Source organism: Chryseobacterium sp. JAH (genome assembly GCF_001507335.1).
Classification (GTDB): Bacteria; Bacteroidota; Bacteroidia; order Flavobacteriales; family Weeksellaceae; genus Chryseobacterium.
Genome location: NZ_LMAH01000003.1, coordinates 1 through 114,958 on the forward strand (window position 1 = coordinate 1; position 114,958 = coordinate 114,958).

121 protein-coding genes, 3 tRNA genes and 1 pseudogene (1 of these 125 cut by a window edge) are annotated in these 114,958 nt (G+C 34.8%); 49 read left to right on the plus strand and 76 right to left on the minus strand.

Going from position 1 to position 114,958, the window contains the following annotated elements; all coding sequences use genetic code 11:
- Positions 1-370 precede the first annotated feature (370 nt).
- From AR685_RS07055 to AR685_RS07065, 3 genes are all read right to left on the minus strand, one after another.
- Positions 371-1,186 carry a M48 family metalloprotease gene (locus AR685_RS07055; protein WP_059124536.1) on the minus strand — a complete coding sequence of 272 codons (816 nt, stop codon included), beginning with the start codon at positions 1,184-1,186 and terminating at the stop codon, positions 371-373.
- A gap of 102 nt (positions 1,187-1,288) precedes the next feature.
- Entirely contained in the window at positions 1,289-2,110 is an 822-nt protein-coding gene (locus AR685_RS07060) for a ferritin-like domain-containing protein (protein ID WP_059124161.1), read from the minus strand.
- Between the two features lie 27 nt (positions 2,111-2,137).
- Positions 2,138-2,848, minus strand: a complete 711-nt coding sequence (locus AR685_RS07065; protein WP_047442218.1) for a ferritin-like domain-containing protein — start codon at positions 2,846-2,848, stop codon at positions 2,138-2,140.
- Between the two features lie 217 nt (positions 2,849-3,065).
- Between AR685_RS07065 and recJ the strand changes: the two genes are divergently transcribed.
- From recJ to AR685_RS07085, 4 genes are all read left to right on the plus strand, one after another.
- Positions 3,066-4,784, plus strand: coding sequence for a single-stranded-DNA-specific exonuclease RecJ (recJ, locus tag AR685_RS07070; RefSeq protein ID WP_047442219.1), 1,719 nt, complete (start codon positions 3,066-3,068; stop codon positions 4,782-4,784).
- Between the two features lie 119 nt (positions 4,785-4,903).
- Positions 4,904-5,497 carry a nicotinate (nicotinamide) nucleotide adenylyltransferase gene (gene nadD / locus AR685_RS07075; protein WP_059124162.1) on the plus strand — a complete coding sequence of 198 codons (594 nt, stop codon included), beginning with the start codon at positions 4,904-4,906 and terminating at the stop codon, positions 5,495-5,497.
- Positions 5,494-6,297, plus strand: a complete 804-nt coding sequence (locus tag AR685_RS07080; protein WP_059124163.1) for a hypothetical protein — start codon at positions 5,494-5,496, stop codon at positions 6,295-6,297. Before nadD ends, AR685_RS07080 begins: the two co-directional genes overlap by 4 nt.
- On the plus strand, positions 6,294-6,632 hold the full coding sequence (locus AR685_RS07085) for a DUF3817 domain-containing protein (protein ID WP_059124164.1): 339 nt from the start codon (positions 6,294-6,296) through the stop codon (positions 6,630-6,632). Before AR685_RS07080 ends, AR685_RS07085 begins: the two co-directional genes overlap by 4 nt.
- A gap of 46 nt (positions 6,633-6,678) precedes the next feature.
- Here AR685_RS07085 and AR685_RS07090 read toward each other — a convergent pair whose 3' ends face one another.
- The 4 genes from AR685_RS07090 to AR685_RS07105 are packed head-to-tail and all read right to left on the minus strand — an operon-like array spanning position 6,679 to position 8,442.
- On the minus strand, positions 6,679-7,275 hold the full coding sequence (locus AR685_RS07090) for a hypothetical protein (protein ID WP_059124165.1): 597 nt from the start codon (positions 7,273-7,275) through the stop codon (positions 6,679-6,681).
- Positions 7,276-7,322: 47 nt separating this feature from the next.
- Positions 7,323-7,784: a hypothetical protein gene (locus AR685_RS07095; RefSeq protein WP_059124166.1), complete on the minus strand. Its 462-nt coding sequence runs from the start codon at positions 7,782-7,784 to the stop codon at positions 7,323-7,325.
- Between the two features lie 50 nt (positions 7,785-7,834).
- Complete coding sequence (locus tag AR685_RS07100; RefSeq protein WP_047442224.1) at positions 7,835-8,200, minus strand: hypothetical protein; 366 nt, start codon at positions 8,198-8,200, stop codon at positions 7,835-7,837.
- On the minus strand, positions 8,197-8,442 hold the full coding sequence (locus tag AR685_RS07105) for a hypothetical protein (RefSeq protein ID WP_059124167.1): 246 nt from the start codon (positions 8,440-8,442) through the stop codon (positions 8,197-8,199). Before AR685_RS07105 ends, AR685_RS07100 begins: the two co-directional genes overlap by 4 nt.
- Positions 8,443-8,728: 286 nt before the next feature.
- On the opposite strand from AR685_RS07105, the gene AR685_RS07110 reads away from it, so the two are divergent.
- Both AR685_RS07110 and AR685_RS07115 read left to right on the plus strand, forming a co-directional pair.
- Positions 8,729-11,014 (plus strand): TonB-dependent receptor domain-containing protein, encoded by a 2,286-nt coding sequence (locus AR685_RS07110; RefSeq protein ID WP_059124168.1) that lies wholly within the window; start codon positions 8,729-8,731, stop codon positions 11,012-11,014.
- Between the two features lie 102 nt (positions 11,015-11,116).
- Positions 11,117-11,944: an alpha/beta hydrolase fold domain-containing protein gene (locus AR685_RS07115; protein WP_228376406.1), complete on the plus strand. Its 828-nt coding sequence runs from the start codon at positions 11,117-11,119 to the stop codon at positions 11,942-11,944.
- A 64-nt stretch (positions 11,945-12,008) separates the two neighbouring features.
- Here AR685_RS07115 and AR685_RS07120 read toward each other — a convergent pair whose 3' ends face one another.
- Positions 12,009-13,763 (minus strand): discoidin domain-containing protein, encoded by a 1,755-nt coding sequence (locus AR685_RS07120; RefSeq protein ID WP_059124170.1) that lies wholly within the window; start codon positions 13,761-13,763, stop codon positions 12,009-12,011.
- A 48-nt stretch (positions 13,764-13,811) separates the two neighbouring features.
- Here AR685_RS07120 and AR685_RS18330 point away from each other — a divergent pair, with 48 nt between their 5' ends.
- Complete coding sequence (locus AR685_RS18330; protein ID WP_262483875.1) at positions 13,812-13,934, plus strand: hypothetical protein; 123 nt, start codon at positions 13,812-13,814, stop codon at positions 13,932-13,934.
- Between the two features lie 608 nt (positions 13,935-14,542).
- Here AR685_RS18330 and ctlX read toward each other — a convergent pair.
- The 7 genes from ctlX to AR685_RS07165 all read right to left on the minus strand — a co-directional run bounded on the left by ctlX (position 14,543) and on the right by AR685_RS07165 (position 22,625).
- A complete protein-coding gene (gene ctlX / locus AR685_RS07130) occupies positions 14,543-15,466 on the minus strand; it encodes a citrulline utilization hydrolase CtlX (protein WP_047442234.1) in 924 nt (307 codons plus the stop codon).
- 31 nt (positions 15,467-15,497) lie between these two features.
- Positions 15,498-16,412 (minus strand): dimethylarginine dimethylaminohydrolase family protein, encoded by a 915-nt coding sequence (locus tag AR685_RS07135; protein ID WP_047442235.1) that lies wholly within the window; start codon positions 16,410-16,412, stop codon positions 15,498-15,500.
- Between the two features lie 555 nt (positions 16,413-16,967).
- Positions 16,968-18,254, minus strand: coding sequence for a citrate synthase (locus AR685_RS07140; protein ID WP_047442236.1), 1,287 nt, complete (start codon positions 18,252-18,254; stop codon positions 16,968-16,970).
- Positions 18,255-18,338: 84 nt separating this feature from the next.
- On the minus strand, positions 18,339-19,631 hold the full coding sequence (eno, locus tag AR685_RS07145; RefSeq protein ID WP_047442237.1) for a phosphopyruvate hydratase: 1,293 nt from the start codon (positions 19,629-19,631) through the stop codon (positions 18,339-18,341).
- A gap of 213 nt (positions 19,632-19,844) precedes the next feature.
- Positions 19,845-20,624 (minus strand): sensor histidine kinase, encoded by a 780-nt coding sequence (locus AR685_RS07150; protein ID WP_228376407.1) that lies wholly within the window; start codon positions 20,622-20,624, stop codon positions 19,845-19,847.
- 639 nt (positions 20,625-21,263) lie between these two features.
- A complete protein-coding gene (locus AR685_RS07160) occupies positions 21,264-21,986 on the minus strand; it encodes a hypothetical protein (RefSeq protein WP_131777603.1) in 723 nt (240 codons plus the stop codon).
- Positions 21,987-21,992: 6 nt separating this feature from the next.
- Entirely contained in the window at positions 21,993-22,625 is a 633-nt protein-coding gene (locus tag AR685_RS07165) for a response regulator (protein ID WP_059124175.1), read from the minus strand.
- Between the two features lie 180 nt (positions 22,626-22,805).
- Between AR685_RS07165 and AR685_RS07170 the strand changes: the two genes are divergently transcribed.
- Positions 22,806-23,231, plus strand: a complete 426-nt coding sequence (locus AR685_RS07170; RefSeq protein WP_059124176.1) for a hypothetical protein — start codon at positions 22,806-22,808, stop codon at positions 23,229-23,231.
- A 56-nt stretch (positions 23,232-23,287) separates the two neighbouring features.
- Here AR685_RS07170 and rplQ read toward each other — a convergent pair whose 3' ends face one another.
- The 28 genes from rplQ to rplC all read right to left on the minus strand — a co-directional run bounded on the left by rplQ (position 23,288) and on the right by rplC (position 37,152).
- Positions 23,288-23,809, minus strand: a complete 522-nt coding sequence (gene rplQ, locus AR685_RS07175) for a 50S ribosomal protein L17 (protein ID WP_047442243.1) — start codon at positions 23,807-23,809, stop codon at positions 23,288-23,290.
- A gap of 6 nt (positions 23,810-23,815) precedes the next feature.
- Entirely contained in the window at positions 23,816-24,811 is a 996-nt protein-coding gene (locus AR685_RS07180) for a DNA-directed RNA polymerase subunit alpha (protein ID WP_047442244.1), read from the minus strand.
- Positions 24,812-24,844: 33 nt separating this feature from the next.
- Positions 24,845-25,453: a 30S ribosomal protein S4 gene (gene rpsD, locus AR685_RS07185; protein WP_047442245.1), complete on the minus strand. Its 609-nt coding sequence runs from the start codon at positions 25,451-25,453 to the stop codon at positions 24,845-24,847.
- Positions 25,454-25,472: 19 nt separating this feature from the next.
- Positions 25,473-25,862, minus strand: coding sequence for a 30S ribosomal protein S11 (rpsK, locus tag AR685_RS07190; protein WP_034702879.1), 390 nt, complete (start codon positions 25,860-25,862; stop codon positions 25,473-25,475).
- Positions 25,863-25,874: 12 nt separating this feature from the next.
- Positions 25,875-26,252, minus strand: a complete 378-nt coding sequence (gene rpsM / locus AR685_RS07195; RefSeq protein ID WP_047442246.1) for a 30S ribosomal protein S13 — start codon at positions 26,250-26,252, stop codon at positions 25,875-25,877.
- Positions 26,253-26,255: 3 nt separating this feature from the next.
- Complete coding sequence (gene rpmJ / locus AR685_RS07200; RefSeq protein WP_007839480.1) at positions 26,256-26,372, minus strand: 50S ribosomal protein L36; 117 nt, start codon at positions 26,370-26,372, stop codon at positions 26,256-26,258.
- A 164-nt stretch (positions 26,373-26,536) separates the two neighbouring features.
- Complete coding sequence (gene infA / locus AR685_RS07205; RefSeq protein WP_027387199.1) at positions 26,537-26,752, minus strand: translation initiation factor IF-1; 216 nt, start codon at positions 26,750-26,752, stop codon at positions 26,537-26,539.
- Between the two features lie 3 nt (positions 26,753-26,755).
- Positions 26,756-28,135, minus strand: a complete 1,380-nt coding sequence (gene secY / locus AR685_RS07210) for a preprotein translocase subunit SecY (protein ID WP_047442247.1) — start codon at positions 28,133-28,135, stop codon at positions 26,756-26,758.
- A gap of 8 nt (positions 28,136-28,143) precedes the next feature.
- Positions 28,144-28,593, minus strand: coding sequence for a 50S ribosomal protein L15 (gene rplO / locus AR685_RS07215; protein ID WP_047442248.1), 450 nt, complete (start codon positions 28,591-28,593; stop codon positions 28,144-28,146).
- A gap of 19 nt (positions 28,594-28,612) precedes the next feature.
- Entirely contained in the window at positions 28,613-28,789 is a 177-nt protein-coding gene (gene rpmD / locus AR685_RS07220; RefSeq protein ID WP_047442249.1) for a 50S ribosomal protein L30, read from the minus strand.
- 10 nt (positions 28,790-28,799) lie between these two features.
- Positions 28,800-29,321 (minus strand): 30S ribosomal protein S5, encoded by a 522-nt coding sequence (rpsE, locus tag AR685_RS07225; protein ID WP_047442250.1) that lies wholly within the window; start codon positions 29,319-29,321, stop codon positions 28,800-28,802.
- Positions 29,322-29,340: 19 nt separating this feature from the next.
- Positions 29,341-29,694, minus strand: coding sequence for a 50S ribosomal protein L18 (rplR, locus tag AR685_RS07230; RefSeq protein WP_047442251.1), 354 nt, complete (start codon positions 29,692-29,694; stop codon positions 29,341-29,343).
- 14 nt (positions 29,695-29,708) lie between these two features.
- Positions 29,709-30,254 carry a 50S ribosomal protein L6 gene (rplF, locus tag AR685_RS07235; protein WP_047442252.1) on the minus strand — a complete coding sequence of 182 codons (546 nt, stop codon included), beginning with the start codon at positions 30,252-30,254 and terminating at the stop codon, positions 29,709-29,711.
- Positions 30,255-30,271: 17 nt separating this feature from the next.
- The gene (gene rpsH, locus AR685_RS07240) at positions 30,272-30,670 is read right to left on the minus strand and encodes a 30S ribosomal protein S8 (RefSeq protein WP_047442253.1); all 399 of its coding nucleotides are present in this window, start codon (positions 30,668-30,670) and stop codon (positions 30,272-30,274) included.
- A gap of 144 nt (positions 30,671-30,814) precedes the next feature.
- The gene (gene rpsN, locus AR685_RS07245; RefSeq protein WP_047442254.1) at positions 30,815-31,084 is read right to left on the minus strand and encodes a 30S ribosomal protein S14; all 270 of its coding nucleotides are present in this window, start codon (positions 31,082-31,084) and stop codon (positions 30,815-30,817) included.
- A gap of 3 nt (positions 31,085-31,087) precedes the next feature.
- On the minus strand, positions 31,088-31,639 hold the full coding sequence (gene rplE / locus AR685_RS07250) for a 50S ribosomal protein L5 (protein ID WP_047442255.1): 552 nt from the start codon (positions 31,637-31,639) through the stop codon (positions 31,088-31,090).
- Between the two features lie 13 nt (positions 31,640-31,652).
- The gene (rplX, locus tag AR685_RS07255) at positions 31,653-31,979 is read right to left on the minus strand and encodes a 50S ribosomal protein L24 (RefSeq protein ID WP_047442256.1); all 327 of its coding nucleotides are present in this window, start codon (positions 31,977-31,979) and stop codon (positions 31,653-31,655) included.
- Positions 31,980-31,999: 20 nt separating this feature from the next.
- Positions 32,000-32,368, minus strand: a complete 369-nt coding sequence (rplN, locus tag AR685_RS07260) for a 50S ribosomal protein L14 (protein WP_034684837.1) — start codon at positions 32,366-32,368, stop codon at positions 32,000-32,002.
- Complete coding sequence (gene rpsQ / locus AR685_RS07265; protein ID WP_027383312.1) at positions 32,368-32,622, minus strand: 30S ribosomal protein S17; 255 nt, start codon at positions 32,620-32,622, stop codon at positions 32,368-32,370. Before rpsQ ends, rplN begins: the two co-directional genes overlap by 1 nt.
- An 11-nt stretch (positions 32,623-32,633) precedes the next feature.
- On the minus strand, positions 32,634-32,819 hold the full coding sequence (gene rpmC / locus AR685_RS07270; protein ID WP_047442257.1) for a 50S ribosomal protein L29: 186 nt from the start codon (positions 32,817-32,819) through the stop codon (positions 32,634-32,636).
- A gap of 10 nt (positions 32,820-32,829) precedes the next feature.
- Complete coding sequence (gene rplP, locus AR685_RS07275) at positions 32,830-33,255, minus strand: 50S ribosomal protein L16 (protein WP_047442258.1); 426 nt, start codon at positions 33,253-33,255, stop codon at positions 32,830-32,832.
- 78 nt (positions 33,256-33,333) lie between these two features.
- A complete protein-coding gene (rpsC, locus tag AR685_RS07280) occupies positions 33,334-34,077 on the minus strand; it encodes a 30S ribosomal protein S3 (RefSeq protein WP_047442259.1) in 744 nt (247 codons plus the stop codon).
- Between the two features lie 8 nt (positions 34,078-34,085).
- Complete coding sequence (gene rplV, locus AR685_RS07285; protein WP_047442260.1) at positions 34,086-34,484, minus strand: 50S ribosomal protein L22; 399 nt, start codon at positions 34,482-34,484, stop codon at positions 34,086-34,088.
- 2 nt (positions 34,485-34,486) lie between these two features.
- A complete protein-coding gene (gene rpsS, locus AR685_RS07290; RefSeq protein WP_047442261.1) occupies positions 34,487-34,765 on the minus strand; it encodes a 30S ribosomal protein S19 in 279 nt (92 codons plus the stop codon).
- Positions 34,766-34,767: 2 nt separating this feature from the next.
- Complete coding sequence (rplB, locus tag AR685_RS07295; protein WP_047442262.1) at positions 34,768-35,589, minus strand: 50S ribosomal protein L2; 822 nt, start codon at positions 35,587-35,589, stop codon at positions 34,768-34,770.
- Positions 35,590-35,611: 22 nt separating this feature from the next.
- Entirely contained in the window at positions 35,612-35,902 is a 291-nt protein-coding gene (rplW, locus tag AR685_RS07300; protein WP_047442263.1) for a 50S ribosomal protein L23, read from the minus strand.
- 3 nt (positions 35,903-35,905) lie between these two features.
- Positions 35,906-36,535 carry a 50S ribosomal protein L4 gene (rplD, locus tag AR685_RS07305; protein WP_047442264.1) on the minus strand — a complete coding sequence of 210 codons (630 nt, stop codon included), beginning with the start codon at positions 36,533-36,535 and terminating at the stop codon, positions 35,906-35,908.
- Positions 36,526-37,152, minus strand: coding sequence for a 50S ribosomal protein L3 (gene rplC, locus AR685_RS07310; RefSeq protein ID WP_047442265.1), 627 nt, complete (start codon positions 37,150-37,152; stop codon positions 36,526-36,528). Before rplC ends, rplD begins: the two co-directional genes overlap by 10 nt.
- Before the next feature lie 240 nt (positions 37,153-37,392).
- Between rplC and AR685_RS07315 the strand changes: the two genes are divergently transcribed.
- The 3 genes from AR685_RS07315 (at position 37,393) to AR685_RS07325 (ending at position 41,644) form a co-directional block, all read left to right on the plus strand.
- Positions 37,393-37,803: a hypothetical protein gene (locus AR685_RS07315; RefSeq protein WP_059124177.1), complete on the plus strand. Its 411-nt coding sequence runs from the start codon at positions 37,393-37,395 to the stop codon at positions 37,801-37,803.
- Complete coding sequence (locus AR685_RS07320) at positions 37,803-38,774, plus strand: hypothetical protein (protein ID WP_047442267.1); 972 nt, start codon at positions 37,803-37,805, stop codon at positions 38,772-38,774. Before AR685_RS07315 ends, AR685_RS07320 begins: the two co-directional genes overlap by 1 nt.
- A gap of 164 nt (positions 38,775-38,938) precedes the next feature.
- A complete protein-coding gene (locus AR685_RS07325) occupies positions 38,939-41,644 on the plus strand; it encodes a hypothetical protein (protein WP_059124178.1) in 2,706 nt (901 codons plus the stop codon).
- Between the two features lie 29 nt (positions 41,645-41,673).
- Here AR685_RS07325 and AR685_RS07330 read toward each other — a convergent pair whose 3' ends face one another.
- From AR685_RS07330 to AR685_RS07360, 8 genes and pseudogenes are all read right to left on the minus strand, one after another.
- Positions 41,674-42,174, minus strand: a complete 501-nt coding sequence (locus tag AR685_RS07330; protein ID WP_047442269.1) for a low affinity iron permease family protein — start codon at positions 42,172-42,174, stop codon at positions 41,674-41,676.
- 158 nt (positions 42,175-42,332) lie between these two features.
- Positions 42,333-42,473 carry a hypothetical protein gene (locus tag AR685_RS18090; protein WP_156122459.1) on the minus strand — a complete coding sequence of 47 codons (141 nt, stop codon included), beginning with the start codon at positions 42,471-42,473 and terminating at the stop codon, positions 42,333-42,335.
- A gap of 58 nt (positions 42,474-42,531) precedes the next feature.
- Positions 42,532-42,735 (minus strand): annotated as a pseudogene (locus tag AR685_RS07335) (GLPGLI family protein); the annotation flags it as partial.
- A gap of 442 nt (positions 42,736-43,177) precedes the next feature.
- A complete protein-coding gene (gene rpsJ, locus AR685_RS07340) occupies positions 43,178-43,483 on the minus strand; it encodes a 30S ribosomal protein S10 (RefSeq protein ID WP_002661363.1) in 306 nt (101 codons plus the stop codon).
- Positions 43,484-43,500: 17 nt separating this feature from the next.
- The gene (gene fusA / locus AR685_RS07345; RefSeq protein ID WP_047442271.1) at positions 43,501-45,618 is read right to left on the minus strand and encodes an elongation factor G; all 2,118 of its coding nucleotides are present in this window, start codon (positions 45,616-45,618) and stop codon (positions 43,501-43,503) included.
- Between the two features lie 6 nt (positions 45,619-45,624).
- On the minus strand, positions 45,625-46,101 hold the full coding sequence (gene rpsG, locus AR685_RS07350; RefSeq protein ID WP_028122161.1) for a 30S ribosomal protein S7: 477 nt from the start codon (positions 46,099-46,101) through the stop codon (positions 45,625-45,627).
- 23 nt (positions 46,102-46,124) lie between these two features.
- Positions 46,125-46,538 (minus strand): 30S ribosomal protein S12, encoded by a 414-nt coding sequence (gene rpsL, locus AR685_RS07355; protein WP_027383325.1) that lies wholly within the window; start codon positions 46,536-46,538, stop codon positions 46,125-46,127.
- 170 nt (positions 46,539-46,708) lie between these two features.
- Complete coding sequence (locus tag AR685_RS07360; protein ID WP_059124179.1) at positions 46,709-48,301, minus strand: hypothetical protein; 1,593 nt, start codon at positions 48,299-48,301, stop codon at positions 46,709-46,711.
- A 97-nt stretch (positions 48,302-48,398) separates the two neighbouring features.
- Here AR685_RS07360 and AR685_RS07365 point away from each other — a divergent pair, with 97 nt between their 5' ends.
- The 6 genes from AR685_RS07365 to AR685_RS07395 all read left to right on the plus strand — a co-directional run bounded on the left by AR685_RS07365 (position 48,399) and on the right by AR685_RS07395 (position 54,054).
- Positions 48,399-48,875 (plus strand): Dps family protein, encoded by a 477-nt coding sequence (locus AR685_RS07365; protein ID WP_059124180.1) that lies wholly within the window; start codon positions 48,399-48,401, stop codon positions 48,873-48,875.
- An 86-nt stretch (positions 48,876-48,961) separates the two neighbouring features.
- The gene (gene pncB, locus AR685_RS07370; RefSeq protein ID WP_059124181.1) at positions 48,962-50,140 is read left to right on the plus strand and encodes a nicotinate phosphoribosyltransferase; all 1,179 of its coding nucleotides are present in this window, start codon (positions 48,962-48,964) and stop codon (positions 50,138-50,140) included.
- 12 nt (positions 50,141-50,152) lie between these two features.
- Positions 50,153-50,620 carry a YciI family protein gene (locus AR685_RS07375; protein WP_059124182.1) on the plus strand — a complete coding sequence of 156 codons (468 nt, stop codon included), beginning with the start codon at positions 50,153-50,155 and terminating at the stop codon, positions 50,618-50,620.
- 58 nt (positions 50,621-50,678) lie between these two features.
- Complete coding sequence (locus AR685_RS07380; protein ID WP_059124183.1) at positions 50,679-51,434, plus strand: DUF5995 family protein; 756 nt, start codon at positions 50,679-50,681, stop codon at positions 51,432-51,434.
- Positions 51,435-51,733: 299 nt separating this feature from the next.
- Positions 51,734-53,227 carry a DNA recombination protein RmuC gene (gene rmuC, locus AR685_RS07390; protein WP_059124184.1) on the plus strand — a complete coding sequence of 498 codons (1,494 nt, stop codon included), beginning with the start codon at positions 51,734-51,736 and terminating at the stop codon, positions 53,225-53,227.
- A 59-nt stretch (positions 53,228-53,286) separates the two neighbouring features.
- The gene (locus AR685_RS07395) at positions 53,287-54,054 is read left to right on the plus strand and encodes a TrmH family RNA methyltransferase (RefSeq protein ID WP_059124185.1); all 768 of its coding nucleotides are present in this window, start codon (positions 53,287-53,289) and stop codon (positions 54,052-54,054) included.
- Between the two features lie 83 nt (positions 54,055-54,137).
- On the opposite strand, the gene AR685_RS07400 is transcribed toward AR685_RS07395, so the two are convergent.
- Positions 54,138-54,365, minus strand: a complete 228-nt coding sequence (locus tag AR685_RS07400; protein ID WP_047442279.1) for a hypothetical protein — start codon at positions 54,363-54,365, stop codon at positions 54,138-54,140.
- A gap of 183 nt (positions 54,366-54,548) precedes the next feature.
- On the opposite strand from AR685_RS07400, the gene AR685_RS07405 reads away from it, so the two are divergent.
- Positions 54,549-55,727: a hypothetical protein gene (locus AR685_RS07405; protein ID WP_059124186.1), complete on the plus strand. Its 1,179-nt coding sequence runs from the start codon at positions 54,549-54,551 to the stop codon at positions 55,725-55,727.
- Positions 55,711-56,289 (plus strand): hypothetical protein, encoded by a 579-nt coding sequence (locus AR685_RS07410; RefSeq protein ID WP_047442281.1) that lies wholly within the window; start codon positions 55,711-55,713, stop codon positions 56,287-56,289. Before AR685_RS07405 ends, AR685_RS07410 begins: the two co-directional genes overlap by 17 nt.
- Here the strand turns inward: AR685_RS07410 and AR685_RS07415 are convergent.
- On the minus strand, positions 56,241-56,813 hold the full coding sequence (locus AR685_RS07415) for a 5-formyltetrahydrofolate cyclo-ligase (protein WP_047442282.1): 573 nt from the start codon (positions 56,811-56,813) through the stop codon (positions 56,241-56,243). The two genes, AR685_RS07410 and AR685_RS07415, sit on opposite strands and share 49 nt — an antisense overlap.
- A gap of 183 nt (positions 56,814-56,996) precedes the next feature.
- Positions 56,997-58,355 carry a rhodanese-related sulfurtransferase gene (locus tag AR685_RS07420; RefSeq protein WP_059124187.1) on the minus strand — a complete coding sequence of 453 codons (1,359 nt, stop codon included), beginning with the start codon at positions 58,353-58,355 and terminating at the stop codon, positions 56,997-56,999.
- A gap of 285 nt (positions 58,356-58,640) precedes the next feature.
- Here AR685_RS07420 and AR685_RS07425 point away from each other — a divergent pair, with 285 nt between their 5' ends.
- Positions 58,641-60,173 carry a trypsin-like peptidase domain-containing protein gene (locus AR685_RS07425; protein WP_059124188.1) on the plus strand — a complete coding sequence of 511 codons (1,533 nt, stop codon included), beginning with the start codon at positions 58,641-58,643 and terminating at the stop codon, positions 60,171-60,173.
- 81 nt (positions 60,174-60,254) lie between these two features.
- On the opposite strand, the gene AR685_RS07430 is transcribed toward AR685_RS07425, so the two are convergent.
- The 3 genes from AR685_RS07430 to AR685_RS07440 all read right to left on the minus strand — a co-directional run bounded on the left by AR685_RS07430 (position 60,255) and on the right by AR685_RS07440 (position 63,793).
- Positions 60,255-60,704: a hypothetical protein gene (locus tag AR685_RS07430; protein ID WP_059124189.1), complete on the minus strand. Its 450-nt coding sequence runs from the start codon at positions 60,702-60,704 to the stop codon at positions 60,255-60,257.
- Positions 60,705-61,085 (minus strand): RidA family protein, encoded by a 381-nt coding sequence (locus AR685_RS07435; protein ID WP_047442286.1) that lies wholly within the window; start codon positions 61,083-61,085, stop codon positions 60,705-60,707.
- 119 nt (positions 61,086-61,204) lie between these two features.
- A complete protein-coding gene (locus tag AR685_RS07440; RefSeq protein WP_059124190.1) occupies positions 61,205-63,793 on the minus strand; it encodes a putative LPS assembly protein LptD in 2,589 nt (862 codons plus the stop codon).
- 54 nt (positions 63,794-63,847) lie between these two features.
- Here AR685_RS07440 and AR685_RS07445 point away from each other — a divergent pair, with 54 nt between their 5' ends.
- The 5 genes from AR685_RS07445 (at position 63,848) to AR685_RS07465 (ending at position 66,043) form a co-directional block, all read left to right on the plus strand.
- A complete protein-coding gene (locus tag AR685_RS07445; protein WP_047442288.1) occupies positions 63,848-65,137 on the plus strand; it encodes an N-acetylmuramoyl-L-alanine amidase in 1,290 nt (429 codons plus the stop codon).
- A 56-nt stretch (positions 65,138-65,193) separates the two neighbouring features.
- A tRNA-Glu gene (locus AR685_RS07450) sits at positions 65,194-65,268 on the plus strand.
- A 302-nt stretch (positions 65,269-65,570) separates the two neighbouring features.
- Complete coding sequence (gene rpsT, locus AR685_RS07455) at positions 65,571-65,825, plus strand: 30S ribosomal protein S20 (protein WP_047442289.1); 255 nt, start codon at positions 65,571-65,573, stop codon at positions 65,823-65,825.
- Positions 65,826-65,833: 8 nt separating this feature from the next.
- Positions 65,834-65,905, plus strand: a tRNA-Glu gene (locus AR685_RS07460).
- A 66-nt stretch (positions 65,906-65,971) separates the two neighbouring features.
- A tRNA-Glu gene (locus tag AR685_RS07465) sits at positions 65,972-66,043 on the plus strand.
- A 114-nt stretch (positions 66,044-66,157) separates the two neighbouring features.
- Here the strand turns inward: AR685_RS07465 and AR685_RS07470 are convergent.
- The 6 genes from AR685_RS07470 to AR685_RS07495 all read right to left on the minus strand — a co-directional run bounded on the left by AR685_RS07470 (position 66,158) and on the right by AR685_RS07495 (position 70,857).
- Positions 66,158-66,832: a superoxide dismutase gene (locus tag AR685_RS07470; RefSeq protein ID WP_059124191.1), complete on the minus strand. Its 675-nt coding sequence runs from the start codon at positions 66,830-66,832 to the stop codon at positions 66,158-66,160.
- A 91-nt stretch (positions 66,833-66,923) separates the two neighbouring features.
- Positions 66,924-67,607, minus strand: coding sequence for an SCO family protein (locus AR685_RS07475; RefSeq protein ID WP_185113238.1), 684 nt, complete (start codon positions 67,605-67,607; stop codon positions 66,924-66,926).
- Positions 67,594-67,869 carry a YHS domain-containing protein gene (locus tag AR685_RS07480; RefSeq protein WP_082671907.1) on the minus strand — a complete coding sequence of 92 codons (276 nt, stop codon included), beginning with the start codon at positions 67,867-67,869 and terminating at the stop codon, positions 67,594-67,596. Before AR685_RS07480 ends, AR685_RS07475 begins: the two co-directional genes overlap by 14 nt.
- Before the next feature lie 69 nt (positions 67,870-67,938).
- Positions 67,939-68,295: a hypothetical protein gene (locus AR685_RS07485; RefSeq protein ID WP_047442292.1), complete on the minus strand. Its 357-nt coding sequence runs from the start codon at positions 68,293-68,295 to the stop codon at positions 67,939-67,941.
- Positions 68,296-68,440: 145 nt separating this feature from the next.
- Positions 68,441-70,393 (minus strand): heavy metal translocating P-type ATPase, encoded by a 1,953-nt coding sequence (locus AR685_RS07490; RefSeq protein WP_059124192.1) that lies wholly within the window; start codon positions 70,391-70,393, stop codon positions 68,441-68,443.
- Between the two features lie 44 nt (positions 70,394-70,437).
- Positions 70,438-70,857, minus strand: a complete 420-nt coding sequence (locus AR685_RS07495; RefSeq protein ID WP_059124193.1) for a Fur family transcriptional regulator — start codon at positions 70,855-70,857, stop codon at positions 70,438-70,440.
- 97 nt (positions 70,858-70,954) lie between these two features.
- Here AR685_RS07495 and AR685_RS07500 point away from each other — a divergent pair, with 97 nt between their 5' ends.
- Positions 70,955-71,362 (plus strand): type II 3-dehydroquinate dehydratase, encoded by a 408-nt coding sequence (locus AR685_RS07500; RefSeq protein WP_059124194.1) that lies wholly within the window; start codon positions 70,955-70,957, stop codon positions 71,360-71,362.
- A 25-nt stretch (positions 71,363-71,387) separates the two neighbouring features.
- Positions 71,388-71,861 carry a hypothetical protein gene (locus tag AR685_RS07505; protein ID WP_059124195.1) on the plus strand — a complete coding sequence of 158 codons (474 nt, stop codon included), beginning with the start codon at positions 71,388-71,390 and terminating at the stop codon, positions 71,859-71,861.
- Between the two features lie 52 nt (positions 71,862-71,913).
- Here AR685_RS07505 and pckA read toward each other — a convergent pair whose 3' ends face one another.
- The 11 genes from pckA to rimP all read right to left on the minus strand — a co-directional run bounded on the left by pckA (position 71,914) and on the right by rimP (position 90,297).
- On the minus strand, positions 71,914-73,530 hold the full coding sequence (pckA, locus tag AR685_RS07510; protein ID WP_059124196.1) for a phosphoenolpyruvate carboxykinase (ATP): 1,617 nt from the start codon (positions 73,528-73,530) through the stop codon (positions 71,914-71,916).
- 130 nt (positions 73,531-73,660) lie between these two features.
- Positions 73,661-74,563 (minus strand): GYDIA family GHMP kinase, encoded by a 903-nt coding sequence (locus tag AR685_RS07515; protein WP_059124197.1) that lies wholly within the window; start codon positions 74,561-74,563, stop codon positions 73,661-73,663.
- Between the two features lie 11 nt (positions 74,564-74,574).
- Entirely contained in the window at positions 74,575-75,450 is an 876-nt protein-coding gene (fabD, locus tag AR685_RS07520) for an ACP S-malonyltransferase (RefSeq protein WP_047442299.1), read from the minus strand.
- A 60-nt stretch (positions 75,451-75,510) separates the two neighbouring features.
- Entirely contained in the window at positions 75,511-77,235 is a 1,725-nt protein-coding gene (locus AR685_RS07525) for a LysM peptidoglycan-binding domain-containing protein (RefSeq protein ID WP_059124198.1), read from the minus strand.
- A gap of 37 nt (positions 77,236-77,272) precedes the next feature.
- On the minus strand, positions 77,273-78,859 hold the full coding sequence (gene bshC, locus AR685_RS07530; protein ID WP_059124539.1) for a bacillithiol biosynthesis cysteine-adding enzyme BshC: 1,587 nt from the start codon (positions 78,857-78,859) through the stop codon (positions 77,273-77,275).
- A gap of 11 nt (positions 78,860-78,870) precedes the next feature.
- On the minus strand, positions 78,871-80,808 hold the full coding sequence (locus tag AR685_RS07535; RefSeq protein ID WP_059124540.1) for a putative porin: 1,938 nt from the start codon (positions 80,806-80,808) through the stop codon (positions 78,871-78,873).
- Between the two features lie 124 nt (positions 80,809-80,932).
- Positions 80,933-82,369, minus strand: a complete 1,437-nt coding sequence (locus AR685_RS07540; RefSeq protein ID WP_082671919.1) for a RagB/SusD family nutrient uptake outer membrane protein — start codon at positions 82,367-82,369, stop codon at positions 80,933-80,935.
- Positions 82,370-82,380: 11 nt separating this feature from the next.
- Entirely contained in the window at positions 82,381-85,221 is a 2,841-nt protein-coding gene (locus AR685_RS07545) for a SusC/RagA family TonB-linked outer membrane protein (RefSeq protein WP_059124200.1), read from the minus strand.
- Between the two features lie 292 nt (positions 85,222-85,513).
- On the minus strand, positions 85,514-88,498 hold the full coding sequence (infB, locus tag AR685_RS07550; protein ID WP_047442301.1) for a translation initiation factor IF-2: 2,985 nt from the start codon (positions 88,496-88,498) through the stop codon (positions 85,514-85,516).
- A 77-nt stretch (positions 88,499-88,575) separates the two neighbouring features.
- Positions 88,576-89,811 (minus strand): transcription termination factor NusA, encoded by a 1,236-nt coding sequence (gene nusA / locus AR685_RS07555; protein WP_047442302.1) that lies wholly within the window; start codon positions 89,809-89,811, stop codon positions 88,576-88,578.
- Positions 89,812-89,829: 18 nt separating this feature from the next.
- The gene (gene rimP / locus AR685_RS07560) at positions 89,830-90,297 is read right to left on the minus strand and encodes a ribosome assembly cofactor RimP (protein WP_059124201.1); all 468 of its coding nucleotides are present in this window, start codon (positions 90,295-90,297) and stop codon (positions 89,830-89,832) included.
- A gap of 288 nt (positions 90,298-90,585) precedes the next feature.
- Between rimP and AR685_RS07565 the strand changes: the two genes are divergently transcribed.
- The 17 genes from AR685_RS07565 to AR685_RS07645 all read left to right on the plus strand — a co-directional run bounded on the left by AR685_RS07565 (position 90,586) and on the right by AR685_RS07645 (position 108,976).
- Positions 90,586-91,914 carry a UDP-glucose dehydrogenase family protein gene (locus tag AR685_RS07565; protein WP_047442313.1) on the plus strand — a complete coding sequence of 443 codons (1,329 nt, stop codon included), beginning with the start codon at positions 90,586-90,588 and terminating at the stop codon, positions 91,912-91,914.
- A 107-nt stretch (positions 91,915-92,021) separates the two neighbouring features.
- Positions 92,022-93,101, plus strand: a complete 1,080-nt coding sequence (gene rfbB / locus AR685_RS07570) for a dTDP-glucose 4,6-dehydratase (RefSeq protein ID WP_059124202.1) — start codon at positions 92,022-92,024, stop codon at positions 93,099-93,101.
- Positions 93,102-93,118: 17 nt separating this feature from the next.
- Entirely contained in the window at positions 93,119-93,979 is an 861-nt protein-coding gene (rfbA, locus tag AR685_RS07575) for a glucose-1-phosphate thymidylyltransferase RfbA (RefSeq protein ID WP_059124203.1), read from the plus strand.
- 173 nt (positions 93,980-94,152) lie between these two features.
- Positions 94,153-94,995, plus strand: coding sequence for an ABC transporter permease (locus AR685_RS07580; RefSeq protein ID WP_059124204.1), 843 nt, complete (start codon positions 94,153-94,155; stop codon positions 94,993-94,995).
- Positions 94,995-96,197: a polysaccharide ABC transporter ATP-binding protein gene (locus AR685_RS07585; RefSeq protein ID WP_228376408.1), complete on the plus strand. Its 1,203-nt coding sequence runs from the start codon at positions 94,995-94,997 to the stop codon at positions 96,195-96,197. The genes AR685_RS07580 and AR685_RS07585 overlap by 1 nt, the downstream gene beginning before the upstream one ends.
- 62 nt (positions 96,198-96,259) lie before the next feature.
- Complete coding sequence (locus AR685_RS07590; protein WP_059124205.1) at positions 96,260-97,534, plus strand: glycosyltransferase; 1,275 nt, start codon at positions 96,260-96,262, stop codon at positions 97,532-97,534.
- Entirely contained in the window at positions 97,531-98,613 is a 1,083-nt protein-coding gene (locus tag AR685_RS07595) for a DegT/DnrJ/EryC1/StrS family aminotransferase (protein ID WP_059124206.1), read from the plus strand. The genes AR685_RS07590 and AR685_RS07595 overlap by 4 nt, the downstream gene beginning before the upstream one ends.
- 3 nt (positions 98,614-98,616) lie before the next feature.
- Positions 98,617-99,258: a NeuD/PglB/VioB family sugar acetyltransferase gene (locus AR685_RS07600; RefSeq protein ID WP_059124207.1), complete on the plus strand. Its 642-nt coding sequence runs from the start codon at positions 98,617-98,619 to the stop codon at positions 99,256-99,258.
- Positions 99,258-100,157, plus strand: a complete 900-nt coding sequence (locus AR685_RS07605; protein WP_059124208.1) for a glycosyltransferase — start codon at positions 99,258-99,260, stop codon at positions 100,155-100,157. The genes AR685_RS07600 and AR685_RS07605 overlap by 1 nt, the downstream gene beginning before the upstream one ends.
- Before the next feature lie 38 nt (positions 100,158-100,195).
- Positions 100,196-101,353: a glycosyltransferase family 4 protein gene (locus tag AR685_RS07610; protein ID WP_059124209.1), complete on the plus strand. Its 1,158-nt coding sequence runs from the start codon at positions 100,196-100,198 to the stop codon at positions 101,351-101,353.
- Positions 101,354-101,373: 20 nt separating this feature from the next.
- Positions 101,374-102,225 carry a glycosyltransferase gene (locus tag AR685_RS07615; protein ID WP_059124210.1) on the plus strand — a complete coding sequence of 284 codons (852 nt, stop codon included), beginning with the start codon at positions 101,374-101,376 and terminating at the stop codon, positions 102,223-102,225.
- Between the two features lie 5 nt (positions 102,226-102,230).
- Positions 102,231-103,049, plus strand: a complete 819-nt coding sequence (locus tag AR685_RS07620; RefSeq protein WP_052187757.1) for a glycosyltransferase — start codon at positions 102,231-102,233, stop codon at positions 103,047-103,049.
- Between the two features lie 104 nt (positions 103,050-103,153).
- Positions 103,154-103,822: an NAD(P)-dependent oxidoreductase gene (locus AR685_RS07625; protein WP_059124211.1), complete on the plus strand. Its 669-nt coding sequence runs from the start codon at positions 103,154-103,156 to the stop codon at positions 103,820-103,822.
- 18 nt (positions 103,823-103,840) lie between these two features.
- The gene (locus AR685_RS07630) at positions 103,841-104,761 is read left to right on the plus strand and encodes a glycosyltransferase family 2 protein (RefSeq protein WP_047443101.1); all 921 of its coding nucleotides are present in this window, start codon (positions 103,841-103,843) and stop codon (positions 104,759-104,761) included.
- Between the two features lie 225 nt (positions 104,762-104,986).
- Positions 104,987-106,783 carry an asparagine synthase (glutamine-hydrolyzing) gene (gene asnB / locus AR685_RS07635; RefSeq protein ID WP_059124212.1) on the plus strand — a complete coding sequence of 599 codons (1,797 nt, stop codon included), beginning with the start codon at positions 104,987-104,989 and terminating at the stop codon, positions 106,781-106,783.
- On the plus strand, positions 106,783-107,718 hold the full coding sequence (locus AR685_RS07640; protein ID WP_059124213.1) for a glycosyltransferase family 2 protein: 936 nt from the start codon (positions 106,783-106,785) through the stop codon (positions 107,716-107,718). The genes asnB and AR685_RS07640 overlap by 1 nt, the downstream gene beginning before the upstream one ends.
- Positions 107,719-108,046: 328 nt before the next feature.
- The gene (locus AR685_RS07645; RefSeq protein ID WP_059124214.1) at positions 108,047-108,976 is read left to right on the plus strand and encodes a glycosyltransferase family 2 protein; all 930 of its coding nucleotides are present in this window, start codon (positions 108,047-108,049) and stop codon (positions 108,974-108,976) included.
- 4 nt (positions 108,977-108,980) lie between these two features.
- Here AR685_RS07645 and AR685_RS07650 read toward each other — a convergent pair whose 3' ends face one another.
- Both AR685_RS07650 and AR685_RS07655 read right to left on the minus strand, forming a co-directional pair.
- On the minus strand, positions 108,981-109,886 hold the full coding sequence (locus AR685_RS07650; protein WP_059124215.1) for a glycosyltransferase family 2 protein: 906 nt from the start codon (positions 109,884-109,886) through the stop codon (positions 108,981-108,983).
- Between the two features lie 60 nt (positions 109,887-109,946).
- Positions 109,947-110,717 carry a class I SAM-dependent methyltransferase gene (locus AR685_RS07655; RefSeq protein WP_059124216.1) on the minus strand — a complete coding sequence of 257 codons (771 nt, stop codon included), beginning with the start codon at positions 110,715-110,717 and terminating at the stop codon, positions 109,947-109,949.
- Between the two features lie 103 nt (positions 110,718-110,820).
- On the opposite strand from AR685_RS07655, the gene AR685_RS07660 reads away from it, so the two are divergent.
- The 5 genes from AR685_RS07660 to AR685_RS07680 all read left to right on the plus strand — a co-directional run.
- Positions 110,821-111,660 (plus strand): glycosyltransferase family 2 protein, encoded by an 840-nt coding sequence (locus AR685_RS07660; RefSeq protein WP_059124217.1) that lies wholly within the window; start codon positions 110,821-110,823, stop codon positions 111,658-111,660.
- Complete coding sequence (locus AR685_RS07665) at positions 111,660-112,817, plus strand: glycosyltransferase (protein WP_059124218.1); 1,158 nt, start codon at positions 111,660-111,662, stop codon at positions 112,815-112,817. Before AR685_RS07660 ends, AR685_RS07665 begins: the two co-directional genes overlap by 1 nt.
- Before the next feature lie 53 nt (positions 112,818-112,870).
- A complete protein-coding gene (locus AR685_RS07670; protein ID WP_228376409.1) occupies positions 112,871-113,383 on the plus strand; it encodes an acyltransferase in 513 nt (170 codons plus the stop codon).
- Positions 113,384-114,535, plus strand: a complete 1,152-nt coding sequence (locus AR685_RS07675) for a glycosyltransferase (protein WP_047443110.1) — start codon at positions 113,384-113,386, stop codon at positions 114,533-114,535.
- Between the two features lie 160 nt (positions 114,536-114,695).
- Positions 114,696-114,958: the 5' end (the start) of a serine O-acetyltransferase gene (locus AR685_RS07680; protein ID WP_047443111.1), read on the plus strand. Its footprint extends 298 nt past the window's final position; 263 of the gene's 561 nt are visible here — the first part of the coding sequence; the start codon lies at positions 114,696-114,698; its stop codon lies beyond the right edge, outside the window.

Below are 114,958 nucleotides of genomic sequence, written 5' to 3' on the forward strand. Positions count from 1 at the left end.
ATGATCGATGATTGTGTGGGAGATTGAGAAATTATCTATGGGATTGTAAAGCTTACAGTGCTGCTGCCCTAGCCCCGATAGAAACGGCATCCTTTTTTAGATTCCACAGGCAACGCAGAGACTATCTAAAAAAGATACAGTGCATAGCGGGTAAAAGCTCCTAGAGAAAAACAATTTAACTTTAAAGATAAATTGGCTATTTCGTTATACTCTTATATATAGGAACGAAAATGATTAAACATTTACGTGCGGGTACAGTATTGTGCATTCTAGACCTTAGTAAGAAGAACTACATTATTTCTGTTACAACAGATATGGCAAAAAAAAAGAGTCCGGCAGTCCCGAACTCTTATTATATATAGTCATAAATTTACTTAGTCAACTTTGCTGTTGGCAGAGAAACAGTTCCAGGATCCTTCCACAATCCGTCTTTTTCTGCTCTTTTTTTAATTGCCTCTGCTCTTTTGTTGCTGTCGGGATGTGAATTGAACATTTTTTGAAATCCAGACTGAGCAGTTCCTCCTTCAGACAATAAAGCCAGTTTTTTAAATGCAGTGTATGCACCTACTACATTATAATTATTTGCTTTCATAAAATCGTATGAATAAGTATCTGCCTGGGATTCCTGTTTTTTGCTGTGAGAAGCATCAAGAAATGCATTCGCCATCTTACCGACCTGACTGTCATTCAATGTGGCAACCGTCGAAGAAGCTGAAGACGCAGCATCTAACGCTGCTGCTTTTAAATATGCTGATTTGATTGCATCTTTTGTATCCTGGTTTTTAACATGACCAATTTCGTGACCGATCACTGCTAGAAGCTCATCATCAGTCATAATATCCATTAATGATGAAAATACACGAACACTTCCGTCTGCACAGGCAAAAGCATTAATGTCTTTTACTTTATACACTTTATAGTTGAGAATCAGTCCATCCTGAGATTTGTGCTTTGCAAAAAGTTTATTTAATCTCACGGTGTAAGGATCTTTTGCACCTGCCACCGGATTATTCTTATCCATATAATCTACAGACTCTTTTGAAAGTTTTACTGCATCTTCATTGGTAAAAGTTAAAGCTTTCGCACCTTTGGAAACAATGTCTGTCGCTTTTCCCAGATTGATTTTCTGTGCATGAACACCATGCATTGCGCTTAATACAAATGCACCAATAATAATTTTTTTCATATGATATAATTTAGTGTTGCCAAGATAATACTTTTTGGCCAAAAAAAATCCTCTTTCGGAGAATTACCGAAAAAGGATTTAAACTAAACTATATATAATAAATTAATCTATGAAAAGCGTTGCAATTGCTGTAGCTTCTGCACCGGTAAGTATCTCGTCATACGCAGCTGAACCTGCTGCAGCTCCAAAAGCGGTCGCTGTATTGAATCCCGCCTGCATAGTTTCTTGTTCGCCAGCATAAACTGGATTTGTTGCAGGAGGCATACCTCCACTTCCACTGCCGCCACTCCCTAACTCGATCCATCCTTTATTGGCTCGCATTCTACGAACCATTGATGCATGTCTTGCTTCAACAGAATGGATTTGCAAAGCTGCCTGCAGCACATCCTTATTTGACATTACATTTCCAGCCTGTCCTTTGTACGCTCGCACTCCCGTATCTTCAAATGCCTGAGCTAGTGTAAGAAACTGCTGATAATTGGTAAATGGACTAAAAGCACCGTTAGCTGTAAAATCGAAAGTAGGTTTTGCAACTGGAGTAGTTTGTAATGAATTCAATGCACCTTTCAGGAAAGTAACGTGAGCTGCCTCATGCTTAGAAATCTGCATAAAAACGGCTCTGTCTCCTGTAGGAATTAAATTTGCCGTCTGCAGGCCAATTCGGTAATACTCGTCTTCTAAGTATTCCAAAGTAAGCGCTAATTGCAATGCATCTGTTAATGCACTTTTCATTGCTACGCCAGGTTCATTTTTGGTTTCCGCTTTGGCAGAAGTCGCCATAAAACTTCCTAATCCTAAAGGTAATGCAGCTAATGCCGCTTTTTTACCGAACGATGTAATATCTGAAAGATTATCTAATCTAGACGTTTTTTTTGTATAAAAAGAATCGTCAGACAATTTATCTAATAATTTTAAAATGTTCATAATAATAGATTTTTGAAATGATTAATGTTAATTGATTCCTCTTTCTTTCCAAGTAAAAGGGGTTTTAATAAATCCTCCGGCTGCCATTACAATATCTTTCGGCTCTTTAGCAACATCAAGACCAGTAGCTGGATCTACTACATCATCTCCGGAAAAAGCTGCAGTTAAAGGATTAATCAAGTCTCTGATTGCAGATGCATGTCTAGCTTCTACAGAAACAATTTTACCTGCAAGCACAAGATAGGTAGGATTGGTAATATATTTACCTGCTCCGTTATAGGCGGCTACCCCTGTGTCTTCCAAAGCTTTAGCAGTCGCCAAAACTGAACTTTTGTCGTTAAAATTTACATTAGGATACTGAAATTCAAGTGTAGGTAAAACATTGTTTGTTGCCCCAGTAATTGCTGCTTTGAAGAAGTCTCTGTGAATAACCTCATGATGATATAAATCTGTCAGCACCTCTTTTTCAACACTTGAGATTCCCGCATAGAAATTGTTAACCACTTTTGTGTAAAAATCAGCTTCAAGTTGCTCAAGAGCGTATGCATAGTTTAAAACACCTACATCACCCATACCCAAATCAAATATTTTATTATCATTGTATTCAAAGTCGTCATCTTCACAACCTACCAAAGTAAGTCCGGCAACGGCAATACCAATGCCGCTTAGTTTTAGAAAGTTTCTTCTGCTGGTATCTAGGGTCGCTCCCTGATTAGAAACATTAATTGTTTTTTTCATAATATTATTTTTAAAAAGGTTTAGGATGTTTAATGGTATGTACGACAATAGTTTTCATTTGGATTTCGTAGTATTTAAAAAAAACAAACATTTATTAAATTAATCACTAAAAAAGACACAATCACCAATAAATAAAACAATTACTAAAGGCTGCACAAGTGATTACGAAGATTATAATCTACTCGTTTTTAAAATAAATTTTACTTATTTTTGTGAAATGAGTCAAAAATGGATTTATAAAACCGAACCTGATGAAGAAACTGTTGATGGATTGAGTTCGTCGCTTGGTTTTGGAACTTTTGAATCCAAACTGTTGGTTTTGCGAGGGATCGACAATTATCAAAAAGCGCGCGAATTTTTTAAGCCCAATTTAGCAGATATTCATAATCCTTTTTTAATGGCAGACATGCAGAAAGCTGTAGAGCGTATTGCAACGGCTATTGAAAACGGAGAAAAAATAATGGTTTACGGCGATTACGATGTCGACGGAACTACAGCCGTTGCCCTAACGTACCTTTATTTAAGAAAGATAGTTCAGAAAAAATATTTAGACTTTTATATTCCCGACAGAAATTCTGAGGGATACGGAATTTCTACTGAAGGAATAGACTTTGCCAAAGAAAATGGTTTCTCCTTGGTTATTGCATTAGACTGCGGAATCAAGTCAATTGACATGATAAAGTATGCGAAAGATAAAAATATTGATTTCATCATCTGTGATCATCATTTACCAGGAGACGAAATTCCTGATGCAGTAGCGGTTTTAGATCCTAAAAGAAGCGACTGCCGATATCCTTTCAAGGAACTTTCAGGCTGTGGAGTTGGTTTTAAATTGTGCCAAGGGCTGAATACAATTTACAAAATACCAGAAACTGAATTATTTGAGCTAACCGATCTCCTTGCTATCTCTATTGCTGCAGATATTGTCTCAATGACCGGTGAAAACAGGGTTTTGGCAAAAATGGGACTTAAAGTTCTGAGAAAAACCCGAAATTTAGGTTTAAGATTGTTAATCCCTGAAGATAAACTGTCACATTTTGAAATTTCAAATATTGTTTTTGAAATTGCTCCGAAAATCAATGCCGCAGGTAGAATTTCGCAGGGAAAAGCCGCAGTAGAACTCATGGTTTCAGATAACCTGAAACATGCACAGCAAATTGTGGGTGACATCATGAATCTGAATGATGAGCGAAGAGAGCTGGATATGTTTTCTACGGAATCTGCTTTAAAACAAATCATAGAATCTCAGCAGGAAACAAAATACACCACCATTGTTTACCATCCCGAATGGAACAAAGGCGTGATTGGAATTGTTGCATCAAGACTTATCGAGACTTATTATAAACCCACTTTGGTTTTCACCGACGGAAATAATGGTGAAATGGTAGCCTCTGCAAGATCGGTTTCGGATTTTGATGTACATGAAGCACTAGATTTATGCTCGGAATATTTTCTAAAGTTTGGCGGACACCATGCTGCTGCCGGACTTTCTATGGAAAAAGATAAGTTTGAAGACTTCAAAGTTAAATTTGAAAAAACCGTTGCCGAAAAAATTAAAAATCATCAAAAAGAGCCTTCAATAACTATTGATGCTGATCTGCACATCGATGACATCAACCGGGATTTTATTAATTTTCACAGAAAACTGGCTCCGTTTGGGCCACATAATATGAAACCTAATCTGGTTTTGAGAAATCAGAAAATTGCGGGCTACCTCAAAACGATGGGGAAAGATAACAATCACCTTAAATTTTATGTCAAACAGGAATCAACCGGAAGAAATATTGAATGTGTTGGTTTTAAACTGGGACAGTTTGCTGATGATTTCAGAAATAAATCTTTCGACATCGCATTTACTTTAGAAGAAAATCATTGGAAAGGTAATGTGACCCATTATCTTAACATTAGGGATGTGAAATTTAGAGATGATGAGTAAGTCAATTTTTATTCTGAAATGAATGGTGAATTTTTAAAATCACATTTAAGGACATTTAATTAAAATTGACAAGTGTAGCAGATTCACTAACAAAGCAAAATTGACAATTGACTTCTAACATGAAAAAAATCGGTTTATTTTTCGGATCTTTTAATCCTATCCATATTGGTCATTTGATTTTGGCCAATTATATTCTTGAGAATTCTGATATGGATGAATTGTGGTTTGTGGTAAGTCCGCAAAATCCTTTTAAAGAAAAAAAATCTCTTCTCAAAGATCATAACCGCCTCGATATGGTACAGCTTGCAGTAAAAAATTATCCGCAGATGCGCGCATCAAATGTAGAATTCTCTTTGCCTACACCAAGTTACACAATCGACACATTGACTTATCTGAAAGAAAAGCACCCTGAATATTCTTTCAGTTTAATCATGGGTGAAGACAACCTCAACGGACTTCATAAATGGAAAAATTCTGATCTTTTAATTAAAAATCATCACATTATCGTTTATCCTAGGGTTTTTGAAGGCGAGAAAAAAGATTCTGAATATTTACAACATGAAAATATTTCGATGATCAAAGCTCCAGTAATTGAACTTTCAGCGACCGAAATCCGAAACATGATTAAAGAAGGGAAGAATGTGAGACCTATGCTTCCGCCGGAAGTTTTTGAGTATTTGGATGGAAGTAGTTTTTATAATAGTACGTCATGAAAGCATTTTTGTTTTTACTTGTCTTATTTGTTCATACAGTTGTTTCTGCACAGATAATTTCAGTGGAAGACTCGATAAAAAATCAAAGAGAAATTGAGTATAAACAGCTACGAGCAAATATCATGAAAGTAAGTGCAGAAAGCTGCACGCGAGATTCTATAAGAGCCGTTAATGATTTTAAAATTACAAACAAATTATATATTTCTACATCAGGTCCCGGCGGTTCTGATTTTCCCGCGACTCAAGAATTAGGGAAACTATTACAAAAACAAAATATCTATTATGGTGGCACTTGGTCAGGCAACTGTTTTGGGACTTATTCAACGGGAGAATGTTATTATATCTATTCGACAAAATTGACTGAGGAAAAATTTGGAAAAAAGGCGATTGATAAAATTTTGAAACAAGCCATTTTTGAGCGAATTCAAAAAAAACCAATAATTATTTTTGAGTATAATGATCATACAGAGTGGCTACACGAAGGAGAAAAGACAGTCGCTGACTCTTTACTTAACAACCTTTTCTTTAAGAAGTTTAAATATCCTAAAGACTATAAAAAGAAAAAGCAATCCGGTCAATCATTTACGGAGGCTACAGTGAACATCGATTTTGAACAAGACAAACTGAATTTAGTCATTGAAAAATTCAGTCACCATTTTACAGATACAAGAAATGAAAAATTTATTCCCCACTTGGAAAAGAAAATTAGTGATTTTATAAATTCCGGTAACTTTGTATTTCCAAATCAGCATTCAATCAACGAAGGATTTAAAAGATCCTTTAAAATATATTATAAATGAATTCTCTCGAAAATCTGTTCTCCAAATATCCTCAGGAAAAAGTTATCAAATGGTTCAAGCAAATCTGTTTGGCTGAAGCAATTTCATGGTTATTCCTTTTCACGGCTATGACCTGGATACGCATCGATCCTGAAGGAATTTTACCTATTGTTTACATCAGTACAATCGGAAGTATTCATGGATTGTTTTTTACACTTTACCTTCTGTTCTTGCCTTCGATAAGAAAAATCTACAATTGGGACGATGAAGATACAGTCTTTGCATTGATTGCTGCTTTTTTTCCTTTTGCTACTATTTGGATTGATAAGAAACTGGCTCGTTTTGACAGAGAATAAAATAAAAGGACTTTTTCAAGTCCTTTTATTTTACTGACATTGGAAGTTAAAGATCTCTTTTCACATGCCCAGTTGCTGTAAAAGTATGATTTGCTCCAACCAGGCCTGTATAGGTTCCGTTCACTGTAAAGTCAATGTAAGATCCTACAGCTCCGAAATTAGTGATCTGAACAACCACATTTCCATTGGAGGACGTGAAATTTTCTCCTGAAAAATAAAAGGAATACTCTGTATTAAAACTTCCCGGTACTCCAAGCACATTATTAAGAGTCATTGAAAATGTATTTCCATACGGTAACATATGATGAATTCTCAATTGTTTTGCCGGCATGTTGGGTGATGTTGATGTAAGGCCGTACCATTCAGCGACGATAGCGCTGCCTAAGACATATTTTACATTTTGGTTATCAACTTTGTAACTCACAAATTCACTGATCGAATTACACGCTACCAAATTATTAAAATTCATTACCGGTGTATTAGCAGTAAAATAAATTTCTCCGGTTGTCTGCAGATTTGCATAATCATATCCTTCTAAGATAAACTGTGGATTCGGCGCACAAGTATATGTAGTAAAAGAAAAGTTACCTGTACCCGTGATAGGAACCGTCATGTACTGGAAAAAATTGGAACTCGATGCCATTCTTAAAAGTGCATAACCATCTGTAACGTCAGTATTGGTACACGTTTTCAGATTTCCCTGAACTTTCCGGTTGATGTTACGGTAATATCTTGCAGAACAAATGTTGATCCCGCTGCAACCAGTGCTAGATTAGCAGTATAAATCACTGTGTTGCAAACATCATACACTTTAAGAAGAAGAGTTTTATTTACCGGAATATATCCTGAAACATCACCGGAATTATCTGTGATACCTGATGTATCATAAGTTTGTCCAGATCTTCTTAATGCAACAACCGTATTAACCATCGGTATTCCTGCAGCATTCTTAACGTTTACTTTTAAAATTGCCTGCGGTGACTGCAGATCGCAATTCCACCAAGAGAAATGACTTACATTTCCTACATAAGTATTTCCAACTTTTGCTGCTGAACCTTCTTCCTGCCAAATTCCTGTAAATTCGTTGAACGACCACAAAGGTATGGCAGCAGGAGCCGTTGCCGTTTGTGCAGCGTCAATCGCTACCGTCATTTCAGCGGTATGACCATTCGCGATCTGAAGATTCTGTCCGGAAGCTCCTGTTACTGAACATATAGCATTCCGAAAGTTTCCATTACTCTTGCGCTTCCGTCAGTACTGTTGGCCAAAAAAGATCCCGGCATCATTTCATTGAGATACTGATCTGAAGATTTCAGGTGAAACATGGCCACATTTACATTTCCGCTGTACGCATTTCCGTTGGAATCTTTAAAGCTTCCGTCGAATTTTACTTTTGTTTCGTTGGGTAAAGCTACAGTAGCTGTGGCTCCTGCGGAAATCGTTGCGGTGTTGGATGCAGGAATCATCATGATGTTGATCCTGTTAGTTCCGCTGGTAGGAACCATTGTACGTGAACCGTTTACAAAACCTAACTTTGTCACTTTAACGTAAGCGAAATTGTCTTTCACATCAGCATTTTTAATGACAAAAATACCTTTAAAATTGACGAACCAATGGTAACCGTTGCTCCCGAAACCGGATTTCCGTCTGTTGACAGAACCAAGCCGTGAAAATTTCTCTGCGCCGAATTTCCAAAGTTGAAATTAGTCTGTTGATTTCCTTGCTGCTGATTTTCGAGATCGATAAAAGAATCGGTCTTACATGATAAGAGGATCATTAAAACCTGGATTAATGAGTAAATTTTTGTCATAGATAATTAAGTTTTTTTGTGAACTCTAAATTAATCAAAAAAAAGTGAATTTAATATTTTCTTTTTCTATGTAACGAAAAGAGCCATCGGGTTGTCTAGTATTATAGAAACCTACCGAAGTAAAAATTCAGTAAATAAATTTTAGTAACTCAAAATCAAGCGCTTACACTTTAATTAAAAACTTATTAACTACTTTGTATTGCATAATACTAAATTAATTATATATCTTTGCAATGTAAAATAATAACAGATACAAGCTTCTAAACTAAAGAAAAAAAACAAACTCATGAAAACACCACTTCTCATCGCTGCTATATTTTTCACCGGACTGACTTTTGCCCAGGAAAAAAAATCTGACACTCTAAAAACTAAAAAAATAGAAGAAGTTGTTTTGACTAAACAAGTCTTCAAAAAACAAAGTGACCGTTTTGTTTACGACGTAGCCGCTTCACCTGTTACCAAAGGAAATACTACTTTTGACCTTTTAAAGCAAACTCCGCTTTTATCTACAACGGATGATAAAACGTTAAAGATTACAGGAAAAAACAATGCGCTGATTTTCATTAACGGCAGAAAATCTAATATGGACGCTGAATCTTTGGCTCAGTTTCTAAAAAATACGCCCGCAGAAAATATTCAGAAAATTGAAGTAATTACTGTTCCGGGAAGTGAGTTTCAGGTAGAAGCATCCGATGGAATCATCAATATCGTTCTGAAAAAGAAAATGAGTGACGGACTGAACGGAAACATGAGAATGTCTAACTCGCAAAATAAATACAATTCAAGCTCTGCAAGTTTTTCGGCTAACTACAGAAAAGATAAATTCGGAATAAGCGCCAATCTGTACGGTGGAGAGAATATTGAAGCGCAACATTACGTTCTAAGAAACGGAAACGCCTCCTCTTCTAATGAATCTACCGGAAATATTGACGACCCGAATCAATACATCGGCGGCTACCTGAATTTCGACTATCAATTAACTGACAAAAGCAACCTGGCACTATCGTGGAATTCTAATGCCGGCAGAAGTTACGATTCTACGGTTAATTTGTTCAATACCATAAAGTCTTTAGACAGCAAAACACAATCTTACATTACCAACTATACCAACTCGAGAAATAATGAAGATGCGCGTTCTTACAACAATTCGGTTAATTTAAATTATGAATTAAAAACAGATTCGTTGGGAAGTAAATTAAATCTAAATGCAGCCTACCTAACTTATAAAAGATTACAGTATACCGATAACAAAACATTTTTTGCTGATGCCCTAGGAAATGATGTAGGCTTTGGACAAACCATCATTCAAACGCTGCCTCAAAAAATCAACAACTTTTCTGCTACGGTAGATTATATTCAGAAGTTCAAGAATGATTTTACAGTTTCAATTGGTGGAAACTTTAATAAAACAAAAACCGATAACGATACTAAAAACGACACGTTCGTAGAAGGTGAGGCTCCTGAATTTGCACCTAATCATTTTATTTATGATGAGAATATCTACGGTGCTTACTTAACTTTAGAAAAGAAATTCTCAGATAAATTCTCAGGAAAAGCAGGAACAAGATATGAAATCACCAACAGTTTGGGAACCTCAGACAACGCCGCTCCTGAGTACAGAAAGATTGAGAGAAATTATAATAACGTACTTCCTTATTTAAGTTTGAACTATGCGCTTAATGATAAAAACAATATCTCTTATGCATTCTCAAGCAGAATGAGAAGACCAAGTTTCTGGGAGCTGAATCCTGTGAGAAACATTCTTACAGAAGACAACTATACTCAGAACAACCCATTTGTAAAGGCATCATCCACCTACAGTCATGAATTGACGTATATGTTTAAAAATTCATATTTCTTGATTTTAAGCCATTCATTATTTAAAGACAAAATTACGCAGGTGCCTTTACAGAGAGACATTTTAAAAGACAGAAGAGATGCAGACGGGAATGTTGTGTTTGATCCTGTAACCAATCTTCCAGTACAGGATTCTTACAAGCAATTGAGATACATCCGTACCAATTTTGGCGATAAGCAGGAAATGTCTGCGATGTTGGGAATGCAAAAAACATTTTTTAATAACTATCTGACCACTAACTTCAATATCGGTTTACAAAGAAATGTAAATGATGGAAGTCTGAGCATAGACCCAACTTCCGGAGATGTATTCCCGCTGTATGAAAACAAAATCAGCTCAACGAGTATTTTGATTCAAACGAATAATACCATTCGTTTAGATAAAAAGAAAACATGGTTTTTAGGCGTGAATTATTTCTTTGTAGACAAGCAGCAAATTGAATTGGGAATGTTGAAAAACCTGATGAGCCTCGATGTAAGCATTAAGAAAAACTGGAACGACTGGACCTTTGCTTTAAATCTTACCGATGTTCTTAGAACTAACATTGTAGAAATTGAAGATTATCAGGCAAACGGAAATTACAATTACGTGAAAAACGACCAGTTCAGAAGAGGCGGAACCTTCAGCATCACCTATAATTTCGGAAATCAGAAAGTGAAAAAAGTAAGAGACATCGAAGGCGCGTCTGATGCCATCAAAAGCAGAACGAGATAAAACAATCATTCTTCATATATTATTTTGTAAGAGAAACCTGCCGGGAAACCGGTGGGTTTTTCTATCTTTAGGAGTATGAATAAATTTCTCTCTTCAATTTTAATGATTTTAATTCTTTACAGCTGTGAAGAAAAAAGCGTCAATCTCGGAAAAGACATTTCGTTTGATAAAGAGATGAATATTTCTTACGGAACAGATTCTCAACAAAAATTAGACTTATATATTCCAAAAAATAAAGATTCAATTAAAGGAATTTTCATCATCATTCATGGTGGTGGATGGAGGGCGGGAGACAAATCTAATCTTACATTTTTCACAATGTCATTAATGCAGAAACTTCCGGATTATGCTTTTGCAAATATGAATTATCGTTTAGCAGATGTACATTCTTTTGTTCTTCCTAACCAAACTAACGATATTGATAGCGCGCTCGGTTTATTAGTTAAAAGATTTCATCCAAATTTTAAATTTATTGTAATGGGAAATAGCGCAGGAGCTCATTTATCAATGTTATATGGCTACAATTCTTTTTTTAATTTTAAACATCATAACAAAATCAAAGCGATCGTTAATATTGTAGGACCAGCTGATTTACTGCATAAAGATTTTGCTCATTACTCCGATTATGATTTTGTTGAAAAACATATGATTGATATGAAAACTCCAACTCCAACTGATCTTACAAACTTAGATATTCCAAATCCTGTTTATTGGATCAATGAAAATTCTCCACCCACTATTTCTTTCTACGGAAATAATGATCTGGTGATTCCACTTTCGCAGAAAGGAATTTTAGATTCAGCTTTACATAAAAATAATGTTCTGAATGCATCTTACGAATTTCCCGGCGGACATCTGGATTGGATGAATGAGAAGAATTCACCTTTTATCATTAATAAAATCGAAAAATTCCTGAATCACATTAAATAAAAAAACGCCTTGAAAAATTTCAAAGCGTTTATCATTTTTTTGCCTTTAAAAGTTTAAAAATAAATCATTCCGACTTCACCACTTCCGTTCTTTCCGAGATACCATTCGCATTGAACGCTTCGATTTGGAAATAATAAGAATCTGCTCGATCGGCTCCTGTAAAGAAATATTCATTTTTCCCGTAGACCATGATGCTTCCATATAGTTTGTCGGGAGATTTCCCCCAATAAATAACATAGCCATCAGCCTCCGAATTCTGTTGCCACTTCATCCAAATGCTTCTTCTCTCACCATATTTTTTTGCATCAGCTCTTAACGGGACAAAATTCTGAACTTTTGCAGGTTTTGCTCCCGCTCCTTTTCCAAATACTCTGAAACCACTTAATGCAAACTTTCCTGTCGGCATTTTCAGGTTTTCTATTTTTAAATATCTTGCTTCAGCGGGTTTTTCCAATTCTACATAGTCATGAGGTACGTCTTTGGTATTTTTGCTTTTATCAACGATTACTTTCCACTTTTTGCCATCATTTGAACCCAGGATTTTATACTGATGCATTTTGCCTTCGGTTTTTCCCATAAACTCAACATCCTGATCGGCATAGTTGACCTGAATGGCATTAATGGTAGACACTTCACCTAAATCTGTCTGAAACCATTCTCCCGATTTTCCGGTTTTGGCGCTCCAATAGGTTTTGATGTCTTCATCCACCGCATTGTTGGAATGATAACCACCTAACGTTGACGAAACCTGAACGGGTTTATTGTAATTCAGCAACATCCAATTGGTGAACAATCCTTTTGAGAAATCCTTGCCCTGAGCGAACTGCGGAAGTAAAGTGGGATAATCTCCGTACGCTGTATTCGTGTACATCACATCATCCTTATCAAAACCTGCAGGCCAAATTCCCAGACGTCTTTCGAAATTATTTTTCGTGGAAATAAAAATCGTTGAGACGTGCCACCAGTTTTTAAAATTATCTTCAAATGTTGCTCCATGTCCCGCCCCTCTCGCAAAGCCTCCGGGTTTATAAGAAAACGGATTGTGCTGCTGGTACTCATAACCTTCCAAAGGATTTTTTGAAACATAAACTCCATCAGAATACCCACTGAATTCTGTTGCCGGCGCGCCGTACTGCATGTAATATTTGTCTTTATACTTCGTTACCCACGCTCCTTCCACAAAAGGCTGCAGGAAAACATTGTCATTGTATTCCCCAAATCTTTCCCAACCGTGATCTTCAGGTTTTAATCTTAAAATCGGCTTTACAAAACCTTCAGACTGTAAGTTTTTAACCTTTACTTCTGTACCTAAAAGCGGCCATTCATTACTGGAACCCCAATATAAATACAATTTATTTTTGTCTTCGTCATAATGAAAAGCAGGATCCCAAGCTCCCACTTTTAGCGTATCAACTGCTATTTTCCAGTCATCGACCGTTGGGTTGGTCGATTTCCAGATCGGGAAATCAGATTCCCATGTTGAACCATAAACGTATAAGGTATCTTTCATCGCCCAAACTGCAGGAGCGTTCAGGTCGTGGGTGTATTTATTGTCTCTGAGGAATTTTCTTTTAACGAATTTCCAGTCGAGCATATTGTCGCTGTGCCAGTAACCCTCCTGATTGGTAGAAAAAAGAAACAGTTTTTTTTGAAAATTAACAATCACCGGATCGGCAGTTGCACGGTGTTTTCCCTGTTTTGAAAAAACTTCAAAAGGTGTGTAACCATAATCGATATTAATCGGATTACAATAAGTTTTTTGTTGGGCATTCATCGAAAACCCTAATAAAGTAGCGAACAAAAGAATATGTTTTTGCATCGTAGTATTTCTTAAAGACAAATTTAATTAAAGTTTTGGGGTTTGCGAATGAAAAAAAATTATAAAGATGCTGGTGAATTTCTGAAAGAACTGAAAACTAATCACGAATTACAAATCCGCAGCAACGGTATGTTTCAATTCATCAATTTACTTTTCGCAAAAGATGATTAAGGAAATTTTACTAAATTATTTTATCTTCTATTCGTTGTAATTTTTTACTTACAAATCGAAATCACAGATTAGATTCTGTAATATCGCTTTAAAATCAGAAACATTGTTTAGAGTAATCACATAGGTGAATCAAATAAAAGATTTTTCACAACACCAATTGTAAGCATAAATAAAAAAAACAGTAAAAAATAAACGAAAAAAATTGCAAATCGTTTTCTATTATCATGTTTTAAAAAATTATTTTCTAAATTGTTAGAATTATTTCTGTCAACAGCATTGTTTAGACCTAAACTAAATATTACAATGATTAAGGTAAATACTATATAAAGAATCATAGATTCTTTGAACTTAAAAAAGAAGCAGATTAATAGAATATCTATTATTGCAATAATCCAGCTTAATTTAAAAATTTTGAACGAGAATATATTTTTTCCCAACATTAAAAACGTCGAATTTGAAAATATAAGTACCAGTAGCACTATTTGTAAGATTGTATTCATAGTATAATCATCATTTAAAGATCTCTGAATTATATCCTTAAAATCTAAAGTAAAAACTTCTGACTCTATTTAAAAGTCAGAAGTTGTATTTTATTAAATTAAAATGAATTATTTTTTAGGCAGGAAAACTTCGGCAAGCATACATCTTGCACTACCCCCACCGTTTACTTCAATAGTATTTAAATCTGAATAGATAATTTCACAGTATTTTTCAATATTTGAAACTTGTTCAGCGTCTAAAGACTGATAAGCGGTCTGACTCATCACCAAAAACTTTTCTCCATCTTTATTCTGAACCTGAAGCATATTTCCGGCAAACTGCTGCATTTGCTCTTCGGAAATTTCAATAATTTCTTTCCCTGAATTCTTAATGGTTTCAATGACCTTGCTTCTTTCCACTTCGTTATCGATGCAGTCAAGACAAATTACCACAAATTGATCTGCAACACACATCATAACATTGGTGTGATAAATAGGAAGTCTTTCTTCACCAACCGTCTGAAAAGAGTGGAAAACCACTGGCATGAAATCATATTTCGCACAGAATTCTCTGAACAAATTTTCATCTAACCGCAAAGAAACTGATCCGTAAGCAATCTTATTATCATGATCGAAAATCATACTTCCTGTTCCTTCTAAAAAGTGACCCTGAATTTCCGGTAACGACCAATCGTCGATTTCGTCAACTTCAAAACCCTGATCTTTGATGCTTTCGATAATATCTTCTCTACGCTCTACTCTTCTGTTTGACGCAAACATAGGATATAAAACCACTTTTCCGTCATTATGAAAACTTACCCAATTGTTTGGGAAAATAGAATCCGGCGTGTGCGGATCTATTGTATCTTTTATTGTGATGACATTAATTCCTTTGCTCTTCAGCTTTTCAACAAAAATTTTAAATTCCGCCAAAGCTTTTGACTGAATATCTGCTCCTTTCTGTTCCATCTGAAAGTAGTTATTCTCTGCCGTTTCTGCATTGTACCCGAATGCAATCGGCTCTATCATTAATACTGTATCTGTTGTCTGCATTTTGTTCTAATTTAAAATTATTAAATCAAATCTATTCTCTTACTAGAGGCATTGTTGAACATCTCAGCAAACCTCCCATTTTAGAAATCTCTCTGTAAGGGATTTCTTCCACAGTCATTCCCCATTCGTTTCTCAGGTGATTATTCATTCTTGTAAACGAACTGTCTGAAACAACAACCTCAGGAGAGATAGAGAAAATATTCGGGAACATTTCAAACATTTCTTCATCGGTAACGTGGAAACAGTTTTCTTCCCCAAAAATATCGATGATTAAATTATAATCGCTCTCGTCTACAAAACCGTTTTTGTAAATAATACATTTATCTGTACCAATCGGATTGAAAGTACAGTCTAAATGCAGAATCCCTTGATAAGGTTCTCTGTCATTTTTCTTGAGTTCAAAATCCAAGATTCTTTTCTTAGGAAAATATTCTTTTAAGATCTCGATGGCATATTCATTGGTTCTGGCCGTCTTAAAATTACGATAATCTTGTGAAAAGCAGGTTCCTATGAAAATAAAATCGTTCCATACGATAACATCTCCGCCTTCGATGTGAGCTGTGTCCGGAAGATTGATAATGTCTCTCCATTTTACTTTTTCAAAAATAGAACGGTAAGCATCCTGTTCATCAGCACGGTCTGCGATGACGTTTGAAATAATCATTTTATCTTCAATGACAAACGAAACATCTCTTGCGAAAACCTGATTGTAATCTTTGATAATACTCGGACGAAGAACTTCAACATCGTACTTTTTTAAAACTTTTTCAAAAGCTTCCATTTCATCAATAATATCTTTTTCTTTCGGATAAATATTATGTTGAATGGAATGATATGATTTTGCATCATAACTTTCTTCTAAAGTAGGATCTGGCCCCATTGAGTTGGGCTGCCCCAAAACCACTGACTTCAGTTTGCCGGTTTCGTTTTTGATATTTAGTTTCATAAAAATTCTTCTGATGTATTGGCTTTAAATAGAGCGTTTTTTACATAGCATGAGCCACAAATATAATGAAACGTCGTTGAAGTCAAAAATTTAATATTGAATAAAATCCATCGAATATTTGATTAAAATATCCGTTTGAATTATTGTCAAAATAATCAAATTCTATCTATCTATTTACTTTTTCACAGATATAAATAACGGTGTTGATCAGGGTGTCAAATCATAAAATCTTTAGAAGAAAAAGTATAAGGACTTAATTTATATCTAAATTAATTGCATGAAGATAAAATATTGAAAAAAGAAGATTTTTGAACCAACCAAAAACGTTATCAACATGATATTTGAAATACTGTAGTTCCATTTTGCGTATAAAAATCAATACATCTATAAACTACTTATAAGGAACTCAAATTTGTCCTACAACCCTTCCGCTGCTCCGGACTTTCCTTGATGAATAGAGTACTAAATTATTTGACGTTGCACTTTCTGATTTATTTCACAAAAAAAATCCCAAAGCAAAACTTTGGGATTTTAAATTTATAGGAGAAACTAATATTATCTGTTTGTAATATCAATATAATCTCTCTTTTGAGCTCCTTGATAAACCTGTCTTGGTCTTCCGATTGGGTCTCCTTTCAATCTCATTTCTTTCCATTGAGCGATCCATCCAGGAAGTCTTCCTAATGCGAACATTACAGTAAACATTTCTGTTGGAATTCCTAATGCTCTGTAGATGATTCCAGAATAGAAATCTACGTTTGGATATAATTTTCTTTCGATGAAGTATTCGTCTTCAAGAGCTACTTTTTCTAACTGCATTGCAATATCAAGTGCCTTATCTTCAATTCCTAAAGCGCTCAACAAGTCGTCAGCAGCTTTTTTGATGATTTTTGCTCTTGGATCGAAGTTTTTGTACACTCTGTGTCCGAATCCCATCAAACGGAAGCTGTCGTTCTTATCTTTCGCTTTAGCAACCCATTTGTTAACATCACCACCATCTTTTTCAATTAATTCAAGCATTTCGATAACTGCTTGGTTTGCACCACCGTGAAGTGGTCCCCAAAGTGCAGAAATACCTGCAGAAACTGAAGCGAAAAGGCCTGTGTGAGCAGAACCTACCATTCTAACAGTAGATGTAGAACAGTTTTGCTCGTGGTCAGCATGAAGGATTAATAATTTATCTAAAGCAGCAGTCACTACAGGATTGATTTCGAACTCTTCGTTTGGTAATCTGAACGCCATTTTGTAGAAGTTTTCCACATAGTTTAGGCTGTTATCTCCGTGGTTTAAAGGTAAACCTAACGTTTTTCTGTACGTCCAAGCTGCAAGGTGAGCAAATTTAGCAATCAATAATTCTGCAGCAAGATCCATTTCTTCTTTAGACTGTACATTAACAGCTTTAGGGTTAAAGGCAGTTAATGCAGAAGTAAGAGAAGATAAAACTCCCATTGGGTGAGCAGAACGAGGGAAAGCATCGATGATTTTTTTCATCTCCTCTGCTACGAAGTTATATTTTTTTATGTTACCGTTGAAGGTTTCAAATTGCTCTTTTGTAGGCAATTCACCGTGTAACAAAAGGTACATTACCTCAGTAAAGTTTGATTTTTCAGCAATTTGCTCGATAGGATAACCTCTGTAGAATAATTCTCCCTGGTCACCATCAAGATAAGTGATTTCGCTTAATGTTGCACCTGTGTTTTTGTATCCTAAATCTAAGGTGATAAGACCAGTTTGGTCTCTTAATTTTGAAATATCTATTCCTCTGTCTCCGATTGTACTATCTACGATAGGATATTCATACGAATTACCATCGTAATTCAATATAACTTTGTTGTCTGACATTATTATAATATTTTATTTAAATTTCTTAAAAATACATAAAAAAACAGCAACCAAAAAATAGTATGCTGTTTTTTTTGAGATTTATTATCTGTTAATTTTAAATGCGTCTAATCCAGGAAAATAGGCTGTATCACCCAAAGCTTCTTCGATTCTTAGTAACTGATTGTACTTCGCCATTCTGTCTGATCTTGAAGCAGAACCTGTTTTAATTTGACCACAATTCATTGCGACTGCTAAATCAGCGATTGTAGAATCTTCAGTTTCCCCAGATCTGTGAGACATCACTGATGTAAACTTATTATGCTGAGCCATTTGCACTGCTGCCATTGTTTCAGAAAGAGAACCGATCTGGTTTACTTTAACCAAAATTGAATTGGCAATTCCCTCGTCAACTCCTCTCTTCAATCTCTCAACATTGGTTACAAACAAGTCGTCACCTACCAATTGTACTCTGTCACCAATTTTATCCGTTAACATTTTCCAACCTTCCCAGTCATTTTCCTGCATACCGTCTTCGATAGAGATAATTGGGTATTTGTTTGCTAATTCAGCCAAGTAAGAAACCTGTTCACTGCTTGTAAACTGAGCTGCATCCGGAGTCTGGAATTTTCTGTAATCGTACACTCCGTCTTTATAAAATTCCGAAGCTGCACAGTCTAATGCAATCATTACATCATCACCAGGCTTGTAACCTGCTTTTTCAATTGCCTGCAACAAAGTATCTAAAGCGTCTTCGGTTCCTTTAAAAGTAGGAGCAAAACCACCTTCGTCACCAACAGCAGTAGACAAACCTCTAGAATGAAGAATTGCTTTAAGGTTATGGAAGATCTCAGTCCCTTTTCTCAATGCATGAGAGAAAGAATCTGCTTTTACCGGCATTACCATAAATTCCTGAAAAGCGATCGGAGCATCTGAGTGAGATCCTCCATTGATTACATTCATCATCGGAACAGGAAGTGTATTTGCGTTTACACCACCGATATATTTGTATAACGGCATTTTTAGTTCAGCAGCAGCAGCTTTTGCAGCAGCTAACGAAACACCAAGAATGGCATTAGCACCAAGATTTCCTTTGTTTTTAGTTCCGTCTAAATCGATCATGATCTGATCCAAAAGGTTCTGATCATAAACTGGAAGACCTACTAATTCAGCAGCAATCACTTCTCTTACATTTTCTACAGCTTTAGAAACACCTTTTCCCATCCACTCAGAACCACCATCACGCAATTCTACTGCTTCATGTTCACCGGTAGATGCTCCAGAAGGTACAGCAGCACGCCCCATCGCACCACTTTCTGTAAATACATCAACTTCCACTGTAGGATTTCCTCTTGAATCCAAAATCTGTCTCGCTTCTATGTAAGAAATGTAACTCATTTTTTGTTTATTTATAGTTGAGACAAATTTAATCAAAATTTAACTTTTTTCGGTATACGTATAGTGTCATTTAATGATTTATGAGTTAAATTTTAGTTAATTTTAAGCATAGCAGAATGTATGAAGCATTCTCAATAAGTTTCATTTATGATCAGTTGAAAAGAAATTTCCTTTATTTGGAAATCGAGCTTTCAGTTAAAAATAATTCCATCATCAGATATTAACTTTAAAAACCTGACAAGTTCCACTGCTGGTAGACGAAATTTCAAATGTACCACCAGATTCTTTCATTCTCCTATTCATATTCTTGAGACCATTTCCTTGGTTCACTTCTCCTACCAAACCTTTTCCGTTATCTGAAACTCTCATTATAAAACTCGCTCCTTTCTGGTTAAACGAAATATTTAGTTTATCCGCTTGACTATGTTTGTATGCATTATTGAGAACTTCCTTCAGACACAGGAACATATTTCTTCTGACCTCCGCTGAAATAGCAGTATCTGAATGGGAAATATTGTGTTCTAAAATAAGCCGGATGGAACTTTTCTTTAAAAAGTTTTCTGAATACATTTTTGCGTAAATTACAAAATCAGCAACAGTATCATTTGCAGAGTTTAGACTCCAAAGCATTTCACGCATAGAGATATTCATTTCTTCGGATGTTTTCAGAAGTTCATTGATATCACTTACCAGGTCTTCGTCGTCAGCTTTCTGTTTTAAAAATTCTGCCTGAAGTTTGAGCGCGGAAATTCCAGCGCCGAGATCATCGTGCATATCATGAGAAATCCTTTCACGTTCCAGTTCTATAGATTTTTGTTTTTCAAGTTCTTTCTGAAGCAGCTGGTTTTGGTATTCTGATTCTTTGAGTTGTTTTTTTTTAAGATCAAGAAGTCGCTTTCTGTTGTAAATTAAAACTACAAAAATGATGAAGCTCACGAAAAGCAGCATCACAATTGTAATCATCAGGTATGTAATTTTTATCTCATCAATCATATTCATTCTCTTTTTTATACTTTAATAACGAAATGAGTAATATTGAATAGAAAATGATATTGACACAAAAGAAAAATGATTGTGACATGATAAGCAACTCTGCATCAACTTTATTAAATAAATACCTTGGAATAATTCTTAAAATAAAAAAAACTCCCCAAAATAACAATCCGCTAGACACCCAAAATTTTGGATCATCCATAATACTATTCTTATCAGGAGACATTATTTTCCCATAAAACCAAATTAGGCTGTACAGAATATAAAGAAAGGCAAAGGATAATCCGATAATTTGGTTGACTTCAACGAAATTATTAAAGATGGAAACCAAAAATGTGGTTACAAAACAACCGAAAATAAGGGTATTCAATTTTTTTAATTTAATGATCTGATTTCTGTTAAAATAGATCAGGAAAAAAACTCCAGAAAAGAGAATGTAAATATTGTACAGAAAACCAAACTGAGCAGTCGTAGTAAAAAATATCTGCAGGATAAACATTAAAAAATCAAGCAAAAAACTGATACTCAAATAAACCACAAGTAATTCCTGCTTCTTCCCTTCTTTAAGATATAAATAAATCGAGAAAAAAGTAACAAAAAACAGAGCCAACAGATAAGCTAACTGAAATTGGGTATACATTACGGCTGCATATTTCCGATATTAAAAAAAGCAATATCTAATAATGTCTGCGGATTATTAACGCGGTCTTTTTCGATCTCAAGAATAATATTCTGTCTTAATCTTCCATCAATCGGGTCATTTTTGGCTGCAGCCAAAAGCTTGGTGCTTGCAGGGAAACCCTTAAAGTTGTTTCGAATATTCTCTGTCTCAAAAGTGATGTACTGTGTATATGAAAATCTCGAATGATCAAATTGCTGTGCGTTATAAAAATCTTTATAATTTACTACATAGGTTGCTGCATCTTCATTTGTAACCATATGTAAGTTTTGACCAGACAATACATATACAACATCGTCTGATAAAAACTTCACATCATCAGAAATATTCGTCGAAGCATTGTTAAATCTAAATAACAGGCTTATTCCTTGTGCATTCTTAATAAAATAGATGTGAAGAAATTCGCAATATTGGACATGCTGATCAAAAACGTTTTGTATCTCATTGATAATAAAAAACTTTGGCGAGTTTAAGGAGCCAAACTCTTTCATATTATCAATTTCTATATCTGCTACCTCCTTTTCAATTTCCTCATTCAGATTAATTCCTAAGAGCAACAGAAGTTTGATATATATATCGGTTTTTGATTTACTTTTATTCCAATTTTCGAAATCTGATTTTAAAATGAGGTTAATAAGATTCAATTTGATTTCTGCCGAGCTCATGTTACGATCTAAGTTCATACAATGTTAGTTTTTAAAATGGTTAAATTTGTTGATAGCTTCTACTTTATTACTGACCTGAAGTTTTCTGTAAATATTTCCTACGTGTTTTTTTACAGTATCGATGCTGATAAAGATCTTATCTGCAATCTCTTTATATAAAAGTCCCTGAGATAAAAGTTCTACAATCTCCGTCTCCCGTCTTGTGAGCTCTTCAAAATCTTTAATCTCAATCGTTTTCTTATTAAAATGAGTCAAAACCCGTCTTGCGATTGAAAAGCTCATCGGTGCACCACCATTGTAAACATCCCTAATTGATGAGAGAATTTTATCCATACTTTCCCCTTTAATAAGATATCCTGTGGCGCCGGCTCTCAATGAATTGAAAATCATTTCGTCATCTTCGAAACTTGTGCACATGATAAAGCTGGTGTTTGGCATCTCTTGCTTTAACTTTCCGATAACGTCAATTCCCATCATATCCTGAAGTTGAATATCCATCATAACGACGTCTGGACAAATACTAGATAAATTTTTGAGTGCTGCACCTCCATCAAAAAACTGGGCAATCACCTGCATGTCACTTTGGTAATCGATCACTTTCTTCAAAGCGTTGTTGTAGTTTTTTTCATCTTCTACGATGGCTATAGAAATGCTCATGTTTTTGGGTTGTTTTTTAGACAAATTTCAACAGAAAACAAAGGGGAAACAATTACACTTTTGTGTAATAAAAAAAATGAGTTTGTGGGTTATTGTTTTGTTTTTTGTTTTTATTAAATTTAATGAAAATTCTATAGATAGAAAATTAATTTTAAATTAAAAATTTCAAAAAGAAATGTAATGAAAAAAGGAATTCTAATTGTGGCCTCTTTTATAGCTTTATCTTTGACAAGCTGTAAAAAAAATGAGAGCGGAAATAAGGGAATTGTGAAATCTGATTCTACGGAAACTATTCTTGCAGACAATGGGCAGGTAGACTCTAACATCGGATACAATACCGACGTCAATGGAAAGAAAAGCATCAAAACAGATTACGTATACAAAGCAACCGACGGAACCTTAGTAAAAGTTGTGTACAACTATGATCCTAACGAAAGTAACGTATCAATTACTAGTAACAAAAAGACATTTATTCTTAATAAAGTAGAATCAACGGGAACTGAAACTACTTATGAAAAAGCGGAAATGAAAGCCACGGTTAAAGGTGACAGTTTGATTCTTCACCAGGGAGACAATATCATCCAACTGGTAAAAACCAAAATATAAGACACAAAAAAACCGCTCAGAAATCTGAACGGTTTTTTTATATTTCTGAATGAATATTATTCACCAGCTTTTTCTTCAGTAGAATCAGTTGATTCAGCCTTAGGCTCTTCAACTTTCTCTTCTACAGCTGGAGTTGCTTCAACAGCTACTTTTGCAGTAGAAGTAGATCTTCTACTTCTTCTTGTTGTCTTTTTCTCCTCAGCATTAGGATTATAAAGCTCATTGAAATCAACTAACTCGATAAGAGCAGTATCTGCAGCATCACCAGGTCTGAAACCAGTTTTGATGATTCTCGTATAACCACCGTTTCTTTCAGCGATTTTCGGAGCTACAGTTCTGAATAACTCAGTAACCGCTTCTTTACTTTGAAGATATGAAAAAACAATTCTTCTGTTGTGTGTAGTATCTTCTTTTGCTTTTGTTAATAGAGGCTCAACGTATACTCTTAAAGCTTTCGCTTTAGCTACAGTAGTGTTGATTCTTTTATGCTCAATCAGAGAACAAGCCATATTAGAAAGTAACGCGCTTCTGTGAGAAGCTGTTCTTCCTAAGTGATTGAATTTTTTACCGTGTCTCATTATTATTTAATTATCAGCGTCTAATTTATATTTTGCAACGTCGAAACCGAAGTTAAGACCTTTTGAATGCACTAATTCTTCTAGTTCTGTCAAAGATTTTTTACCAAAATTTCTGAATTTCATCAAATCAGACTTACTGTAAGAAACCAATTCTCCCAATGTTTCAACTTCAGCCGCTTTCAGACAGTTTAGGGCTCTTACAGAAAGATCCATATCTGCTAATTTAGACTTAAGAAGTTGTCTAGTGTGAAGAGTTTCTTCATCGTATTGGATAGATGCCTTTACAGCTTCAGTTTCTAGAGTGATTCTCTCATCAGAGAACAACATGAAGTGATAAATCAATATCTTAGAAGCTTCAGTTAAAGCATTCTGAGGGCTTATAGAACCGTCAGTTTCAATATCTAATACTAATTTTTCGTAGTCTGTTTTTTGCTCTACACGATAATTCTCAATGCTGTACTGCACTTTTTTGATCGGCGTAAAAATAGAGTCAATAGCAATAGTTCCAACAGGAGCATTGTTTGACTTGTTTTGGTCAGAAGGTACATACCCTCTTCCTTTCTCTACATTAAACGTGATCTCGAAAGTTACATCTGAGTTTAGGTTACAAATCATCAATTCTGGATTAAGAATCTCAAAACCGTTGATCGATTTACCTAAATCCCCAGCAGTAATTACAGTTTGACCGGAAACTTTAGCAACAACCTGTTCGTTAGTTTGGTTTTCTGCCGTAGCTTTTAATCTTACCTGCTTAAGGTTAAGAATAATTTCGGTAACGTCTTCAATTACTCCTGGAATCGTTGAAAATTCGTGCTCTACACCTTCTATTTTGATAGATGAAATAGCGTATCCTTCCAGAGAAGAAAGCAACACTCTTCTCAAAGCATTACCGATTGTAAGCCCGAAACCTGGTTCTAAAGGTCTGAATTCGAATTGACCTTTAAATTCATCAGAGTTAAGTAGAATTACTTTATCGGGTTTTATGAATTGTAAAATTGCCATATTATTGGGTTGAGCAAAAATTTGATTAAAAAATTATTTAGAGTAAAGTTCGACGATAAGCTGTTCCTTGATGTCTTCCGGGATTTGGATTCTCTCAGGAGCAGATACGAAAGTACCTTCTTTTTTCTCGTCGTTGAATTGTAACCACTCATAGTTTGCTTTAGAAGCTAAAGCATCTGCAACCACTTCAAGAGACTTAGATTTTTCTCTTACTGCGATTACATCACCAGCTTTTACCAAATAAGACGGAATGTTAAGGATCTCACCATTCACAGTGATGTGTCTGTGAGAAGTTAACTGTCTTGCACCAGATCTAGTTTTAGCAAAACCTAATCTGTATACAACGTTATCCAATCTTGATTCGCAAAGCTGTAATAAAACTTCACCTGTTACACCTTTACTTCTGTGTGCTTTTTCAAATAAGTTAGCAAACTGTCTTTCTAAAATACCGTAAGTATATTTAGCTTTTTGCTTTTCCATCAACTGGACAGCGTATTCAGATTTTTTTGCTCCTCTTCTTTTGTTAACACCATGTTGTCCTGGCGGTTGGTTTTTTCTTTTCTCGAAGTTCTTATCATCTCCGTAGATTGCAGCACCAAACTTTCTAGCAATCTTTGTTTTTGGTCCAATATATCTTGCCATAATGGGTAAATTCTAAAAATTAAACTCTTCTTCTTTTTGGTGGTCTACATCCATTGTGCGGCATAGGAGTAACGTCAATAATTTCGCTAACCTCGATACCTGAATTGTGAATAGTTCTGATAGCAGATTCTCTACCTGCACCTGGACCTTTCACATACACCTTTACTCTTCTTAAACCAGCTTCGTGAGCTACGTTAGAGCAATTTTCTGCTGCCATTTGAGCAGCAAAAGGAGTGTTCTTTTTAGAACCTCTGAACCCCATTTTACCGGCAGATGCCCAAGAGATAACTTCTCCGCTTTTATTTGTTAAAGAAATGATGATGTTATTGAAAGAAGCTTGAATATGTGCTTCACCAATAGCTTCAACTTTTACTTTTCTTTTTTTAACTACTTTACTTTGTTTTGCCATAATTCCTAACGATTATTTACTTGCTTTTTTCTTGTTAGCAACTGTTTTTCTCTTTCCTTTACGGGTTCTCGAGTTGTTTTTCGTTCTCTGGCCTCTTAAAGGTAGTCCTAGTCTGTGACGTATTCCTCGTTGGCATCCTATGTCCATTAATCGCTTAATGTTCAATTGCACTTCAGATCTAAGCTCACCTTCTACTTTAATGTTTTCAGTGATGTAATTTCTGATTGCAGCCAATTCATCGTCATTCCATTCGTTGACTTTCTTGTCTTCGCTGATACCGGCAGCTTTAAGGATTTCAGAAGAAGTACTTCTTCCTACCCCATAGATGTAAGTTAAACCGATAACACCTCTTTTGTTTTTTGGTAAATCAATACCTGAAATTCTCGCCATAATTTAGCCTTGTCTTTGTTTAAATTTTGGGTTCTTCTTGTTGATTACAAACAGAACGCCTTTTCTGCGAACGATTTTGCAATCAGCACTTCTTTTTTTAATTGATGCTCTAACTTTCATTTGATATATATAATCTTTTAAAAAGGACAAATGACATCTTCCGATTTCATTTGAAATATAATTATTTTCTATACTCATACAGTCATCTTACTGACTTCAATATCGAGTATTTATTTTTTAACAATAGCCAAATGGAGATCAGAAGATTCCATTTGGCATTTTGTTTAATATCTAAATGTAATTCTCCCTTTTGATAAATCGTAAGGAGACATTTCAAGTTTTACCTTATCACCAGGTAAAAGTTTAATATAATGCATTCTCATTTTACCAGAAATATGAGCGATAAGCATATGCCCATTTTCTAGTTCTACACGGAACTGGGCGTTCGAAAGTGCTTCCGTAATAACGCCATCCTGTTCAATATGTTTCTGTTTTGCCATAAATTAATATCCAGTCGATCTTGATAGTTTAGACTGCATTAAGCCATCATAATGATGATTCAGCAGATAAGTGTTAATCTGTTGAACAGTATCTAATACTACCCCAACCATAATTAGCAACGAAGTTCCCCCAAAAAATAAGGCGAACGCATCTGTCTGAACAAGACTTCCATGCACTATTGCTGGAAGGACTGCAAAGATAGATAAAAATATTGCACCCGGCAAGGTAATTTTTGATAAAATGTCATCTAAATAATCAGCTGTCTCTTTACCAGGTCTTACCTTCGGTACCAAACCTCCGTTTCTCTTTAAATCATCAGCCATTTGGTTCACCGGAATTGTAATTGCGGTATAGAAAAATGAAAAGATAATAATTAATAGCGCGAACAATACATTGTACTGCCAGCTAAAAACATTTTTGAAGCCCGCAAGAAAAGTATTAGACTCATCAAATTTTGTCAACAAACCAGGTACAAACATCAATGCCTGAGCAAAAATGATTGGCATAACCCCAGCTGCATTCACTTTCAATGGAATCCACTGTCTTGCTCCCTGCATAAGATTTTTATTAACACCTCCTCTTGCCTGAGCTCTGCTTACATACTGAATAGGGATTTTTCTTACTGCAACAGATAATACTACTGCTAAAAGAACCACCAACATCCAGAATATCACTTCAATCAAAATCATGATTGATCCTAAACCTCCTTTTCCGTTCTGTACTGCGATTTCCTGTACAAATGCTTCTGGTAATCTAGATAAGATACCTACCATAATAAGGATAGAAATACCATTTCCAATACCTTTGTCGGTAATTTTCTCACCTAACCACATTGCAAATACAGACCCCGCAACCAAGATTACAATACTTGGTAACCAGAACATAATAGAGTTTGGATCTACAAAATATGCAGACTGGAACTGAGCATATGGTAAGAATAATTGAGTAATAGAAGTTAAATAAGAAGGTGCCTGTACAAGACAAACCCCAATTGTTAACCATCTAGTAATTTGATTCAATGTATTTCTACCAGACTCTCCGTCTTTTTGAAGTTTCTGAAGATAAGGAATTGCCATCCCCATCAACTGAACAATAATAGAAGCAGAAATGTAAGGCATGATACCTAACGCCATCACTGAAGCGTGGCTGAAAGCCCCACCCGTAAACGACGAAAGCAAGCCAAGGAGACCTGCTCCTTGCTTGTTACCGCCTTGATTTTTATAATGCTCTAAGAGATCTCCTACTTCTGCAAGATTAATCGCAGGTAAAGAGATGAAAGATGCGAATCTATACACAAGGATAATACCTAAAGTAAAGAGAATTTTGTCTCTCAATTCTTTAAGGCTCCAAATATTCTTAAGGGTTTGTATAAATTCTTTCATTAGTAATATTATAAGGTAATTGCTTTTCCACCTGCTTTAGAAATTAATTCTTCAGCAGATTTAGTGAATTTGTCAGCTGTAATTGAAACCGCAGATTTCAATTCACCTCTACCCATAATTTTCACTATTTCATTTTTAGTAGCTAAACCGTTTTCAACTAAAACTTCTTTGGTAATATCTCCTGTTATAGATTTAGTATCAATTAAGTTTTGAATATCATCCAGATTAATACCTCTGTATTCTTTTCTGTTTACGTTTTTGAAACCGAATTTAGGTAATCTTCTCTGCAAAGGCATTTGACCTCCTTCGAAACCGATTTTCTGAGAATAACCAGCTCTAGCTTGCTGACCATTGTGACCTTTCCCAGCTGTACCGCCTTTTCCACTACCTTGTCCTCTACCAATTCTTTTTGAACTAAAAGTAGAACCTGCTGCAGGTCTTATGTTGTTTAAATTCATTTTAAAATTATTTTAAAAATTATTTTTGAACTTCAAGTAAGTGACTAACTGCAGCTATCATTCCTAAAATTGAAGGAGTAGCTTCGTGCTCTATAACTTGGTGAAGTTTCTTAAATCCTAATGCTTCAAGCGTTCTCTTTTGGGTTTTTGTTCTACCAATAGCGCTTCTTACTTGTTTTACTTTAATTGTTGCCATTGTATATTTATTAACCGTTAAACACTTTACTTAGAGAAACTCCTCTCATTCTTGCAATTTCTTCTGGTCTTCTGATGTCTAACAACGCTTTGAAAGTTGCCTTTACCACATTGTGAGGGTTTGAAGATCCTTTAGATTTTGAAAGGATATCGTGAATACCTGCAGATTCTAGTACCGCTCTTACTGCACCACCGGCAATAAGACCTGTACCGTGAGAAGCTGGTCTCAAGAAGATATCAGCACCACCATATCTAGCAGCACTTTGGTGAGGAATGGTGTGATTCATTACAGGAACTTTCACAAGATTTTTCTTAGCATCTTCTACTGCTTTAGCAATAGCAGAAGCTACCTCTTTAGATTTCCCTAAACCAAAACCGATGGTTCCGTTTTCGTCTCCTACAACAACAATTGCAGAAAAACCGAACGCTCTACCCCCTTTAGTTACTTTTGTTACCCTGTTTACGGATACGAGACGATCTTTTAATTCTAATCCTCCCGGTTTTACTCTTTCTATATTATCTAGTCCTAACATATTTTCCGAAATTTAATGATTAGAATTTAAGTCCTCCTTCTCTCGCACCATCAGCTAGAGCCTTAACTCTACCGTGATATACGAAACCGTTTCTATCAAATACAATAGCTTCAATTCCAGCAGCAATAGCTTTGGCAGCAATAGCTTTACCTACAGCAGCAGAAATTTCACTTTTAGTACCTTTAGCATCTACACCTTTTTCTCTCGAAGAAGCTGAAGCTAAAGTTTTACCATCTTTATCGTCTATTAACTGAGCGTAAATTTCCTTATTACTCTTGTATACAGATAATCTTGGCAATTCAGAAGATCCAGAGATTTTCCCTCTTACTCTTCTTTTGATTCTTATTCTTTTTTCTAATTTACTTAGTGCCATTTTCTTAAAATTTATTAAGCAGATTTACCAGCTTTACGTCTAACATTTTCTCCTACGAATCTTACACCTTTTCCTTTGTATGGCTCAGGCTTTCTGAATGAACGGATCTTTGCAGAAACCATTCCTAGAAGTTGCTTGTCATGAGACGTTAAAGTAACAATTGGGTTTTTACCTTTTTCAGTCAATGTATCGATAATCACTTCTTTTGGAAGTTCTAAAACGATACCGTGAGAGAAACCTAAAGCTAACTCAAGTTTTTGACCCGAGTGAGAAGCTCTGTATCCTACTCCCACTAGTTCCAACTTCTTAGTGAAACCTTCAGCAGTTCCAATAATCATGTTGTTAATCAACGCTCGGTATAAACCGTGTAGCGCTTTGTGTTGTTTAGACTCAGACGGTCTGCTGAATGTAAGCACGCCATCTTCTTGTACTAAAGTAATTCCTTCTGTAAGTTCCTGAGTTAATTCTCCTTTAGGACCTTTTACAGTTACAACGCCATCTTTTTCAGTGACAGTAACTCCAGCTGGAATTGTTATAATTGCTTTACCAATTCTTGACATTTTCCTTTGATTAAAAATTAATAAACATAGCAGATTACTTCACCGCCTACTTTTTCTTCTCTAGCTTTCTTATCTGTCATTACTCCTCTAGAAGTTGAGATAATTGCTACACCCAAACCGTTCAATACTCTTGGAAGTTCCGCAGAACCTTTGTATTGTCTTAGACCTGGTCTTGAAGCTCTCTGGATAGATTTGATTGCAGGCTTGTTTGTTTGCTTGTCATACTTAAGAGCGATTTTGATAGTCCCTTGAACAGCGTTATCTTCAAACTTATAGTTTAAGATATACCCTTGATCAAATAAGATTTTCGTAAGCTCCTTTTTGATTTTCGATGCAGGAATTTCCACCACTTTGTGGCCTGCGCTTTGTGCGTTCCTTACTCTTGTTAGGAAATCTGAAATTGGATCTGTTACCATTTTTCTATTTTAAATTATTGGTTAAAAGACAACCAGTATTGAAAAGACTTGAAGATTAAAATATCAGACGTCAGAAAACTTCGGTCTGATATTTTTATTCTTTAGTATCTCAACAACTTAATTGCCTCGATTAATTAGTAATTATTACCAACTAGCTTTTTTCACTCCCGGGATAAGACCGTTGTTGGCCATCTCTCTGAAAGTTACTCTAGAAATCCCAAAGGTTCTCATGTAACCTCTTGGTCTCCCTGTCAATTTACATCTGTTGTGTAGTCTAACAGGAGAAGCATTTTTAGGTAATTTTTGAAGTCCTTCGTAATCACCAGCTTCTTTAAGAGCTTTTCTTTTCTCAGCGTATTTAGCTACAGTAGCTTCTCTTTTGCGCTCACGCGCTTTCATTGATTCTTTAGCCATTTCTTAGTTCTTTTTGAAAGGTAAACCGAAGTGAGTTAATAATGCTTTAGCTTCTTTGTCTGTTTTCGCAGTTGTAACGAAAGTAATGTCCATCCCTTGGATTTTCTTTACTTTGTCAATTACGATTTCAGGGAAGATAATTTGCTCAGTAATACCTAAGTTATAGTTACCTCTACCATCGAAACCGTCAGCTTTGATACCAGAAAAATCTCTAATACGTGGTAAAGCAGAAGAAGTCAATCTATCTAAGAATTCGTACATTTTGCTAGCTCTAAGAGTTACCTTAGCACCTACAGGCATACCTTTTCTTAATTTGAAAGCAGCTTCATCCTTTTTTGAAATAGTACCTACAGCTTTTTGCCCGGTAATATTTGTAAGTTCTTCAACAGCATAATCGATGATTTTTTTATCAGCAGTAGCGTCTCCTAAACCTTGAGATAATACAATTTTCTCAAGTCTTGGTACCTGCATCACTGATTTGTATCCGAATTCTTCCATCATTGCTGGAACAATTGTTTCCTGATATGCTTTTTTGGGTCTTGCGATATATTCCATGTGTTATTTAAAATTATAAAGTTTCACCCGTTTTTTTGTCGATTCTTACTTTCTTATCTCCGTCGATTTTGTAACCAACTTTGATAGCTTTTCCGTCTTTACCAACTAAAGCTATGTTTGAGATATGAATAGAAGCTTCCTTTTCTGTAATTCCTCCTTGAGGATTTGAAGCTGAAGGCTTAACGTGTTTTTTAACGATGTTAAGTCCTGCAACGATTACTCTAGGGTCTTTTCCTTCTTTTTTGATCACTTCAATAACCTCACCAGTTTTACCTTTGATATCTTTTTTACCAGTGGTAATGATTACGTTATCTCCTCTTTTTATTTTTAACTTTGACATTTTTTTTAAAATTTTAAATATTAAAGTACTTCAGGAGCTAATGAAATGATTTTCATATATTCTTTGTCTCTCAACTCACGAGCAACGGGTCCGAAAACACGTGTTCCTCTCATTTCTCCTCCAGCGTTTAGTAAAACACAAGCATTGTCTTCGAATTTGATGTAAGATCCATCTTTTCTTCTAACTGCTTTTTTAGTTCTTACTACTACCGCCTTTGATACTTGACCTTTCTTAGCGTTTCCTGATGGTGTAGAATCTTTAATAGTAACTACGATTTTATCACCAACTGAAGCATATCTTCTTCTGGTACCTCCCAGAACTCTGATCACTAGTACTTCTTTAGCACCTGTGTTATCAGCAACTTTTAATCTTGATTCTGTTTGTAACATTACTTAGCTTTTTCAATGATTCTTACTAATCTCCATCTCTTGCTCTTGCTCAAAGGTCTTGTTTCTGTAATTAATACAGTATCTCCCTCTGTGCATTCGTTGTTCTCGTCGTGTGCAGTATATTTTTTCGTTTTCAAAACGAATTTACCGTACATCGGGTGCTTTACTCTTGTAGTTTCACTAACAACAATAGTTTTTTCCATTTTATTGCTGGAAACCACTCCGATTCTTTCTTTTCTTAAATTTCTATCCATTGTAAAAAGGATTATTGTTTGTTAGTTAACTCAGTGTTTAGTCTTGCGATTGTCTTTCTCAAATCTCTGATTTGGATTGGATTTTCAAGTGGACTGATTTTGTGAGCCAATTTCATTTTTGAGAATTGAGCTTTAGCTTCAGCCAATTTTGCTTGAATATCTTCAGCGCTTAGATTTTTAATTTCAGCTTGTTTCATTGTTCAGAGATTAAAGAGGTTTAACAAAATCGTTCGCAACTATAAATCTAGTCGTAACCGGCAATTTCTGTGCAGCAAGTCTTAAAGCTTCCTTAGCGATTTCGTAAGATACACCTCCGATTTCGAACATAATTTTACCTGGTTTTACTACAGCTACCCAATATTCTACAGCACCTTTACCTTTACCCATCCTTACTTCGGCTGGTTTTTTAGTAATAGGTTTATCCGGGAATATTTTGATCCATAGTTGACCTTCTCTTTTCATATATCTTGTCGCAGCGATACGAGCAGCTTCGATTTGTCTTGCAGTGATCCAAGCACCTTCGTTAGCTTTGATTCCGAAAGTTCCATAAGCAAGTTGATTACCTCTTTGAGCAATCCCCTTCATTTTCATCTTATGAACTCTACGGAATTTGGTTCTTTTTGGTTGTAACATAATTTCTTAAATTTTAGATTTTAGAATTTAGATTTTAAAAAAGTAACGGTCATTTAAAAACTATCCTCTAAAATTTTATTAATTATTTTTTTTATCTCTAGAAGGTCTTCTGTTATCTCTGTCTCCGCCTCCTCTGTTTCCACCATTTGAAGGACCACCTTTCTTCTGTTGTCCTACTAATGGAGAAAGATCTCTTCTTCCGTAAACTTCTCCTTTCATGATCCAAACTTTAACTCCTAACTTACCGTACTGAGTTAACGCTTCACCGATATGATAATCGATATCTGCTCTGAAAGTTGATAATGGAATTCTTCCGTCTTTGAAAGACTCAGATCTTGCCATTTCAGCACCGTTTAATCTACCAGAGATTTGAACTTTGATACCTTCAGCACCCATTCTCATTGTAGAAGCGATAGCCATCTTCACAGCTCTTCTGTAAGAGATTCTGTTTTCGATTTGCTTAGCGATACTGTCTGCAACTAATACTGCGTCAAGCTCAGGTCTTTTGATTTCGAAAATATTGATTTGAATATCCTTTTTTGTAAGTTTCTTCAATTCTTCTTTTAACTTGTCAACTTCCTGACCTCCTTTCCCGATGATTAATCCCGGTCTAGCAGTAGTGATTGTTACTGTTACTAATTTAAGTGTTCTCTCAATATAAATTTTTGAAATTCCACCTTTAGATAATCTTGCTTCAAGGTATCTTCTGATTTTGTAATCTTCAGCGATTCTATCACCGTAGTTTTTACCACCAAACCAGTTAGAATCCCATCCTCTGATGATACCTAATCTGTTACCAATTGGATTTGTCTTCTGTCCCATACCTTGAATTAATTTTCTTTTGTACCTAAGATTAGTGTAATGTGGTTTGATCTCTTTCTGATTCTGTACCCTCTACCTTGTGGAGCTGGTCTTAGTCTCTTCAATTGTCTTGCACTATCTACAAAAATTTCTTTAACGATAAGGTTAGCTTCTTCAATATCAGCACCATCATTCTTCGTTTGCCAGTTGGCCATCGCAGAAAGTAATACTTTTTCTAATTTCTCAGAAGCTCCTTTTTTTGAATATTTTAGGATGCTTAAAGCTTTGTCAACTTCTACCCCTCTGATGATATCAGCAACTAATCTCATCTTTCTAGGAGATGTCGGGCAATCATTGTGTAATGCTTTTACTACATCTTGATTTGTTAATTTACGTGCTAATGCACTTTCTCTTTTTCTTGATCCCATGATTATCTACTTCCTTTGTTTTTATTACCACCATGACCTCTGAAAGATCTTGTTGGAGAAAATTCGCCTAGCTTGTGACCAACCATGTTTTCTGTAACATAAACTGGGATAAAAGATTTCCCGTTGTGTACTGCAATAGTTTGTCCTACGAAGTCTGGAGAGATCATTGATGCTCTAGACCAAGTTTTGATAACTGTCTTTTTATTAGACTCTATATTTGCCTGAACCTTTTTATCTAAAGTATGATGAATAAATGGTCCTTTTTTAAGTGATCTTGCCATAATTATTTACGTTTAGATATGATATGACGGTTAGACGCTTTGTTTTTCTTTCTGGTTTTGTAACCTTTAGCTGGCATACCGTTTCTAGATCTTGGGTGACCTCCAGATGAACGACCTTCACCACCTCCCATTGGGTGATCTACAGGGTTCATTACTACCGGTCTAGTTCTAGGTCTTCTACCTAACCATCTGCTTCTACCAGCCTTACCTGAAACAGTTAACTGATGATCAGAGTTAGAAACAGATCCAATCATTGCATAACACTCAGTAAGGATCATTCTAGATTCTCCTGAAGGCAATTTGATGATTGCATATTTTCCGTCTCTTGAAGTCAATTGAGCTGATGAACCAGCACTTCTTGCTAAGATTGCACCTTGACCAGGCTTCATTTCGATACAAGAAATTACAGTTCCCAAAGGAATGCTTTTCAATTTCATTGCGTTACCTACATTAGGCTCTACGCTCTCACCAGAAATAATTTTTTGGTCAACTTTGATTCCGTTTGGAGCGATGATATATCTCTTCTCTCCGTCTGCATATTCAACTAACGCGATGAAAGCAGTTCTGTTTGGATCATATTCTACAGTTTTTACCGTTGCTTCAACATCATGCTTGTTTCTTTTGAAGTCGATAATTCTGTATTTCTTTTTGTGTCCACCTCCGGTGTAACGCATGGTCATTTTACCAGTTTGGTTACGTCCACCTGACTTACTAATACCAACGGTTAGAGACTTCTCTGGTTTGTTGGTAGTAATTTCCTCAAAATTGTTTACAATTCTGAATCTCTGTCCTGGGGTGATAGGTTTTAATTTTCTAACAGACATTACTATTATTTATAATTAATAATTAATTTACAGCAAAAATATCGATTACTTCCCCTTCAGCAAGAGTGATAACCGCCTTTTTCAATTTGTTTGTCTTCCCTACTTGAAGACCTTTTTTCGTGTATTTCGAAGAAACTTTAGGAGCATAAATCATGGTTCTAACGTCTGCTACTTTTACACCATAAGCTTGCTCAATTGCATTTTTAATCTGGATTTTATTCGCCTTAGGTTGTACTAAGAAAGAATAAGCACCTCTTAAATCTGTAAGATAGTTAGCTTTTTCTGAAATAACTGGTTTAATAATTAGTGACATGATTTATTTCTTTAAATTTTCCTGGAATTTTTCAACTGCACCTTCTAAGAAAACGATCTCACCTGCATTGATTAAGTCATAAGAAGAAATTTCGTTGAATTTCATAACTTTAGTCTTCGGTAAGTTTCTTGAAGATAAATACACATTCTTGTTTGTATCAGGAAGAATGAATAAAGATTTCTTATCGTTCAATGACAATGCATTAAGGATAGTGATGAAATCTTTAGTTTTAGGAGCAGCAATGCTCAATCCCTCAACAATTTTGATGCTGTTGTCTCTCATTTTTTGAGAAAGAACAGATTTTTTTGCTAATCTCTTAAGAGCTTTGTTCAATTTGAATCTGTAATCTCTTGGCTTAGGACCGAATACTCTACCTCCACCTCTAAATGTAGGAGATTTAATATCACCGTATCTAGCAGAACCAGATCCTTTTTGCTTCTTAAGTTTCTTAGTAGAAGCTGTAATTTCGCTTCTTTCTTTTGATTTATGAGTACCTTGACGCTGAGCAGCAAGATATTGTTTTACTTCTAAGTAAACCGCGTGCTTATTTGGCTCAATTCCGAATACTGTTTCGTCTAGAGTTACTTTTTTTCCGGTTTCTTTTCCTGATGTATTTAATACTACTAGTTCCATTTTCTGATAATTACATAAGAATTTTTAGCTCCCGGAACAGCACCTTTTACTACTAAAAGATTTTGTTCTTGATCCACTTTTAATACTTGAAGGTTTTGTACAGTTACCTGCTTACCTCCCATTCTACCTGCCATTCTCATTCCTTTGAATACTCTCGAAGGATCCGATCCCGCACCGATTGAACCTGGAGCTCTTAATCTGTTGTGCTGACCGTGAGTAGCTTGCATTACACCCCCAAAACCGTGTCTTTTAACAACACCTTGAAAGCCTTTACCTTTTGAAGTTCCTGTTACGTCAACAAATTCACCTTCAGCGAATAAATCAACTTTTACTTCTTCTCCTACTTTTACTTCGTCTACGAATTCTCTGTAGAATTCTACCAACTTAGCTTTAGGAGCAGAACCAGCCTTTTTAAAATGGCCAGCTAACGCTTTACCAACGTTCTTTTCACTCTTGTCATCGAAACCTAACTGAACAGATTTGTATCCGTCCTTTTCAATGGTTCTGACCTGTAAAACTGAGCAAGGACCTGCCTGAATAACGGTACACGGCATGTTTTTGCCGTTTTCGTCAAACAGAGAAGTCATCCCAATTTTTTTTCCAATAATACCTGACATTATTTATATAATATGTTATAAAATTTCCTTGTATTCACGTTCATTTTTCGAGTTCTCAAATAATTACCAAGTTTGAATTGGGCATATTCCTCCCCTAAAATGAGTGTGCAAATGTATGAATAAAATTTAATTTGACAAATATTTATTGTAAAATATTTTGATTTTTAATGATTTAGAGATTTGCATGAATTTTGAAACGAAATTCTTTCAAATAATTCTTTAATTTTGAGAAAAAAGTATATGAAAAATATTTTCGGTGCCTTGATGTTCCTCGTCAGCATAATTTCTTTCGCGCAAACCACACCATTTACCGGAAAAAGAGATTTTAATATCGAAGACGGCGCTAGCGGCTCGGGAACTCCGGCTTACTATCTTGACGTAAAGAAAAACGGAAACGTGCATTTTGGATTTCTGCAAATCAATCAGGCAGATCGTAAGGAGACCAAAGAAGAGATCAACGCAGGAAAATATAATCCTAAGGTAATGAAAGTGCATTTTAAAACTTACAACGAAACTTTTTATGTGAAATTTGATAAAGAAAAAATCTACTTAACCGATGAAAAAGGAAACATTAAAAAATCAGATGACTGCTGTCCTGTCTCTGAGCTTGCTTCATTAAACTGCAATTGCGAAAGCATTCTCTATAAATAATGAAAATCTTTCAACTTTTACTGGTTTTCTTTTTGGTGGTTTCCTGCCGAGAAAAACAGATGCACCCGTACACCTTTTACTATTGGAAGACAAATCTTGCTTTAAATAAAACAGAAAAAAAAGCACTCGGAGAATCTACAACCCATTTTTTATGCACAAGATTTTTTGATGTCGACAAAATTAATGGAACATTCGAACCGGTTGCTGTCATCACCAAAGACAAAAGTTTCAGCACTGAAAAAGAAATCGTTCCTACGATATTTATTACCAACCGAACTTTTTATAGAATTAAGGGTGAAGAAATCCAATTTCTCGCAAAAAGCATCACTGACTTGATTAAGAAAAAAGTGAAAGATTATCAACTTGCTTCGAGCAACGAAATTCAGATCGACTGCGACTGGACTGCCGGAACCAAAGACGATTACTTTAAATTTCTGACTGAACTTAAAAAAATCTCCCGAAAAGAGATCTCCTGCACACTCCGACTTCATCAGGTAAAAGATAAAAATCTGATGGGAATTCCGCCAGTGGAAAAAGTGTATCTGATGTGCTACTCTACTTCTTCACCCTTAGAAAATTCGGATAAAAACTCGATTCTGGATGTCAATATTCTAAAAAGTTATTTATCGAAACTTGAAGATTATCCGCTAAAGAACATTGAAGTTGCCTTGCCTATATATTCCTGGGGAATCGTGACCAATCATTTAGGAAAACATAAACTCATTAACGCTTTGTCTGAAAAAGACCTGAAAAATCCCGACTTCAAAAAAATCTCAGACCATGAAATTGAAATTATGAAAGACGGTTTCTACTTTGGGAGCTTTATGAGCAAAGGCTTCAAAATTAAAGCGGAACAAATTTCCGAAGAACAGCTTGATGATGTCACCCGGTTTTTAGATAAAAAATTAAATCGCTACAACATTATTTATTACCAATTAGATAGTAAATTTGTAGAAGGCAGAAGATTTTGAATCCTTCAAAATTGATGGTAGAAGCTTGAAGATGTTTATGCAGATAATCATCAAGGAAATTTTCCCACTGATCCCCACAGATCTCGACGGATGAATTTAAAATTCATAAAAGATCTAGGTAAGTGTAATCTGTGCTAAATAAAAAATAAACACCACAAATACATATGAAAAAGTACATCCTATCATTAGCGGTAGCATCGCTCTTCTACACCAAATCTGAAGCTTGCGCTTGGGCAGATCCTGATTACGATTATTTTAATCTGTTTACACAAAGCATTATTAAAGATAAATCTTATCTACCATTTCTTCACAATTACTCGTCGAGGTTTTATACTGATTTTAAATCTTCCCAGATTCCAAATGAGAATATTGAATCTTGGAGAAAATTCTTCAACAATCAATTGAGTTATTCTGAGACAGATTTTCTGGTGAATAAACTTTCAATGAATGATCTGAACAATTTAAAAAAAGGAAACACCTCCAACCCAGTACTTACAAAACTGGGAGCAGGATCTTATCAGAAATACCGTGAAGGCATTGATTACCTCATTGAGGCCAAATATCTTGAGCCTTACATGAAAATCAACTATGTAGAAAGTGCAGATTCCTTCTATTACAGAGAAAATGAAAGCGATAAAAACGCTACCGAATTAGACTACGCTAAAACAATTTCCGCACTGACATCTTTATATAATGCCGCCAAAAATCCTGAAATCAAGCAGCGGTATGGATATCAGCTCGTTAGATTCAGTCACTACACTAGAAATTTCGATGTGGCTCTTCAGGCATTCAAGTCTTTTGTTCAGCCTATTTCTTTAAGAGGGGCTACATATTATATGGCATTAGACCAATTAGCAGGAGCTCAGAGAGGATTACAAATGGGAAGCGAGGCCAACTGGAATTTCTTTCAGGTGTTTAAAAACAGTAAAAGCCGAAAAGAATCTGCATTTATTTCAATGAAACTTTCTGATACCGCATCTTTCAATAATATTCTAAAAAGAGCAGGAAGTAATGAGGAGAAAAACATGGCATACTTTCTTTTGGGGTATGAAGATTTCACAAACCCCATTCCGATAATGGAAAAGATGTACGACATTGATCCCAATTCAGAAATACTGAAGGTGATGGCCGCAAGAAGCATTAATGAGCTAGAACGAAGCTACCTTCCCACTTATTATTATGATTCTAAAGATGCTGATGCGTCATCCGAAAAAAAACCATCAACTGCCAAAGACAGTTCTCCGAAAGAAGATATAAAACAAAAAGAACTTTCTTTCTGGCAGAAAATCGTCAGGTTCTTTAAAAATCTTTTCAGTTCAAAATCTGATAACAAAAAAGACGGGAATAAAAATGAGCAAAGCAATGATGAGCTGCTGGAAAACCCTAACCGAATTCCTTTTTACACCAAAAATCAAAGTTATTTTTATGACGAAAAACAGAAAGACTTTCTTGATGATTTAGAAAAATTCACAGCCAAAACTAAGGAAAAGTCTACTGATGAATATTGGCAGATTGCCAATGCTTATCTGAAGTTTCTGGAGAAAGACTACAAAGCGAGTACAGAGATTTTAGAAGACATTAAAACCAGCAATCCGGAATATCTTGAAGAGATCAAGCGGATGAAAGTTTTAAATGATATCGTCTCTCAGCCAAAGATTGATGCTGAGTACGAAGATCATTTAATGAAAGACTACGCAGAGTATTTTACTGAAAAGAAAATTGAAAAAGACAGTTTACAAGATGGTGGCTACAACTATGGAGCGCCACCTTCTACCGCTTCATTCTTAAAAGATGTTTTGGCCAACCGCTATTTTCTGCAGGGTGAAGACGGAAAATCTTATCTGATGAATAATAAATTGTCTGATCTTCAGTATAACCCAAATTCTACATTGGTGAAAAGTGTGGAAGAATTTTACAGGAAACCTAACAAGACAGCTTTCGAGCAACAAATCATTGCTAAAAACATGGACAATGTAGGAAACATTGATGCGTTCTTTAATGTCATTTACGGTGATCGTGCAATGAGACTGGCAGACTTTGATAAAGCTAAAACCTATTATCAAAAAGCTCAAAACTTCTCCGGAATTCCGAGAGATAATTATGAACGATACAATCCGGAAACTGGAAATTACGAAAAACTTGTTTATGACGGGCAGAACTATGATGGTTTCAGCAACATCCCCAATTTGGTTTTCGGACATAATGTTTGGGAAAGTTTCCAAAGTTCTGATACACAAAGTATGCACGCTGAAGATTATACTGGTTTTCCTTTCATCAAACAAAAAATGAATAAACTTGAACTGGCTGAAGCTTTAGTTCAGCTAAAAAAAATTGGAAACGGTAAAGACAACAAGTCCGCTCATGCCAATCAGCTCATAGGAAATATCTTGTATAACACTTCTGTTCTCGGATATTACAGAGAATTGTTTGTAATGGATGTCGACAACAGCAACGGCGGAAAATATGATTTTTGGAGCACCGATAAGAAAAATCCTTATCAATATTATTATAAGAATTTCACATCAACCACCTACATCGAACCTGATAATTTTGATCTGTCTTTAAAGTATTATAAAAAAGCTTTAGACCTCTCAACTGACAAAGAAAATAAAGCAAGAATTTTATTTCAGATGGCAAGTGCCGAGCAGGGAAAATATTACCAGTACGAAGCTAAAAACCAAGCAAACATTGATTACTCCGACCCTAAATGGTCCGAGAAAAACGATGCTTACCAGCAGCAGATGAATGACATGAAAAATCAAAAATACAGAACCTATTTTGCTCAGCTGAAATCTCAATATTCAGATACTGAGGCAGCGAGAACACTTTTGGGAAGCTGTAGTTATTTTGACTATTTTATGAAGAGATAATGACTTATTAAGTAAAACAAAAAAAGGAATCAAATTGATTCCTTTTTTTGTTCCTGATCCTTTAGCCACTGGTCATGCTTTTGTTTAAAAGTTTCATATTTCCTGTCTTGATTTCTCTTGGCAGCATCTATGGAATGCGAAGCGTGAATATCTTGATCTTCTTCTGCGAAGTCTGCCAGCTTTTCATAATAGCAATGAATTTGGTCTAGTTCTTTTTCAGTAAGGTCTTCGATGTCGACCATTCGGTTACTTGCTTTTTCATTCGCAGCAATCAATTCATTTAATTTAATCTGTATCGCTTTCGAATCTTTATTCTGAGATTTTTGAATTAAAAAAACCATTAGAAAAGTAATGATTGTGGTTCCGGTATTGATCACCAATTGCCAGGTTTCGGAATATTTAAAAAGCGGACCCGTAGCTGCCCACATCACCACGATCGCAACTGCGCCAAGGAAAGCGTAAGAACTTCCGGTAAATTTTGTTGCCCAATTGGAGAATTTTTCAAATATGCTTTTATCTTCTTTTGACATTATTTTATTTTTAATAAATGTAATCAAAAATTCAGCCTCAAAATAGCGAATGCTTTTCTATTATTGTATAGGAAATTGCACGGCCTTATCAATTTCGATGGGATTATTTTCTCTAAGCATTGTTTTTCTCCTTTCGTCTGACATTCCTTTCAGGTGATCTAAACTTTTAATCTGTACTCCCGTATTTTCAGGGTTGGTGATTTAAAAGATTCAGCAATATCCTGCAGTTGATTATCGTAAAGTTCTAACTGTTTTTTTGCAATGACTTTTTTGGTAACAGGAATTGGTTTTTGTGGCATAAAACTTTCAAGAAATTTAGCTTCCTATGCTTTGGTAAATTTCATATTCCTTAAAAGTTTAAAATATTTTTTTATCATCTTCAATCTGGAAAATCACTCCGGGAAGTCTGCGAAATTTGTAGGGACCCTCGCTCACATTGACATCTTTAGAAAACCATGTAACCCATGCTCTTTCATCAAAAGTTGTTGTTGCCTTTTGGAGTGTATACTGATCTTCAACTATCGTATGACTGTGAAGCTGCCAATTCATTTTATCTGCTGATTCTACAGCAAAAAATTATTCAGTAAGATCAGTGAGGTGTTTTCAAATGAATTCTTTTTCTAATAATAGCAGGAAGATGATCATCCTATCTAGATCTTCACTGACCGCGGATGATATTTAACGAATCCTCTTCCATATAAGAGTATGTATAGAATTTGACTCATCAGGATTGACATTTAAATTATATTTTCTATCGTATGATTTTTGACAATGAGTCTAATTCACACCCAAATTCATATACAAAACGATGAGTTTACGATGATAAAATTAAAGGAAATAAAAGTAAAATCAGTGTCTTCATCTTTTCAATTTAAAACAAAATATAATAATATTTGAATTAGATGAGATTTTGAAGCTAGACACTTAGATTAATTTGAAAACAAAAATCCCTCTTCTTTCGAAAAGGGATTTGTATTAAGATGATAAGCCCAAGGCTTAATTATCACACTTTAATTTCTACGTCAACTCCTGAAGGAAGTTCTAATTTCATTAGAGCATCAACAGTTTTAGAAGAAGAAGAGTAGATATCCATCAATCTCTTGTGAGCTGATAATTGGAACTGCTCTCTTGCTTTCTTGTTTACGTGCGGAGATCTCAACACTGTGAAGATTCTCTTATTTGTAGGTAATGGAATAGGTCCGTTTACAACAGCACCAGTAGCCTTTACCGTTTTTACGATTTTCTCAGCAGACTTGTCTACCAAGTTGTAATCGTAAGATTTTAGTTTTATTCTGATTCTTTGTGACATTTCTTTGATTTAAAAAATTAACCTTTTGCTTTAGCGATAATATCTTCAGCAACGTTTTGAGGAGTAGCTTGGTACTTCTCTAATTCCATAGAAGAAGTAGCTCTTCCTGATGAAAGTGTTCTTAGAGTAGTAACATAACCAAACATTTCAGAAAGTGGAACTGAACCTTTGATAACAACGGCACCGTTCTTTTCTTCTTGTCCACTGATGGTACCTCTTCTCTTGTTAAGGTCACCAATGATGTTACCCATATATTCTTCTGGAGTTACAACCTCCAATTTCATAATAGGTTCCATAATTACTGGCTTAGCAGCACGTCCCGCTTCTTTAAATCCTAATTTAGCAGCTAATTCGAAAGAAAGAGCATCAGAATCCACTGCGTGGAAAGATCCGTCTTTAAGAGTAACTTTAATACCTTCAACTTCGAAACCAGCCAAAGGACCGTTCTTCATTGCAGCTTTAAAGCCTTTTTCAATTGCAGGAACAAATTCTCTAGGAACGTTACCACCTTTGATCTCATTGATGAATTCTAAACCAACTTTACCTTCTTCAGCAGGTCCTAGTTCAAATACGATATCAGCAAATTTACCTTTACCACCAGATTGTTTTTTGTAAACTTCTCTATGGCTAGCAACTTTTGTTAAGTTTTCTTTGTACTCTACCTGAGGCTGACCTTGGTTAACTTCAACTTTGAATTCTCTCTTCATACGGTCAACAATGATATCTAAGTGAAGCTCACCCATACCAGAGATAATCGTTTGTCCAGAAGCTTCGTCAGTTCTTACTGTGAAAGTAGGATCTTCTTCAGCCAATTTAGCTAGAGCGTTACCCATTTTATCCTGGTCAGCTTTAGTTTTAGGCTCAACAGCGATACCAATTACCGGATCAGGGAAAACCATCGATTCTAAAACGATTGGGTTTTTCTCGTCACACATTGTATCACCAGTTTTGATAGATTTGAAACCTACCGCTGCACCAATATCACCAGCTTCAATATATTCTACTGGATTTTGCTTGTTAGCGTGCATCTGATAGATTCTAGAGATTCTTTCTTTATCTCCTGAACGAGTGTTCAAAATATAAGAACCTGCATCTAGTCTTCCAGAGTATGCTCTGAAGAATGCCAATCTTCCTACGAAAGGATCGGTAGCAATCTTAAATGCCAAAGCTGCGAAAGGCTCTTTTACGTCTGGTTTTCTGAAAATTTCAGCGTCAGTTCTTGGATCTGTACCTTTGATATCATCTTTATCCAATGGAGAAGGCAAATATTTACATACTGCATCCAACATAAACTGTACTCCTTTATTTTTGAATGAAGAACCACAAGTCATTGGGATAATAGAAAGATCGATAGTCGCTTTTCTCAAAGCTTCGTTGATCTCATCTTCCGAGATAGAATCTGGATCTTCGAAGAATTTCTCCATCAAAGTATCATCGTAGTCAGCAACAGCTTCTACTAATTTCTCTCTGTATTCCAGAACTTCGTCTTTCATGTCGTCAGGAATTGGAACTACCTCGAAAGTAGCACCTTGTCCAGCTTCATCCCAGATGATCGCTCTGTTTTTGATTAAGTCAACAACACCTTTGAAATCTTCTTCAGCACCGATTGGTAAAACGATTGGAACTGCATTAGATCCTAACATTGTCTTAACCTGGTTTACCACGTTAAGGAAGTCAGCACCTTGTCTGTCCATTTTGTTTACGAATCCCATTCTTGCAACTTTGTAGTTGTCAGCAAGTCTCCAGTTTGTTTCAGACTGAGGCTCTACTCCATCTACTGCAGAGAATAAGAATACCAATCCATCTAATACTCTCAAAGATCTGTTTACTTCTACTGTGAAGTCAACGTGTCCTGGTGTATCGATGATGTTGAAGTGGTAAGGTTTAGTATCAGCTAACGGCTTACCTTGGTCTGTTGGAAAGTTCCAAGAACAAGTAGTTGCAGCAGAAGTAATGGTAATACCTCTTTCAGCTTCCTGCTCCATCCAGTCCATCGTAGAAGCACCATCGTGAACCTCACCAATTTTGTGGTTTACACCTGTATAGAATAAAATTCTTTCTGTAGTGGTAGTTTTACCCGCATCAATGTGGGCAGCGATACCAATATTTCTTGTAAATTTAAGATCTCTACTCATTTCTAATTAGAATTTAAAGTGTGAGAAAGCTTTGTTAGCTTCCGCCATTTTGTGAGTATCAGATTTTTTCTTATAAGCAGCACCTTCTTCTCTTGAAGCAGCTACCACTTCGTTAGCCAATTTCAAAGCCATTGACTTATCATTTCTCTTTTTAGAGTAAAGGATTAACCATTTCATTGCCATAGAAATTTTTCTGTCAGCTCTGATTGGCATAGGAATCTGGAAGTTAGCTCCACCTACTCTTCTAGAACGTACTTCTACGTGAGGCATAACGTTAGTTAATGCATCTTTCCAGATTTCAAGGGCAGTCTTTTCAGTTTCTCCTTTTTTTGCTTCTACAAGGTCTAATGCATCATAGAATATTTTGAATGCGATAGACTTCTTACCGTCTAGCATCAAGTTGTTTACGAATCTAGTTACCAATTGATCATTAAATTTCGGATCTGGTAACAACGGTCTTTTTTTCGCTTTTGTCTTTCTCATTGTTTCTGTACCTTATTTAATGATTATTTTTTCTTTCCTTTAGCTGGCGCAGCTGCTGCCTGACCTGGTTTTGGTCTCTTAGCTCCATACTTAGATCTTCTCTGCGTTCTTCCACTAACACCTGCGGTGTCTAATGCTCCTCTTACGATATGATAACGTACTCCCGGTAGGTCTTTCACCCTTCCGCCGCGTACCAATACTATCGAGTGCTCTTGAAGATTATGTCCTTCGCCCGGGATGTAGGCGTTGACTTCTTTACCGTTTGAAAGTCTTACCCTTGCTACTTTTCTAAGTGCAGAGTTAGGTTTCTTAGGAGTGGTAGTATATACTCTCGTACATACACCTCGTCTTTGTGGACAAGAATCAAGGGCAGCCGATTTACTCTTCTTGGTGAGTGCGACTCTTCCTTTTCTTACTAATTGTTGAATAGTAGGCATTTAATTGCTTTTTATTTTAGGGTGCAAAAATAGTAATAATTTTTTAATCTACAAGTAGTTATAGGTAAATAATCTTGCTTTTTTTGTATTTTATTAAATAAGGTTATGAAACTAATGCAAATAATGATTGGGAATTTTCATTGATTTTAATACAAGCCAAACTGCTAAAATTATTGGATCATTTTTACCTGAACATTTCTATGCCACTTAAAATTTTTCATATTTTCTCTCAGCGAGTTCAGCTTTTCTGAACTGATACAATAAATAGTAACTTCGTCTTGTGCCACCGAAATTTTGTTTTGAATTTTTAAAACAGCTACTTTTTTCCAGCCTTTTGGCACATAACCACCAAGCCAAACCTCATACACAATTGCAAGATCATATTTGTTTTTTAAAGTATACTGTGTCATGAATGTTTCAAACCGATCATCAAATTCAGCTTTATTTTCATTAAGTGAAATCAATTCTGTAGAAGCAAGACCTGCAATATCTAATAATTGAATATCGGTATAGTAAGTTATTGCTCCAATATCATTAGCTACAATTTTAGATGTATTATAATAGGTATTCAAAAATTTCGCAGACTGCACCTGTTGTTCATAAATATTTTTCCCGCCGTTATTCAGAGCCAGATGAGCAATTCCAAATTTGTATAAAAGCAACAGACAGTTTGCTAAACCCAAAACACTCAACAATTTTTTGTTTTTAATGGAATTTTTAAAATCTTCAAAAAAGAATTTCATCTTCGGGATCAAAGCCATAGAAAACCCTGTTAAAATATATGCTTCATACCTGAATCCTCCTTTTAATTCAGCAAATAAAGAATGACAAATCATGAGTAAAGAAATTACTATCAAGAGAAAATTATTCTCTATCACTTTAGAAAAATTGTACTTTTTAATATCTTTAAAAATGAAGACCAAACACATTATGATCGGGAAAATACCTACCTTATAAAAACTGATATTCAGAATAAGATTATTTAAAAAAATATTTTTAAATTGAATCAAAAAACCGGAAGTAAAATCTAACTTGGTTCCTTTTACAACCACAGAGTTGGGAAAAAGATAACCATCTTGTTGATAATTAAAATAGCAAAAAATTGCTACAGGAATAAGTCCTGCTGAAATAACAAAAAATGCAGTTTTCCATTTACTTTGTAATAAAAAACAAAATGCGAGAATAACAAAATAAAACATACTTTCAAAACGCACAAGTCCCATCAATACAATCGTAAAATAAAATCCAAAAACAGTAGACTTATTATAATTGATTTTAGTTAAACATAAAATATTAATTGTGATAAGCAAAACATGAAATAAATGCTCCATCCCAGACAATAGCAATAGATGCAAAACGGCAAAGAAAATCGTAAACAAAACAGCAATAACAATGTTTTTTGTTTCTTTGAAATATTCAGAAAAATATGCATTGAGAAAATATATAATGCCAACACCAAAAACCAAATTTATATATAATGGAAATTGGTCATTATTTCCTAAAAGCCAAATAAAGCCACTTAAAAGTCCTGTAAAAAGTGGAGATGAAGATGATGATGAAAATTCATGAGAAGTCACACCCCAAACATGATGCATTGCAAAATTTTTCGCCATTGCAAGATGTATGTATGCATCATCTAAAAAATAAATATAATGGTAATCAGTTTTAAAAAGAACATTTATATAATACCCAAGACAAAGTCCAAATAAAATTAAAACCGAAACCAGAAAGCTCTTTCTCTTAGTATTAAAGTTTAAAACCATTTTCAATATATTTTAAGAATACCAAAGATAAGTATCATCAATTATCAAAAAACAATTTCGGCACAATATTTCCTGCAAATAGAATTAAAATAAACTTATGAAAAATGCTAACATTATTGGCTTAAAAGAAGCGGATTGCCAAAACATCTCAGAAAAACTTAATATATTGCTTGCTAATTACTCAGTTTTCTATCAAAACACAAGAGGTTCTCATTGGAATATAAAAGGTGAGCAATTCTTTACACTGCATCCAAAATTTGAAGAATTGTACAACATCTTAGTTTTAAAAATTGATGAAATTGCAGAAAGAATTCTGACTTTAGGAGCAACTCCCGCGCATAATTATTCAGATTATCTTCAGGTTTCTACCATTAAGGAAAGTAAAGAAGTAAGCGATGGAAATAAAAGTATCGAAATAATTCTAAATTCTTTTAAAGTAGTTATTGATTTACAACGAGAACTTTTAGACATTACCGATAAAGCAGGTGACGAAGGTACCAACTCTCAGATGAGCGACTACATTACCGAGCAGGAAAAAGAAGTTTGGATGTACAATTCGTACTTAGGAAAATAGAAGATACTCATAATTTGTATTGTAAAATCGCCCTCAAAAAGGCGGTTTTTTTTATTTATTTTATTAAATTTATTTAAATTTAAATTATGTCAGAAATACGCCTGAACTCTATACTCGATAATGATTTTTACAAGATCACCATGCAAAATGCTGTGGTCAAACTTTTCCCAAACCAGATCGTAAAATACGAATTCATCAACAGAGGAAAACACCATTTTCCTGAAGGCTTTGACGTTGCCTTGAAATCGATTGTTGACAAAATGGCAGAGCTGAAACTGACAAAAGACGAAAAGAAGTTTTTAGCCAAAACCTGTCCGTATTTAAATTTACCCTATTTAGATTTCCTGGAAGGTTATCATTACGATCCTTCTGAGGTGAAAATAGTACAAACGGGAAATGACCTTTCTGTTACTGTAGAAGGACTTTGGTACAGAACAATTCTTTGGGAAGTCCCTTTATTGTCTTTGATCAGTGAACTGCATTACGAAATGAATCACATGGAAAGAGATTCTAATGAGGTCGTGATGAGCAAAACTTTGGAAAAAGCAGAATCACTGAATGATTTAGGAGTCAATTTCGCAGAATTTGGAACGAGAAGAAGGCATTCTTACAAAGTTCAGAATCTGGTCATGGAAGCTTTGAACCAGAAAAAAGATTCTACATTCATTGGAAGTTCAAACGTGCATTTTGCAATGAAATACAATGTAAAACCTATCGGAACTCATGCTCACGAATGGTTTATGTTCCACGGAGCAGAATTCGGATTCAAAATGGCCAACGAATTAGCACTTGAACACTGGGTAGACGTATATCGTGGTGATTTGGGAGTTGCGCTTTCAGACACCTACACTACAGATGTTTTCTTTCAGCAGTTTGATAAGAAATTCGCCAAACTTTTTGATGGAGTTCGCCATGACAGCGGAGATCCGTTCGAGTTTGCTGACAAAACAATTGCACATTATAAAAGCAACGGGATCAATCCTTTATTTAAATATATTATTTTTTCAGACAACTTAAATCTTGAAAAAGTAGAAGAAATCACAAACTATTGTAAAGGAAAAATCGGGGTTTCGTTTGGAATTGGAACTAATCTCACCAACGATGTCGGTCTGAAACCAATGAATATTGTAATGAAGTTAATAGGTGTACAAGCTTTAAACAAAGAATGGATTCCCACAGTAAAACTCTCCGACGAACACGGAAAATATACTGGCGACCCTAAAATGATTGAATTGGCTAAAGAATTTCTGAGAATTAAAGATTAAAATAAATACAGAATGAAAACAAAATTCTTAATAGTATTATCAATGGTGACAGCTGCTTTATCACTTGCTCAAAAGAAAACAGAAGAGCCAAAATTCAATCAGAAATTGGCAGACTCTCTAGGTGCAGATAAATACGGAATGAAACCTTATGTCATTGTAATGCTGACAACAGGTTCGGTAAAAATTGATGATAAAACAAAAATGGGAGAATTGATGAAAGGCCATATGGAAAACATCGGCAAACTCGCCAAAGAAGGGAAGATTACCATTGCCGGACCGTTTTCGGGCAAAAACCAACGCGACTACCGTGGAATGTTTATTTTCAATACAAAATCAAAAGAAGAAGCCGAATCTTGGGTAAAAACAGATCCCGCTGTTTCGGCCGGAGTTTTTAATTATGAAATCTTTCCTTGGTATGGCTCTGCGGCGTTGCCATTGTATTTGAAGCACCATGATGAGATTGCCAAAGAAAATCCGTGAAAATTTAGACCTCGCAAATCTGTGAGGTTTTTTTATCTTTAATGAAAACTAAACCGCCATGAAGACCATCGAAGAAGTCTTGAAAAAATTAGACGAAATTATCATTTGGAGCAAAGCAAACCAAAGTCCCGCAGGCTATTTTGCTTGCACTTACAGAATAATGACCGCTCAGGTTTTAAAAGGAATTCAACAGAAAAAATTTGAAGATAATCCCAGAATGGTTCTTTTAGATCTCGCTTTTGCCAACAGATATCTTGAAGCTTGGGAAAATTACATAAAAGGTAAAAAATGCACGAACGCGTGGTATCTCGCTTTTGAAGCGGCAAAAGACAAAGACCTTTTGATTCTTCAGCACATCTTTCTTGGGATGAATGCACACATCAATTTAGATTTGGGAATTTCTGCAGCTTCGGTGATGCCTTACCGTAAAATCAATCCTTTGAAAAAAGATTTTGAAAACATCAATTCAGTGATTGCATCAATCAATCAAAATGTTCAGGATTCTTTAAATAAAATCTGTTATCCCGTCAATCTGATCGATAAACTTTCCAACGGAAAAGATAATGTAATTTTAGATTTTGCCATTTCAAAAGCGAGAGAAACCTCTTGGGCAACGGCGGTAATCGCTTCAAACACACCCAATTTTTTACGAGATCCTGTTATTAATATTGTGGACTATGCCGCAGCAAAGGTGGCATTACAAATTTTAAATCCTAAATTACTTTCTTCTGCATTGGCTAAAGAAATGAAGAAATGTGAAAGCAGTAATGTGGCGAAGAATATTGAGATTTTACAGCAAACGAAAACAAGCTGATTCTTCTCCTATTTTTTAATTGATGACTCTTTCCTGGTCAGAGAATACAATAATATTACTAAGGACCCTACCAATGGAAAAAGCAAAACTGTAAGAATCCCCACAGGGCCGAGTTTATTTTTAAATACACAGTAAAATCCCGCTATATAAACTACAGCACTTACAATTGCAAGAAAAATCAGATTAAATGGACCAATGGACATATTCATTGTACGTATATGAATTAATTTAACAAATTCAAATATAGTTAAATAAAATTCTGACTGATTAAAAAGTTCAAAAAATTGTAATTTTGAACAATGGAAATATCTTATCTGATCATTGGTTTTATTGCCGGCGGAGTTTTTGGTGCCATCATTATCTACTTTGTTTTAAAACCATCCATGGTCTCAAGAAGTTCTTATGAAAATCTGAACCATTCGCATATCAAATCTGCTACAGATCTGGAAAATTCCGAGCGCAAAGTTTTGGAATTAAATCAAACAATTCAAACAGAAAAAGACAACTTTCTCCACCAGTCTGATTTACTTAATGATTTAAAAAATGAATTTGCAAAAATTTCTGCGGAATACCATTCCTTACAAACACAATTTCTGGATCAAAAAGAAGAAATAACCAAGCAAAACATTCAGATTGATCTTCTTTTGAATGAAAAACAACAGATTTTTGCTAAAAACTCTGAGCTTACCGCAATCAATGAGCAGTTAAAAAAATCTATGGACACACAGAAAGCCGAAATTTCAAAAATTCAGGAAGAAGGAAAACTGCAGTTTGAAAATTTAGCCAACAAAATTTTAGAAGAAAAAACAGAAAAATTTACCACGCTCAATCAGAATAATTTGAAAAATATTCTTGATCCGTTTCAGGAAAGAATAACCGATTTAAAAAATAAGGTTAACGAAGTCTATGAAAAGGAAAACAAAGAACGTTTTTCATTGGGAGAAAAAGTAAAGGAATTATCATTACTGAACCAACAAATTTCTGAAGACGCCAAAAAACTAACGAGAGCCCTAAAAGGCGAAAGCAAAACACAGGGAAATTGGGGAGAAATGATTTTGGAAAGTATTTTGGAGAAATCGGGCTTGGTAAAAGGAAGAGAATATTTTCTGGAGCACGAACTTAAAGATGAAGACAACAAAGCTTTATTTTCAGAATTTTCCGGCAAAAAAATGCGTCCGGATGCTGTAGTAAAATATCCTGACGAAAGGAATGTGATTATCGACTCTAAAGTTTCTCTTACCGCTTTCACAGAATTGGTTGACGAAACTAATCAGGACGTTTACCAAATCAAAGTCAGCCAACATCTATCTTCCATCAAGAATCATATTAGCCAGTTGAGCCAAAAAGCTTATGATGACTACGGGAAATCTTTAGACTTTGTGATGATGTTTATTCCAAGCGAGCCCGCTTATATCGCAGCCATGCAAGCAGACCAAAACCTGTGGAATTTTGCATACGACAAAAGAATTCTACTTTTAAATCCGAGCAATTTGATTACTTCCCTGAAGTTGATTGCAGATCTCTGGAAGAGAGAATATCAAAACAGAAATTCTATGGAAATTGCAGAAAGAGGGGCTAAATTATATGATAAGTTCGCAGGTTTCGTAGAAAACCTAGAGAAAGTGGGGAAAAATATTGATCAAGCTAAAAATGTTTATAATGATGCTTTTAAACAATTATCAACCGGAAATGACAATCTAATTTCGCAGACTCAGAAGCTAAAATCACTAGGAATTAAAAATAAAAAAGAGCTCCCAAGTAGTCTAATCAATGGTATAAATGATGATTTATGATTGATAAGTGATTTTTAAAAATTATTTTTGCAAAGACTATCATTTATCAACTATCTATCATGATTATCGAAAGCTTTCAAAACGAAAAAATAAAGAATGTTACCAAACTTTTAACTGACAACCGATTCAGAAAAAAATCCGGTCTTTTTGTCGTTGAAGGACAACAGGAGAATGAAAGAGCTCAGAAATATAATTTTGAGCCAACAGAATTCTTCATTTGTGAAAGCATATTTAAAGGCGAGAATCCTAATGAGAAAATACATTTTGTTTCGGAAAAGGTTTACGAAAAAATAGCATACAGAGGAAGTTCAGAAGGAATCATCGGAATATATAAATCTAAAGAAACCGAACTCAGCACGTTTAAACCTAAATACAATTCAACCATTATCATTGTTGAAGGTGTTGAAAAGCCTGGAAATTTAGGCGCAATTCTAAGAAGTTGTGAAGCCTTCGGTGTTGATGCCTTGATTGTAACTGATGCAAAGGCTGATTTCTACAACCCGAATGTGATTCGTTCGAGCGTAGGATGTTTGTTTGGAATGGAAGTTTTCCAATCTGAGAACCAAGAAACTCTTGATTTTTTGAATAACAATGAGTTCCGTATTTATACTACCATCATGGACGAGAGTTCTGAAGATCTTTACAAAAGAGATTTCACACAGAGGTCTGCAGTCTTGTTCGGAACAGAACACTCCGGATTGAGTGATTTCTGGTCTGGAAAAGGAAAGAACACTTTAATTCCAATGTCAGGAAGTATAGATTCTTTAAATCTAAGCAATGCCGTTGCCATTACATGTTATGAAGCTTTGAAACAAAAGAAGAATTAAAATTCTTTTCAATTAAATTATAAGACACAAAAAAACCGCTTCGCTAGGCGAAACGGTTCTTTTATTTCAGTTGTAACTACTAATTACTTAGCAACTTTAGCTGAATCAACTTTAGCGTCAACAGCAGTTTTAGCTGAATCTGCAGTAGCTTTGATTGTATCAACAGCAGCGTTAGCTGTAGAATCGATAGCAGCAGTAGCTGAATCAGCGTTAGCTTCAACAGAATCAGTAGTAGAAGTTGTAGCTTCACCTTTTTTACAAGCAACTAAAGAGATTGCAGCGATAGCAGCTACGAATAATGACTTTTTCATAATAAATTAAATTTAATTTGTTAATATTGTTTTTTAAATCTTTTTCTCTGTTCGGTTATTTGAACAAGACAAAGGTATAGCAGATAGAAAGTTTGTTTATGAAAAATAATTGTAATACCTTTGTAAAACAGTTTTACAAATAAATAACACTGAAAATCAACACATTAATCATTTATTAAAAAATTGACTGATTTAGATTTATTACATTTTGAGCAGCTGAAAAAGGACGTTCAGGCTCAATATCTGAAAGAATACACCCCTTCTTATGATGATATATCTAAATGGAAGGGAATAGACATTATATATTTCCAGGAAGATCTCCGAAAAAAGGCGAAAGGAAACATCAGCGAAAAATCTTTTTACACCTATTTCAAAAATTCACCGGTAACCAAATTACCCCGCATCGATATGCTCACATTATTGAGTATTTATGCAGGTTACACATCATGGTATGAATTTAAAAAGCAACATCTTTTTGCCGGAGAAATGCTGCAGGATGATCAAGATTTAGAAGAAGATGACCGCCGAGAATTGGAAAAAACTGTTTCGAGTGCACTGAATCTACCTAAAACTGAAAATCTTACGGCAAAAACAGAAATAAGCGCACTCAAAAAGACTGATTTACAAAATAATAATACTGAAAATCAAACACTTGAACAAAAAACCTCAATTGAGAACATCAACAGTTACAAGATTGAAAAAACAGCCAAAAAAAGCTATCAACGCACCGCATGGATTACTGCAACTTTAATTTTTGTCGTTTTACTTGGGCTTTTAGGATTTAAAGATGAAATTTTTGATAAAACTTACACTTACTGTTTCACTGACGCAGACAGAAATCAAAAAATTCAGAGTACTATTGAAATAAAAGTGCTTAAAGAAAATGAATCTCCATTATTTTTCAGGATAAAACCAGGTGAATGTTTTTATTATCAGACAAAAGATAAAAACATTAAGATGCAGATCAGTTCTACGATGTATGAAAATCTGGAAATCAACCGTAATCTCGAAAACGCCCCCGAAGAAGAGACTATCGAACTAAAACCTGACGATTATAAAATGGCGGTTTATTATTTTTCAACGAAGGACGTGCAGGGCGTTAATGCTGTTGAGCAATTTAATCTTATAAGACAAAAAAGGAAGCAGCTTGAAAACCTCATTAGCAACGACGCTGTGATTACGCAAGTATACGACAGTGATATCTACGGACTGGAATCTCTTGACAAACAAGACTACATCACTCTTGTAACAACTCCTACAACATCACTAAAAAATCTCAACGTAATAGAAATGAGAAAAGATAAAAAAGGAAAAATCATCTCTATCAAATTTAAAATATCAACCAATGAAAACAATCAATAAGTTTTTGTTTCTCTCAATACTGATCGGACTTGTTGCTATTTCCTGCGTAAAAAAAGAGGATTCTGCGGTAAGTGATCTTGATAAATTAAGAAACACCAATAATCAAACGGTTCAGATGGACAGCACCCAGGCAATTAATGCGATAACACTTCAGAAGGTGCAGGATGTTTTGGATCTTTCGACACTTTATCTTTCGGGTGAAAAAAACACAGAAATAGATACTGCCATTTATTCGAAAATCGAAAAATACTTTCAAAAACCTGACAGTACAACATTTAACACATTATTTAAAGAGCTTGAAAGCCTTAAAGTAAAGAAAGTAAAAGTAAATAACATCAATATTTATCAGGAGATACAAAATAACGACACATTAGATCTTGCAAAATTCAATGTTGAATATTTTGACAAAAAGAACAAATCTATCGGTACGTTTGAGAAAAATGCGCAATATACATTGGTTTCAAAACCTGAGAAAACGAATAAAGAGTTTAAATTTTACTTCGTGAACTTTTATCAGCAACCTTTGAAAAAGGACAGCACTTCGGTAGGCGTAACCAAATAGTCTAAAGGAATATCATTTTCCCAGACATCATCAATCATATCATCGGGGTCAAAATAATTGACTCCGATTTTTTTTGAATTTTTGGAAACACTTTCAAAAAACTCATCATAAAAACCCTTGCCATAGCCTACTCTATTACCTCTGCTATCACAATATAAAAGCGGAGTAATGATCAAATCAAAATCATGAATTTGTGAATCTTGATTTGATAAAGGCTCAGAAATCCCCCAATTATTTGTTTCAAATTTTGTTTCACTAAAAATCTCAACAGAAATCAATTTTGTGTCAACAATTTTTGGAACAAAAACCTGAATATTTCGGCTTAAAAAATATTGAATGAAACTTTCAGTTCTGATTTCTTTAAATTTTTCAATCGGAATAAAAATATGAACTTTTTGTCCAAAAAGCGGTTTAAAATAATTGACGAAATTCTCGAAAATTCTCTCAGATAATAATAAAAGTTCATCCTGCGACAACTTTTTTCTTTTCTCAAGATATAATTTTCTGATTTCTGATTTTTTCATTCTCAAATTTATAAAAATTAGCGTTGCAGTGTTTAATTTGACAACCACTTTACAACTAGTAGCCTAAATTTTTCTCTGCGCAGACATAACTTTGTTGGAGTTTTAATGTTTTTACCGTATACTATAGCGCACAAAAAAAGTTGCACTCCGAAAGAATGCAACCTGTATATCATCAATTTAAGATTATGATCCTAAAATTTTATACATTTTATCAGACAAACGAACTCTGAAAGGAAGTTCAAAGGTAATCTGATCACCTACTTTTGCAGTTTCACAAGCGCTTCCGTTTACGTGGAGATCAGTAATTGTAATTTCTTGTTCACCAGTGGTAGGACCAGAGACCAATACTTTATCACCTACTGAAAGTTCATTTTGCTCAACTAAAAACTGTGCAATTTTAGATTTTGTATAATAATGTTCAGCTTTACCTATCAACAATTTCTTGATGGCAATTTTTTGACGGATATTTTTTGCTTCTACTTTTGCCAAAGGTTTGTCCGGCAAATCGCCCGAGTTTTTAAAGGTAAGAGAATCAGATTTTCCCTTTCTGAAGACTTTATTTCCGACTTGTTGTCCTTTTCTTAATCTTAATTGTTCAGCTGCAGGAAGATGTGATATTTCTAAACATTCTGTTGAACAGCAGTTTTCCATTGTAGCCTTACAGTCATCACATTGAATGAACAAAAGATGACAAGCATCATTCGCACAATTGGTGTGATTATCACAAGGCTTGCCACATTGGTGGCACTGCGAAATAATATCATCTGTAATTCTTTCTCCTAAACGATGGTCGAATACAAAGTTTTTACCTACGAATTTACTTTCAACACCTTCTTCTTTTACCTGACGGGCATATTCAATAATTCCGCCCTCCAGCTGGAAAACGTTTTTAAAACCCTGATGTTTAAAATAAGCACTGGCCTTTTCACAACGAATTCCTCCTGTACAATACATCAATAGATTTTTATCTTCCTTAAAATCCTGTAACTGCTCGTTGATAATTGGTAAACTTTCTCTGAATGTTTCAACATCCGGAGTAATTGCTCCTTCAAAATGCCCAACCTCACTTTCGTAATGATTTCTAAAATCTACAACAACTGTGTTTGGATCTTCCAAAAGATTATTGAATTCCTGTGCTTTTAAGTGAATGCCTTTATTGGTTACATCAAAAGTTTCATCATTCAAACCGTCGGCAACTATTTTGTTTCTGACTTTAATCGTCAGTTTCAGAAAAGAATGATCATCCTGCTCTACCGCCACATTCAATCGAATACCTTTCATAAAATCATATACTTCCAGCGTATCACGGAATTCTTCCAGATGATCTGCAGGAACACTCATTTGAGCATTAATTCCTTCATGAGCAACATAAATACGTCCTAGTGCATCAAGAGCATTCCAGGCTATAAATAATTCGTCGCGAAATTTTTTAGGGTCTTCAATTTTGGCATACGCATAGAAAGACAAAGTAAGACGTTGCTTACCAGCTTCATCAATAAGCTGAGCTCTTTCCTCCGCGCTTAAGGTGTTATACAGTTGCATGCTATAAACGTTTTAAGTGAGAAAAATAATTTGGCAAAGATAAGAATTTTTTCAGTTGAGAATAACAAGATGACAAATCAGATTTTATAGTATGCAAAAATGTCAGAATTTTTTTTAATTAAATCTTAAGCTATGTTAATAAATATTTTAAGATTATGACTTAATGTATAAATTGGCACAATTCTCGTTAAATTTTAGTTAAAATTGAAACACAGCATACTAATTGCATACTAATTAAGCATTAAATTTGTATTCACTAATAGTATAATAAAAGACAGATAAACAATGAAGAGTACTTTAAAAAAACTTTTACCATTTGCCGTTGTAGGAGTAATCTCAGGAGCTACTACCGTTGGCGTACAACAATATTTAGGTCACGATTCTAATAACGTAGACCAATCTTATTTCACCTCATCGAAAAATGCATCCTTTGTAGGGATGAATACCGCTGCGGTGGGTGATGATTTTGTAAAAGCTGCCAGGACAACAGTTCCGGCTGTAGTAACGATCAAAAATTACCAAACAAGGACATCAAACAGAGCCTCTGATCAGGATCTTTTCGATTATTTCTTTGGTGATCCATTTGGAGGAAGAGGGCAACAAAGACAGAGACAGCCACAACAGCAGGCTCCGGACAACATGCCTTCAGGTATGGGTTCTGGTGTGATCATCTCGGCTGATGGGTACATTATCTCGAACAACCACGTTGTAGCGGGTGCCAATAAACTTGAAGTTGTATTAAGCAACAAAAAATCTTATATCGCAACTCTAGTAGGAACAGACCCAAATACGGATATTTCTCTATTAAAAATAGAAGAAAAAGGGCTTCCTTTTTTAAACTTTGCCAATTCGGATAATATTGATGTGGGACAATGGGTTTTAGCTGTGGGTAATCCATTAGGTTTAAATTCTACTGTAACGGCGGGGATTATCTCGGCAAAAGGAAGAGGAATCGGAATTTTAGGAGGACAGGGTAAAGCCACTAATCCTATTGAAAGCTTTATTCAGACCGATGCAGCTATTAATCCTGGAAATTCAGGAGGAGCTTTGGTGAATGTGAATGGAGATTTAATTGGAATTAACTCAGCGATTTCTTCTACCACAGGATATTATCAAGGTTACGGGTTTGCCGTTCCTGCAAACTTAGCAAGAAAGATTGTTGAAGATATCAAGAAATTCGGAATTGTGCAGAGAGGTTTCTTGGGAGTAAATTCTTTAGACCTTTCGGATCAACAACAAGTGACAGGATATAACCAACAGGAAAAAGCCAATCTAAAAGTAGGTTCAGGTGTATACGTGAGAGGATTCTCACCTAGTAGCGGCGCTCAGGACGCAGGATTGAAAGCCGGAGATGTCATCGTAAAAGTAGACGAAATGCCAATTACCGATTTTGCAGACTTATCGATTTCCATCGGAAGCAAACGTCCAGGTGATAAAGTACAAGTGACTTATCTCAGAAACGGTAAAGAAAATGTTGCAACCGTTACACTTAAAGATCAAAACGGAGGAACCAGTGCAAGATCGAAAGCAGATCTCAGTGTTACCGAAAAGATCGGAGCCAACTTCGAGCCGCTAAATGACCGATTTAAAACCGAATATGGTCTGAACAGCGGAGTTATTACCAAGAATGTAACAGAAGGTAGTGAGATAGCTAAAATAGGCGTTGTAGATGAATATATCGTTATAGAAATCAACGGAAAACCTGTGAATTCACAGAAAGATGTAGAAAAGATTCTAGATAAATATCAGGGAAATGTACAGGTGAAATTTGTAGATAACTATGGTAGGATTTACACCAAGGGATTTAAAATGCCTTAGAAGGACAGATTATAAAAACATATTAAGTAAAACGCGCGGCAGTCAAAGACTGCCGCGCGTTTTCTATTTTTGAAACAATTGCTATTTATTCGTTTTGTCAGCAATTCTCCGTTTCTTCTTTCTTTCATAAATAATCTCGACAACCTTTCCTCCTATCCATGCAAACGGGAAAAAGATCAGGAAAATTGAGATTTTATAGAAAGTAGGATGATACGGGAAAATAATAACATCAAGCATTGCAATAAACAACATGATGAAACCGATAAGAATAGCATAAGCCACTTTAGCATACTTTACAATAATTGCGGTAGCGACACCTCCTACAGTACTTCCAAATCCTGAAATCAAAAGAAGAAAACCGAAAAAGGCATGGTCATTTTTCATACTTTCAAGAAATCTTTGCCAATGCTCAAATGGGGCAAAAGCTTCGAATGTCACCCATTTGGGGAAAGCCCTTATACCAAGAGTAATAATAAGCCCTGCAATCGCAAGACCCACTATTATAGCAAATGTATTTCTTAGAAAACTCATTTAGTCCTGATGTGCAATCATAGAAATTTCAATATCTACATTTTTCGGTAAACACGAAACCTGTACTGTTTCACGTGCCGGATAACTTTCTGCATCAAGATACGACGCATAAATATCGTTCATCACCGCAAAATCATCCATACTTTTAAGGAAAATACTTGCCTTTACAACATTTTTAAAAGTCATGCCCGCTTCCGTAAGGACAGCCTCCAAATTTTTCATTACCTGATGTGTTTCCTTTTCTATTCCTTCAACCAATTTTCCTGTAGCCGGATCTACAGGAATCTGTCCTGAAATGTATAAAACTCCGTTTGCTAAATTTGCCTGTGAGTAAGGTCCTATTGCTGCAGGAGCATTAACCGTAGATATTATTTTTTTCATATGATGATATATTATTTATATGTATATCGCACTATCTCACTAAAGTGAAAATCATGCCGCTTTTAACAGAATTTATTTCGGGTGCAAATATAAAATTAAAATTTAAACAAAAAATAATCTTAGAAAGGTGGGTTTGGCTGCGTAAAGCTTCTGTCTTTGTATTTCAGCGCATCACTTAAGATATTTGCTTTAATCCCGATAAAAAAGTCATACACTTTATACTGCCCAAAGGGTACCCAGTTAAAATTGATAGAGAAACTTCGCTGGTCTCTTGAGAAACCGATTCTTGTATAGGCCAAATCTTTAGTAACCATATCATAATGGGTGCTACCGTTGATATTCCAATAAGGAGTAAGCTTAATGCTTCCGTCTAAACCTATAGATGCTATTTTATTTGAAGTACGTGTAGCACCTCTTGAGTAAGCATAATTGGCATTAACATTCAGTGTCCAGGCCTGATCAAAATGCGCGTAATTATCATTATCAAAATAATAATTTTCATTTCTAATCTCACCTTTTGAGCCATACTTTTTAGCATAATCTGTTTTCTCACCGAAAAGTTCACTGCTCAAAGGATATGACAACTGAACATTGAATCCCTGCACGCTAAAGTGTCCGAAATTCTCTGTTCTGATACCCTGCTCCTCACCTGGGATATATAAAATTTTATAGGGATCCAAGGTCAAACTTGTATTTACACTCAGTTTATTATCAAAAAAAGACGATTGTCCATTAACTGAAATCACTGACCACGGATGTGTTTTTGCTGCAAAATTGTAACTTCCGGAAAGGTTTAGAGATTCAAATATTTTAATCTTTTTAACTCCTGTAGAATCACTTTTAGATTTCACTTTCATCTCAATATTGTTTCCAATGTTGAAACCTAATGCTCCCACCATTCCCGAAGTTGGTGCGCCTACGATTCCGTTGTCAAAAATAGAATAAGGAGTTAATGCTCCTGTGGCATTATAATAATTTCTGAAATACCCGAATCCTGAACCTCCAAAATCTGGAGAGTATGTAAATCCTATACTTGGGGTCATCATGTGTCTAATCGCCTCAATAGATGCGCCTTTTTTAAAGTTTGCCTGACCGTAAAGCTGCGTCTGAAGACTTGCGGTTGTAGAGAATGTAGAATATCCCGCCACTTTTTTATTAATCTGATCTACTTCTTTATTGATGATAGGATCGTAATATTTGGTAAGCGTCTTAGTTGTTAATGCATTATCGATATTTGCCCCTAAACTGAATGTAAAATACTTAGCAATCGTTGTATTGGTACCTAGGGTGATATTATTTTTAATTCCGGTCTGCAATTTATCCCACATGGCTTTGGTGAAAAGCTCGCCTTCACCTGTGCTTACAAAATTGGTTAAATTTAAACCTGTATTTACCGTAATATTTTCTATAAGTCCTGATCTCACGCCTGTTTTTGATCCAAATAAATAAAACTGGTTAATTGCCACATTCATCTGAGGTAAACGCAGATCGGCCAAACCTGTTGCGAAATTCTGAGAATAGGATGCGGTTCCTGTAATCGTTGCCGGAAGTTTTAAAAACCTTTTTGTGAGTGTCAATGTAGAGTTCTGCTGTGTTCTTAGTACACTCTGGTCCATAATATAATTATTATTAACTGTATTATTATAGAAGGTCTGGCTTGTCACATCCACTGAAGCAGAAAATGTAAGAAACGGATTAGCTTTGGTATCTTGTGTATGCCTCCATGCAATTCTGTACGTTCCGGTTTTGCTGTAATCATCAAGACCTTTAATCCCCCGAACGGTAGTTCCAATATCAGCAGAAAAGTTTCCTGAGTATCTATATTTTTTGAGATAATTCATTTCGGGACGCAGATTCCAGCTTCCTTTTGTGTAAATATCTGCTAAAACTTTAAGGTCAAAATGCTCTCCAATGGGTTGATAATATCCTATTCCGTTTAAGAAAAACCCAACATCTTCTCTTTCCCCAAAACTAGGAATCAGAATACCTGCAGATCTTTTTTCTGAAAAAGGTATGATACCAAACGGCATAATTAATGGTGTAGGAACACCTTCAATCACAAAACCTATCGGGCCCGTAATTAAAGATGAACTATTCTTGCCTTTAACCATTTTTATATATTGAGCTTTCAAGTGGTAATCGGCTGCTGTATCTTTTTTCTTAATGAAATAATCATCAGTTGTGAAAATAGCTCGGCGCATAATAAAAACAGAGTCATTGTACTTTTTTGTTTTTTCAGCAACAATAATCCCTTCGCTTTCTTCTGTTCTCGCATTATATGCTATAGCCTGTTTTGTCTTGTAATTATAAGAAAACTCGTTGGTTTCATACTTTTTACCGGCCTGAGTGGTAATTACCGGTTCTACTATTTTACCGATAGAATCAAGCTTTCCTCTTGCGAAAATCATATTTTTGGTTTCATCAATAGATATGTAATCAGCATCTATCTGCATATCCTGATATTTCACCTGAGCATTTCTGTTCAAATATATCATTTTCTTCGGCACATCTCTGCGCTGATCATCGGCTTTCGTATCGAGCACATCATCCAATGCCTCTTTTTGTACAACAATTGTATCCTTTTTGGAAATTGTATCTTTAACTACCGTAGTTTCCGTTAATTTTTTAGGAGTTTGTTGTGCTAAAAAACTGTTAAAAATTAGGATAATTAAAATTTGTAATATATTTTTGAAGACGGTTTTGTCCAATTTTGTTTTTATATAATTTAGGCTCAAAATTAGTATAATTTTTAAAACTGTAAGATGTACACACGAAAATTTAAAATAATTTTAGCATTTCTCTTCATACTTTCTACCCAATTCGTCTTTTCCCAAAAAAAGTTTACCGTTGTTTTAGACGCAGGACACGGGGGCAGCGATCATGGAGCAAACAGATCATATAGTGATATAGGAAGAATTGCAGAAAAAGATATTACACTTGCTATTGTTCTTAAAATAGGAAGAATGCTTGAAAAAAACAAAGACTTTAAGGTGATTTACACCCGAAAGATTGACGAATTCCCTTCACTTTCCGACAGAACCAACCTCGCCAACCGAAGCAAGGCAGACCTTTTTGTCTCTGTGCACTGTAACTCTTCTCAACGACCGACCGCATACGGAACAGAAACCTTTGTTCAGGGACCGGATCAGAATGACACCAACCTTGAAGTCGCAAAGCGAGAAAATGATGTAATTTACCTCGACGAAAAAGATAAGCAGACCTTTGGTACTTATGATGCAAAATCACCTGAATCTTTAATTGCCCTAAAACTTCAGCAAAGTAAATATCTTGAATCGAGTCTGTTGCTAGGAGGTCTTGTTGAGAACAATTTTGTGAATAAAGACAAAAGATCTTCAAGAGGAGTATGGCAGAAAAACCTTCACGTTCTACGTATGAATGCGATGCCTTCTGTGCTAATCGAGACAGGTTTTATCAATCATCCTGAAGAAAGTCATTATTTGGCTTCCGAAAAAGGACAGGATGAAATTTCTGAAAGTATATATGATGCGATTATTGACTACAAAAAGGCAATCGACAGAAAATCAGGAGGGGCACTTGCAACTAAAAAACCTGAACCTGAGAAAAAAGTAGAAGTGCCGTTGAAGAATGATTTCAGAATATTACTGATGACGTCTGCAGTGAAGTATAATGAGGATGACCCTGCTTTAAAAGGCTTAAATTACATTCTTCCATTAAAAGAAAATGGTATCTACAAATATTACTACAGTGTGACCAATATGGCTTCTATTCGTGACATCAATATTAAAACAGCAAAAGACGCAGGTTTTAGAAATGCTTATGCAGTAGGATTTATGCCAAACCAAAAGCTGAATACCGGTTACTACACCATTGAAGTATATGTAGGTAAAGATAAATTAAGTGCAAACTCATTTATCTTACAAACCCTCAAAGACGCCGAAAGAGAGAAAAACAACGGTCTATTCTATTACACGTATGGAAAAGCTTCATCTCTGGAAGATGCTGTAAAACTTCAGAAAGAACTGGAAACCAAGGGAATTAAAAACACCGTCATTCAAAAAATCAATAAATAGGAAAAAATAATTTTGAAGTTTGAAACTTAATTAATACTTTTGCAACCTCAAAATTTGGTCTATTCGTCTAGTGGTTAGGACTCAAGGTTTTCATCCTTGCAACAGGAGTTCGATTCTCCTATAGACTACCAATTTGATATCATGTCGGATTGAAAAGATAGAATTAAAAAACTGTTTTAGGATAATCCACAAGAACTCAGAAGTCATGATTTAAGGATCAACGACGTAAGGGAACAGACAAAGATTATAAAGAACAATCTGAATATGCTTGTCAGCATATTCAGAAAATAGATAAGGAACAAAAGAATATAAAACTAGAACAAGCATTAGATAAACTCAAAAAAATACCTCTTAAAATAAAGTTTAAAATTTTTAAAAATAAATTTGGCTGGTATAAAAAAAGTTTATAAATTTGCACTCACATTTGAACGATATGGCAAATCATAAATCAGCTCTTAAAAGAATAAGACAAAACGAAGTTAGAAAAGTTCGTAACAGATACTACCACAAGACTGCTAGAACAGCAATCAAAGGGTTAAGAAATGAAGAAGATAAAACTGCAGCAACAGAACAATTGCCAAAAGTTATCGCTTTATTGGATAAATTAGCTAAGAAAAACATTATCCACAAAAACAAAGCGGCTAACTTAAAAAGTAAACTGACTAAGCACGTTAACAAGTTAGCGTAATTATAGTAGGCCCGTTCGTCTATCGGTTAGGACCTCAGGTTTTCATCCTGGTAAGAGGGGTTCGACTCCCCTACGGGCTACTAAAAAGAATTGAAACTTTTAAAAATTCAAATTACTAACCCGTTATTTATAACGTGATGGTAGATGGCCCGTTCGTCTATCGGTTAGGACCTCAGGTTTTCATCCTGGTAAGAGGGGTTCGACTCCCCTACGGGCTACTAAAAAACCACTGATTTATTCAGTGGTTTTTTTTATGTTTATCTATGGTAAGTTAAAAAAATTGCGGCATATCCTGTAAAGAATAGCCACAATAATTATATGCATTGGATAACCTATTTTTTACTTAAGGCTTCATCATATCTTCTGCTTACTTCTTTCCAGTTGGTCACATTCCAGATGGCAGTTAAGTAATCAGCTCTTTTGTTCTGATATTTCAAATAATAAGCATGCTCCCAAACATCGATTCCGAAGATTGGCGTTCCTTTCTCTTCCACAACATCCATTAACGGATTATCTTGGTTTGGCGTTGATGAAACGAATAATTTACCACTCTTATCAACAGAAAGCCAAGCCCATCCAGAACCGAAACGATCGGCTCCTGCTTTGCTCATTTTTTCTTTAAATGCATCCATACTTCCGAATGCATCTGTAATTGCTTTAGATAACTTTGCTGAAGGCTGAGTATTCTTTTCCGGCGTAAGAACAGTCCAGAATAGTTCGTGGTTGTAATGACCACCTGCGTTATTTCTTACAGCCATTGACAACGTACCTGCCTTAGATAATATCTGGAATAAGGTCTGCTTCTCCTGAGGAGTCCCTGCGATTGCTTTATTCAAATTACTCACATATGCTGCGGCATGCTTTGAATAGTGGATCTCCATCGTCTGCGCATCAATATTTCCCTCCAAAGCATTATATGCATAAGGTAACGCAGTTTGTTTAAATTGTGCAAACGCAAACTGCGCCGCAAAAACTGCGGTAAAAGCAGCTACTTTAAAAACTTTCATAATTTTTTATTTATGGTTAACATTTTAATTCTTTGCTTGAATATTGGACGTATATCATCTGTTATTTAATTTACAGCTCAAACATCCATTTTTACTTCAATAACTTTTTAATATCCTCAATTAAAATCTCTCTATCAGGATGGTATTTTCCATTCAGTTTGGGAATTTTCCCTTCCGGATCTTCATAATTTAATCCTGAATAGTACAGAATTGGCATCTGATCCTTATTGTACCTGCAGCGTATATTACCTTCTTTATCAACCAAGGCAATCATCCCACTGTGGTTGAGACTTTCACTCTCATCTTCCTTGTCTCCCACATAGATATTGAACTGATCTGCCACCATACCGATGTAAGTACGGTCGCCAGTTAGAAAATGCCAGTTTCTGGACGAAACACCCAGTTGAATGGCATGCTGCTTCAATGCCTTAGGAGTATCGTTCTCTGGATCTATACTAATGGAGATAATTCCAAAATCGGGACTTTTGATCTCATTCTGAATGACCTTCATATTCGAATTCATTACAGGACAGATTGTCGGACATTTACTGAAAAAAAACTCTACGAGATAAACCTTCCCCAGCATATCTTTATTAGAAATTTGCTGCCTGTTCTGATCCGTAAGTTGAAAATCAGGAACTTTCATTACCGTATATAGACTTTTCCTGAAATAGCTTGTTCCAAAACCGATACCCAGAAAAAGAATTGCTAAAATCACTAATGGAATTACCAGTTTAGATTTTGAACTTTTTTTGGGATGATTATTTTTGGACATATTTCTCAGGATCTTTTTTAAATTCGTCTTTGCAGTACACACTGCAAAAACCATACACTTTATTCTTATAGGTCATTGTATCTTTAGTAAAACCCGCCGTTTGCATTTGGCAAATAGGATCTACTTTATTGATCACTTCTACATCTGATATATTCTTACCTGAAGTATTCATGCTCTTTTTATGCTTAACTATTGGAGCATCCTGACCACAGGACACCACTGAAACTGACAGAAATACTGCCAAAATGAATATTGATTTCATTTATTTAAATTGAAATTAGTAGTAAAATGAATAGTAAGTCTTGAATGAATCAAGACCGGAAAATTAAGCTTAAGCTAAAGGAGGATGAAATATTTTTGAAAAATATTCTGAACTGTGATTATTTAAATATAAAGAATTTTCTGCATCTGCATAATCACTAAAACCGTTATTTGAAAAAGAGAGAATTTCGCCCGAAAGAAAAACATCCAAGACTGTCATCTTGATGGTCTGCGAATTGTTTTGCTTCTCTGTTTTCACCAGTTCTTTACTAACGTAGCATTTACCTTTACACGTAGAGTCAATCACATCTCTTTTTTCGCAGAGATTTTTAACAATATATTCATAGTTTACAGCATAATTAATCACAGGCAGAACAGGACGAACTGCGAGGGTAAAAATGATGAAAAACGAAATAAAAAACTTCAATGATAACTCTTTACTACAAATATACCACGCAAAATCTGTTTAAAGGTTAATTTATGATGAATATCATCAATAGCTTTCTATTTTAAATATAAAGTGAAAGCTTTAAAATAAAAATCTGTGAAAATCTTCGGGATTACATTTTAAATTAAAACTTCATTCTCTGAATTCTCACCGCATTCAAAATTGCTAATAAAGCCACTCCGACATCAGCAAAAACAGCCTCCCACATTGTTGCAATTCCGCCAGCACCCAGAATCAAAACAATTCCTTTTACTACAAATGCCAGGATAATATTCTGCCATACAATTTTCTTAGTCTGCTTTCCGATATTGATTGCCATTGGAATTTTACTTGGCTTATCATCCTGAATAACAACATCTGCCGTTTCTATCGTAGCATCGCTTCCTAATCCACCCATTGCAATCCCTACATCGCTTAAAGCTACAACAGGAGCGTCATTGACCCCATCGCCTACGAAAGCAACACTTTCATGATTAGCGATCAGTTCTTTTACCATATTCACTTTGTCTTCGGGCAACAAATCTCCAAAAGCATTTGCGATTCCCAGCTGATCTGCTACAAACTTCACAACGGAAGTCTTATCACCGCTCAGCATGGTGGTTTTTACACCTAAAGATTTTAATTTTTTAATGGTAAACTGCGCATCAGATTTAATAGTGTCAGCAATGGTAAAATACCCTACGAATTTTTGGTCGTAAGCAACGGCGATTAAAGTGTAGACAATGTTTTCAATATTTAAATCAAATGAAATATTGAACTGCTTCATGAGTTTTAAATTTCCAACTAAAATTTCCTTGCCATTGATGCCTGCTTTCAAACCTTGGCCTGCAATTTCTTCTACGTTTTCTAATGTAATAGAATGGTCAACTTCGCCCACAAACTCATGAATTGCCGTTGCAACCGGATGCGTACTCTGACTTTCTAAAGCATTGACGAGTTTTAAAATTTCTTCTTTATTAAATTCTTTATCAAAATAAAATTCCTGAACTTTAAAAACCCCTTCAGTCATCGTTCCGGTCTTATCCATTACCACATTCTGAATATTGGCTAAAACATCAAGAAAATTACTTCCTTTAATTAAAATTCCATTTCTGCTTCCTGCTCCGATTCCACCGAAATATCCTAACGGAATGGAAATTACCAACGCACATGGGCAGGAAATTACCAGAAAAACCAATGCTTTATATAACCATGTTTTAAATTGATAATCATTTACAAACAAATATGGAAGAAAAGTAATTCCGATTGCCAGAAAAACTACTATCGGTGTATAAATTTTCGCAAACTTCCTGATAAATAATTCAGTTGGAGCTTTCTGAGAAGTCGCATTCTGAACGAGTTCTAAAATTTTACTCAGTTTGCTATCTTTAAACGCTGCCGTCACTTTAATTTGACTGACCTTATTTAGATTGATCATTCCTGCCAAAACTATCTCTCCTTTTATTTTTGTATCGGGTTGACTTTCTCCGGTAAGCGCCGAAGTATTAAATGAACCTTTTTCAGAAATCAATTCGCCATCCAATCCTAATTTTTCGCCCGATTTTAACTGAATGATCTCCCCAACATTTACAGTTTCGGATTTTACAACCTGAGGTATTCCGTCTTTTAAAATAGTAACTTCATCAGGACGCTGATCAAGAAGTGACTTAATATTGCTCTTTGCTGTTGTTACTGCCATTGCCTGAAAAACTTCTCCAACAGAATAGAAAAGCATCACGGCAACTCCTTCGGGATATTCTCCGATTGCGAAGGCACCGACGGTGGCAATTCCCATCAGGAAAAACTCAGAAAAGACATCGCCATTAACAATGCTTTCGTAGGCTTCTTTTAAAACGGGAATTCCAACAGGCAGATAAGCGATCAGATACCAAAGAAGGCGAATCCAGCCATTGAACCAATTGCTTTCAATAAAATGATCAAAGGCAATTCCATTTAATAATAAAGACAACGAAATGATGGCCGGAAGAAACATCTGGAAAACCGTTTGATCTGCTGCATTATGAGAATGATCATGGTCGTGATCGTGACCTTCGTGATTGTGCTGTTCTTTTGGTTTTGTACTGCAACATTCTTCCATAACAATTAATTTTAAACAAATTTAGCCTTATAGATCATGCAATACTATTGCAAACTTTCTAAACACTTTTCACAAATACCTTTTGCGAAAAGTCTTACTTCATCAATCCTGAAATTGCTCTGAATATTTTCCGGAATCGTAATATCTTCTTTGCAAGTAGTTTCTTTACAGAGTTTACAGTAGAAATGAAGATGCCGGTCTTTGTGTGTTTTCTCATCACAGTCATCATGGCAAAGCTTGTATTTTGTTGTGGCATTTTCCCGAATTCCGTGAACGATTCCTTTTTCTTCGAAAGTTTTTAATGTTCGGTAAATTGTGGTTCGGTCGGCTTTATCAAAATGATTTTCAATTTCAGATAACGAAAGTGCCGCATTTTGAGAGCTTAGAAAATCATACACCAAAATCCTCATGCTTGTGGGTTTTGTATTTTTATCGATCAGTTTGTTTTCGATTTCTTCTTTCATGATAAAATCAAATAAGATTTAAAATTATAAGTTAGTGAAAAACCTTCAGACTTCACATTTTTAAGCTTAAAACAAAAAGAATTCTTACTTTTATACTATGAAAGTTTTAATCATCAACGGTCCGAATCTAAATCTTCTAGGTACAAGAGAACCTGAAATCTATGGAACCATTTCCATGGAATCTTATTTAGAAAACTTAAAGTCTGACTTTACTTCTCACGAGCTGAATTATTATCAGTCAAACATTGAAGGTGAATTGATTAACAGACTTCAGGAAGATAATTTTGATGCGGTTGTGATTAATCCGGGAGCTTTCACTCATTATTCTTATGCGATTGCAGATTGCTTAAAAAATATTCAGAAGCCTAAAGTGGAAGTTCATATCAGCAATATTTACAAAAGAGAAGAATTTCGTCAGAAGTCTGTAACCGCTGCCTGTACTGATGCTGTTTTGTCAGGTTTTGGAATGGAAGGTTATCGGCTAGCGATTTTGAGTTTAAAATAGCTTTTTCTACTACTAAAATATCTAATTGAAAAAAAATATTTTCAAATATATTTTTATCAAAGTGATTATTCTTGGAATCATCATACCCTACATTGACTACTTTGTTGTAATTCAAATGTTCTTCTTACTAATCCCTTTCGCAGGCATATCGTTATGCTCTTTTGTGCTTTTTATTTTTAATTTCATAAAATATAAAAAGGCGGTGTTTAATCTTACATCCACAAAAATTATCACTTTACTTCCTCTTTTTCTATTAATGCAGACGATTTCGACTTTTATTGTTGATAAGGTTCAGAAGTTCAGGTCAGAGCAAATTATTTTTAGTCTTGAAAATAATAAAAAATCTTATCCGAATGAATTGTCTACAGCTTATGGAATAAAATATAACAGATTCAAAGATTCAAATAACTTTAATCTTGAATATGAAAGAGGTTTTTTTGTACGAGAAGTGTATGACAGTCAAAAAAAATCTTGGGAAAGCTATGGATGGAATGACTAAAATTTTAATAAAATAAAAAAGCCTCATCAATCGATGAGGCTCTTCACTATTTCTAAATGGTCTGTTCCTGCAATTGAGGACCAGAGGCAATCAGCTCTTTGGCTTCGTCATTACCGCAGTACTGCTCGAAGTTTTTGATATATTTTGCAGCAAGATCTTTTGCTTTTTCTTCCCATTCTGCTACGTCATTGTAAGTATCTCTTGGGTCTAAAATACCTTCAGAAACATTCGGCAATGAAGTTGGAATTTCCAGATTCATTACTGGAATAGTTGTCTTTTCAGCATTTTCTATTGATCCATCGATGATAGAGTCAATAATTGCTCTCGTATCTTTTAAAGAAATTCTTTTACCTGTACCGTTCCATCCAGTGTTTACTAAATAAGCTTTTGCACCATGTTCTTTCATTTTTCCAATCAATGTTTTAGAATACATGGTTGGATGCAATGTTAAAAATGCTTCACCAAATGCAGGAGAGAACGATGGTTCAGGTTCTGTGATTCCTCTTTCCGTTCCTGCTAATTTTGAAGTATAACCACAAAGGAAATGGTATTGAGCCTGGTTTTCATCTAAAATAGAAACCGGAGGCAAAACTCCGAAAGCATCCGCCGAAAGATAAACAATCTTGCTTGCATGACCTGCTTTAGAAGGTAAAACGATTTTATTAATATGATAAATCGGGTAAGAAACTCTCGTATTTTCTGTGATTGAACCGTCTTTGTAATCAGCAATTCCGTCATTCACCACAACGTTTTCCAGAAGTGCATCTCTTTTAATGGCTCTGAAAATATCCGGTTCTTTTTCTGCTGACAAATCGATTACTTTAGCATAACATCCGCCCTCATAGTTGAAAACTCCATTGTTATCCCAACCGTGCTCGTCGTCACCTATTAAATATCTTTTAGGATCTGCAGACAAAGTTGTTTTTCCTGTTCCTGAAAGTCCAAAGAATAACGCTACATCTCCTTCTTCACCAACGTTTGCAGAACAGTGCATCGATGCCATCCCTTTCAGTGGAAGGTAATAATTCATCATGGCAAACATTCCTTTCTTCATTTCCCCACCGTACCATGTACCACCAATGATCTGTAATTTCTCGGTAAGATTGAACATTACGAAGTTTTCGGAATTTAATTCCTGCTCCTCCCAATTTGGGTTGGTCGTTTTCGAACCATTGATTACTGTAAAATCAGGTTCTCCGTAGTTTTCTAAATCGTAATGAGAGGGACGGATGAACATATTCGTAACAAAGTGCGCCTGCCACGCTACTTCAACAATAAATCTTACCTTAAGTCTTGTATCTTCATTGGTACCGCAAAATGTATCGACAACATAGATTTTTTTGGCACCGGAAAGTTGATTTAAAACTAAATCTTTACAAGATTCGAAAATTTCGGGAGTTGTAGGAAGGTTTACTTTGCCATCCCAGAAAATAGTATCTTTCGTAACATCATCCTGAACAATATATCTGTCTTTAGGTGAGCGGCCAGTGAAAATTCCTGTCTGCACAGATACTGCACCGGATTCTGTAAGTTCAGCTTTTTCAAATCCCTGATTTTCAGGTGACATTTCCGCTTGATATAACTCTTCATAGGAAGGATTATAAGTTAATTCATACTCTCCTTTAATCCCTAATTTTTGTAAATCCTGGATGATTCTAGCGTTTTTCATTTTACTTATATTTTCTTTTTACTTTTTTGTTCGTTCAGCAATTCATATTAACTAATTGTTAAACTTCGATAAATATAAACATATAAGCGAAAATGACAAATAAAAAACAGGTCTTCTAACCAACTGATTATTAATCAATTAAATCACTCCACTCAAAAACAGTAGTAAAACCTTTTCCCCAAAAATAGTCCTCAAAGCCTTCAAATTTGGCACTCATTACAAAATCACCGCCCCAAGCGCCCAAACTTTTGACAAATTTTGCACAATCTGCAAAAAAAACTGATTTAACTGTCGGAATTTCAATAAAATCAGAAATACGTTGCTCATGAATCATCATTAAGTCAGAAAAATTATCTAATTCGTCACACAATAAAATATTTCTTGTGAGATCAGAAAATTCGTCGACCAAATTTTGAGACTTTGTTTTAGACTTATAAAGATTGATTCCTTCCCGACTATCCTGTTTTTTGTTTAAGTGGATGAAAATCAGCTCATTCTTAAATTTCGGATTAAAATCGACCTTTTCAAAATGTATCTGAGGTTTGTTCTGGTAAAGGACAGCTGACTTAGCATGTGCAACAGCAATATCATAGCCACTTCCGCCTAAACTGACAGAATTTAAATGAAACGGATCAATCTCAGACCATTCTGCAAGATTGTTCATTAAGGTAGAGCTGCTTCCAAGGCCGTAATCGGCAGGAAACTGAAGATTTGTTTTTAAATAATAAGAATCTGTACTTTTAAATTTAATTTCAGAAAGACTCTGAACATTTTTGAGAGTTTTAAGAATAAACTCTGCGCTTGAAGTAATGTTGGTTTCAAGAATTCGCCAATGTTTATAATCAATGACCACTTTTAACCATAATTTGTTTTGATGATAGGCTTCCCAGAAAATTAGAGATTTTCCGTCATGCTTTTCTTCAAAAAAAAACTCTTGTCCTAGCTTGGTGGGTACCGCTAAGACAAGAGCTCCATCTACAGCGAAATATTCTGAAGTCAGCATCAGCTTTCCCGGTGAATAAATTTCGCCCATTTTTATTTAATTTAAATTGCGGAAGCCGATGTAACTTCGCTGTCAATTTTTTTAATTAATCCTTGTAAAGTCTTTCCAGGTCCTACTTCAATAAAGTTCGTAGCACCATCTTTGATCATATTCTGTACAGACTGTGTCCATTTTACAGGACCTGTTAACTGAGCAATAAGATTTGCTTTAATCTGATCTGGATCTGTAACGGCAGTTGTTGTAATATTCTGATAAACAGGAATCGTCGCTTTTCTGAATTTAGTATTTTCAATCGCAGCCGCCAATCTCTCCTGTGCAGGCTGCATCAGTGGTGAATGGAAAGCTCCGTTTACAGGCAATAATAGTGCTCTTTTTGCTCCTGCTTCTTTTAATTTAGCACAAGCTTCTTCAACAGCTACAGTTTCACCTGAAATCACCAACTGCCCAGGGCAATTGTAATTTGCAGGAACCACTACTCCGCTGATTGATGCGCAAATTTCTTCAACTTTAGCATCATCCAATCCTAAGATTGCTGCCATAGAGCTTGGATTGGCATCGCAGGCTGCCTGCATAGCTTTCGCTCTTTCAGAAACCAGTTTTAGGCCGTCGTCAAAAGATAAAACTCCATTCGCAACCAAAGCCGAAAATTCTCCTAAAGAATGTCCTGCAACCATCTCGGCTCCAAGACCGTTTACCGCCTTCAAAGCAGCAACCGAATGAATGAATATGGAAGGTTGGGTAACCTCCGTTTTTTTCAGATCCTCATCTGCACCATTAAACATAATGGACAAGATGTCGAATCCTAAAATTTCATTAGCAGATTCCATCAGGTCTTTAATGTCTTTACGGGAATCATATAACTCTTTTCCCATCCCTACAAACTGTGAACCCTGCCCAGGAAATACAAGTGCTTTCATTTATTGATTTAAAAAATTAATACAAATATATACTTTTAAAAGCTGAACTACTTTCAGCTTCTACGGAGTTAATCTTACTACTCTTAAGCCGGTATTGACGTAAGCACCGTTTGCTTTAGACTTTACAAATTCGAATTTTGTAGCAAGCTGAGTCTGCACTTTATTCATTTGTTTAAAGATTTCTCCTTTTTTATTTTCTCTTGTCAACATATCATTCATCACATCAAAACCAATCACGGCATATTTCCCCGGAGCTTTGCAGTATTTGGCTTTATAAGCTGCTAATATTTCTTTTTCAAAACTTCCTTCGGTATTGATCGTTCTATCCATCAGATAGACCAAACTTGCCTGGCTCAATTCATCTACTTTCTTTTCAAAACTTGGGACAGAATATAAACTGAATGCTTTCATTCCCTGAACTTCTTTTGAAAGCGCAATTATTCTGCTTGAGAAAGCTTCTCCCACAGAATCATTATCACTCGCCAAAATCGCTATCACCGGTGCAGACTGACCTGTCATCATATTTTTATCCAACTGAATGTCTGCAGCAGAATTGACAACAACGATATTAGCGTTTTTGACAGCTTTTCCAAGATTAGATTTAATATAGTCTGCATTTTCCTTTTTAGTATCTGCAACAATATAAATTTTCTGGTCAGAATATACAGTTTCTACTTCTTCAACGATTTTATCTGAATACGCTTGATCATTGGTTTCAACAATAATCAAATTGCTGTAGTTGTAGAGCTCTGCAGAATTTGCAAAAGGGGCAACTACAGGTATTTTCTGAGTTTTTGTGAAATCAAGCAAATCGATCACATTCGATTTGAAGAATGGTCCAACAATCAGATCCGTATTATTTGGATTAATCTGCGTTAGTGAACTTTTAAAAGAAGCTTCATTACCAGAATCAACAATTTTGATATCCAATTTCTGTCCACTGGAGGCATTCCTTTGGATAGCTAATTTTGCTCCGGTAAGAAAATCCATTGCCATTGCTCTGTATTGCGTTTCATTGGTGCTGTACCCGAAAGGAAGCATTAAAACCACACTCAAGGCATCACCATTTTTCTTCGTATATGCTGCGTCTAATTTCTTTATTTTAAGAATCATTCCGGTTTTCAAACCTTTTGCCAAATCAGGATTTAAAGCAATTAGTTCGTCGATGGTAACTCCAAATTTATTAACGATTGAAAAAACGGTATCACCCTGCTCGACCGTATAGGTTGCATACTCATCCTGATTTGAAGATGTATGAACCATTGTAGATTTTTCGTTCCCAGAATCTATTTTGGTTTTTGTATTCTTTGGCTGTACCGCTTCTACAGGAACTTCTACAGATTTTGTTGTCACAACAGCAGCCTGAGTACCTCCATATTTTTTAATACTTTGAAGAGGCAAGGTAATCTCATCACCAATTTTCATGTGAGAATCCAAATCAGGATTCAATTTTCTTAAATCTGTCTCAGAGATTTTGTATTGTTTTGTAATACCGTAAATGGTTTGTTTCGGCTGAAGGTAGATTTTTCCTGTTTGCGATGATGGAGCAGATGGAGAACTTATCTTTGAAACCCCAGAATTTCCGGCTTTCACATGAAGAACATCTCCAATTGCGAGTTTTCCATCTTTTACTTTTGGATTAAGTTTAAGCAACTCATCAATAGTAATTCCATATTTCTTTGAAATATTGTACGGATTATCACCTTTTACAACCGTGTGTGTTTTCTGAGCAGAAACGCTCAAAACCAGACATAAACCAGACAGTAAAAAAAACCTCTTAATCATTTTCGATATTATAATGTACAAAAATACTTCTTTAAAATTAAATGGCAACAATTATTAATTTTGATTGTTCCACTTCCATTTCCTCTAAGCAAGACTCAAGCCATAGGTAGCCATAATCAGCAAAAAAAACTGAAAAATTAAAAATCCTTTCCTGCCATGTTTTTGCCGGATGAACATCTAAAAATAACATTTCTAACCTTTCCAGCAATTCATTCTGCTTAATTTTTTCTGCGTGTAAAAGTCTTTTTTTAAGTCTAGCAAAAGATTTTAACTGACGGACTTCTTCGGCCTTCACCATATTTCCAAAAGATTTTTCGGTGGTTTCGGCTAAACTTTTTAATTCTGAAAAGCTATTAACCAAACTTTCCTCTTTCTCCTCGAGACTTTCAAGAATAGAGTTATTTTCTAAAATCTTGCTGTTCGTAATTTTTGTGAAATTCTGAAAAAAATCATCAATCTTTAACTCCAGTTTATCAATTTTGCCTAACGTTTTCTCTTTAATAAAAAGCATTGAATTCCTTGGAGTTAAAATCGGGAAAGGAACATTGACTCTTGTAAAATAATCTTTCAGCTCCAGCCAATACATAATTTCAGCATTTCCACCTATATATGCTAAATTGGGTAGAATTTTCTCTTGATAAATCGGGCGCATCAATGCATTCGGACTGAATTTTTCGGGAAAGTTTTCTAATTCAGATAAAATTTCTTCCTTCGTCAATTTTTTATCAGTATCGACAATGACATAATTTTCGCCGTCGAAATCTATTCTGTTTCTGGTTTCCGTAAGATAAAACAAATTGATTTCCCTCGGATTCACCTGAACTTTCCCATATTTTCCCGTTAGAAAACCAACTTTTTCTTTTGATGCTTCATAGAGGCTGAAGTTTATCAGTTCGTCCTTAAAAATGTCTTTGATCTGATTTTTTAATTCTTTAGAATCTCCATCAAGAATCAACAACCCAAATTCAGAAAATAATCTGTTGACTAAAATTTGAATAGCCTCGGTCAAAGTATTACCAACTTTGTATGCCTCTTTTAGTATTAAAATCAATTCTGTTCCGAAAATAGAATCTTTAAATTCTTTTTCAAATTCAGAAATGAAAAAAGTATCACTTATTTTTATTCTGCCTACAGCTCCGCCTGATTTCTCGTTGATTTCGTAGAAATTATTTTCAGTTTTAAAATGATTGATTTCGGCAAAATCATGATCTTCCGAAGCCATCCAGTAAACGGGAACAAAATTAAAGTCAGAAAATTTTTCTTTAAGATATGAACATGTTTTTATCGTCTGCAAAATTTTATAAACAAAAAAAACAGGTCCTGAAAAAAGATTCAACTGATGTCCTGTTGTGATTGTAAAAGTATTTTGAGACTTTAAACTGTCAATATTTTCTTTCTGTTTTGAAGAAAGACCAAGACCTGAAAGCTGATCTGCAAATGCTTTACATATAATTTCTCTTTGAGAATTGTCAAAAGAATTTTGCTTCTGATAAATCTGCTGTGCAAAATTATCATCCGTAAACGTATTCTTTTCGAAACCTGTGATTTCGTGATTCAAAAAATCTTTGACCAATTGAGGAATACTCTCAATATTGGTAAATGCTATTTTATTGATTGTTTTCAACGTCATTGAATTTAGTTGAACAGATACCACACTATACCAATATTTAGTCTAAAATCGTAGACTGGATAATGTGGGAAAGCATAGGCTTTATTATATGAAATAAGAGTTCCCATCTGTTGTCCTTCGATAAAGAAGAACATTTTTTTGACCTTCATGTTGATATACAAATCGGCAATTGGCTGACCTCCGATCGAGAATGAATCAGCAGTTGGTAAAATATATTCATTGAGAATCGGGAAATATTCTCTTGAAGCAAATTTAGAAAAATAGTAGACTTTGATACCTGCCTGAATTTCCGCAGCATTTTTAAATGCTTGAGACTGAAAGAAAAAATTGGCTCTTCCAATAAATGAAGGCATTGGAAGAAGTTCTTTATTGCTTAAGGCACTCTGAAACTGAACTCTTGTATTTAGGTGAAATTTGCTAAAACTGAAAGTAGCATCACCACCAATTTGAGAAATATTTAGTGAGTTTTCGCTTTGGCGAGGTGCTGCTGAAGAATCAAAATAAGTATAATTATCTATTCTGAAATAGTTGGCAAACAGCTCAGACTTGAACCACTTCAAATTAATACTTCCGCCAATTTCTGTGACCGACTGATTCTTGGCATCCTGAAGATAGTAATTAAATCTTCTGTAAGCTGAAGAGTTTGCAAGATAGTTAAAAGAAGGATACACACTTTGGAAATTAACCTTTGCATTGACAAAATAATCTTTTATCGGTTCAAACTTCACGTTGTTTGTTGTCTTTAGATAATTCCCAAACTGACTTCCTTTTGAAAATTCTAAAAATGAGTTCAATTGAAATTTATCAAATAATTTGACCTGCAAATTACCAACAGCTCCCAATCTATTTTCTTTCAACTCTGCAGGAACATCCACAAGAGGTAAGTTGATTTCGTTCAAACCAAACTTCAGCATCTGGTATCGCACACCTGCATCTAACTTAAACTTTTCATTATCTAAAACCAAACTCACCGTATTGCTCAAATTATTAGAATATTTTCTTGTAGAAGGTGAAAAACCTGTAACAATTTCCGAAGCGGTTGTGTACCAATAATCTTCCACAGTACTTTGGTTGTAATAATACTTGTTCCCCTGATTGAAAAGGGTATGTCGTATTCTGAAAGGAAACTTCTCGGAATTGAAAGGGGTGAACTGATGACTTAAATAATATCGACGATACGAATATTGTGAACTCGATCCATCTAAATTGACCTGCGCATTCCATTTATTACTCTCACTGTTGCCAGATTGAAAGAGATCATCATCCACAATTCCTCCATTTTCCTGATTATTGACATTCTGATGAAGATAGTGTGCAAAAAGCTCGTAATTCCCACTTTTTGAAACGTAATGTCCGGAAAACAAAGTATTATTATTGGCTGCTAAGGAATTTCTATACATCCCCTGCGATCGCAAGCCCATATATTCTAAAGCAAAATTGAATCTCTTCCCGATATTTTGTGTGTAGGTAGATTGCAATGCTGCACCGTTTCTCATTGCGGTATGATAAATGAAAGTTGCAGTAGGTGTTTTTACATCATAATACCTAATTTCATCTGCTCCTAAAATACCATAAGATTTATTGGAGGGGAGCAAAGACAAATTTTGTTCAGCATCCAAATCGTAAGATAACGGATTAAATCCCGCACCAATATTGGCGAACTGCACTCTTCCAAAGTTATCTCGGTTATTATACTGTGAAAAAACATTGGTCTTATCAAAAGTCATCACTGTATCAAAGATTTTTTTTTCTGAATACTGAGTCTGGTATTGATAATCCTGAATCGTAGGTTTAAAAATTTTCAGAGAGTCTTTTTTACCAGAATCTATGACCACAGTATCAGACAGTTTCTTTTCCAATCGGTTGGAATCTGTTTTATTGACGATTACTTGGGCATTATAGAGTGATCCGAAGAAAAGTATGATGAGAAGAATGTATTTCATGTATTTTCTATTAAATAAAATCATGAATAAATTGATGATTTTATATCAGCAAAAATAAGAAATAAAAGGAAATAAAAAGAGACTACTTTACAGTAGTCTCTTAAAAAATAATCGGTTTAATTTATTAATTAGAATAACCAGGATTCTGTACAACTGGTGTTCCAGGCACATTTATTTCCGCTCTTGGGATTGGAAATGCCAATAGGTTAGTTCCTACAGGTCTTACAGTTCCGGCTACTCCAGCTGTCGATCTTTGAGTAATTGGCAAGCCTCTTCTCAACAAATCAAACATACCAAAGCCTTCACCTACGAATTCTTTTCTTTTTTCAAGATAAACATCATTAAGCGTCACTGTTGTTACTGGAACATATCCTGTAATTCTGTTTGACAAAATATTGTTATAGTATGTAACAGCTTTTGATGGAGTACCACCAGCTTGTAATTCAGCCTCAGCTCCATTTAATAAAGCTTCTTCATAACGAACTAACTTAATATTATCAAACGTATTAAAATATTTTCCATTTAAGACGAGTGCCGTTGAGATTCCAGATAATCTGATGTCATTGGCATTGTATGTCGTTCTAAGTCCCGTTAGAACTTTCATATTTCCATAACCACTCGTTGCAGGTAACAAAGTCGTTGCTGCTGCGTTTGTTAACAATTTATATGAAATCGATGTTGTTCCTAAGTCTCCTAAACCTCCAATTGCTAATTCAAACATAGAATTTTGCGCAGCATTACTACTTCTAAAACTACTTGCATAATCCCCACGTCCAATAACCAAGTACTTGTTAGATGCAACAATATCATTCACCAAAGTCCTAACTCTAGCAAAATCACCTTTATACAAATAATACCTAGACATCAAAGTCTTTACTGAAATGGTATTTAAAACAGTTTTATCAGCAAAATTATCTAATGACGGAGCCATTAAAGTGATTGCCATATCAAAGTCAGCCTCAATTTGAGCTCTAGTTTCTACAACACTTGCTCTTGCCTGTAAAGCTTCCGGATTATATTTCGTTGGGATAACGACACCTGTTGTTCCTCCAGCATATTCCTGACCATATAATCTTAATGCATCAAAAAATGCTAATGCTCTTGCAGCATAAGATTGACCTTTTAGATACTTTTCTTTGTTAGAAATTACAGTCGGATCAATGCTAGATTTCCAAGTCAGCGGAGTTGGAGAAGTATTGTTAATCACCAAATTTGCTAAAGCGACAGTTCTATACATTTGTGTATATGGTCCTGTTGCATAAGTATCATTTGAAAGCATAGAGAAATTGGCAACCGTATTATAATAACCACTAGCCTGATTAGTAAACATATTATCACTTCGGATTTCAGAAATCATCTGGAAGTCACATCCGTAATATGTTGCAGCTCTCATAGCATTATATTGTCCTCTAACAGTAGATTCCATTTCTTCAATTGACACCAATGGACGTTGCTCTATAGATTGAAAAAATTCAGTTTCTATAAAATCTTCGCTGCACGCAGTCATTGTAATACCTGCGGTTATAGTAAGAAACGCATATTTTAATATACTATTTTTCATTTTCATTTCATTTAAAATTGTAAGTTAAACCCTAAAGAATAAGTCTTTTGAATTGGTAAATTAAGGTTATTTGTTGTGTTAAGGTTATTTTCCGGATCGAATCTTAGTGTATCATCGTAAAGATGTGTCCAAATGTTATTACCCTGAACATACACTTCGAATCCATTCATCCCTGTACCTCTCAACTTATCTGCTGTAAATTTATACCCAATTTTTATATTACTCAATCTGAAATAATCAGTTTTTGATAAATATCTTGTTGAAATTCTGTTAGATAATGTTGTATTACCATAGATAGGCTTTGGATTTGCAGCTCCTGTATTGGTAGGTGTCCAAAAATCCAATTGATCTGTTGATCCAGCATAGTTATACGAGTATTGACCATCAGAAGAAGTGTAATTTGCCCAGTCATTAATAACTTTTCCTCCAAATCCAAATGTTGCTAAGGCATCTAAACTAAACCCCTTATATGAAACACGGGTATTGATACCACCATATTTTTTTGAAAAATTACTTCCCTGTACAGCTAGCTGAGCATTGTTGTAGTTCGACGTTGTTTCTCCATCAATACCGTTGACATACCATAACGCATTACCGTTTGCAGCGTCTACCCCTGCCCATTTTCTCATATAGTAAGTTCCAACACCTTCCCCTTCTCTTAATATTGTAGAACCTGAAATAATATCCTGTCCTCCATATAATTTTGTTATCTCATTTTCTAATGTGCTGAAATTACCTCCAAGTGACCAATAAAAATCATCTGTTTTGAAAATCTCACCATTAATAGCAAATTCGAATCCTTTATTCACCAATGATCCTATATTTTTATCCATTGACGCTAGCCCCTGAGATAATGATAGTGGTTGTGAGAATACTAAGTCAGTAGTCTCTTTGTTGTAGTATTCTGCAGTAAATGTCAATCTATTTTTAAATAGACCAGCATCAATACCTATGCTTAAAGGTTTTATAACCTCCCATTTCAAATTTGGATTATTAACCCCTCCATATGTTGCCGCTGCCAAGTCATTATAATTGGTTGTGAATGCTAACAGTGAATATGGACTACTTGTAATTTGGTTCCCCACTTTACCATAAGAAGCTCTTAACTTAAATAATGAGATTTGCTCTAGGTTTTGTACAAAATTGATCCTTGCAAGATCGACACCTATTCCATAAGAATAAAAATCACCCCATTTCTGACCAGGCTGGAAATTTGATAGTGCATCTCTTCTGTAAGAAGCATCTAATGTAATCAATCTGTCAAAATTATAGTTAATGGCAGCTGCATATCCAGTTCTAGAACTTCTTCCTCTTTCACCGAAAAAAGAAGCGGGTTTAACAAAATTTGTCAAACTTTCTAAAGTTGGCGATCCTACTGCTGTTGCACTTGCCCCAACAGCGTGATTTTGTCTTTGATAAGCTTCCTGAATTAATCTAACATCAAAATTATTCTTCTCACCTACCTGGAAATTATAACTTAATATATTCTGTAAGTTCCAGTTAAAAAATCTCTCTATAGACTCCGTTTTTCTACCATTAACCTGGAAACCATCCCCATGTACTGGATTTAAATAAGTTCCATTTTCTACATTCAGGAATTCACCTCCTAATACAAATCTATAGTTTAAATTTTTTAAAATTTTATAGTCGGCATTAACTGTTGCGAATACTCTGGAAGTTTCAGCTCTGTAATAATTATTTTCAGCTAAGTAAGCATTGTTGAATAAGTTATTGCTCAATCTACCTGCTGTACCCAAATTATAGCTACCATCAGCATTATAAGCAGCATCAGTTGGTCTAGCAAATAACTCAGTCAAAATAGGGTTAGCAAAAGCACCTCCGTTATTTAATGTATTTATTTTACTGTAGGCCAATTGAATGTCTGATCCGAATTTCAATCTGTCAGAAGCATCATAATTAACTTTGCTCGTAAAACCCATTCTTTTAAAATCTGAACCTTTGATTTCGCTTTCTTGTAAGAAATAATTTGCAGAGTTATAGTAAGTTACTTTATCATTCCCACCACTAACCGAGGCATTAATTGACTGTTGGAAGGCAGTTCTGCTCAAGGCTTTTCTCCAATCTGTATTATTGGAAGTAGTGTAAATATTTTGAAGATCAGCACCATATTTACCATTAGCTGAATTGCTTACAAATTGTTCAGGAGTAAGAGTAGCCGGTTCACCTAATGCTCCAGGATTATTAGCAAATGTATGTGACAACAAATATCTATACTGCTCGGTATTCAACCCCCTCTGTCCTTCGACAGCTCTTGAATTAGTTCCGTACTCAAAATTTACATTGATTTTCGGCTTACCTCTTTTTCCAGATTTTGTTGTAATGATAACAACTCCTGAACCAGCGTCGGCCCCATAAATTGCAGTTGAAGCAGCATCTTTCAAAACAGTCATACTTTCGATGTCTTCAGTATTCAAGTTGGCAAGAGCATTCGCCGTTATTGCACCTCTTGTCAAGTCCCCAGATGTTACTCTGATTCCATCAACGATATAAATAGGATTTACCCCACCGTTAACTGAAGAAATACCTCTTACTCTCACTGTTGCAAAACCTCCTGGTTGTCCTGAAGCATTCCCAGTTTGAACACCCGCTACTCTACCTTGAAACATCTTATCAATTGACGCTACAGGTACATTTTCTATCGCATCAGCCTTAATGGTACCAACTGCTCCTGTTAATTCCGATACAGTTTTCTTCTGCCCAAAACCAACCATTACAACCTCTTCTATTTGAGTTTCTTTTGCAGTAGTATCAGCAGGTTTGGATTGAGCAAACAGTGCTTGTCCTGTAAAAAACAAAACTCCAGCACTTAATACACGTAATTTCACATTCATATTAACAAATTTTAATATCTATTAGAAAGCAAATATGTTAATTAATTTTAACATTAACAAATTTTTAACAATAAAAATAGAAATAAAAATTATGTTATTATCAATAAAACAATAAAATGAATTGCAGAACCACACTATTACATCGTAATAAATTCAAAAAACATATTAATATCATAATTACATACTAACATTTAAGTATTTAATTATATTATACAATATATTATTTAGAATTAATTTAAAATAAAAGACCCACTTTAAATAAAGTGGGTCTTTTATTTTATAAATCTGAATTTTACTTCAATTTCTTCTTCACAGCAACTTCTTCGTATACTTCAAGAATGTCATTCTGTTCAATATCGTTATAACCTTTTAGGTTTAGTCCGCATTCGTAGCCTTTTGTAACTTCTCTTACATCGTCTTTGAAACGTTTTAAACTTTCAAGTTCACCATCAAATTTCACAATACCGTCTCTTAGCAATCTTACTTTCGACTGTCTTGTTACTTTCCCGGTAAGAACCATACAACCTGCAATGGTACCGATCTTCGAAATCTTGAAGACTTCACGGATCTCTACATTACCGATCACCTGCTCCTGAATCTCTGGAGAAAGCATTCCCTCCATCGCTTCTTTCACCTCATCAATAGCTTTATAGATAATAGAATATGTTCTGATTTCGATTTCTTCACGATCTGCAAGCTCTTTTGCATTAGCACCGGCTCTTACGTTGAATCCGATAATAATCGCATCTGATGCCGCAGCTAAGTTGATATCAGATTCTGTAATCTGTCCTACACCTGAGTGAAGAATGTTTACACTAATTTCTTCTGTTGACAATCTCTGTAACTGATCAGAAAGTGCTTCTACTGAACCATCCACGTCACCTTTCAAGATAATATTCAATTCTTTGAATTCTCCTAAAGCGATACGTCTACCCAATTCTTCAAGTGTCGTATGTTTTTTGGTTCTGATAGAAAGTTCTCTTTGTAATTGCTCTCTCTTATTTGCGATTGCTTTACCTTCACTTTCGTCAGCATAAACTCTGAATTTATCACCCGCTGTCGGCGCTCCGTCAAGACCTAAGATCGTTGCCGGAATTGAAGGACCTGCTTCTTCAAGGTTTTTCCCTCTTTCGTCTAGTAAAGCTTTTACTTTACCATGGTTTTTACCTGCTACTACATAATCTCCAACTCTTAAAGTTCCAGTTTGCACCAACATTGTTGCTACATATCCTCTACCTTTATCTAATGAAGCTTCAATGACAACACCTTGTGCAGCACGATTAGGATTTGCTTTCAGTTCAAGCATCTCTGCCTGCAGTAATACTTTCTCTAAAAGGACATCCATATTGTTACCCATTTTAGCAGAAATTTCCTGTGCCTGAACATTTCCACCCCATTCTTCAACAAGAATATTCATTCCTGAAAGTTGCTGACGGATGTTATCTGGGTTTGCATTCGGCTTATCAACCTTGTTGATTGCGATAATCATTGGTACGCCTGCAGCCTGTGCGTGAGAAATTGCTTCTTTTGTTTGAGGCATCACGTCATCGTCGGCAGCGATTACGATAATTGCAATATCGGTAACCTGTGCACCTCTTGCTCTCATGGCGGTAAAGGCTTCGTGACCTGGTGTATCTAAGAATGTAATTCTCTGACCATTTTCCAGTTTAACATTGTATGCACCGATATGCTGCGTAATACCTCCAGATTCACCAGCGATAACGTTGGTTTTTCTGATGTAATCCAATAATGAAGTTTTACCATGGTCAACGTGACCCATTACCGTTACAATCGGAGCTCTTGAAACAAGGCTTTCTTCTGTATCGATATCATCTTCTGAATCTGCTTCTTCAAGATCAGCATCAGAGAATTCAATTTTAAATCCGAATTCATCGGCTACTAATAATAAAGTATCAGCTTCCAATCTCTGGTTCATTGTCACCATTACTCCAAGAGAGAAACAAGCAGAAATTACTTCAGTTGCACTTACATCCATCAAACTTGCCAGTTCTCCGACCGTGATAAATTCTGTAACTTTTAGTGAAGTATCTCTTGCATCAGCTTCCTGCTGACGCTCATCCTGTTCTCTACGGTACGATCTTTTATCTTTTCTGTGTTTAGCAGATTTAGATTTACCACCTTTATTGGTTAGTTTTTCAAGAGTTTCCTTGATTTGGTTTTTAACTTGCTCGTCAGTTAGTTCGACAGGCATCGTTCTTTGACCAGGTCTGTTATTGTTTCCAAAACGGTTTCCACCACCTTGTCCACCTGGACGGTTTGCTCCACCTTGTCCTGGGGGACGGTTTCCACCTGGACCACCCGGACGGTTTTGTCCACCTTGTCCTGGAGGTCTGTTCCCTTGAGGACCACCCTGTCCTGGAGGACGGTTTCCACCAGGGCCATTCTGACCTTGAGGGCGGTTTTGTCCGCCTTGATTATTTCCACCTTGCTGATTCCCCGTATTCTGGTTTGGCCCGCCTGGCTTTTCAATTCTCTTTCTTTTCTTCTTGGCTGCATTTGGCTTAGGCGCAAACTGTGTCAAGTCGATTTTTTCACCAACGATTTTTGGACCATCCAATTTTTGATAAACCGTTTCAATCTTCTGAGACTCTTGCGGCTCTTCTGCTACAGGTTCTGGTTTTTTCTCTTCCACTTTCTCAATTGGTTTCTCAACTGGCTTAGGTGTTTCCTTTATAGGCTCAGCTGCTTTTGGCTGTGCTTTTACCTCTTCCACTTTAGGCTTATCTTTTTTGGCAGGTCTGTTTCTATTTCCCTCAATCTGAGACAAATCGATTTTATCCAACACTTTAAACTCCTGCTTTTCTGGTGTTGGTTTAGTTTCAGAAACCACTTTTGGTTCTTCCTTTACAGGTTCTTTCACTTCTTCTACGACCTCTTTCTTCTCCTCAACAGGAGCTGGTGCTGGTGCCGGAGCAGGAGTTTCTTCCACCGTTTCAGGTTTTTTAGGCTCTAAATCAATTTTACCTAAAATTCTGGTTTCTGGTTTATTAGCTTTAGCTCTTATTACTTCAGGGGTTTTCTTTTCTTCGATTTCCAGTTTTTCTTCAGGAACCTTAGAAATAACCACCTCATGGGAAGCCTTACGCTGCTCGCCGTCTTTGGCAAACTCAGCTTCCAATGCAGAATATGCCGCCTCTTCTAATTGAGCGTTAGGATTATTTTCAACCACGATATCTTTAGACTGTAAAAATTCTACCAGTCTCGACATCGATATGTTGAATTCCTTAACCGCTTTATTTAATCTTATTTTTGGCATCTATATTATTTACTGTTTTTTTTAATTTTTAAAATTAAAGTATTCTTTTTACTGTTTATTAAAATCTATATTAAATTTTAATCTTCAAATTCTGCTCTCAGGATACTCTTCACATCATCAATTGTCTCCTCTTCCAAGTCAACCATCTTCAGCAAGCTTTCTGTATCTTTATCAAGAACTGATTTTGCAGTCGTAAGACCTACTTTCTTAAACTCATCCAAAATCCACTGCTCGATATCGTCATTGAATTCTCTCAAGTCAACGTCATCATCTTCGCTAGCCTCTCTGTATACGTCAATTTCGTAACCTGTCAACCATGAAGCCAATCTGATGTTTTGACCTTGCTTACCTATAACTTTAGAAATCTCTTCAACAGGAGTATATACCATAGCATAATTGGTTTCCTCGTTGATCTCAATTTTATTGATGGTAACATTTCCTAAAGCTCTCTTCACCAATATTTCAGGGTTTTTTGACCACTGAATTACATCTATATTTTCGTTTCTTAATTCTCTTACCACTCCGTGGATTCTAGAACCTTTTACTCCGACACACGCTCCAACCGGATCTATTCTGTCATCGTAAGCGTCTACAGCAATCTTCGCTTTCTCTCCAGGAATTCTTACTGCTTTTTTAAGAATAATGGTTCCGTCCTGAATTTCAGGGATTTCTAATTCCAATAATTTCTCTAGGAATTTCGGAGCTGTTCTTGAAATGATAATCTGCGGTTTAGATCCTTTAAAGTCTACTGACTCTACAATAGCTCTAATATTTTCTCCTTTTTTGAAGAAGTCAGCAGAAATCTGATTTTCTTTTGGCAAGATAAATTCATTATCCTCATCATCTAATAAGATGACATGCTTATGACGAATGTGGTGAATTTCTCCAGTTACAATTTCACCGATTTTATCTTTAAACTGCTCATAAAGCATCGCATTGTTATGCTCCTGCAATTTCGTAGCCAAGATTTGCTTCAGCGTAAGAATATTTCTTCTCCCCAACTGAGCCACCGGAATTTCCATTGTAAAATCTTCACCTACTTCGAAAGTCGGGTCGATTTTCTTTGCTTCAGTGATTTCAATTTCCAAATCATCATCTTCAGACATCTCATCTTCAACGATAGTTTTATTTAAGAAAATTTGAAAATCACCCTTATCAGGGTTTACAATGACATCAAAATGATCATCAGAATCAAATCTTTTTCTCAAAAGAGTTTTTAGAGAATCTTCAATAATTGCCATCAGATCGATTTTACTGATCCCTTTTTCGTCTTTAAAATCACCAAAGGATTCAATCAACGCTATATTATCCATTTATCTTTTTTTCTTTAATTAAAATTTAACTACTACCAACGCTTTCTTGATCTCAGAGTACAAAATTTCTTTTTCCTCTTCTACGTCTACTTTACCTTTACCTATATCTTTAGGTTTTCGGTAGCGAAGAATCAACGTGATTTTTTCTTCATCTACTTTAGCCAATTCACCTTCTATGGTTGTAGAATCGGCAAGCATTACTTCGATTTCCCTTCCGATATTTTTATTAAACTGTCGCGGAGTCGCCAAAGGCTCACTCAACCCAGCTGACATAACCTGAAGACTGAAATCATGTTCATCGCGATCTGCATTGAATTCTATGGCACGGCTCGCATCCAGACAATCCTGTAAAGTCACCCCGTTATCCCCATCTAAAATTACAGTAACATCATCTGCTGCAGAAATCTTTAAATCAATAAGAAATAAATCCTCTCTTGTCTCAAGGAAAGTACTTAATAATGTTTCAATATTTTTTCTAAACTCCATATATTTATTATCATGGTCTATCTGTACGAAAAAAGGCTTTCTTTCGAAGCCTTCTCATTTTTTCCGTAAATCTTATGCAAATATAAGACATTTTTATAAAACAAACAAATACTGTTCATAATCAATTAAATAAGAATTTAAAATTCAACCTGTTAAAAAACTAAAATCTGATCAAGCAACCCAGCCAACCGCACATTAATTAATCACCAGCGACAACTTATTACCTAAGTAAAAAACCATGAAAGTATTTTTAGTATTTTTGTGGAGAATTTTTTAAAAACATATATTTTGAATATTACAATAGTAGGAACAGGTTATGTAGGATTGGTGACAGGAACGACTCTTGCAGAACTTGGAAATTCTGTATACTGTGTTGATATCGATGAGAAGAAAGTAGCTCACATGAAGAATGGAATTGTGCCCATTTATGAGCCAAATCTTGAAGAAATGTTTCTTAGAAACATACAAGCAGAGAGACTTTTTTTTACCTCGAATTTAAAAGAAGCTTTAGATAAAAGTGAAGTGATTTATCTTGCATTACCCACACCTCCAGGTGAAGACGGTTCTGCAGATCTGTCATACGTTTTGAAAGTTGCTAATGACATCGGCGAAATGATGACGGAATATAAAGTTGTTGTTAATAAAAGCACAGTTCCTGTAGGAACTGCAGACAGAGTATCAGAGGTCATCGCTTCTAAAACTCAAATCCCATTTGATGTAGTTTCCAATCCTGAATTTTTGCGTGAAGGTTTTGCCGTTGAAGATTCTATGAATCCTGCGAGAGTGGTTGTGGGATCAAGCTCAGAAAAAGCGAAAGACATCATGGCTAAGATTTACCAACCATTTACCAATACGGGAATTCCTATTATTTTTATGGATGAGAAATCATCTGAATTGACAAAATATGCTTCTAACTCATTCTTAGCTGTAAAAATTACTTTCATGAATGAAATCGCCAACTATTGTGAAAAAGTAGGCGCCGATGTTGATAAAGTAAGACTAGGAATGGGAAGTGATGATAGAATTGGGAATAGATTTTTATTCCCTGGAATCGGTTATGGCGGAAGCTGTTTTCCGAAAGACGTGAAAGCCTTGATTAAGTCCGGAAAAGATGAAGATTTTAATTTCCAGATTTTGGAAGCTACAGAAAACGTTAATATCTCTCAAAAAGTAATTCTGGTTTCAGAAATTGAAAAATACTTTGGCGGAAACCTTGAAGGAAAAACAATTGCTGTTTGGGGACTTGCATTTAAAGCCAATACAGATGACATACGAGAAGCATCTTCTTTAGACAATATTAATATGCTATTAAAGAAAGGGGCAAAAGTTGTGGCTTACGACACTGTTGCTGAAAAAAACGTTCAGAAAATTCTTGGTGACAAAATAAAATATGCCAAAACCATGTATGAAGCATTGGAAAATGCAGATGCTTTATTTATAGCTACAGAATGGTCAGAATTTAAAAATCCGAACTTCAAACTGATGTCTGAGAAAATGAATAACAAAGTTATTTTTGACGGAAGAAACATGTACCCATTGGAAACCCCTGAACAGAATGGATTTTTCTACAAGTCAATTGGAAGGAAAACTGTTGGCGATTTGAAAGAGCCAAGGTAAAAGTAAAAAGAGAAAACAATAGGCCCACAAAGCTACTCAACAATAGTTGTCATAAGTGCCAACATTAAAGTAAAAGCCAAGAGTCAACTGCCAAAAGCATACAAAAAATGAAAAATATTATCATCACCGGCGGAGCGGGATTTATAGGTTCACACGTTGTAAGAGAATTTGTAAAAAATAATCCTGATTCTAAGATCATCAATCTTGATGCGTTGACTTATGCCGGGAATCTTGAAAATTTAAAAGATATCGAAAACGAACCTAACTATGTTTTCGAAAAAGCAGATATCACTAAACCTGAACAACTAAGAAAGGTTTTTGAAAAATACAATCCGGATGCAGTAGTTCATTTAGCGGCAGAAAGTCACGTTGACCGAAGCATTACAGACCCAAACGCATTCATCAACACCAACGTCAACGGAACGGCCAATCTTTTGAATTTATGCATCGAATTCTGGACATTAAATCCGGATCACACACACGGAAGATTTCCAGATGAGGCGAGAAAAAACTTATTTTACCACGTTTCTACAGATGAAGTTTATGGAAGTCTTGGAGAGACAGGATTTTTCCTAGAAACAACTCCCTACGATCCGCAATCACCTTATTCAGCAAGTAAAGCAGCATCTGACCATTTGGTGAGAGCCTATGGGAACACGTACGGAATGCCGTTTATTTTGTCAAACTGCTCCAATAATTACGGTCCCAATCATTTTCCGGAGAAGTTGATTCCGCTTTGTATTTCTAATATTATTAATGAAAAACCGCTGCCAATTTACGGTGACGGAAAATACACAAGAGACTGGTTGTTTGTGATCGATCACGCCAAAGCAATTTACCAGATTTTCAACGAATCTAAAACCGGACAAACCTACAACATCGGCGGTTTCAACGAGTGGCAGAACATTGATTTGGTGAAAGAATTAATTAAGCAGATGGATGAAAAGCTGGGAAATCCTGCAGGTTATTCAGAAAAACTGATTACGTACGTAAAAGACAGACCTGGTCATGACAAACGTTATGCAATTGATGCATCAAAACTGAATAAAGATTTGAGTTGGAAACCTTCTGTAACATTTGAACAAGGATTAGGAAAAACAATCGATTGGTTCCTAGAAAATAAAGAATGGCTGGAAAATGTGACTTCCGGAGAGTATCAGAAATATTACGACGGGCAGTATAATTAATACAAAACACCAAATTCATGAAAGGAATTATTTTAGCAGGCGGTTCGGGAACAAGATTATTCCCTCTTACAATTGCCGTAAGTAAGCAACTGATGCCGGTTTATGACAAGCCGATGATTTACTACCCGCTTTCAACATTGTTGTTGGCAGGAATTAAAGACATCTTGATCATCACAACCCCTCATGATCAGGCCGGATTTGTCAAACTTTTAGGAGACGGTTCACAAATAGGGTGTAATATAGAATATGTAGTTCAGCCAAGTCCCGATGGTCTTGCGCAGGCCTTTATTTTAGGAGACAAATTCATTGGTAATGATTCTGCAGCTTTGGTTTTGGGAGATAATATTTTCTACGGTTCTGAAATGGGAACTTTATTAAAAAACAAAACCAACCCTGATGGCGGTGTCGTTTTCGCTTATCACGTTGCAGATCCGGAAAGATATGGCGTGGTAGAATTTGACGATCAGTTTAAAGCTGTTTCTATTGAAGAGAAACCTACGCAGCCAAAATCAAATTATGCGGTTCCCGGATTATATTTTTATGATAATGAAGTGGTAGAAATCGCTAAAAATATTAAACCTTCCCCCAGAGGCGAATTGGAAATAACGGACATCAATAATGTTTATTTAAGTAAAGGTAAGCTTGAAGTTGGTGTTTTAGACCGTGGTACTGCCTGGCTTGATACCGGAACATTTGATTCTTTAAATGACGCTTCAGAATTTGTACGCGTGATTGAAAAAAGACAGGGTTTCAAAATTGGATGTATTGAAGAAATCGCTTTCAGAAACGGATTCATCAATGAAGAAAAACTCCTTGAAACTGCTTTGAAGTATGGTAAAAGCGGTTATGGAGAATATCTGAAGAAACTGATTAAATAAATTCTTTGAAACAATATTAAAAGCAAAGCTATTGACTATCCGTAGTCAATAGCTTTATTTTTTAAGCATATTTTCTTATATTAGTTGATATTTAACTGTAGACACGATGAATATGCATCTACACAGAAATATTGAGTCAATTTATTATCCTAAATTTGTAAAAAAATCTACTTTTGAAAACCGTAGTATACACATCTGACAAAAAAACTCATTTTTTCCAAGAGCTTCTTGACATATTTAAAGATTTAAGATCGTCGACCTTTTTAGCTCTTCAGATGGCCAAAAGAGATATAAAAGCCGAATACAGACAATCTGTCTTGGGCTTTTTTTGGGCGTTCGCACCGATACTGATGAATTCGTTCGTTTGGATATTTTTGAATAGTTCCGGAGCCATCAGTGTGAATGCATCCGAAAGTATTCCCTACATTCCCTTTGTAATCATTGGAACAACTTTTTGGAGCATCTTCACTGATGGTATATCAATGCCGCTCACAGCTGTGAATTCCAATAAAGGAATTCTCTCTAAAATAAACTTTCCAAAAGAAGCATTAATATTATCCGGGATTTATAAAATGGCATTTAATCTTGTCTTAAAACTTGTCTTGGTAGTTGCTGTATTAATTTTTTATCAAATAAATCCAGGAGTTAATATTGTACTATTTCCGCTGTACCTTCTAGCACTGACCTTATTCGCATTAGCGATAGGACTAATCATTACACCACTTGGATTAATTTATACTGATATCAGCAGAATTATTAACACGGGCGTTTCTTTATTGATGTATATCACTCCTGTTGTATACGCGGCCCCATCAATTGGCTTCTTTAAAACATTATTTAAAATAAATCCGCTCTCGTACGTTTTTATAGACTCTAGAGCAGTTTTATTTGGATTGCCTCTACAATACGGTTTTTTGATTATTATACTCTCATTAATAAGTATAACCATTCTTATGATCGGACTAGTAATTTTCAGAAAATCAATGCCTATCATCATTGAAAAAATATCAGGATAATGATGAAAAAAAACAATGAAGTTCTCGTTAAAGTACAAAATGTATCCAAGAAATTTTCTTTGGATCTCAAAACAAGTTTAAAATATGGGGCTTTGGATATTCTTAAAAGTACTTTTGGTTTTAAAATAAGTAAAGAACTACGTCCCAAAGAATTTTGGGCTATAAGGGATGTTAGTTTTGAACTTAGAAGAGGAGAATGTATTGGATTGATTGGACACAATGGTGCGGGTAAAAGCACTCTTTTAAAAATGTTAAACGGCTTATATACTCCTGATAAAGGCCAAATTACAATGAAAGGTAAAATCGGCGCGCTGATAGAGCTTGGCGCTGGCTTTAACCCAATTCTTACAGGTCGTGAAAACATCTATAATAATGCTGCCATATTAGGATTTTCTAAAAATGACGTTGATAATAAAATAGAGTCTATCATAGATTTTTCAGAAATTGCTCAGTTTATAGACTCTCCCGTACAAAATTATTCTTCAGGAATGAAAGTGCGTCTCGGTTTTGCTATTGCAGCTCATTTAGAACCTGATATATTAATCATTGATGAAGTCTTAGCCGTTGGAGATTTAGGCTTTGTACTCAAATGTTTCAGTAAGATCGACGAACTACTGCCCAATACTGCGATGATTTTTGTTTCGCATAGCATGCCGATGATCTCCCGTATTTGTAATGAAATCATTTTAATGGATCACGGCATCGCTGAATATCAAGGAAACGACATAGGCAAAGGTGTACAAATATATTACAGTAAATTTTCAAACAATGACGAAGCTGAAGTTTTTAATAACGGAGATTTTACTTTAACAAGTAAATCTACAGATTTGAAAAACAACATACTTAGAAATAATAGCGATTTCACTCTCAAAGTAGAGTTTAAAATTAATACGTCTAAAAATGTCAATGCGCCTTTACTGTACATAGAATTTAAAGATAAAGAACAGCGCTCTATTGCGGGATTATATGTTAGGGATGAAAAGGCTTTTATTTTAAACTGTCAGACTATCTTATATACTGCAAGAGTGAAAAATCCTCTATTTACTTTAGGAAAATATACTATCGATATTGGATTATACAGTTTGTATGAAGAAACACCCATTTTCAGACAGAACTCGGCTTTTGAATTTGTAGTTGACAAAGAAAAAGAAAGATGGATTTCTATTGAGCTTGAAAGCGAAAGTGCAATAACAATTAATTAAAAAATAACTTTTTCACTGACTATTTCAATCTCAAGTTTACCAAAGAAATATTATAAATAAAAATGAATTTAAAAAAATCAATTCTAAATGTTCTATCTCCTTCATTGATTAAAAAACTTAAAGCTGTATATTATTTTAGATATACTTTTAATAGGATCAATAATAGCATTGATTATAATAAGTTGACCTTTAGATATTTTTATTATACAGAATTAAAGACATTTGACTTACTTATTTATGATAGTATTTTTCCAAACCTCATTTCAGGATTTAGGTTTGCAGAGTTTAACGCCTTATTAAATGAGTTTGATAACTCAAAAATAATTGTCAATCCATTAGATTATCCTTTCTTAAATCAGGACGTACGAACGCATCAATTAGATATAGATAATTTAAAAAACACACATCCTAAGTCTCACAAGAAAACATTTGTGGGAACTGTAAAAAACATAAAAAACGCCAAGCTTTTTTATTGTATATTTTTAAATAATATCTATGACAGTTTACCTTTTCTGGAGAAGAATAAAATAAATTTCATCTTCACATTATATCCAGGTGGCGGTTTTGATGTAAAACAAGAACTTGCATTAAAAAAATTAAAAGCGGTGCTGAATTCAAAATTTTTCAAAGGTGTCATTGTTACCCAACAATTCACTAAAGATTTTATCATGAAAAATTACAACTGTCCCGAAGACAAAATATTAAATGTGTTTGGATGTATTGTTCCACAAAACTCTATTGATACAACAAGGGTTAGGCATTATAGCAAAGAAATGTGTTTACAAGTATGTTTTTGTGCAGCAAAATACACTGAAATAGGAGCAGACAAAGGTTATGATATATTTATAGACACCGCAAAAATTTTAGTTTCGAAAGGTTATAATATTCATTTTAATGTTATTGGGGGATATGATGAGAATGTTATCGACATTACAGGGTTTGACAAAGCATTCACATTTCATGGTTATAAAAAGTATGAAGAGCTGCAATCAATATTTTTAGAACAAGATATAATCATATCACCAAACAGACCTTTTGTGCTAGATGTAGGAAGTTTTGACGGATTTCCTCTTGGTGCAGTTGTGGAAGCCGTCTTAAATGGTGCAGTTCCAATAGTAACTGACGAGCTAAAACAAAACAGTATATTCAAGGATGACGAAATTATTATTGTAAAACCTGACGCAGCAGAAATAGTTGAAAAAGTTGAACAACTTCTTTTAAACCCAGAATTACTACATTTGTTTTCTAAGAATGCTCAAAGAAAGTTTCGAGAAATTTATAAAGAAAGTTATCAGCTGGATAAAAGGATAGACTTTATTAAAAAACATATATTATGATACCAGTAACAAAACCTTTTCTTCCTCCACAAACTGAATATCAGAAATATTTAGATAACATTTGGAAAAGACAATGGCTTACGAATATGGGACCTCTTGCCAGCCAGCTTGAAATGGAATTAAAAGACCACCTAAAAGTAAATCATCTTCTCTTTGTGACTAATGGAACTGTTGCCTTGCAGATGGCTATCAAAGCACTTGAGCTGCAGGGTGAGATTATCACGACCCCTTTTTCATTCGTTGCCACAACAAGTTCTATTGTATGGGAAAATTGCACCCCGGTTTTTGTCGATATAGATGCAAAATCATTAAATATTGATGCTGAGAAAATAGAGGCTGCTATTACAGAGAAGACCTCAGCAATCTTAGCTACTCATGTGTATGGCAATCCGTGTGATGTCGAAAAAATTCAAAAAATTGCCGAAAAGCATCGGTTAAAAGTAATCTACGATGCAGCGCACGCCTTTGGAGTAGAAGTCAACGGAAAATCTATTTTTGAATATGGAGATGTTTCTACATGCTCTCTGCACGCTACCAAGCTTTACCATTCTGTAGAAGGCGGTTTATTAATTACTAAAGACACTGATCTTTTAAAAAAGCTGGCCTCGATGAGAAATTTTGGAATTTCGGGGTTTGATTCATTTGATGAGTTAGGACTCAACGGTAAAAACTCTGAATTTCATGCTGCAATGGGTTTGATCAATTTAAAATACATAGCTGCCATCCATCGGAAAAGAAAAATTCTTTCTGCACTTTATGATGAGAAACTGATAAATCTGAAGGCAGTAAAACCTAATTGGCATAATGCCTCGGGTGAAAATTTCGCGTATTATCCTTTAGTCATCGAAAGTGAAGAATTGCTTATAAAATTGAGAGCGGAAATGGATAAACAAGAGATCTTTACCAGAAGATATTTTTATCCGAGTTTAGCTTCAGCTTTACCTTATTTACCAAAGTTAGAGTTACCGGTAACAGAGGACGTATCCAGAAGAGTACTTTGTCTTCCCATGTATTACGATCTCACCATTGAAGAAATCGATCTTATTGCTCGAATTATGTTAAGAATTCAAAATAACTAGAAGATGCTAATTATAGGAGCGAAAGGTTTTGCTAAAGAGGTTTTAGAAGTTTGTCATCATAATAATGAACTTCAAAATCTAGCATTCTATGACGACGTTAATAATGATGTAGTGGGGTTATTATATAATAGATTTCCCATCATTAAATCACATAGCGACGCAAAATCTTTTTTCATCCAAACTGACAATCGGTTTACAATTGGTATTGGAAATCCAATATTAAGACAAAAACTGCATGCAGTTTTTACCGATCTTGGAGGCTTGTTGTGTTCAACCATTAGCAGTAAAGCTAATATCGGATCTTATGGGGTACAAATTTCTGATGGTGCCAACATTTTAGATGGTGTTAATATTTCGAATGATGTGGTTATAGGTAAGGCACCAATAATATATTACAATTCAATCATTACACACGACGTGATAATAGGAGATTTTGTAGAGATTTCGCCGGATGTAAAAATCCTTGGACGTGCAAAAATTGGAAATTTCTGCCAATTAGGCTCAGGCTCAATTATATTTCCAGATATTATCATCGGAAACAATGTAATCATTGGTGCAGGCTCTGTTGTTAATAAAAACATCCCTGATAACTGCACTGCTGTTGGAGTTCCAGCAAAAATTATCAAATCTCACGATAAAAACTGATGAATAATTTAACCGTAAGCGTTGTAATGATTACGTATGGTCATGAAAACTGCATTGAAGAAAGCATCAATGGTGTGTTATCTCAAATTTCCAACTCTACTATAGAGCTCATCATATCCGACGACTGCTCTCCAGACAACACCGAAATAATTGTTAATAAAATCATTAGAAATCATCCTAATGGGCATTGGATAAAATATATAAGACATTTTAAAAACAAAGGCGCTATTCCTAATTTCGCATGGACTATTTCTCAAGCTCAGGGAAAGTATATTGCTCTATGTGAAGGCGATGATTACTGGACAGATTGCTCAAAAATTCAGAAACAAGTAGATTTTTTAGAGAATAATAAAGAGTACAGCGTATGTTTTCATGACGTTGAAGAAATTGATCATACCGGAAAATTATTAGATAAAAGGCTCGTTGCATCTCATACTGCAGAAAAGACCTATACCATTGAAGATTTAGCTGAAGGAAATTTCATTCATACAGTATCTGTGGTTTTCAGAAAAAATTTCAATGAATTACCTTCGTGGTATCTAACCTCACCAGCTGGCGACTACCCATTGCACATGATTAATGCATCATACGGATTAATCAAATATTTTCCTGAAAAAATGGCCGTTTATAGAGTAGGTCAGGGTGTATGGAGTTCGCAAACGAGACAATCACAGTTTGTGAATACAATATTTATCATCAAACTAATGATGGCTAATCTTACTTTAAACAATGAAGTAATTAAAAATCTTGACCATCAACTATTGAGACTTATTTCAAATATTAAAGATATAATTTCACCTGCTAATGATAAGCTACAAGATCCTGAAAAAATGGCCTATAACCTTCCCATTAGAAAATTAGTAATTATTTTATTAAAGAAAATTAGATATTACTTCTAAAGGCTGCATAATTATCACCTCTTATACTGAAACATAAAATGAGCTCAAAAAAAATACTTTTCATCTCTCAGAATGCAAGTAGAAGTGGCGCTCCCATTCTATTGCTAAGTATTATACAAAAACTTCATTTAGATTTTGATATTGATGTACTGTTTCTTCAGGGCGGAGAAATTTTAGAAGAATTCAATCCTTTGTCCACTAATATTTTAACGATTAATTCCTTTCAAAAAAAATACAATCTTTATAATAAAATCACCGCAACCCTCACTCAAAGAAAAACCCTTTTAAACAAGGAGCAGCTAGAAAAAAAGGCAATAGATTATATTGTTAATAAAAACTACGATGTAATTATTGGGAATACGATTGCAACATTACATTTTTTATTACAATTACCCAAAACTAACAAAGCCATCTATTTACATGAATTAACTTATGCGTTAGAAGCAAATTACAGTAAAAACTATATCGTTGAGAATTTATCTAAAATACCTAAAATATTTGCAGGATCAGATTCGGTTAAAGAAAACTTGAAATGCCGCTACTCTATTAACGAAAACAGGATTGAAACCATTCATTCTTTTGTAGATGAAAAAGATTCTAAAATTGTTTTGACCAATGTTGAACTCAGAAATAAGCTGATGATTTCTTCTGACACTGTAATTTTGGGACTTATGTCAACTCCCGAACTGAGAAAAGGAACAGATCTGTTGCCCCAAATTGCTAAATGTATTGTAAAAAAACAACCGCAACTAGATTTTAAAATTGTCAACATTGGCGGAAAGGAAAATGATTCTTTTATCAATCAAGTACGTCTTGATGCTGAAAAAATAAATATTTCCGACAAGTTTATATTTATACCAAGTACCACTAATCCCAATGATTTTATAAATATGTTTGACCTATTCTTACTACCCTCCAGAGAAGACCCATTTCCTTTGGTCATGCATATGTCTGGTAATTTTCAAAAACCAATTATTGCTTTTAAAGATTCTGGTGGTATTTCTGAAGTTATCCCACAACCGCAACTTGCAGAATATTTAGATATAGAAGATTACTCAGACAAAATAATAGAGTTATGCCTAAATAAAACCAAGAGACTACAGTACGGTAAAGAACTTAAAGAAACTTTAAATTCTAATTTTAGCGGAGATATTTCTATAGCTAAATTAAAAGCTGCCATCAGTGAAATGTTATAAAACTTCATCTAATCAAAAAAATGATTTCAATTATTATATCCTCATACCAACCCCAATTTTATCTGCAGTTAAAAAATAACATTGCAGCATCTTGTGGTATCCCTTACGAGATCATTAAGATTGATAATCCGGGAATAATGAGTATTACTAAAGCTTATAATATAGGAGCAGAACAATCTCAGTATGACAATCTATTATTTTTGCATGAAGACGTCCTTTTTCACACCCAAAACTGGGGTGAAAAATTGATTGCTCATTTATCAAAAAACAAGACCGGTGTTATCGGTGTTGCCGGATCAAATTATGTTCCTTCAGCCCCTTGCAGTTGGACTGTTGTGAGTAAAATTAATAGAAATTTTATTAAACTTTATCAAAGTAACAAAGATGGCTCTTCACAGAAATTACATTCAAATATCAATGAACCTGTAAATGTTTTTGCATTAGATGGCGTTTTTATGGCTATTTCAAAAGCTCACTATATAAATGTGCGGTTTAATGAAGAGGTTTTCGGTTTTCACGGTTATGATCAGGACTTCAGTCTCAGAAGTGCCATGAAATATAAAAATTATGTTATCGATGATATTCTAATAGAACATTTTTCATCAGGCGATGCAAATAAAGATTGGTTTTTTAGTAATATCCAAGTCAGAAAAAATATAAATTATAGTTTCCAAGATAAAAATATCTCACAGGTTGAGCGAGAGGCTTACATAGATTTTATAAATCATTTTTTTAATTATCACAAACCTACAATAGGCAATGCAATCAATGCGTTATATTTTTATCCTTTTTTCAAACTGACAATAAAAGATCATTACAGAATTTTTTCACTTTTATTTTATTATTTATACAGAAAACCTAAGAATACCTAAGACCTATGGAAGACTTCATACACGTTATCATTACCAGATTCAATGTCCCAACCGAATCCTGGAAAGTAACCAGAGAAGGAGGAATACCTTTAAGTGAAGAATGGCTCTCTGACAGGTTTTCTATCTTCCAAAAATATTGTTTACCCTCTTTTAAAAACCAGAAGAATCAAAACTTTATCTGGCTTGTATTTTTTGACATCCATACTTCTGAAAAGCATAGGAAAACCATATCAGAAATTCAACAAGATTATCCTTTGTTCACTCCTATTTATATTCGTGAATTTCCCGATATGCAACCCAAACTAATGGAAATTATCCCGCAGTATTTTACAGATAAAACAAAATTTGTGATAAGTTCAGATATTGACAATGATGATATGTTGCATTGCGACTTTGTACAAACAGTTCAGCAGTATTATCAGCCTGTTAATGATCTGGTGATTGATCTCAGACTTGGCATTCAACTTACAAAAACTGGTAGAAGAACAGCGTTTGCAACTATCTTTAATTTTGCTTCCGGTCCTTTTATATCTATAGTAGAAAAAATTGATCATTTCAAAACAGTAATCAAAGAAAACCATACAAAATACCGCAATTATACAAATTACACTTATTTTGACAAAAAGCCGTTGTACATCCAATTTATTCATGACTACAATCTTCTCAATGAATCTTTTGCGGATGTAAAAAGAATGTATCATGTAGATTTTGAAAGTTTTGGAATAAGTCATAAGAATTCTTTTAAAATATCGAAATTCAACACTTTTAAACATGAGTTGAGAAGGATAATAAAAAAAGTCATCAAAAAAATCAGCTCATCATAAAGAAATGATTTTGGAGAAAGTTTCAGCTATAATTAAATTCATAAATTTGTTATATACCAAATAGAATCTTAGTTTTATAAAAATTTAGCACCATAAAAAATAGAATGATTATAGGAAACGGACTAATTGCGAATTCACTTAGGAAAATAGATTCAGATAAAATATTATTTTTTGCATCAGGAGTATCTAATTCTTTAGAGATCAGGAATTCCGAATTTGAGCGTGAGTTTTCTCTATTGAAAGAAAGCATTACAAATAATTCTGGAGTGAAAGTCATTTATTTTTCGACGCTGAGTATCTTCGATCGGTCAAAAAAAGACAGTCCGTATGTTATTCACAAAAAAAATATAGAAGATTATATTACGGAAAATCTTGAGAATTATTTAATTCTGAGAATCGGAAATATCGTGGGAAAAGGTGGAAATCCTAACACATTATTTAATTTTCTTAAATCGAAAATTGAGAATCAGAGTCAATTTGCAGTTCATACCAATGCCCGCAGACTTTTGATTGATATTGATGACATCTCTAAATTTTTAAGTTTACTTCTTACATACAATCAAAATCAAGTGATCAATTGTGCGTATCCTTACTATTACACTCCAAAAGAAATCATAGATGTGATACAGTCTGAGACAAAAAAAATTGCCAATTATGATGAAATTGATGAAGGTGATTTTTACAGAGTACATTTTAATAACGAGATTGAACGTTTTTTTTCAGAGACCAATCCTACTGAATACCTGGAATTTTTAGCTAAAAAATATATTTAATTGATATAAAACTAAAGAATGTCTAAAGTTCACATTATTATCGTTACATACAACGCCATGAAATGGGCTGAAAAATGTTTTACAAGCCTTAGACAATCATCCATTTTGCTCAAATGTATTGTAGTGGATAATGGTTCTACAGATGGAACTCAGGAATATATTAGAAAAAATTTCTCTGAAGTTGAATTAATTATATCTGAGGATAATCTAGGCTTCGGAAAAGCTAATAATATCGGTATTGCGCGAGCATATCAGCAAGGTGCTGATTTTTTTTATCTGATGAATCAGGATGCGTGGCTTTTTCCTGATAGTATTAAAAAGTTGTTGGAGATATATGGAAAATATGAGAATCGAGATGAAATCGGAATTATCAGTCCAATGCATCTCGACGGTTCAGAAAAACATTTAGATATCTTTTTAGATAAATATATTGCAATCAATTTCGAGAAAACCAGATTAATTTCTGATCTTTATCTTCAAACACAAAAACCGTACTACGAAATTAGCTTTATTAATGCTGCTCACTGGCTTCTTCCTAAAAGCACGATAGAAACAGTAGGCGGTTTTAATCCGTATTTTTTTCATTATGGTGAAGATACTGAATATGTAAACCGCATGAAATTCCATCAGAAAAAAATACTTCTAGTTCCTGGGAGCAAAGTTGTTCACGATGGAAAACAGAACTTAGCTAAGATAGATTACACAAAATATGAAGATTTAACTATTGAAACTAATATCCTTGATCCTAATTTAAAAAATGCATTGCAGCTCGAAAAAAAATCTCTCAGACAAAGCATGTTAAAAAACATTTTTACTGCAAACGGAAGAAATTTAAGAAATCTCCAGGCTAAATACAGAAAAATTGTGAAGGATGAAAAATCACTTACAGAAATCGCAGACCAGGTAAAGCACAAAGGGCCAACTTTTTTGAATCTCTGATTTATGTTATAAAAAACAAAGCTTTCTATTTCTTTGCAAATTATAAGCTACTTTATAAACAGAATAGATAACCTCAACGCAAGATTACTTCTGCCATTTATATTTTTATCTTTACATTTATACAGTTTTTAATTCAAAAAAAAAACAGAAAGTCACTTCTCATATCTCATGTAAGTCTTAAGATTATATTATTGATACCATGATATCTTTTACAGTTAATTTTTTATGTGCGGAATAGCAGGAATCATAGCAGCTAATGCTGTCAATTATCAATCCGAACTTCAGAAGATGACCGATGCCATTGCCCATCGCGGTCCCGACTCTGCACACCATGAATTTTACGAAAATGCCGCTTTAGGACATCGCAGACTTTCTATTATTGATCTATCTGAAAATGGAAAGCAACCCATGTTTTCTAACACCAAAAATGAATGTATTGTTTTAAATGGTGAAATCTATGGTTATCAATCCATAAAAACAGATTATTCAGAATATCCTTTCCGTGGAACCTCAGATACAGAAGTGATATTGGCAATGTATAGGAGAAAAAATGAAAAGCTGATTTACGACCTCCCAGGAATGTTTGCATTTGCTATCTGGGATGAAGAAAAGCAACAGCTTTTCTGTGCAAGAGACCGTTTTGGTGAAAAGCCATTTTACTACGCTGTCGGTAAAAATAACGAGTTTATTTTCGCATCAGAAATCAAAGCGATACTCGCAACAGAATTGATTGACCCCAAAGTAAATCAGGAAGCACTTTCGCACTATTTGCAGTATGGATATGTCAATGCTTATCAAAACATTTACTCCAATATCTTTACATTACCACCTGCTCATCAGTTAATTTTGAAAGATGGGAAAATTTCAGTTTCAAGATATTATAGTATCCCCAAAATAAACAAAAAAATAAGTTTATCAGAAGCTAAAGAAGAATTTATTTACCTTTTGAAAAATTCTGTGAAAAAACAGCTTATCGCAGACGTAGAAGTAGGAAGTTTCTTGAGTGGTGGACTAGACTCTTCATCAATTGTAGCTTTGGTAAATGAATTCTCACCTCAACAAACGACCATTAGTTTCGGATATGATCATGCTGACAGCGAACTCAAATATGCCAAAGAAATAGCAGAAAAGTACCATACCAAGCACATTGAGATTCATGAGGAGAAAAAAAACATCGCAGCATCACTGTTAACTGTAACTCCATTTTTAGATGAGCCTTTTGCTGATCGATCATTTCTGCCACATTACGAAATCTGTAAAAGCGCACGAGAAAATCTTAAAGTTGTCCTTTCAGGTGATGCCGGTGATGAGCTTTTTGGAGGTTACAATTTTTACAGAGTTGAGAACGAACTTAAAAATCACTTCAGTTATCAGAATATTATTGCCAAATTCGGCCTAAAAATTTATCAAAATCTCAAGCAGATTTCTTTTATTTCTCAAAAAAATATAGAACACAATTCCATTCTAGATTTCCATCAGAATTTTGTGCGAAATTCATTTAGCAAAAGTGAAAGAAATCAATTGGGAATAAAAGTGGATTACCAACAGGAATATAGTTTTGAGCCCAATGAAAATTCTCTTAATGATATTATGAGAATAGATTTGGAAAAATTTGTTCCTGGAAACACGATGGTAAAGTCTGATCGTATGGCAATGGCGAATTCTCTAGAAGTACGTACTCCCTTCCTCGATGTCGACTTTGCCGAATTTTGCATTCAGCTTCCTGAAAATCTGAAATTAAATAAAGATAACGACAAAATCATTCTTCGTGAAAGCATGAATTCGTACTGGACGGAAACTATCCGAAAACGTAAAAAGCAGGGATTTGGAATGAGTATAGAAGACTGGTTTAAAGAAGAAAGTCTTCTCAGTCTGTCAGATGATCTTTTAAAAGATCGAAATCAAAAGATATTCGACCACATCGATTTTGCAGCGACACAAAAATTCCTAGATAAAGGCCAGAAACATTGGAATCTTCTGCAACTTTCTCTGTGGGCACAAAATAATAAAACAGTTTTATAATGTCTGGATTTTCTGTAATTATACCCGTTTATAATGCTTCAAAATTTATTGAAAAAGCAGTTAATTCTGCTCTTTATTTTGATGAAGTGCAGGAAATTATTTTGATAGAAGACAGATCTTCTGACAATTCACTGGGAATATGTGAGCAACTGGTCTTACACAATTCCAGAATAAAACTTTACCAACACCCAGATAAAGGTAATCACGGTGCGGGAGCATCAAGAAATTTAGGCATGGAAAAAGCAAACTCAGAATTTATAGCTTTTTTAGATGCTGATGATTATTATCTTCCCAATCGTTTTGAAGCAGAAAAAGAAATATTTAAAGACCTACAGATCGAAGGTGTTTTTGGAGGGCTGGGAACTGAATATTTAACGAAAAAAGGTAAAGAAGAATTTCAGAATAAATTTAAAAATACAGATTTAACCACTGTTAATTTTTCAGCTGAAGGTGAAGACGTTTTTAGAGGTCTGCTCGGTTTAACACCGAAAACATTCGGTACATTTTTTCACCTCAATACTTTAACGGTGAGACGATCTTCCATTATAAAAAACAATCTGAGGTTTAATCAAAACCTTCGCGTACATCAGGATTCTGATTTCATCATCAAACTGGCTTATCATTCTTATTTAAAATCCGGCATAATCAATAAAGCAGTAGCAGTACGCGGTGTGCATGATGATAACAGAATTACAAAAATTAAAACATATTCAAAACAGTATAATGAGCGACAATATCTGCTATGGAAATCTTTGTATGAATGGTCGAAGATGCAAGATCTTGACAATCATACTTTGCGAAGACTCTATCTGCAATATAAAGCTTTTGAACTGTCACTTTGCAGCCCCGTCCATAAAATCATAAAGCTCATTCCTGTAATCATCAGAAATCCGGAAATTTTGAAAACAAAATATCGTTTCACATTTACCCATTGAAGATGAAACTTACGAATTCGCATATTCTACAGGAAACATAGCCATAAAACGGTAAAGAAATAGTCTAAATTATGTTTGGTAAAGGAAGCCATTGGCACCTATTTTTTCAGTAGTTTTATTATAATTTTCACTATACAGAAGTTGGATTTTAATAACTCGATATTTCCATTTTACAAAATAGAATAATCAGAATTGTTCCTCTTTATTATCTTCTTACATTTGCATAGACCATTTTGGAGATGCTGTAGTTATAACAACTCCTCGCGACTTCCTCATTTAAAAAAATTACCAATAGATAAAAACTCAAATTTAAAGCCTTCCGTTTTTAATGAAAATATCCGTTATCATACCTGTCTATAATGCTGAGAAATATATTACTAAGGCTGTAGAATCGGCTCTTCAATTTGAGGATGTTTCTGAAATAATATTGGTCGAAGATCAATCTCCTGATAATGCATTGGAAGTCTGCGAGAAATTAGCAGATAAGCACTTTAAAGTAAAGCTTTTTCAGCATCCTGACAAAGCAAATCATGGTGCCGGAGCGAGCAGAAATTTGGCGATAGAAAAATCTACAGGAGACTTTATTGCATTTTTAGATGCAGATGATTATTTCCTTCCCAACAGATTTGATGCAGAAAGGGAGCTGTTTAAAAACCCTGAAGTTGATGCTGTATACGGAGCGCTGGGTGTACATTATTATTCTGAAGAAGCAAAACAGCAATATTATCAGATTTTCGGAGACAGACTGACGACGGTGTATAAAAAACATGATCCTAGTGATGTCTTCCCCGGACAGCTAAATATGAAAGGGAGTTTCGGGCTTTTTAGTATTGACGCTTTAACAATACGAAAGGAGGCTCTCATAGAAAAAGTAAATCCTTTATTCAAGACGCATTTAAGACTTCATCAGGATACTGAATTTTTATTCAGAAGTTCTTATTATCTGAATTTTTATCCGGGAATTTTAGACAAAGCCGTTGCGGTACGAGGTGTACACAGCAATAACAGAATTACACAGGTTGATACGAAAATGATAAAGCCTGCTATCTCAAAAGTTTTACTCTGGAAGGAGGTTAATGACTGGGCGGAAGATGAAAGCACAATGCCACAGCATATTAAAAATCATATAAGGCGAACACACCGCAGCTGGGAAATCGCTAATGCATCTCCCATGAAAAAATGGATGATGATTCTTAAATATCTGATTGTAGATTATCAAAGCATCCGCTCGGGTTTGTACAACATTAATTTTAGGTAAATTCTTAAAAAAATTTAGACTTCAGTTTATTGAAGACTAGTTTCAGTGTTGTAGCAAAACTTATTTTAGAAAAATCTATTTTTTGCTGATACAAATCCAGATAAAACTGATGTTCAAGAATCTCAAAGGTATACTGCTTGTTTCTTTCAGATAATATCTTAAAGATTTCATGATCATTTACAAATTCAATTTGTAACAGAGAAATCAATTTTTGCAGTTTCTTCATCTGTCTGTTCCCGTTATCGGAAGTCCAAATCCCTGTTCCCACACGGTAGTTTGCCATATTTAAAGGCAAATATTTTATTTTCCCTTTGCGTGCTACCATCATTTGTAAAGGATAATCGAATAGAGGTGCATCAACATACCAATCGGGGATATAGATGTGCTCAGATCTAAGCATTACAGTTGGTGTATACATCAATGGTCCGGCAGCAAGATCTTTTACGGTATAGGTTTTTTCAAAATTATCTGTTGGCCATTCGGTCAGTACCAAATCATCAGTCAGTTTATTTACTTTGTGAAAACAAATTGCATACTCTTCATTTATCTCTAAAAAATCTGCCTGTATTTGAAGCTTTTCAGAATCTGTCCAATAATCATCACCTTCACAAAAAGCAATATATTTCCCACTACATTGTTTAAAAGTATATATGTAATTGGGCAAAACGCCCATATTTTCATGCGCCAGAAGTTTTACTCTGTATCCTTTTTCATGTGATCTAATAATTTCGTAGATAATCTGTATGGTATCATCAGTAGATCCATCATCAGAAATTACCACTTCGTATTCAAAGTTTGTTTCCTGCATTAACAGACTTTCTACAGTTTGCTTTATAAAATCCTGCTGATTGTAAGTCAATGTGCAAACACTTACAAGAGGTCTTTCAATCCTTTTAGTATCTTCTATCATTTTCAGAAATTAAGTATCAATAAAGTCTTTCAAAAAACCTTCACTATTACAAAAAGAATATTATTTAATAAATACACCAACAAATTTACCTTCAAACTCCACAACAGTAGTTTCAATTCTATTCGTTTCACAAAAGTCCTGATATGCAGAATTATCACCGATATCATCACTAATAAAGACGCCGCCTTTTCTCAGATTACTATAAAGTTCATGATATGCCCATACTCTTCCGTTATAGCTTTTGTCTGAATCATAATGAACAACATCAAATTTTTTACCTTCACCGAAAATCTTAGGTAGAGATTCTTTATCTGCAAAACGAAATAATTTCCAGTTTCTCTTTAGATCTTCAGGAACTACGTAACCCACATACTGATCACCATTTTGTCCTAGATACGGCATATCTGAACTATACAGAATTCCATTTCTTTTTTTGAGCGAAAGCAGTGATGCCAATGATGACCAACCGTAAGCAACACCAGTTTCTACAACATTTTGTGCCTTAGTGAATTCACAGGCAAAATAAATTAATTCTAAAGCTCCGGGACCACCCATTTTTATTGGGCATTCTTTTTCTTTATTTAATGACTGTATTAAAATTTCTTCAAAATCTTTCCTGAACAAAGAACTATCTAATGAAAAGAGTTGAGAAATAGCTTCTTTCTGTGAAACTGCTTTTGATGACGCCCAGGAATGAGTTTTCGCTTTGCCTTTGAATGCATTATTTCTATTAACGGTATTTTTTAAAATTTTCCTTCCCAATTCTGGATAAAGATCGGGCCTTTTAAGATATCCGATAAATGTCTTGAAAACTCTTGCTATTTCACTCACAGTGCTTATTTTAGTATCACAAAAATAAAGATTTTTATCTTATTTATAATTTTTAAGAATAATTATCTTTGTATACAATTATCCTTAAAAATCCAATTATACGATGATATTTTCAGTACTCATAGCCAATTATAACAATGGAAGGTTTTTTAAAGACTGTTATGATTCGATTATAAGTCAGAATTATAAAAATTGGGAAGTCATTATATTGGATGACTGTTCTACAGATAATTCTCTTGAACTAATAAAAAACACGATCGGCTCAGACAGCAGATTCAAGTTATTTGAAAATAAAGAAAATTCTGGTGTTGGAGTTACCAAAAGAAAGCTTATAGAACTGGCTACAGGTAGTATTTGTGGATATTTAGATCCTGATGATGCTATTAAACCCAATGCTCTGCAATCGGCAGTAGATATTTTAGAAAAGAAGAAGGATGTTGTTCTTACCTACTCAAGGCTCGTAAAATGTGATGAAAATCTACAGCCGTTGAAAAATTTTAAATCTGCAATGCAGGTTCCTAACGGACAGAAAACATTTTTTAACTTTCCAATTCAAATAGCTCCTTTTGTAGCTTTCAGAAGAGATGTTTATATGAAAGGAGAAAAGATGAATCCTGAATTAAAAATTGCCGAAGACCAGGATCTCTACTTCAAAATGTACGAATCAGGAAAAGTAGCATTTATTAATCAGACAGATTATTTGTATAGATCACATCCTGGAGGAATTTCTCAGAATGAAAACAAGAAAAAATCCTACGAATATTATGGCCTTGCAATCTGGCTAGCTATGAAACGGAGAAAATTACAATCTATTAACGGAAAAGGTATTCCAGAAAACTATAGTAATTCTCAAGAAATTTTTGACTTACTAGAGTACCAAAATAAAATATCCTTCCGCATCCAAAAAAAAATATTACTCATTCTACAAAAATTATTTGGTTAATGTCATATCAGAAAAAAACAAAAGTTCTCTTCAGACATCGCTCTATGGAAATGGGCGGTGTTGAAAAAGTGATTCTAAGCATGCTCAATAACCTTAATAAAGAGCAATTTGAGATGACAATTTGTCTAAATATCAATCAAGGCGAGCTTAGAAATGAATTTCCGGAACATGTTAGAAAAGTCTTTATTGCACACGGAAAAGAAGATTTTTCTAAAAATTCTTTCATCCAAAAATTACAGCTGGCCAAAAGAAAGCTACAACTTCAAAATGCACAAAAAAACCCAGAAGTTGCAGACAAATTATTACAAGAAAAATTTGATGTTGAAATTGCTCCTACATACGCTGCATTTTCTTCGGTTCTAAATTCTATCAACAAGGATTCAAAAAAAATAGGCTGGTTTCATTCGGATATTACACTCCCAAAACTGCAGCCGTTAGTTCCGGGTATTTTAATGCAAATTCCTCAGTTTGATTATTTTATTTTTGGATCTCAACAGACTAAAGACATTTTGATTGAAACCTACCCTAACTTAAAAATCCCTCAGAATCAGGTTATACTAAATGCAATTCCTATCGAAGAACTGAAAAGAAAGGCTGAAGCTTTTGTGCCAGAATTTCCAGATAAGCCAGTTTTCGTTTCTGTAGCTCGGCTTCATAGCCGCAAAGGGTTTCATAAATTGATAGACGCACACGCCCAACTATTGAGAGATGGTTTTGACCATCATATTATTGTGATAGGCGATGGTGATGAAAAGGAAAATTTAAAAAAACAAGTAGAAAGTTTAGGAGTAACCAAAAGTTTTGAGTTTTTAGGATCATTGCTGAACCCCTATCCTTATGTAAAAAATGCAGATTTCTTTATTCTGCCTTCTGAGTCAGAAAGCTGGCCACTAATCATCGCTGATTCACTAATTCTTCAAAAACCCATTATTTCAACCAATGTAGGTGGAATTCCCGAAATGATCAATCATGAAGAGACAGGCTATCTCATCAAGTATGACACCCAGGAAATGTATAAGGCGATGAAAAAGTTTCTTTCAGAACCAGAATTCGTTTTTACCATTCAAAAAAATATAATGAATATTGAAAAACAGTTTGATAATAAAAAAATCTTTGATGCTGTTGAAAATATCATTCTTAACTTAGTAAAAAATTAGAAATGCTTTTTTTATATCGATTAATTCTCAAATTGCATAACTTATACCACTACATGATTCAAAAGATTTATTTAAAGGTATGCATTGCAAAGGGTTTGAAAGTTGGCAAAAATGTACGATTTGTAGAAGTTCCGGAATTTGGAACAGAACCTTTTTTAATAGAGATTGGCGATGACACCACTTTTTCAAATAATATTCGATTTGTGAATCACGATGGGGGACAGAATGCTTTACACTTTTTTGAAAAATATAAAGATGTGAGAACTTTTGGCAGAATCAAAATAGGAAAACAATGTCTTATAGGAGCCGACTCTATCATAATGCCTGGCGTTGAGATCCAGGACAACTGTGTATTAGGTGCTGGATCAATTTTGACAACTTCAATGCCTAAAGGAAGCGTTTATGCGGGAGTACCCGCAAAATTCATCTGTACCTTAGAAGAATATGGTGATAAACTATTAAGTGACAACGTAATGTATCCCAGAGAACTTGAGCCATTTCGTCCTAAATTGGATGCTTACATCAAAGAGCATCTTCCATACACTTATAAACACGTTAGAAAATAAATGATCGAAAAGAAAAAAATCCTCATTCGCATTGGTTCTCTTCGTCACGGTGGCGCAGAAAAAGTATTGGTAACCTTCCTCAAAAATCTTCCGAAAGATAAGTACGAAATTGATCTGCTTTTAAACTTATATTCAGGTAAATATCTGAATGAAGTTCCGGATTGGGTGAATGTTATCCATCTCAACAAAGGTGAAATGATTACTACAAATCGCTTGCAGGACATTCCGGAAAAGGCTGCTAGAGTTATTTTCCAAACGGTTTTAAAAGAATTTCCAGACCTTTTGTATACACTCATTTTAAAAGATAAAAAATACGATATTGAGTTTGCGGCAATCCACGGAATGCGAGATGAGATCCTTCACTCAACCAATCGTTCTTCCAAAAAAATCATTTGGATTCACAATGATCTTTCGCAGGTCAAAGAATATACCGATGAAGAGATTAGGAAGTTTTTTGGATTCGATTCGATTATGGTGATTTCAAAAAAAATTGAGCAGCTGTTTCATAATTTAGCTCAAAATGAAATCGAAAAGCAAAAAATTGTAAAAATTTATAATCCACTGGATACCGAAGAAATTCTGACCAAAGCCCAACAGCCGGTAATTAATTATGAATTTGATGACCAAATTCCGACTTTTATTTCTGTGGGAACTGTTTTCCCTCAAAAAGGTTTCGACAGACTTCTGAAAGTTCACAAAAAACTACTTAACGAAGGCTTTAATCATAAAATACTGATTGTAGGTGATGGATATGATTTTGAAAACATCAAACAATTAAAAACCGAATTGGGTGTTGATAAAACCGCTACTATGCTTGGTTACACAGACAATCCTTATCCTTACTTTAAGAATTCGGATTTTTATATTTTAAGCTCTAGATATGAAGGTTTCCCGACAGTTTTGTTTGAAGCAATTACCTTGAAAAAGAAAATCATCGCAACAGAAGTTTCAGGTGTTAACGAAATGTTGAATAATGGAGAACTAGGTCTGATCATAGAAAACTCAGAAGAGGGAATTTATTTGGGAATGAAAAAAGCTTTAACCCAACCAGAATCTTTCTCGGTTTATACAGAAAAACTTCAGAATTACACCATGCCTTTTAATCTTGATCATTCTGTCGCCAGAATAGTTTCAGTTTTGGATGAGCTGTGATTTGGGTAGAGGCGGCTAGCTTTTTGCTATTGTCTTCACGATCATCCTTCATGCAAATAAGTTTTGAAAAGATGCCAGTCATGGATTTGAAGAAATTAATTTTGATTAAAATTAAAAAGAGCCTTCAATAAAAACAAAAGAGAATCCTTAAATTTGCTGCATGCCCAAGAATTATTCTATTATACAAAAAGATTTTTACCGAGAAAGTGGTGAGTGGCTTTCGCCCATTCAGATTTTACTGAAATGCATCAATCCTAACCTTCACTTTATCTATCTTCTGAGAAAGGCACAAAAATTTGACAAAACTCCTATTTTAGGACTGTATTGGAAGATTGTTTTGAGACATTTTCAAATTAAATACGGATTTCAAATCTATCCGGAAACGCAGATCGGGGAAGGTTTGTATCTGGGACATTGGGGCAG

What these genes read in the sequence shown, in the direction of transcription:
- AR685_RS07055 (WP_059124536.1), bottom strand. Translation starts at nt 1,186, where the DNA reads ATGAAAAAAATTATTATTGGTGCATTTGTATTAAGCGCAATGCATGGT.
- AR685_RS07060 (WP_059124161.1), bottom strand. Translation starts at nt 2,110, where the DNA reads ATGAACATTTTAAAATTATTAGATAAATTGTCTGACGATTCTTTTTAT.
- AR685_RS07065 (WP_047442218.1), bottom strand. Translation starts at nt 2,848, where the DNA reads ATGAAAAAAACAATTAATGTTTCTAATCAGGGAGCGACCCTAGATACC.
- recJ (WP_047442219.1), top strand. Translation starts at nt 3,066, where the DNA reads ATGAGTCAAAAATGGATTTATAAAACCGAACCTGATGAAGAAACTGTT.
- nadD (WP_059124162.1), top strand. Translation starts at nt 4,904, where the DNA reads ATGAAAAAAATCGGTTTATTTTTCGGATCTTTTAATCCTATCCATATT.
- AR685_RS07080 (WP_059124163.1), top strand. Translation starts at nt 5,494, where the DNA reads ATGAAAGCATTTTTGTTTTTACTTGTCTTATTTGTTCATACAGTTGTT.
- AR685_RS07085 (WP_059124164.1), top strand. Translation starts at nt 6,294, where the DNA reads ATGAATTCTCTCGAAAATCTGTTCTCCAAATATCCTCAGGAAAAAGTT.
- AR685_RS07090 (WP_059124165.1), bottom strand. Translation starts at nt 7,275, where the DNA reads ATGGCATCGAGTTCCAATTTTTTCCAGTACATGACGGTTCCTATCACG.
- AR685_RS07095 (WP_059124166.1), bottom strand. Translation starts at nt 7,784, where the DNA reads ATGACGGTAGCGATTGACGCTGCACAAACGGCAACGGCTCCTGCTGCC.
- AR685_RS07105 (WP_059124167.1), bottom strand. Translation starts at nt 8,442, where the DNA reads ATGACAAAAATTTACTCATTAATCCAGGTTTTAATGATCCTCTTATCA.
- AR685_RS07110 (WP_059124168.1), top strand. Translation starts at nt 8,729, where the DNA reads ATGAAAACACCACTTCTCATCGCTGCTATATTTTTCACCGGACTGACT.
- AR685_RS07115 (WP_228376406.1), top strand. Translation starts at nt 11,117, where the DNA reads ATGATTTTAATTCTTTACAGCTGTGAAGAAAAAAGCGTCAATCTCGGA.
- AR685_RS07120 (WP_059124170.1), bottom strand. Translation starts at nt 13,763, where the DNA reads ATGCAAAAACATATTCTTTTGTTCGCTACTTTATTAGGGTTTTCGATG.
- AR685_RS18330 (WP_262483875.1), top strand. Translation starts at nt 13,812, where the DNA reads ATGAAAAAAAATTATAAAGATGCTGGTGAATTTCTGAAAGAACTGAAA.
- ctlX (WP_047442234.1), bottom strand. Translation starts at nt 15,466, where the DNA reads ATGCAGACAACAGATACAGTATTAATGATAGAGCCGATTGCATTCGGG.
- AR685_RS07135 (WP_047442235.1), bottom strand. Translation starts at nt 16,412, where the DNA reads ATGAAACTAAATATCAAAAACGAAACCGGCAAACTGAAGTCAGTGGTT.
- AR685_RS07140 (WP_047442236.1), bottom strand. Translation starts at nt 18,254, where the DNA reads ATGTCAGACAACAAAGTTATATTGAATTACGATGGTAATTCGTATGAA.
- eno (WP_047442237.1), bottom strand. Translation starts at nt 19,631, where the DNA reads ATGAGTTACATTTCTTACATAGAAGCGAGACAGATTTTGGATTCAAGA.
- AR685_RS07150 (WP_228376407.1), bottom strand. Translation starts at nt 20,624, where the DNA reads ATGATTGATGAGATAAAAATTACATACCTGATGATTACAATTGTGATG.
- AR685_RS07160 (WP_131777603.1), bottom strand. Translation starts at nt 21,986, where the DNA reads ATGAACTTAGATCGTAACATGAGCTCGGCAGAAATCAAATTGAATCTT.
- AR685_RS07165 (WP_059124175.1), bottom strand. Translation starts at nt 22,625, where the DNA reads ATGAGCATTTCTATAGCCATCGTAGAAGATGAAAAAAACTACAACAAC.
- AR685_RS07170 (WP_059124176.1), top strand. Translation starts at nt 22,806, where the DNA reads ATGAAAAAAGGAATTCTAATTGTGGCCTCTTTTATAGCTTTATCTTTG.
- rplQ (WP_047442243.1), bottom strand. Translation starts at nt 23,809, where the DNA reads ATGAGACACGGTAAAAAATTCAATCACTTAGGAAGAACAGCTTCTCAC.
- AR685_RS07180 (WP_047442244.1), bottom strand. Translation starts at nt 24,811, where the DNA reads ATGGCAATTTTACAATTCATAAAACCCGATAAAGTAATTCTACTTAAC.
- rpsD (WP_047442245.1), bottom strand. Translation starts at nt 25,453, where the DNA reads ATGGCAAGATATATTGGACCAAAAACAAAGATTGCTAGAAAGTTTGGT.
- rpsK (WP_034702879.1), bottom strand. Translation starts at nt 25,862, where the DNA reads ATGGCAAAACAAAGTAAAGTAGTTAAAAAAAGAAAAGTAAAAGTTGAA.
- rpsM (WP_047442246.1), bottom strand. Translation starts at nt 26,252, where the DNA reads ATGGCGAGAATTTCAGGTATTGATTTACCAAAAAACAAAAGAGGTGTT.
- rpmJ (WP_007839480.1), bottom strand. Translation starts at nt 26,372, where the DNA reads ATGAAAGTTAGAGCATCAATTAAAAAAAGAAGTGCTGATTGCAAAATC.
- infA (WP_027387199.1), bottom strand. Translation starts at nt 26,752, where the DNA reads ATGGCAAAACAGAAACATATTGAACAGGATGGCGTTATTACGGAAGCA.
- secY (WP_047442247.1), bottom strand. Translation starts at nt 28,135, where the DNA reads ATGAAAGAATTTATACAAACCCTTAAGAATATTTGGAGCCTTAAAGAA.
- rplO (WP_047442248.1), bottom strand. Translation starts at nt 28,593, where the DNA reads ATGAATTTAAACAACATAAGACCTGCAGCAGGTTCTACTTTTAGTTCA.
- rpmD (WP_047442249.1), bottom strand. Translation starts at nt 28,789, where the DNA reads ATGGCAACAATTAAAGTAAAACAAGTAAGAAGCGCTATTGGTAGAACA.
- rpsE (WP_047442250.1), bottom strand. Translation starts at nt 29,321, where the DNA reads ATGTTAGGACTAGATAATATAGAAAGAGTAAAACCGGGAGGATTAGAA.
- rplR (WP_047442251.1), bottom strand. Translation starts at nt 29,694, where the DNA reads ATGGCACTAAGTAAATTAGAAAAAAGAATAAGAATCAAAAGAAGAGTA.
- rplF (WP_047442252.1), bottom strand. Translation starts at nt 30,254, where the DNA reads ATGTCAAGAATTGGTAAAGCAATTATAACAATTCCAGCTGGAGTTACT.
- rpsH (WP_047442253.1), bottom strand. Translation starts at nt 30,670, where the DNA reads ATGGTAACAGATCCAATTTCAGATTTCCTAACAAGAGTAAGGAACGCA.
- rpsN (WP_047442254.1), bottom strand. Translation starts at nt 31,084, where the DNA reads ATGGCTAAAGAATCAATGAAAGCGCGTGAGCGCAAAAGAGAAGCTACT.
- rplE (WP_047442255.1), bottom strand. Translation starts at nt 31,639, where the DNA reads ATGGAATATATCGCAAGACCCAAAAAAGCATATCAGGAAACAATTGTT.
- rplX (WP_047442256.1), bottom strand. Translation starts at nt 31,979, where the DNA reads ATGTCAAAGTTAAAAATAAAAAGAGGAGATAACGTAATCATTACCACT.
- rplN (WP_034684837.1), bottom strand. Translation starts at nt 32,368, where the DNA reads ATGTTACAAACAGAATCAAGATTAAAAGTTGCTGATAACACAGGTGCT.
- rpsQ (WP_027383312.1), bottom strand. Translation starts at nt 32,622, where the DNA reads ATGGATAGAAATTTAAGAAAAGAAAGAATCGGAGTGGTTTCCAGCAAT.
- rpmC (WP_047442257.1), bottom strand. Translation starts at nt 32,819, where the DNA reads ATGAAACAAGCTGAAATTAAAAATCTAAGCGCTGAAGATATTCAAGCA.
- rplP (WP_047442258.1), bottom strand. Translation starts at nt 33,255, where the DNA reads ATGTTACAACCAAAAAGAACCAAATTCCGTAGAGTTCATAAGATGAAA.
- rpsC (WP_047442259.1), bottom strand. Translation starts at nt 34,077, where the DNA reads ATGGGACAGAAGACAAATCCAATTGGTAACAGATTAGGTATCATCAGA.
- rplV (WP_047442260.1), bottom strand. Translation starts at nt 34,484, where the DNA reads ATGGGATCAAGAAAAAGAGAAAGTGCATTAGCACGTAAATTAACAAAT.
- rpsS (WP_047442261.1), bottom strand. Translation starts at nt 34,765, where the DNA reads ATGGCAAGATCACTTAAAAAAGGACCATTTATTCATCATACTTTAGAT.
- rplB (WP_047442262.1), bottom strand. Translation starts at nt 35,589, where the DNA reads ATGTCTGTTAGAAAATTAAAACCTATCACCCCAGGACAGAGATTCAGA.
- rplW (WP_047442263.1), bottom strand. Translation starts at nt 35,902, where the DNA reads ATGTCACTAATTATTAAACCAGTTATTTCAGAAAAAGCTAACTATCTT.
- rplD (WP_047442264.1), bottom strand. Translation starts at nt 36,535, where the DNA reads ATGGAACTAGTAGTATTAAATACATCAGGAAAAGAAACCGGAAAAAAA.
- rplC (WP_047442265.1), bottom strand. Translation starts at nt 37,152, where the DNA reads ATGTCAGGTATTATTGGAAAAAAAATTGGGATGACTTCTCTGTTTGAC.
- AR685_RS07315 (WP_059124177.1), top strand. Translation starts at nt 37,393, where the DNA reads ATGAAAAATATTTTCGGTGCCTTGATGTTCCTCGTCAGCATAATTTCT.
- AR685_RS07320 (WP_047442267.1), top strand. Translation starts at nt 37,803, where the DNA reads ATGAAAATCTTTCAACTTTTACTGGTTTTCTTTTTGGTGGTTTCCTGC.
- AR685_RS07325 (WP_059124178.1), top strand. Translation starts at nt 38,939, where the DNA reads ATGAAAAAGTACATCCTATCATTAGCGGTAGCATCGCTCTTCTACACC.
- AR685_RS07330 (WP_047442269.1), bottom strand. Translation starts at nt 42,174, where the DNA reads ATGTCAAAAGAAGATAAAAGCATATTTGAAAAATTCTCCAATTGGGCA.
- AR685_RS18090 (WP_156122459.1), bottom strand. Translation starts at nt 42,473, where the DNA reads ATGCCACAAAAACCAATTCCTGTTACCAAAAAAGTCATTGCAAAAAAA.
- rpsJ (WP_002661363.1), bottom strand. Translation starts at nt 43,483, where the DNA reads ATGTCACAAAGAATCAGAATAAAACTAAAATCTTACGATTACAACTTG.
- fusA (WP_047442271.1), bottom strand. Translation starts at nt 45,618, where the DNA reads ATGAGTAGAGATCTTAAATTTACAAGAAATATTGGTATCGCTGCCCAC.
- rpsG (WP_028122161.1), bottom strand. Translation starts at nt 46,101, where the DNA reads ATGAGAAAGACAAAAGCGAAAAAAAGACCGTTGTTACCAGATCCGAAA.
- rpsL (WP_027383325.1), bottom strand. Translation starts at nt 46,538, where the DNA reads ATGCCTACTATTCAACAATTAGTAAGAAAAGGAAGAGTCGCACTCACC.
- AR685_RS07360 (WP_059124179.1), bottom strand. Translation starts at nt 48,301, where the DNA reads ATGGTTTTAAACTTTAATACTAAGAGAAAGAGCTTTCTGGTTTCGGTT.
- AR685_RS07365 (WP_059124180.1), top strand. Translation starts at nt 48,399, where the DNA reads ATGAAAAATGCTAACATTATTGGCTTAAAAGAAGCGGATTGCCAAAAC.
- pncB (WP_059124181.1), top strand. Translation starts at nt 48,962, where the DNA reads ATGTCAGAAATACGCCTGAACTCTATACTCGATAATGATTTTTACAAG.
- AR685_RS07375 (WP_059124182.1), top strand. Translation starts at nt 50,153, where the DNA reads ATGAAAACAAAATTCTTAATAGTATTATCAATGGTGACAGCTGCTTTA.
- AR685_RS07380 (WP_059124183.1), top strand. Translation starts at nt 50,679, where the DNA reads ATGAAGACCATCGAAGAAGTCTTGAAAAAATTAGACGAAATTATCATT.
- rmuC (WP_059124184.1), top strand. Translation starts at nt 51,734, where the DNA reads ATGGAAATATCTTATCTGATCATTGGTTTTATTGCCGGCGGAGTTTTT.
- AR685_RS07395 (WP_059124185.1), top strand. Translation starts at nt 53,287, where the DNA reads ATGATTATCGAAAGCTTTCAAAACGAAAAAATAAAGAATGTTACCAAA.
- AR685_RS07400 (WP_047442279.1), bottom strand. Translation starts at nt 54,365, where the DNA reads ATGAAAAAGTCATTATTCGTAGCTGCTATCGCTGCAATCTCTTTAGTT.
- AR685_RS07410 (WP_047442281.1), top strand. Translation starts at nt 55,711, where the DNA reads ATGAAAACAATCAATAAGTTTTTGTTTCTCTCAATACTGATCGGACTT.
- AR685_RS07415 (WP_047442282.1), bottom strand. Translation starts at nt 56,813, where the DNA reads ATGAAAAAATCAGAAATCAGAAAATTATATCTTGAGAAAAGAAAAAAG.
- AR685_RS07420 (WP_059124187.1), bottom strand. Translation starts at nt 58,355, where the DNA reads ATGCAACTGTATAACACCTTAAGCGCGGAGGAAAGAGCTCAGCTTATT.
- AR685_RS07425 (WP_059124188.1), top strand. Translation starts at nt 58,641, where the DNA reads ATGAAGAGTACTTTAAAAAAACTTTTACCATTTGCCGTTGTAGGAGTA.
- AR685_RS07430 (WP_059124189.1), bottom strand. Translation starts at nt 60,704, where the DNA reads ATGAGTTTTCTAAGAAATACATTTGCTATAATAGTGGGTCTTGCGATT.
- AR685_RS07435 (WP_047442286.1), bottom strand. Translation starts at nt 61,085, where the DNA reads ATGAAAAAAATAATATCTACGGTTAATGCTCCTGCAGCAATAGGACCT.
- AR685_RS07445 (WP_047442288.1), top strand. Translation starts at nt 63,848, where the DNA reads ATGTACACACGAAAATTTAAAATAATTTTAGCATTTCTCTTCATACTT.
- rpsT (WP_047442289.1), top strand. Translation starts at nt 65,571, where the DNA reads ATGGCAAATCATAAATCAGCTCTTAAAAGAATAAGACAAAACGAAGTT.
- AR685_RS07470 (WP_059124191.1), bottom strand. Translation starts at nt 66,832, where the DNA reads ATGAAAGTTTTTAAAGTAGCTGCTTTTACCGCAGTTTTTGCGGCGCAG.
- AR685_RS07475 (WP_185113238.1), bottom strand. Translation starts at nt 67,607, where the DNA reads ATGTCCAAAAATAATCATCCCAAAAAAAGTTCAAAATCTAAACTGGTA.
- AR685_RS07480 (WP_082671907.1), bottom strand. Translation starts at nt 67,869, where the DNA reads ATGAAATCAATATTCATTTTGGCAGTATTTCTGTCAGTTTCAGTGGTG.
- AR685_RS07490 (WP_059124192.1), bottom strand. Translation starts at nt 70,393, where the DNA reads ATGGAAGAATGTTGCAGTACAAAACCAAAAGAACAGCACAATCACGAA.
- AR685_RS07495 (WP_059124193.1), bottom strand. Translation starts at nt 70,857, where the DNA reads ATGAAAGAAGAAATCGAAAACAAACTGATCGATAAAAATACAAAACCC.
- AR685_RS07500 (WP_059124194.1), top strand. Translation starts at nt 70,955, where the DNA reads ATGAAAGTTTTAATCATCAACGGTCCGAATCTAAATCTTCTAGGTACA.
- pckA (WP_059124196.1), bottom strand. Translation starts at nt 73,530, where the DNA reads ATGAAAAACGCTAGAATCATCCAGGATTTACAAAAATTAGGGATTAAA.
- AR685_RS07515 (WP_059124197.1), bottom strand. Translation starts at nt 74,563, where the DNA reads ATGGGCGAAATTTATTCACCGGGAAAGCTGATGCTGACTTCAGAATAT.
- fabD (WP_047442299.1), bottom strand. Translation starts at nt 75,450, where the DNA reads ATGAAAGCACTTGTATTTCCTGGGCAGGGTTCACAGTTTGTAGGGATG.
- AR685_RS07525 (WP_059124198.1), bottom strand. Translation starts at nt 77,235, where the DNA reads ATGATTAAGAGGTTTTTTTTACTGTCTGGTTTATGTCTGGTTTTGAGC.
- AR685_RS07535 (WP_059124540.1), bottom strand. Translation starts at nt 80,808, where the DNA reads ATGAAATACATTCTTCTCATCATACTTTTCTTCGGATCACTCTATAAT.
- AR685_RS07540 (WP_082671919.1), bottom strand. Translation starts at nt 82,369, where the DNA reads ATGAAAAATAGTATATTAAAATATGCGTTTCTTACTATAACCGCAGGT.
- AR685_RS07545 (WP_059124200.1), bottom strand. Translation starts at nt 85,221, where the DNA reads ATGAATGTGAAATTACGTGTATTAAGTGCTGGAGTTTTGTTTTTTACA.
- infB (WP_047442301.1), bottom strand. Translation starts at nt 88,498, where the DNA reads ATGCCAAAAATAAGATTAAATAAAGCGGTTAAGGAATTCAACATATCG.
- nusA (WP_047442302.1), bottom strand. Translation starts at nt 89,811, where the DNA reads ATGGATAATATAGCGTTGATTGAATCCTTTGGTGATTTTAAAGACGAA.
- rimP (WP_059124201.1), bottom strand. Translation starts at nt 90,297, where the DNA reads ATGGAGTTTAGAAAAAATATTGAAACATTATTAAGTACTTTCCTTGAG.
- rfbB (WP_059124202.1), top strand. Translation starts at nt 92,022, where the DNA reads ATGAAAAATATTATCATCACCGGCGGAGCGGGATTTATAGGTTCACAC.
- rfbA (WP_059124203.1), top strand. Translation starts at nt 93,119, where the DNA reads ATGAAAGGAATTATTTTAGCAGGCGGTTCGGGAACAAGATTATTCCCT.
- AR685_RS07585 (WP_228376408.1), top strand. Translation starts at nt 94,995, where the DNA reads ATGATGAAAAAAAACAATGAAGTTCTCGTTAAAGTACAAAATGTATCC.
- AR685_RS07590 (WP_059124205.1), top strand. Translation starts at nt 96,260, where the DNA reads ATGAATTTAAAAAAATCAATTCTAAATGTTCTATCTCCTTCATTGATT.
- AR685_RS07595 (WP_059124206.1), top strand. Translation starts at nt 97,531, where the DNA reads ATGATACCAGTAACAAAACCTTTTCTTCCTCCACAAACTGAATATCAG.
- AR685_RS07600 (WP_059124207.1), top strand. Translation starts at nt 98,617, where the DNA reads ATGCTAATTATAGGAGCGAAAGGTTTTGCTAAAGAGGTTTTAGAAGTT.
- AR685_RS07605 (WP_059124208.1), top strand. Translation starts at nt 99,258, where the DNA reads ATGAATAATTTAACCGTAAGCGTTGTAATGATTACGTATGGTCATGAA.
- AR685_RS07610 (WP_059124209.1), top strand. Translation starts at nt 100,196, where the DNA reads ATGAGCTCAAAAAAAATACTTTTCATCTCTCAGAATGCAAGTAGAAGT.
- AR685_RS07615 (WP_059124210.1), top strand. Translation starts at nt 101,374, where the DNA reads ATGATTTCAATTATTATATCCTCATACCAACCCCAATTTTATCTGCAG.
- AR685_RS07620 (WP_052187757.1), top strand. Translation starts at nt 102,231, where the DNA reads ATGGAAGACTTCATACACGTTATCATTACCAGATTCAATGTCCCAACC.
- AR685_RS07625 (WP_059124211.1), top strand. Translation starts at nt 103,154, where the DNA reads ATGATTATAGGAAACGGACTAATTGCGAATTCACTTAGGAAAATAGAT.
- AR685_RS07630 (WP_047443101.1), top strand. Translation starts at nt 103,841, where the DNA reads ATGTCTAAAGTTCACATTATTATCGTTACATACAACGCCATGAAATGG.
- asnB (WP_059124212.1), top strand. Translation starts at nt 104,987, where the DNA reads ATGTGCGGAATAGCAGGAATCATAGCAGCTAATGCTGTCAATTATCAA.
- AR685_RS07640 (WP_059124213.1), top strand. Translation starts at nt 106,783, where the DNA reads ATGTCTGGATTTTCTGTAATTATACCCGTTTATAATGCTTCAAAATTT.
- AR685_RS07645 (WP_059124214.1), top strand. Translation starts at nt 108,047, where the DNA reads ATGAAAATATCCGTTATCATACCTGTCTATAATGCTGAGAAATATATT.
- AR685_RS07650 (WP_059124215.1), bottom strand. Translation starts at nt 109,886, where the DNA reads ATGATAGAAGATACTAAAAGGATTGAAAGACCTCTTGTAAGTGTTTGC.
- AR685_RS07660 (WP_059124217.1), top strand. Translation starts at nt 110,821, where the DNA reads ATGATATTTTCAGTACTCATAGCCAATTATAACAATGGAAGGTTTTTT.
- AR685_RS07665 (WP_059124218.1), top strand. Translation starts at nt 111,660, where the DNA reads ATGTCATATCAGAAAAAAACAAAAGTTCTCTTCAGACATCGCTCTATG.
- AR685_RS07670 (WP_228376409.1), top strand. Translation starts at nt 112,871, where the DNA reads ATGATTCAAAAGATTTATTTAAAGGTATGCATTGCAAAGGGTTTGAAA.
- AR685_RS07675 (WP_047443110.1), top strand. Translation starts at nt 113,384, where the DNA reads ATGATCGAAAAGAAAAAAATCCTCATTCGCATTGGTTCTCTTCGTCAC.